The 115,343-nt window shown below is 44.3% G+C and carries 90 protein-coding genes, 1 riboswitch and 1 other annotated feature (1 of these 92 only partly in view); of the genes, 54 read left to right on the forward strand and 36 right to left on the reverse strand.

Going from position 1 to position 115,343, the window contains the following annotated elements:
• Nucleotides 1-724: 724 nt before the first annotated feature.
• From cooS to BUB28_RS08195, 5 genes are all read left to right on the forward strand, one after another.
• The gene (gene cooS / locus BUB28_RS08175; protein WP_072950501.1) at nucleotides 725-2,860 is read left to right on the forward strand and encodes an anaerobic carbon-monoxide dehydrogenase catalytic subunit; all 2,136 of its coding nucleotides are present in this window, start codon (nucleotides 725-727) and stop codon (nucleotides 2,858-2,860) included.
• A 16-nt stretch (nucleotides 2,861-2,876) separates the two neighbouring features.
• On the forward strand, nucleotides 2,877-3,269 hold the full coding sequence (locus BUB28_RS08180) for a hypothetical protein (RefSeq protein ID WP_072950503.1): 393 nt from the start codon (nucleotides 2,877-2,879) through the stop codon (nucleotides 3,267-3,269).
• Nucleotides 3,266-3,586 (forward strand): hypothetical protein, encoded by a 321-nt coding sequence (locus tag BUB28_RS08185; RefSeq protein WP_072950504.1) that lies wholly within the window; start codon nucleotides 3,266-3,268, stop codon nucleotides 3,584-3,586. Before BUB28_RS08180 ends, BUB28_RS08185 begins: the two co-directional genes overlap by 4 nt.
• 248 nt (nucleotides 3,587-3,834) lie before the next feature.
• Complete coding sequence (locus BUB28_RS08190) at nucleotides 3,835-6,846, forward strand: glycoside hydrolase family 9 protein (RefSeq protein ID WP_072950506.1); 3,012 nt, start codon at nucleotides 3,835-3,837, stop codon at nucleotides 6,844-6,846.
• 196 nt (nucleotides 6,847-7,042) lie between these two features.
• Nucleotides 7,043-7,489, forward strand: a complete 447-nt coding sequence (locus BUB28_RS08195; protein WP_072950507.1) for an Rrf2 family transcriptional regulator — start codon at nucleotides 7,043-7,045, stop codon at nucleotides 7,487-7,489.
• Between the two features lie 172 nt (nucleotides 7,490-7,661).
• Here BUB28_RS08195 and BUB28_RS08200 read toward each other — a convergent pair whose 3' ends face one another.
• The 3 genes from BUB28_RS08200 to BUB28_RS08210 form a co-directional block, all read right to left on the reverse strand.
• Complete coding sequence (locus BUB28_RS08200) at nucleotides 7,662-9,650, reverse strand: LTA synthase family protein (protein WP_072950509.1); 1,989 nt, start codon at nucleotides 9,648-9,650, stop codon at nucleotides 7,662-7,664.
• Between the two features lie 207 nt (nucleotides 9,651-9,857).
• Entirely contained in the window at nucleotides 9,858-11,183 is a 1,326-nt protein-coding gene (locus tag BUB28_RS08205; RefSeq protein ID WP_072950711.1) for an FMN-binding protein, read from the reverse strand.
• An 87-nt stretch (nucleotides 11,184-11,270) separates the two neighbouring features.
• Nucleotides 11,271-12,716, reverse strand: a complete 1,446-nt coding sequence (locus BUB28_RS08210; protein WP_072950511.1) for an NPXTG-anchored protein — start codon at nucleotides 12,714-12,716, stop codon at nucleotides 11,271-11,273.
• A gap of 669 nt (nucleotides 12,717-13,385) precedes the next feature.
• Between BUB28_RS08210 and BUB28_RS08215 the strand changes: the two genes are divergently transcribed.
• On the forward strand, nucleotides 13,386-16,466 hold the full coding sequence (locus tag BUB28_RS08215; protein ID WP_072950512.1) for a carbohydrate binding domain-containing protein: 3,081 nt from the start codon (nucleotides 13,386-13,388) through the stop codon (nucleotides 16,464-16,466).
• A gap of 47 nt (nucleotides 16,467-16,513) precedes the next feature.
• Here BUB28_RS08215 and BUB28_RS08220 read toward each other — a convergent pair whose 3' ends face one another.
• Nucleotides 16,514-17,482 carry a phosphatase PAP2 family protein gene (locus BUB28_RS08220; protein WP_207647094.1) on the reverse strand — a complete coding sequence of 323 codons (969 nt, stop codon included), beginning with the start codon at nucleotides 17,480-17,482 and terminating at the stop codon, nucleotides 16,514-16,516.
• A 183-nt stretch (nucleotides 17,483-17,665) separates the two neighbouring features.
• Here BUB28_RS08220 and BUB28_RS08225 point away from each other — a divergent pair, with 183 nt between their 5' ends.
• A complete protein-coding gene (locus BUB28_RS08225; protein ID WP_072950515.1) occupies nucleotides 17,666-20,068 on the forward strand; it encodes a dockerin type I repeat-containing protein in 2,403 nt (800 codons plus the stop codon).
• A gap of 97 nt (nucleotides 20,069-20,165) precedes the next feature.
• Here the strand turns inward: BUB28_RS08225 and BUB28_RS08230 are convergent, their stop codons facing one another.
• The 3 genes from BUB28_RS08230 to BUB28_RS08240 form a co-directional block, all read right to left on the reverse strand.
• Entirely contained in the window at nucleotides 20,166-20,573 is a 408-nt protein-coding gene (locus BUB28_RS08230) for a putative periplasmic lipoprotein (protein ID WP_072950517.1), read from the reverse strand.
• 307 nt (nucleotides 20,574-20,880) lie between these two features.
• The gene (locus tag BUB28_RS08235; RefSeq protein WP_072950518.1) at nucleotides 20,881-22,221 is read right to left on the reverse strand and encodes a hypothetical protein; all 1,341 of its coding nucleotides are present in this window, start codon (nucleotides 22,219-22,221) and stop codon (nucleotides 20,881-20,883) included.
• Between the two features lie 1,154 nt (nucleotides 22,222-23,375).
• Nucleotides 23,376-24,185, reverse strand: a complete 810-nt coding sequence (locus tag BUB28_RS08240) for an NUDIX hydrolase (protein ID WP_175547822.1) — start codon at nucleotides 24,183-24,185, stop codon at nucleotides 23,376-23,378.
• Between the two features lie 267 nt (nucleotides 24,186-24,452).
• Here BUB28_RS08240 and BUB28_RS08245 point away from each other — a divergent pair, with 267 nt between their 5' ends.
• From BUB28_RS08245 to BUB28_RS08255, 3 genes are read left to right on the forward strand one after another with little or no spacing between them, the layout of a single operon-like run.
• A complete protein-coding gene (locus BUB28_RS08245; protein ID WP_072950521.1) occupies nucleotides 24,453-25,424 on the forward strand; it encodes a J domain-containing protein in 972 nt (323 codons plus the stop codon).
• A gap of 27 nt (nucleotides 25,425-25,451) precedes the next feature.
• Nucleotides 25,452-26,360 carry a hypothetical protein gene (locus BUB28_RS08250; protein ID WP_072950523.1) on the forward strand — a complete coding sequence of 303 codons (909 nt, stop codon included), beginning with the start codon at nucleotides 25,452-25,454 and terminating at the stop codon, nucleotides 26,358-26,360.
• 9 nt (nucleotides 26,361-26,369) lie between these two features.
• Nucleotides 26,370-27,572, forward strand: a complete 1,203-nt coding sequence (locus BUB28_RS08255; protein ID WP_072950525.1) for an adenylosuccinate synthetase — start codon at nucleotides 26,370-26,372, stop codon at nucleotides 27,570-27,572.
• Between the two features lie 171 nt (nucleotides 27,573-27,743).
• On the opposite strand, the gene BUB28_RS08260 is transcribed toward BUB28_RS08255, so the two are convergent.
• Nucleotides 27,744-31,046, reverse strand: coding sequence for a carbohydrate-binding domain-containing protein (locus BUB28_RS08260; protein WP_072950526.1), 3,303 nt, complete (start codon nucleotides 31,044-31,046; stop codon nucleotides 27,744-27,746).
• A gap of 405 nt (nucleotides 31,047-31,451) precedes the next feature.
• Between BUB28_RS08260 and BUB28_RS17035 the strand changes: the two genes are divergently transcribed.
• Nucleotides 31,452-31,613, forward strand: a complete 162-nt coding sequence (locus BUB28_RS17035; RefSeq protein ID WP_175547823.1) for a hypothetical protein — start codon at nucleotides 31,452-31,454, stop codon at nucleotides 31,611-31,613.
• Between the two features lie 26 nt (nucleotides 31,614-31,639).
• Nucleotides 31,640-35,719, forward strand: coding sequence for a leucine-rich repeat protein (locus BUB28_RS08265; protein ID WP_072950528.1), 4,080 nt, complete (start codon nucleotides 31,640-31,642; stop codon nucleotides 35,717-35,719).
• Nucleotides 35,720-35,940: 221 nt separating this feature from the next.
• Here BUB28_RS08265 and BUB28_RS08270 read toward each other — a convergent pair whose 3' ends face one another.
• Complete coding sequence (locus BUB28_RS08270) at nucleotides 35,941-37,479, reverse strand: sensor histidine kinase (RefSeq protein ID WP_072950529.1); 1,539 nt, start codon at nucleotides 37,477-37,479, stop codon at nucleotides 35,941-35,943.
• 90 nt (nucleotides 37,480-37,569) lie between these two features.
• Between BUB28_RS08270 and BUB28_RS08275 the strand changes: the two genes are divergently transcribed.
• The 7 genes from BUB28_RS08275 to BUB28_RS08305 all read left to right on the forward strand — a co-directional run bounded on the left by BUB28_RS08275 (nucleotide 37,570) and on the right by BUB28_RS08305 (nucleotide 44,215).
• Nucleotides 37,570-38,256 (forward strand): response regulator transcription factor, encoded by a 687-nt coding sequence (locus BUB28_RS08275; protein WP_072950531.1) that lies wholly within the window; start codon nucleotides 37,570-37,572, stop codon nucleotides 38,254-38,256.
• Nucleotides 38,257-38,373: 117 nt separating this feature from the next.
• Nucleotides 38,374-39,195 (forward strand): SH3 domain-containing protein, encoded by an 822-nt coding sequence (locus BUB28_RS08280; RefSeq protein WP_072950532.1) that lies wholly within the window; start codon nucleotides 38,374-38,376, stop codon nucleotides 39,193-39,195.
• A 28-nt stretch (nucleotides 39,196-39,223) separates the two neighbouring features.
• The gene (locus tag BUB28_RS08285; RefSeq protein ID WP_072950534.1) at nucleotides 39,224-39,766 is read left to right on the forward strand and encodes a hypothetical protein; all 543 of its coding nucleotides are present in this window, start codon (nucleotides 39,224-39,226) and stop codon (nucleotides 39,764-39,766) included.
• A gap of 181 nt (nucleotides 39,767-39,947) precedes the next feature.
• On the forward strand, nucleotides 39,948-41,546 hold the full coding sequence (locus tag BUB28_RS08290) for a hypothetical protein (RefSeq protein ID WP_072950535.1): 1,599 nt from the start codon (nucleotides 39,948-39,950) through the stop codon (nucleotides 41,544-41,546).
• Nucleotides 41,536-42,078: a class D sortase gene (locus tag BUB28_RS08295; RefSeq protein WP_072950537.1), complete on the forward strand. Its 543-nt coding sequence runs from the start codon at nucleotides 41,536-41,538 to the stop codon at nucleotides 42,076-42,078. The genes BUB28_RS08290 and BUB28_RS08295 overlap by 11 nt, the downstream gene beginning before the upstream one ends.
• A 155-nt stretch (nucleotides 42,079-42,233) precedes the next feature.
• Nucleotides 42,234-42,968: an N-acetylmuramoyl-L-alanine amidase gene (locus tag BUB28_RS08300; protein WP_072950538.1), complete on the forward strand. Its 735-nt coding sequence runs from the start codon at nucleotides 42,234-42,236 to the stop codon at nucleotides 42,966-42,968.
• A 236-nt stretch (nucleotides 42,969-43,204) separates the two neighbouring features.
• The gene (locus tag BUB28_RS08305) at nucleotides 43,205-44,215 is read left to right on the forward strand and encodes an immunoglobulin domain-containing protein (protein WP_072950540.1); all 1,011 of its coding nucleotides are present in this window, start codon (nucleotides 43,205-43,207) and stop codon (nucleotides 44,213-44,215) included.
• 128 nt (nucleotides 44,216-44,343) lie between these two features.
• On the opposite strand, the gene BUB28_RS08310 is transcribed toward BUB28_RS08305, so the two are convergent.
• Nucleotides 44,344-44,529: a TIGR03905 family TSCPD domain-containing protein gene (locus BUB28_RS08310; protein ID WP_347497317.1), complete on the reverse strand. Its 186-nt coding sequence runs from the start codon at nucleotides 44,527-44,529 to the stop codon at nucleotides 44,344-44,346.
• A gap of 288 nt (nucleotides 44,530-44,817) precedes the next feature.
• On the opposite strand from BUB28_RS08310, the gene BUB28_RS08315 reads away from it, so the two are divergent.
• On the forward strand, nucleotides 44,818-45,780 hold the full coding sequence (locus BUB28_RS08315) for a glycoside hydrolase family 25 protein (protein ID WP_072950542.1): 963 nt from the start codon (nucleotides 44,818-44,820) through the stop codon (nucleotides 45,778-45,780).
• Nucleotides 45,781-45,903: 123 nt separating this feature from the next.
• On the opposite strand, the gene BUB28_RS08320 is transcribed toward BUB28_RS08315, so the two are convergent.
• On the reverse strand, nucleotides 45,904-46,149 hold the full coding sequence (locus BUB28_RS08320) for an IreB family regulatory phosphoprotein (protein ID WP_028516792.1): 246 nt from the start codon (nucleotides 46,147-46,149) through the stop codon (nucleotides 45,904-45,906).
• Between the two features lie 224 nt (nucleotides 46,150-46,373).
• A complete protein-coding gene (locus BUB28_RS08325) occupies nucleotides 46,374-46,910 on the reverse strand; it encodes a 4'-phosphopantetheinyl transferase family protein (protein ID WP_072950543.1) in 537 nt (178 codons plus the stop codon).
• Nucleotides 46,911-47,072: 162 nt separating this feature from the next.
• On the opposite strand from BUB28_RS08325, the gene BUB28_RS08330 reads away from it, so the two are divergent.
• The 6 genes from BUB28_RS08330 to BUB28_RS08355 all read left to right on the forward strand — a co-directional run bounded on the left by BUB28_RS08330 (nucleotide 47,073) and on the right by BUB28_RS08355 (nucleotide 53,918).
• Nucleotides 47,073-47,315, forward strand: a complete 243-nt coding sequence (locus BUB28_RS08330; protein ID WP_072950545.1) for a hypothetical protein — start codon at nucleotides 47,073-47,075, stop codon at nucleotides 47,313-47,315.
• A 230-nt stretch (nucleotides 47,316-47,545) separates the two neighbouring features.
• The gene (gene secA, locus BUB28_RS08335; RefSeq protein WP_072950546.1) at nucleotides 47,546-50,305 is read left to right on the forward strand and encodes a preprotein translocase subunit SecA; all 2,760 of its coding nucleotides are present in this window, start codon (nucleotides 47,546-47,548) and stop codon (nucleotides 50,303-50,305) included.
• 197 nt (nucleotides 50,306-50,502) lie between these two features.
• On the forward strand, nucleotides 50,503-51,480 hold the full coding sequence (locus BUB28_RS08340; protein ID WP_072950548.1) for a membrane lipoprotein lipid attachment site-containing protein: 978 nt from the start codon (nucleotides 50,503-50,505) through the stop codon (nucleotides 51,478-51,480).
• A gap of 138 nt (nucleotides 51,481-51,618) precedes the next feature.
• Complete coding sequence (locus BUB28_RS08345; RefSeq protein WP_072950549.1) at nucleotides 51,619-52,386, forward strand: class I SAM-dependent DNA methyltransferase; 768 nt, start codon at nucleotides 51,619-51,621, stop codon at nucleotides 52,384-52,386.
• A 13-nt stretch (nucleotides 52,387-52,399) separates the two neighbouring features.
• Nucleotides 52,400-53,272 carry an Hsp33 family molecular chaperone HslO gene (hslO, locus tag BUB28_RS08350; protein WP_072950551.1) on the forward strand — a complete coding sequence of 291 codons (873 nt, stop codon included), beginning with the start codon at nucleotides 52,400-52,402 and terminating at the stop codon, nucleotides 53,270-53,272.
• Between the two features lie 4 nt (nucleotides 53,273-53,276).
• Entirely contained in the window at nucleotides 53,277-53,918 is a 642-nt protein-coding gene (locus BUB28_RS08355; RefSeq protein WP_072950555.1) for an HAD family hydrolase, read from the forward strand.
• Between the two features lie 326 nt (nucleotides 53,919-54,244).
• Here the strand turns inward: BUB28_RS08355 and BUB28_RS08360 are convergent, their stop codons facing one another.
• The gene (locus BUB28_RS08360; protein WP_072950557.1) at nucleotides 54,245-55,810 is read right to left on the reverse strand and encodes a glycosyl hydrolase 53 family protein; all 1,566 of its coding nucleotides are present in this window, start codon (nucleotides 55,808-55,810) and stop codon (nucleotides 54,245-54,247) included.
• Nucleotides 55,811-55,837: 27 nt separating this feature from the next.
• On the reverse strand, nucleotides 55,838-56,485 hold the full coding sequence (locus BUB28_RS08365) for a nuclease-related domain-containing protein (protein ID WP_072950558.1): 648 nt from the start codon (nucleotides 56,483-56,485) through the stop codon (nucleotides 55,838-55,840).
• Nucleotides 56,486-56,607: 122 nt separating this feature from the next.
• Between BUB28_RS08365 and BUB28_RS08370 the strand changes: the two genes are divergently transcribed.
• Nucleotides 56,608-56,826, forward strand: a complete 219-nt coding sequence (locus tag BUB28_RS08370) for a DUF378 domain-containing protein (RefSeq protein ID WP_072950560.1) — start codon at nucleotides 56,608-56,610, stop codon at nucleotides 56,824-56,826.
• A 93-nt stretch (nucleotides 56,827-56,919) separates the two neighbouring features.
• Here BUB28_RS08370 and rpsR read toward each other — a convergent pair whose 3' ends face one another.
• The 3 genes from rpsR to rpsF are packed head-to-tail and all read right to left on the reverse strand — an operon-like array spanning nucleotide 56,920 to nucleotide 58,040.
• Nucleotides 56,920-57,162: a 30S ribosomal protein S18 gene (rpsR, locus tag BUB28_RS08375; protein WP_028516774.1), complete on the reverse strand. Its 243-nt coding sequence runs from the start codon at nucleotides 57,160-57,162 to the stop codon at nucleotides 56,920-56,922.
• Between the two features lie 39 nt (nucleotides 57,163-57,201).
• Nucleotides 57,202-57,714, reverse strand: a complete 513-nt coding sequence (locus tag BUB28_RS08380; protein ID WP_072950562.1) for a single-stranded DNA-binding protein — start codon at nucleotides 57,712-57,714, stop codon at nucleotides 57,202-57,204.
• Between the two features lie 29 nt (nucleotides 57,715-57,743).
• A complete protein-coding gene (gene rpsF / locus BUB28_RS08385) occupies nucleotides 57,744-58,040 on the reverse strand; it encodes a 30S ribosomal protein S6 (protein ID WP_072950563.1) in 297 nt (98 codons plus the stop codon).
• A 456-nt stretch (nucleotides 58,041-58,496) separates the two neighbouring features.
• On the opposite strand from rpsF, the gene BUB28_RS08390 reads away from it, so the two are divergent.
• On the forward strand, nucleotides 58,497-59,696 hold the full coding sequence (locus tag BUB28_RS08390) for a cation:proton antiporter (RefSeq protein WP_072950565.1): 1,200 nt from the start codon (nucleotides 58,497-58,499) through the stop codon (nucleotides 59,694-59,696).
• Between the two features lie 60 nt (nucleotides 59,697-59,756).
• A complete protein-coding gene (gene ispF / locus BUB28_RS08395; RefSeq protein WP_072950566.1) occupies nucleotides 59,757-60,236 on the forward strand; it encodes a 2-C-methyl-D-erythritol 2,4-cyclodiphosphate synthase in 480 nt (159 codons plus the stop codon).
• Between the two features lie 116 nt (nucleotides 60,237-60,352).
• Here the strand turns inward: ispF and BUB28_RS17380 are convergent, their stop codons facing one another.
• From BUB28_RS17380 to BUB28_RS08425, 6 genes are all read right to left on the reverse strand, one after another.
• A complete protein-coding gene (locus BUB28_RS17380; protein ID WP_242939961.1) occupies nucleotides 60,353-62,239 on the reverse strand; it encodes a dockerin type I repeat-containing protein in 1,887 nt (628 codons plus the stop codon).
• A gap of 10 nt (nucleotides 62,240-62,249) precedes the next feature.
• The gene (locus BUB28_RS08405; RefSeq protein ID WP_072950574.1) at nucleotides 62,250-62,591 is read right to left on the reverse strand and encodes a phenylpyruvate tautomerase MIF-related protein; all 342 of its coding nucleotides are present in this window, start codon (nucleotides 62,589-62,591) and stop codon (nucleotides 62,250-62,252) included.
• Between the two features lie 80 nt (nucleotides 62,592-62,671).
• Complete coding sequence (locus BUB28_RS08410) at nucleotides 62,672-63,952, reverse strand: methionine gamma-lyase family protein (RefSeq protein WP_072950576.1); 1,281 nt, start codon at nucleotides 63,950-63,952, stop codon at nucleotides 62,672-62,674.
• A 154-nt stretch (nucleotides 63,953-64,106) separates the two neighbouring features.
• Nucleotides 64,107-65,354 carry a GTPase HflX gene (gene hflX, locus BUB28_RS08415; RefSeq protein ID WP_072950577.1) on the reverse strand — a complete coding sequence of 416 codons (1,248 nt, stop codon included), beginning with the start codon at nucleotides 65,352-65,354 and terminating at the stop codon, nucleotides 64,107-64,109.
• A gap of 13 nt (nucleotides 65,355-65,367) precedes the next feature.
• Nucleotides 65,368-65,676 carry a GIY-YIG nuclease family protein gene (locus tag BUB28_RS08420; RefSeq protein ID WP_072950579.1) on the reverse strand — a complete coding sequence of 103 codons (309 nt, stop codon included), beginning with the start codon at nucleotides 65,674-65,676 and terminating at the stop codon, nucleotides 65,368-65,370.
• A 5-nt stretch (nucleotides 65,677-65,681) separates the two neighbouring features.
• Nucleotides 65,682-67,820: a hypothetical protein gene (locus BUB28_RS08425; protein WP_242939963.1), complete on the reverse strand. Its 2,139-nt coding sequence runs from the start codon at nucleotides 67,818-67,820 to the stop codon at nucleotides 65,682-65,684.
• 61 nt (nucleotides 67,821-67,881) lie between these two features.
• On the opposite strand from BUB28_RS08425, the gene BUB28_RS17385 reads away from it, so the two are divergent.
• Nucleotides 67,882-68,040, forward strand: coding sequence for a hypothetical protein (locus BUB28_RS17385; protein ID WP_242939964.1), 159 nt, complete (start codon nucleotides 67,882-67,884; stop codon nucleotides 68,038-68,040).
• Nucleotides 68,041-68,094: 54 nt separating this feature from the next.
• Here the strand turns inward: BUB28_RS17385 and tgt are convergent, their stop codons facing one another.
• The 3 genes from tgt to queA form a co-directional block, all read right to left on the reverse strand.
• Nucleotides 68,095-69,225, reverse strand: coding sequence for a tRNA guanosine(34) transglycosylase Tgt (gene tgt, locus BUB28_RS08430; RefSeq protein ID WP_072950580.1), 1,131 nt, complete (start codon nucleotides 69,223-69,225; stop codon nucleotides 68,095-68,097).
• 71 nt (nucleotides 69,226-69,296) lie between these two features.
• Nucleotides 69,297-69,674, reverse strand: a complete 378-nt coding sequence (locus BUB28_RS08435) for a hypothetical protein (protein WP_072950582.1) — start codon at nucleotides 69,672-69,674, stop codon at nucleotides 69,297-69,299.
• Nucleotides 69,675-69,695: 21 nt separating this feature from the next.
• The gene (queA, locus tag BUB28_RS08440) at nucleotides 69,696-70,727 is read right to left on the reverse strand and encodes a tRNA preQ1(34) S-adenosylmethionine ribosyltransferase-isomerase QueA (RefSeq protein WP_072950584.1); all 1,032 of its coding nucleotides are present in this window, start codon (nucleotides 70,725-70,727) and stop codon (nucleotides 69,696-69,698) included.
• A gap of 221 nt (nucleotides 70,728-70,948) precedes the next feature.
• A riboswitch (Lysine riboswitch) is annotated at nucleotides 70,949-71,120 on the forward strand.
• Between the two features lie 101 nt (nucleotides 71,121-71,221).
• On the opposite strand from queA, the gene asd reads away from it, so the two are divergent.
• The 6 genes from asd to BUB28_RS08470 all read left to right on the forward strand — a co-directional run bounded on the left by asd (nucleotide 71,222) and on the right by BUB28_RS08470 (nucleotide 75,907).
• Nucleotides 71,222-72,301: an aspartate-semialdehyde dehydrogenase gene (asd, locus tag BUB28_RS08445; protein WP_072950586.1), complete on the forward strand. Its 1,080-nt coding sequence runs from the start codon at nucleotides 71,222-71,224 to the stop codon at nucleotides 72,299-72,301.
• 261 nt (nucleotides 72,302-72,562) lie between these two features.
• Nucleotides 72,563-73,453, forward strand: coding sequence for a 4-hydroxy-tetrahydrodipicolinate synthase (dapA, locus tag BUB28_RS08450; RefSeq protein WP_072950587.1), 891 nt, complete (start codon nucleotides 72,563-72,565; stop codon nucleotides 73,451-73,453).
• Nucleotides 73,454-73,596: 143 nt separating this feature from the next.
• Entirely contained in the window at nucleotides 73,597-74,346 is a 750-nt protein-coding gene (gene dapB, locus BUB28_RS08455) for a 4-hydroxy-tetrahydrodipicolinate reductase (protein WP_072950589.1), read from the forward strand.
• Between the two features lie 191 nt (nucleotides 74,347-74,537).
• Nucleotides 74,538-75,101 carry a GNAT family N-acetyltransferase gene (locus BUB28_RS08460; protein ID WP_072950591.1) on the forward strand — a complete coding sequence of 188 codons (564 nt, stop codon included), beginning with the start codon at nucleotides 74,538-74,540 and terminating at the stop codon, nucleotides 75,099-75,101.
• Nucleotides 75,102-75,103: 2 nt separating this feature from the next.
• Nucleotides 75,104-75,505, forward strand: coding sequence for a PaaI family thioesterase (locus BUB28_RS08465; protein WP_072950593.1), 402 nt, complete (start codon nucleotides 75,104-75,106; stop codon nucleotides 75,503-75,505).
• Nucleotides 75,506-75,529: 24 nt separating this feature from the next.
• Nucleotides 75,530-75,907 carry a hypothetical protein gene (locus BUB28_RS08470; RefSeq protein ID WP_072950594.1) on the forward strand — a complete coding sequence of 126 codons (378 nt, stop codon included), beginning with the start codon at nucleotides 75,530-75,532 and terminating at the stop codon, nucleotides 75,905-75,907.
• A 54-nt stretch (nucleotides 75,908-75,961) separates the two neighbouring features.
• Here BUB28_RS08470 and BUB28_RS08475 read toward each other — a convergent pair whose 3' ends face one another.
• On the reverse strand, nucleotides 75,962-77,872 hold the full coding sequence (locus tag BUB28_RS08475) for a GGDEF domain-containing protein (RefSeq protein WP_072950596.1): 1,911 nt from the start codon (nucleotides 77,870-77,872) through the stop codon (nucleotides 75,962-75,964).
• A 662-nt stretch (nucleotides 77,873-78,534) separates the two neighbouring features.
• Between BUB28_RS08475 and BUB28_RS17260 the strand changes: the two genes are divergently transcribed.
• The 4 genes from BUB28_RS17260 to BUB28_RS08495 all read left to right on the forward strand — a co-directional run bounded on the left by BUB28_RS17260 (nucleotide 78,535) and on the right by BUB28_RS08495 (nucleotide 85,694).
• Nucleotides 78,535-82,710, forward strand: a complete 4,176-nt coding sequence (locus tag BUB28_RS17260) for a glycoside hydrolase family 11 protein (protein WP_072950597.1) — start codon at nucleotides 78,535-78,537, stop codon at nucleotides 82,708-82,710.
• Between the two features lie 218 nt (nucleotides 82,711-82,928).
• Entirely contained in the window at nucleotides 82,929-83,414 is a 486-nt protein-coding gene (locus BUB28_RS08485) for an RNA polymerase sigma factor (RefSeq protein WP_072950599.1), read from the forward strand.
• Nucleotides 83,411-84,967 (forward strand): hypothetical protein, encoded by a 1,557-nt coding sequence (locus BUB28_RS08490; RefSeq protein ID WP_072950600.1) that lies wholly within the window; start codon nucleotides 83,411-83,413, stop codon nucleotides 84,965-84,967. The genes BUB28_RS08485 and BUB28_RS08490 overlap by 4 nt, the downstream gene beginning before the upstream one ends.
• A gap of 184 nt (nucleotides 84,968-85,151) precedes the next feature.
• Nucleotides 85,152-85,694 (forward strand): VanZ family protein, encoded by a 543-nt coding sequence (locus BUB28_RS08495; protein ID WP_072950602.1) that lies wholly within the window; start codon nucleotides 85,152-85,154, stop codon nucleotides 85,692-85,694.
• Nucleotides 85,695-85,783: 89 nt separating this feature from the next.
• Here the strand turns inward: BUB28_RS08495 and BUB28_RS08500 are convergent, their stop codons facing one another.
• Nucleotides 85,784-86,644 carry an AraC family transcriptional regulator gene (locus BUB28_RS08500; protein WP_072950604.1) on the reverse strand — a complete coding sequence of 287 codons (861 nt, stop codon included), beginning with the start codon at nucleotides 86,642-86,644 and terminating at the stop codon, nucleotides 85,784-85,786.
• 276 nt (nucleotides 86,645-86,920) lie between these two features.
• Nucleotides 86,921-88,540: a flotillin family protein gene (locus tag BUB28_RS08505; protein ID WP_072950606.1), complete on the reverse strand. Its 1,620-nt coding sequence runs from the start codon at nucleotides 88,538-88,540 to the stop codon at nucleotides 86,921-86,923.
• Nucleotides 88,541-89,075: 535 nt separating this feature from the next.
• Between BUB28_RS08505 and BUB28_RS08510 the strand changes: the two genes are divergently transcribed.
• From BUB28_RS08510 to BUB28_RS08550, 9 genes are all read left to right on the forward strand, one after another.
• The gene (locus tag BUB28_RS08510; RefSeq protein ID WP_072950607.1) at nucleotides 89,076-90,281 is read left to right on the forward strand and encodes an RtcB family protein; all 1,206 of its coding nucleotides are present in this window, start codon (nucleotides 89,076-89,078) and stop codon (nucleotides 90,279-90,281) included.
• 131 nt (nucleotides 90,282-90,412) lie between these two features.
• A complete protein-coding gene (locus BUB28_RS08515; RefSeq protein WP_072950609.1) occupies nucleotides 90,413-90,856 on the forward strand; it encodes a GNAT family N-acetyltransferase in 444 nt (147 codons plus the stop codon).
• Nucleotides 90,857-91,036: a hypothetical protein gene (locus tag BUB28_RS17040; protein ID WP_072950611.1), complete on the forward strand. Its 180-nt coding sequence runs from the start codon at nucleotides 90,857-90,859 to the stop codon at nucleotides 91,034-91,036. It abuts the gene before it with no gap.
• Between the two features lie 205 nt (nucleotides 91,037-91,241).
• Nucleotides 91,242-91,715 (forward strand): RNA polymerase sigma factor, encoded by a 474-nt coding sequence (locus tag BUB28_RS08525; protein WP_072950612.1) that lies wholly within the window; start codon nucleotides 91,242-91,244, stop codon nucleotides 91,713-91,715.
• A gap of 41 nt (nucleotides 91,716-91,756) precedes the next feature.
• Nucleotides 91,757-92,836 carry a DUF4367 domain-containing protein gene (locus tag BUB28_RS08530; protein WP_072950614.1) on the forward strand — a complete coding sequence of 360 codons (1,080 nt, stop codon included), beginning with the start codon at nucleotides 91,757-91,759 and terminating at the stop codon, nucleotides 92,834-92,836.
• A 10-nt stretch (nucleotides 92,837-92,846) separates the two neighbouring features.
• A complete protein-coding gene (locus BUB28_RS08535; protein ID WP_139277531.1) occupies nucleotides 92,847-93,659 on the forward strand; it encodes a hypothetical protein in 813 nt (270 codons plus the stop codon).
• 267 nt (nucleotides 93,660-93,926) lie between these two features.
• Nucleotides 93,927-95,063 (forward strand): exonuclease SbcCD subunit D, encoded by a 1,137-nt coding sequence (locus BUB28_RS08540; RefSeq protein WP_072950617.1) that lies wholly within the window; start codon nucleotides 93,927-93,929, stop codon nucleotides 95,061-95,063.
• Nucleotides 95,060-98,353, forward strand: coding sequence for an AAA family ATPase (locus BUB28_RS08545; protein ID WP_072950619.1), 3,294 nt, complete (start codon nucleotides 95,060-95,062; stop codon nucleotides 98,351-98,353). The genes BUB28_RS08540 and BUB28_RS08545 overlap by 4 nt, the downstream gene beginning before the upstream one ends.
• Before the next feature lie 223 nt (nucleotides 98,354-98,576).
• Nucleotides 98,577-100,811 carry a leucine-rich repeat domain-containing protein gene (locus BUB28_RS08550; RefSeq protein ID WP_072950621.1) on the forward strand — a complete coding sequence of 745 codons (2,235 nt, stop codon included), beginning with the start codon at nucleotides 98,577-98,579 and terminating at the stop codon, nucleotides 100,809-100,811.
• Nucleotides 100,812-100,932: 121 nt separating this feature from the next.
• Here the strand turns inward: BUB28_RS08550 and BUB28_RS08555 are convergent, their stop codons facing one another.
• Entirely contained in the window at nucleotides 100,933-102,333 is a 1,401-nt protein-coding gene (locus BUB28_RS08555; protein ID WP_072950622.1) for a carbohydrate-binding domain-containing protein, read from the reverse strand.
• A 234-nt stretch (nucleotides 102,334-102,567) separates the two neighbouring features.
• Nucleotides 102,568-102,872 (forward strand) — a binding site (T-box leader).
• 71 nt (nucleotides 102,873-102,943) lie between these two features.
• Here BUB28_RS08555 and asnS point away from each other — a divergent pair.
• From asnS to tnpA, 5 genes are all read left to right on the forward strand, one after another.
• Nucleotides 102,944-104,314 (forward strand): asparagine--tRNA ligase, encoded by a 1,371-nt coding sequence (asnS, locus tag BUB28_RS08565; RefSeq protein WP_072950625.1) that lies wholly within the window; start codon nucleotides 102,944-102,946, stop codon nucleotides 104,312-104,314.
• Nucleotides 104,315-104,348: 34 nt separating this feature from the next.
• Nucleotides 104,349-105,020 (forward strand): leucine-rich repeat domain-containing protein, encoded by a 672-nt coding sequence (locus tag BUB28_RS08570; RefSeq protein ID WP_028518932.1) that lies wholly within the window; start codon nucleotides 104,349-104,351, stop codon nucleotides 105,018-105,020.
• A gap of 79 nt (nucleotides 105,021-105,099) precedes the next feature.
• On the forward strand, nucleotides 105,100-106,110 hold the full coding sequence (gene asnA, locus BUB28_RS08575; protein WP_072950627.1) for an aspartate--ammonia ligase: 1,011 nt from the start codon (nucleotides 105,100-105,102) through the stop codon (nucleotides 106,108-106,110).
• 298 nt (nucleotides 106,111-106,408) lie between these two features.
• The gene (locus BUB28_RS08580) at nucleotides 106,409-109,264 is read left to right on the forward strand and encodes an insulinase family protein (protein WP_072950628.1); all 2,856 of its coding nucleotides are present in this window, start codon (nucleotides 106,409-106,411) and stop codon (nucleotides 109,262-109,264) included.
• Between the two features lie 258 nt (nucleotides 109,265-109,522).
• The gene (tnpA, locus tag BUB28_RS08585; RefSeq protein WP_072950630.1) at nucleotides 109,523-109,978 is read left to right on the forward strand and encodes an IS200/IS605 family transposase; all 456 of its coding nucleotides are present in this window, start codon (nucleotides 109,523-109,525) and stop codon (nucleotides 109,976-109,978) included.
• 138 nt (nucleotides 109,979-110,116) lie between these two features.
• On the opposite strand, the gene BUB28_RS08590 is transcribed toward tnpA, so the two are convergent.
• The 6 genes from BUB28_RS08590 to pheT all read right to left on the reverse strand — a co-directional run.
• The gene (locus tag BUB28_RS08590) at nucleotides 110,117-110,971 is read right to left on the reverse strand and encodes a CPBP family intramembrane glutamic endopeptidase (protein ID WP_072950631.1); all 855 of its coding nucleotides are present in this window, start codon (nucleotides 110,969-110,971) and stop codon (nucleotides 110,117-110,119) included.
• On the reverse strand, nucleotides 110,961-111,668 hold the full coding sequence (locus BUB28_RS08595) for an ABC-2 transporter permease (protein ID WP_072950633.1): 708 nt from the start codon (nucleotides 111,666-111,668) through the stop codon (nucleotides 110,961-110,963). Before BUB28_RS08595 ends, BUB28_RS08590 begins: the two co-directional genes overlap by 11 nt.
• Entirely contained in the window at nucleotides 111,668-112,348 is a 681-nt protein-coding gene (locus BUB28_RS08600; protein WP_347497315.1) for an ABC-2 transporter permease, read from the reverse strand. The genes BUB28_RS08595 and BUB28_RS08600 overlap by 1 nt, the downstream gene beginning before the upstream one ends.
• A gap of 95 nt (nucleotides 112,349-112,443) precedes the next feature.
• The gene (locus BUB28_RS08605; RefSeq protein ID WP_072950637.1) at nucleotides 112,444-113,322 is read right to left on the reverse strand and encodes an ABC transporter ATP-binding protein; all 879 of its coding nucleotides are present in this window, start codon (nucleotides 113,320-113,322) and stop codon (nucleotides 112,444-112,446) included.
• A 1-nt stretch (nucleotide 113,323) separates the two neighbouring features.
• Complete coding sequence (locus BUB28_RS08610; protein WP_072950639.1) at nucleotides 113,324-113,698, reverse strand: GntR family transcriptional regulator; 375 nt, start codon at nucleotides 113,696-113,698, stop codon at nucleotides 113,324-113,326.
• A 309-nt stretch (nucleotides 113,699-114,007) separates the two neighbouring features.
• On the reverse strand, nucleotides 114,008-115,343 hold the 3' portion of the coding sequence (gene pheT, locus BUB28_RS08615; protein ID WP_072950641.1) for a phenylalanine--tRNA ligase subunit beta. Its footprint extends 1,121 nt past the window's final position; only the last 1,336 of its 2,457 coding nucleotides appear in the window; the start codon falls outside the window, past its right edge — the gene reads right to left on this strand; its stop codon occupies nucleotides 114,008-114,010.

Genomic DNA, 115,343 nt, shown 5'->3' on the forward strand with positions numbered 1-115,343 from the left:
GGGAGCCCGCCCTCGGGCTCCCGTAAATCCCGAAGCAAGTACAAATGACACACCGTAGGGACTGCCTTTGGCTTTGTAGGGGCTGGCGTCCCCGACAGCCCACAAGCAACAATACAAGTACAAATGACCAATTGTAGGGGAGCCCGCCCTCGGGCTCCCGTCAATCCCGAAGCAAGTATAAATGACACTGTAGGGGCTGCCTTTGGCAGTCCGCCAGCCGTTAGCCTGTAGGGGCTGATGCCCACATCAGCACTAATTGATACGGAAACACACGGGGCGATGAGGGTGACTCCCTGTCATCAAATGGGACGCCGAGGACGTCGTCCCCTACACAAAACGTTTTATATGCAACTGGAATGACGGGCGAACATTGTTCGCCCATATAAGTCAACAACGCGATGTACATTTTTATTCGGGACGTCGAGGACGTCGCCCTCCCACTACATGGATAATGCTCGCGGAGATAATATGTCACGCATAAGAATTAATGCGTGGAGCAAGGGTGCAGCGTCACGCTGCGCCTTTCTATAATAGGGCTGAAAAACGCATTTTTTCAACGGAAAACCATTGATTAACGCAAAAGATATACCTCAGGTGTAAAAAACGGAGGTTGTTAAATGCATTTTTGCATTGATTTTATTGTCATAAACTCTTTAATATTAGTATTGATGTTTGCAGAATAATGTGGTATAATTAACCTATCGTATTTATAGGAGATGATATAATGAGCAAGAAAAACCATGACCACTGTCATGAGCATAATCATGAACATGAACACGAGCATGAGCATACTCATCATACCCATGACGATTCGCCTGCCCATATCCATTCACACCGAAATATCATAGGCTTTGACGAGCACGGTATACCTACAGTCATACTGAAAGCAAGTCACGGCGAGGGTGAACAGGACGACCCGCAGGCATTTATAAAGGACTACATGAACGCAGTTTCCGAGTACAGAAAGACCTTCCCTACAAAGCAGGACGTTATCGAGCAAACTCCCGACCCTGCTGTAAGGGAAATGCTTCTGCGTATGGAGCAGCTTGGTATAGATACTGCCTTTGACCGCTTTGACAAACAGAAGCCTCAGTGCAATTTCGGACTTGCAGGCATATGCTGCAAGATATGCAATATGGGACCCTGCCGTATCACAGCAAAGGCTCCGAAGGGTGTCTGCGGTGCTGACGCTGACCTTATAGTTGCGAGAAATCTGCTCCGTTCCGCTGCGGCAGGTGCTGCACAGCACGGTATGCACGCAAGAGAGGTCATGCTTGCACTTAAATGGGCGGCAGAGGGCAAGCTGGACGTACCTATCCTGGGTGAGCAGAAGATACGCTCTACAGCCGAGGCTTTCGGCATCAAGCAGAAGAACCGTCAGCTCAAAAATGTTGCTAAAGACCTTGCCGACGCTCTTCTTGACGATTTATCGAGGACAGTTCCCGATGAGTACAAGACCATTTCCGCCTGTGCAGTTCCCGAAAGACAGAAGGTCTGGAAGGAGCTGGATATACTCCCCATAAGCGCGTACCACGAGGTATTCGAGGCTTATCACAAGTCGGGCTGTGCCACTGACGGCGACTGGAAGTCGGTAATGCAGCAGTTCCTGAGATGCGGACTTGCATTTACTTTCTCCGGAGTTGTGGGAGCTTCTATCGCTACGGACAGCCTTTTCGGCGTAGGTGACAGAGTTACCTCAAAGGTGAATATAGGCGCACTTGAAAAGGGCTATGTAAATATCGCAGTACACGGTCATCTGCCCCTGCTGGTAAGTCAGATAGTGGAAGCAGGCAAGCGTGAAGACCTTATAGAGCTTGCAAAGTCAAAGGGCGCAAAGGGCATACGCTTCTACGGTATATGCTGTTCGGGACTTTCGGCTATGTACCGCTATGCAGGCGTTATACCCCTCTCAAATGCTGTATCTGCGGAGCTTGTTCTCGGCACGGGTGCTCTTGATCTGTGGGTTGCGGACGTTCAGGACGTATTCCCGTCTATTATGGAAGTCGCACACTGCTTTAAGACTACAGTCGTTACTACAAGTGAGTCTGCAAGACTTCCGGGAGCAGAGCGTTATGAGTACGATCATCACCATTCAAATATCGACGAGACTAAGGCACTTGCAGAAAAGATAGTCTGTCGTGCTATCGAGAGCTTCGAGGCAAGAAAGGGCATACCTGTTTACATACCGCCCTATGAGGTAGAAGCTGAGGTAGGCTTCTCCGTAGAGTATCTCTGCAAGCGTTTCGGCAGCTTCAAGCCCATTGCCGAGGCTATTAAGGACGGCAGGATACTTGGCGTTGTGAATATGGTAGGCTGCAACAATCCCAAGGTGCTGTATGAGAAGTGTATAGTTGATGTTGCGGACGTACTGCTGAAAAATAACGTGCTGATACTGTCCAACGGCTGTGCATCGTTCCCACTTATGAAGCTTGGCTACTGTGCTGTATCGGGCAAGGAAAAGGCAGGGGACAGCCTGAGAGAGTTCTTGGAGCCCGACCTTCCGCCTGTATGGCACGTTGGCGAATGTATAGACAATACCCGTTCATCGGGAATTTTCGCAGGCATTGCAGGGGCTCTCGGACATAAGATATACGAAATGCCATTTGCATTTTCTTCTCCCGAATGGGGCAACGAAAAGGGCATAGATGCCGCACTGGGCTTCAGACTCAACGGCATAAGCTCCTATCACTGTGTAGAAGCGCAGATATACGGCTCGAAGAACGTTATCGAGTTCCTGAAATACGGTACTCTCGAAACTCTCGGTTCTTCAATGAACGTAGATACAGACCCCGTAAAGCTGGGCGAAAAGATAGTTGCTGACATGAAAGCCAAGAGAAAGGCTCTCGGCTGGGATAAATAATCAGGAGGAATATATTATGGCTTGTTTTATAGTACCTGCAACAGAGGCAGTAGTTACAACTGTTATTCAGAAGGTAGTGAAGAAAAAGGAAGGCAGTAAGGACAGCAAGGGCAGTGAGAATAAGTTGCGCTTTTCCGAGAAACTGAAATGGCTCAACGGTATGCTCTGGGGCGGCTCGGGACTGCTTGCTTTCGAGCACGTATGGCACGGTGAGGTAACTCCCTTTTTCCCGTTCCTGACCGCTGCAAACGACCCTGCCGACACTGCGGAGATGCTTCACGAAATGGCTACCTCGGGCTCGGCAATGGCGGTTCTGGTCACGGCTGTGTGGGCAGGAGCAGTCATCGTTACGAATAAGATAGCGGCTTCGCAGAAAAACGATAAAAAGAAGGCAGGTGCAACAGTATGACATTGCTTATCACAGTTATCGCAGCAGTTATCTCAACTGTTGTATGGTATTCGAGCGCAAAGGCAAGAGAGCTGAAAACAGGAGTTCTCCTCTATATGTTCTGGGGAGCTTCGCTTATGTGGCTGGTGGACGCAGTAGTCGAGTATATTGAAGTCGGAGCAGATTATTTCAATCCAGCCCCAAAGGATATGCTCAATGATGCATTCCTTGGAATATCCGTAGTTGCTCTGGCTCTGGTGGTATGGGTAGTGTATATGCTCATTAAGGATCCCAAGCATACAGTAAAAAATATCCTCGCCGAAAAGGCAAGAAAATAAAAACAACACAGCCGCAATATTTATGCAGCAGTTTATACTTTTTATCGGGGAAGGACCTTTCCTCAGAAAGGTCCTTCCCCGAACCCCTTTCCAAAGACTTTTTAGCTGATTTTTTCTCAGACAGGGCGCACTCCTTCCTGCATTACAGCGCGGAGTTTCTTTGTATATTTCAACAAAAAACCTTGACATCTGCAAGGCAATCATGTATAATAATTTTATAAATGCAGATTGATAAGGGAGGGTTTCAAATGCATAAAAAACTAAAAAAAATCATGGCAGGCGCAATGTCGCTTGCAACACTTGCTGCGTCAACTACGGTTATTTCACCTATGGCAGCAGAAACAACAGTTCAGGTACTCGGTGAGAGCACATTTGAGGAAAAATCTCTGCCATGGCACGTCACCGAAGCACCCCCTGCAAAACAGGAATTCGAGGTCAATGACGGAGCGTTCCACATCACTGTCAGAGTACCCCAAGGTGCTGATAAAGAAAAATGGGATCTTCAGTTCAGACACAGAGGTCTCAGCTTCAAAAAAGGTCATGAGTACAAGGTAAGCTTTAAAGCCAAGAGCAAAAGAGAGGGCATGGAGCTGTCTTCATTTATCGGCACTATTACCGACAGTGATGAGTATTTCGTGCTTGACGGTAATACAAATGATATGCATATGGGTCCCCATATGGACGGATCTTGGCCGGCCACAGCTGTAAAGCTCCAAACGGAATGGCAGACATATGAGGGTATATTTACTCCTACCGAAGACCTTGACGGCTGTCAGTGGACATTTCAGTATGCAAGAGGCACAAAATATCAAGGCAACGCTATAGAAGGCGATGAACTGTGGTTCGACGATATGTCCATCGAGTGTCTCACCTGTGCCGAGGATCCCGCCAATGCTACCTGTGGCTGGCCTGAATCAAATAATATAGGCATTATCAAAGCCAAGAACAATGTCCGCCTCAATCAAATGGGCTATTACCCGAACTCGGACAAAAAGGCTACCTATGTCACAACCAAGGACAAAAAAGCTATGGACTTCAAGGTGGTTGACAAGGACGGCAAGACTGTATACACAGGCAAGACCGTGCCTGCGGACTATGATGAAATGGCAGGAGAATACTGTCATATCATTGATTTCTCAAAGGTAAAAACAGAGGGTACTTATACCATAGCTGTAGACGACAAGGATAACGAGTCAATGAGTACGAGCCACGAATTCACTATAGGCAATGATGTCTATAAGGGCTTGCTCAGAAATGCGCTGAATTACTACTATCAGAAGCGTTCGGGAGCTGATACCGAGGAGAAGTATATTACATCGGGCGAAAAGAACAAGCTTGCTCATATGGACTGGAGCAACGAAGATTTAGCTTATGTACAAAAATTCACGCATAAAAATTATTCTTTATCATCATATTACGGTAATATTGATACAAATATTAAATTGAACGTTTCGGGCGGCTGGTACGATCCCGAGACCTATTCTAAAACTGTCGCAACAGGCGGAACTGCGGTATGGCTCCTCCAGAATATGTATGAGAGCTCAAAGAAAAACGGAAAAGACGGTAAATGGGCTGACGGAAAGACTATGACCATTCCCGATAAGTATAAGCTGTCAGGCGGAAATGAAGTGAACTGTACCGCTACTCCCGACGTACTCGATGAAGCAAGATATGAGCTTGAATTCATGTTCAGAATGATAGTTGATCCCGAAAAGGATACTATATTTGGTGAGGATTACGCAGATTTCGTATATGATCAGGTAAGAGAAAGCCGCTATGTCCCGATAGCTTATACCCCGTTGGATTACATCAATGAGAATGAAGAATACGGCAAATCACCTCGTATCATAAATCCACCTTCATACAGAGCTACATTCAATATGATAGCCTGCGCAGCACAGGCTGCACGTCTTTGGAAGGGCATTGACGATGATTTTGCCGATGAGTGTCTTGAACACGCAAAGAAGTCATGGGCAGCAATTCTGAAATATAAAGAGAAATTCAATATAGATAACGATAAATATTACTACCGCGATGAAAGTGATCCTTTATTTACTCCATTTGTTTCATATTCCGACCCTAATTCCTACAACGATATCGTTCAGGACGAAGCTTACTGGGCAGCCTGCGAGCTTTTTGCCACTACAGGCGATGAAGCTTACTATAACTATCTGAAGGACTTCAAGAGCACCGTAACGTCCGATGAAACTAAACAGTGCTGCGCTTTCGGTGTTCCGAACTATCTGCCTTTAGGCTACGACTCAGAAGGAGTATTCTCGTCCTTCGACAGAAATAATAAGATAGGCTGCGGTACTATCTCACTTTATCTCAGCGATAAGACCTCTGCTGCCGATAAGGCGAAAATAAAAGAAAATCTTCAGGCTACTGCTGATATGTACCTTGATTTTGAAAACGACACCAAAAACGGTGCTATGGGTGTTCCGTATAAGAAGGTACAGTGGCTTGATTATTATACTTATCCCAATGAGATATTCGCAGGCTACGATCAGGGCTCTAACAGCAGAATTACAAATAATGCTATTATAATGGCTTATGCTTACGATGCAACAGGCGACAGCAAGTACCTGAACGGTGCTATGCAGGCTATAGACTACATCTTCGGCAGAAATGCAATGGGCTTATCATACGTTACAGGCTGCGGTTCATATCATACAAAGAACCCCGTTGACCAATACTGGGGATATGAACTGGACAAGACATTGCCGCAGGCTCCCGACGGAGTTATGGCAGGCGGTCCTTATACATGGTTAGCTGATGACTATGTAAAGGGTATCGGTCTTAATCCCGACAAAACACCTCCGCAGAAATGCTATGCCGACTCTATTGAAGCATGGTCAGTAAATGCTACCGATCTTGACTGGCAGGCAGGTCTTATCTGGAACATCTCATTCTTTGAGGACATTGCTGCCAAAACACCCGAAGTTACTACAACTACTCCAACTACAGGTACAAGCTCCACAACTACTACAACAACTACTACAGTTACATCGACTTCTTCCGTAACTACAAGCGATACTAAGCTTGGTTATAAGGGCGACGCTAACTGCGACGGTGAAATGGATATGGGCGACGTAGTTCTCGTTATGCAGGCTCTTGCAAATCCTAATAAGTACGGCGAAAAGGGAACAGACGAACACCACATCACCGCAGAAGGCGCGGCTAACGCTGACCTCAACGGCGACGGACTTACTGTCGGTGACGCTCAGGCTATACAGAAGCTCCTTCTGGGACTTTCCTGAACCTGAGACCTTTCATTAAATACCATAAGCAAAACGCTCCGCAAATACGGAGCGTTCTGTTTTTCGGCAATAGTATTCCCCTGCTTTAATACAGGTTATAAATAAAATCTATAACTCTAAGCCTTGAAATTAAACCGGATATATGTTATACTTAGTATATCAATAGGAATACTATAAATTGGAATGAGGTGACTTTATGAAAGTATCTACTAAAGTAGAATGTGGGATAATAGCGCTGATAGACATAGCTGTCAATTCACGATGCGGAAAGGTCGTCAAGGTCAACGCTATTGCAGAGCGCAATAATATCTCTGCAAAATATCTCGAACAGATAATCCCGCTTTTAAAACAGGCAAGTATAATAAGCAGCATCAAGGGCGCAAGCGGAGGCTATATCCTTACACGCAAGCCTTCGGACATTACTCTCAACGAAATAGTCAATGCACTTGATAAAACCATTTTCTCCCTTACAACATTCAGCGACGACCTTCTTTCAGATGCCAATACAGCTATCAATAACTGTCTGTGGGAGCCGATAACCGATTATATGTGCAGCTTTTCCGAAAAAATAACTCTGGAAACTCTTGCCGACAGATATAACGAGCTCAACAGCATAAAATCCGAACCCATGTACTATATCTGAATATAAAACAGCACAGCCGCGATGCTAATGTAACAGTTTTTGTACTGATATTAAGAGAGCCCCTTTTGAAAAAGGAGCTCTTTTGTTTGAGGAAGCCTTCTTCAGAAAGGTTTCCACCGATAAACAGTATAAGTTTTTATATTATGTATCGAGGTTATAACACGTTTGAGCATTAATCCTCTTTCCAGAATTCCTTCTGGAAGTATTTGGAGTTGAGCTGTATTTGCTGCAAGAACTTATCCTTGCCGAGTTCTTCGCACAAGGTAGGCTTATCGGAGAAAAGGTCGGTACCAAGTCCGAGACGGTCTCCTTCTATATCAACTCCTATTGCCGACAATGTAGTGGGGAACATATCCATTGGAGTGAATAGCCTGTTCTTGGCGTTTACAGGCTCTTTCTGAGCGTTGATTATACAGTTGTAGGTGGTGCGTGTATAGTCGGAGGTCTTGTTTCTGAACAGTGTTCTTGCTTCAACGGGAGAAAGGTGGTCGCCGTAGATTATTATTACCGTATCATCTGCAAAGGGCTGTTCCTGCACCCAATGTACAAAGTTTGTTATCTGGCGGTCAGAGCACTCTATGCAGGCTGATCTGTCATCGGTGACGCTGTCATCGCAAAGCTTGCATCTGTATCCGCCCTCAGGCATATGTGTATCGAGAGTGTAAAGTGTTACTGCAAAGGGCTCGTCTTTTTGTGCTAGCTGAGAGATGACCTGCTTTGAAATATCAAAGAGTTTTGCATCATCAAAACCAAAATGATCGTATCGTTCGGGGATAAAGCCTTTTTTTACAGCGTTGAAAAAATCTATGAGCTCAGAGTTCTTTTCCTTTCCGAAGTATATGTCTATACCCGAAAATGAAGCCTTTTCGCCTCTGATGAAGGTCTGATTGTAGCCAGCATCACTGAGAAGCTTTTCGAGCTTTACGGCAGAGGGAAGGATAGCGTTTGTGGGATTTTCCTGATTGATTATGCCTGAAAAGAAGGGCATGAAGGATATTCCCGAGGTCTGTGCAACACATGAACCCATAGTGTAGTTTATAGCAGGATAGAATATCGACTGTCCTCCGAGGTCGTTATCGTTGGAGAAATTGATATTATCTGAGGCAAGCTTTATAAGGTTTGGGATATGATCGTTGTCCTGAATACCGCCGTTTGCAAATGAAGTATAGGCGTTTTCGATACTTTCGGCGGATATGTAGATCAGATTTTTTTTCTTCTCGGGGAATGTCAGCAGGCTCATATCGGGTTTGATGTAATGATCCTCGTATATTGTTGACGAGCTTCTTTGGTTTTTGATGTAGGTTTTAAGACTTACCTGATTGGCAAGCAGAAAAACAGAAGAAGCAAGCATAGCTATGAGCGGTACTTCCTTTAATATGCCCTTTGTCATTTCTGATTTTGTCATAACGAAGGACTCTGACCTGTCGGGACTTCTCAATTCATATTTGTCCTGATTGCTTTTTATGACTGAGCTTACAATAAAAAAGCCGTTCGCAATGACAAGTGCTATCACAAAACCTGCTATTATATATGCGATTTCCTTTGTGATGCCGCCCTGTATAAATCTGAGAGTGAACAGGATAACGCTGAGGTCGGTGCTTGGGAACTGGAGCTTGAGGTAAATGGTGGCGGCGATGCAAAGTGTAGCTGTCAGGAATATCAATGTGTTTATGAGACCTGAGATGCGAAGCTTGATTTTTGGGGAGTCCTTGCCGCGTTTAAAGGCAGGGGAGTAGTATACCGCCCAGCTTTTCCAGATAATACCGAAACGTTTTTTCTTGTCGTACTGCTTTGTAAGCAGCTTATCGGCAAGACTGAAAGCATAGTATATCAGAACAGGTATGCCCCACAGCAGAAGCCATTTGATGATATCATATTCATTGTCTGCGATACTTACCTGTATATAGTCGTTTGCTTTGAAGTACATTGCGGTGCAGTATACTGCGGAAAAAAGCAGTTTATAAAACCAGTTCTGCGATTTGAAGAACGGCTTCGGGATAATGAACAGGCTTATTATCGAAGAAAAGGTTATGGCTGAATGTAAAAGCACAACGTGGATCGGAGGCGAAGTGATAAGGAGCAATGTGGCGATAAAGCCCGCTATTATAACAGCGATCAACGAAAATATAAGATAATACATTCTTGAGGCGTTTTTTTTCATTATAGTCCTCCATGTAATAAAGATTATCATTAGTTTTTTTACTTTGAAATACTACCTTTTTATTATAGGCAAATATTGTTGAAACGTCAACCGCATTGCAACAAAAATAATATTTTTAATCAATAAAGCTGTGGCTGTAGGATATGCTTGCTTATCTGGCAGGATATAAGAAAAAGGCGGTGATACCGCCTTTTATCTTTATTGTCATTAATTCAAAGCCTGTTCAAGAGCATTTTTTGCAGCTTCTATGATGCCCTTGGAGCTGTATGTAGCACCTGAGCAGGCATCTATACCGTCTGCGCTGAGGCTGTTCTTTATCTGAGGAATGACTGTGCTCTTTGCGTCGTCGAAAAAGTCCGGGTCGTCATCGTCGGCAGATGCTGAAAATGCGGTTATGGTATCGTTTTCGATAGTTATTGATACATGGACCTTTCCGTTATAGCCCTCGCCTGTGCCCTCAAATGTACCGTTCTTATATTTGAAGGTCTGCTGAGTCTCCTCGGGCTGAGCTTCCTCAGGCTGCTCCTCGGTGTTTTCGGCTTCGGTAACTTCTTCTGCTTTTTCATCGGCAGCAGCTTCCGTGGTTTTTGTATCTTTATCGGCAGTTGATACTGCTGTTGTTGAAGTCCTGACAGCGGTAGTTGTTTTGGTGCCGTCAGATGTTGTGACCGCTGTGGTCGCAGTCTGTGTCTGTTCGCTTACAGAAGCTTCGACAGCTGCTTTTGGAGCTGTGCTTGTGACTCTTGTTTTGGTATTGGTATTTCTTGATACTATTCCGCTCAGACATAACGGGATAATAAATGCACAGGCACATACTGTATTCGGAATGAGCCTTGATGTCTTTTCCTTCTTTGAAAGATAGTACTTTCTGAACCTGAGAACTGCATAGCCTATGAATACTGCGCTGTATACAAGTACGCTGAGGAAATAGCCCTCTCTGCCTCTCTGAGCCTTCGGCACGAAAAGCAGCATTATATGAATGTATATCATTGCGTAGAAGAGATAGGCAAGGCGCTGGATATTCTTCCATGTTTTTGCGTTCATCTTCTTCCTTACAGTCTTGAAGGACATAACGGTAAGAGGTACCATGATGAATGTCATTAAAAGTGACAGGATACAGGTAACGACAAAGTCTCTGTAAGCATCACCGCTGCCTGTTCTTCCGTTTATAAGGTTGCGGACATACTGCAAGCCGAATGTGACTATGTGTGAGAACGTAAGAAAAGCGGCAGTTATGGAAAGCTCTCCTCTTATAGTCATAAGCTTCTTAATGGGAGCTGAGCCGTTGGGCAGTGCGCCTGTCCACATTACAACTGCCCAGAAAGCAGCTCCGAGAGCTCCGCGTGAGAATATACCTAAAACGTAATCTCTTACTATGCGGTTCGTTATGCTTATGTCGGACTGAGATACATATATGGAAGCGGCTGTGAGTAAAGCAGCCGAAATATAGAACGCCGCAGGGCATTTTTTTAGTGGCTTGTCAAGGATAAACGCTGTAAAAAGCGCGATAATGAGCGAAATAATAAATAACATATACATTACAACCTTTCAGCACTTGACCCCCGAGCATTGATTTCGGGGGTCATCTGTGCTATGAATTATCTGTCAGGAATTGAAGCTTCAGTCGTTTTTCTTTCTGAGTGCAAAAGCAGTAGCGCCTGCCAGAGCAAGGAGAGCTGCTGGAACAGCCATTCCTCTTACGCCTGTCTTAGGGCTGCTTGAAGCAGATGTTGTAGTCTTTGCAGTCTTTGAGGTCTTTGCTGTTATCTTAGCTGTAGTTGTTACAGTTGTGGTCTGTGCTTCATTCTTTACCTCAAATCTGTAAGGTGCATTGTAGCCTGTTGAGTTAAGAACGACGGTATAAGTGCCGTTGCTGTCAAATACCTTTGCGTCGCTTACGGTAGTATCGAAGTTGATAGAGCCGTCCTCATTGAAAAGCTTGATAGCCTTGCTGCCTGTAGCTCTGTAGGAGGTATCGTTTATCTCAACTGTTGCAAGATTTTTCAGGAAGTTTGCAGCGTCATCGTCGGTGAAGCCGTCTGCCTTTGTAAGCTTGCCGTCAGCAAATTTTACAGGGATATCATCTGTTGTGAGCAGGAACTGAGCTGTCATAGGAGCGTACTTGCCGTTTTCGTCGGTAACATTTACTGTGTACTTTCCTGGCTTTGCGTCAGTATAGCTTACCTCTGTTTCAGTAGCTGTGAGTCCCTCGTCTGCGGTGATGACTTTCTTGTAGTCATCGGGGAAGCCTGTAAGTGAAAGGGGAGTGCTGCCTGTGCCTGCGGAAGCGTCCTCAGCCTTTGCCTCGCCTGCAAATCTGATAGGAAGATACTGCTCTCCCACGTTAACGGTAGTATATCCGTCAAGTGTGATAAATGTTACAGAGGTAACGGTCTTGCCCTTTGAGCTTTCGTAGTTTTCGTATTTTACGTGGTTTCCGTGGTATTCCACAGTCTTGATACCTGCTGACCATGCGTATGAGCCTGATCTCCAGATATTTTCGAGATGACGCATAGCATAGTGGTCATCTTCCTTTGTGTTGATGATTACGCCGTAAAGAACAGTGTTCTCGGGATAGCCTGTTACTTTTATCTGATAGTCACCGTAATAGCTGTTTGTGGAAACAGTCGCAGAGCCGTCAACAGTCTGCTCGCCGTTTGTGTCAACAAGCTTTGATACGTTAAGAGTGTCGCCTGAAAGAGATACCTCTTTATATGCAGCAGGCTTGCTGTCAAGAGGAACGAAGCCGTACTTTTCCTTGAGTGCATCAACGTCATCTGATGATACCTCAACAGGGAAGTTTACACCGAGGATAGTTCCGTTGCCGTCGTTGTATGTACCTTCAACGATCTCGCCCTTGCCGTTCATTCCCCACTTGCCCTTTGTAGTTGCGGAGGATACAGCGTCAACTGTGTATGCGTCCTCGATCTCTGCCTTGTAGAATTCGGCATAGGGTATGTTCATTGTACCGTATACCTTTTCACTGTCAGCAGAAGCTGAAAGCGGAACAGCAGTAAGCGATAATGTACAGACTGCGGCACTGATTATTGAGTTGATCTTTTTCATTTCTTATGCTCCTTTTTTTACTTAGTTGTATGAAAAAATTAATACATAGACAAATAATATTTTACCGCATACATTATAATATGTCAATGTGATTTTTCAATAACTTAATTAAATACAATACGTCATTATTTTGTTAAACATGGCATATATTCGGTGGAAAATTCTCCTTTATTCTGAAAATTACAGGTGTGTTGAAAGATATGTACATACTAACATGAGCTCTGAACGTTTCTGTATCGGGCTTTGAGTTTGGCAAATTTTGGCAAGCAATTTGAACATAATATTGCTGAAATTTTTGTGCAAGTAAAAATAGTGCTAAAATCGCGTAAAATAGAACAAGATTTTACAATAAAGATTGACCGATTATTGCTGATTAACAATCAAAAATTGCGTTGTTGTTAATAACATCTTTACTTTTTCTGTTATATATTGTATATTTACATTAAAGATATTAGACAATTATGCTATACGTTCAGCATAATAACCGTTTTAGGTGTATTTTTTGCAGTAAGATGTCAGTCGATTTTCTTTATATTGTTTATTCATTTGTTTTGTATGAGTGAAGAGCGGCTGCATTTGTGCGATATGCCCAAAGAGTTTTCCTGTTCGGTTTTAAGGCGAACTGTTCAGGAGTGAAGAAAATGCAAAGATTAAAAAGGAGTGATCGGAGTGAAAAAGAATACACTCAAAAGGATCGTCGGCGGAACCGTATCCGCAATGATGATCGCAGCAAGTATGCCTCTCTCAACCTCAGCAGGTGGTTTTGGCTGGGGCGGCAACGGCGGCGGAATGGACTGGAGCGGCTTCGCAGGCGGTTTCAATGACACAAACAATAACGTAGGCGGAGATGCAGGCAACGGCGGCAACGCTAAATCAGGTCTCAATGCTGAGATCAAGAACGATATGCCTACAACCGTACCTAACGGCGTTGAGCAGAAGAGCCAGTGTAAGGTCGAGAATAAGACTTATATGTGCAAATACACGGGAAAGCAGAAGAAGTGCAACGTTATTCTGCCTCCTAACTATAATTCAAGCAAGAAATATCCTGTAATGTTCGTTCTTCACGGCATCATGGGAAGCGAAAACGACATGGTAAGCGGTATGGGCGTTCAGGAGCTTATGACAGGACTTATGTCAAGCGGCAAGTCTGAGGAGTTCATCGTTGTTACACCGAATATGTTCACAAGTAAGACTATGAACGGTCCGAGCGGTATCAACCAGCAGACCTGTGCAGAGTATGATAACTTCCTCTATGATGTTACAGAAAGCCTTCTTCCTTTCATCAAGGAGAATTACTCCGTAAAGGAAGGCAGAGAGAATACAGCTATCACAGGCTTCTCAATGGGCGGACGTGAGGCTATCTACTGCGGTCTTATGCGTCCTGACGTATTCGGCTATGTTGGCGGTGCTTGCCCTGCTCCCGGAATAACTCCTGGTTCTGATATGTATATGCAGCACCCCGGCTGTATGCAGGAGAGTGAGATGAAGTTCAGAGATGTAGGTCCTGAGCCTGCTGTATTTATGATAACAGGCGGTACAAACGACTCTGTTGTTGGTACATTCCCTAAGCAGTACAGCGATATTCTTACAAGAAACGGCGTAAACCATGTTTACCAGTCAATCCCCGGCGGCGGTCACGGCGCTGAGTCTGTAAAGCCTCATCTCTATACATTTATGAGATATGCGTTCAAGGGCTCGGAGTCATCTGTTGTCACAACAACAACTACTACAACTACCACAGCTGTAACTACGACCACTGTCACAACAACAGCTGCTCCTGTAGCAACTACAACTGTTGACCTCAAGGCTGCTCTTAACGAAAAGGTAACTGTATGGGGCGACGCAAATATAGACGGTTTAGTTGATATGAGCGACGTTGTTGCTATCATGCAGTCACTTGCAAATCCAAACAAATACTTCCTTTCAGATCAGGGCAAGTATAACGGTGACGTTTCAGAAGCAGGCGCTGGTATCACAAGCAACGATGCACTTTCTATACAGAAATTCCTCCTGGGTCTTGTAAAGACTCTTCCGGAGAGCTATTCAAGCAAGCTGGACGGCGGCGTAAGTGTAGTAACTACTACAACTACAAATGCTCCCGAGATAATTACAACAACAGTTGTTCCTGTAGCAAGTGCTTCCATAAAGGATAACTTTGATTCAGGCGTTGGCGACTGGGCAGGCAGAGGCGCAGCTTCTGTTGATGTTTCGGATAATGCATATTACGGCGCATCAGGAAAGTCGCTCTTGATTACAGACAGAAGTGCTGAGTGGAACGGTGCAGCTATCAACCTCGGTTCAGACTTCCAGCCTGGTCAGACATACAGCATAAGTCTTGCAGCTCTCCAGATGTCAGGCAGCTCGGCTGATATCCAGATATCTCTCCAGCAGGGCGGCAACGGCGGCGGAAGCGCAGTTTATACATCTATCGCAAAGGCAACCTGCGAAAGCGGTGTATGGACAAAGATCGAGAATACATCATTCACTATTCCCGATAACGCAGGCGATATGATACTTTACGTTGAGACTGTTGAGAGCTCAGGCGACCTTATGGACTTCTATATAGACGATGTTCTGGTTGCAGCAGAGGGTACCAAGTCATCAGTTACAACAGGCGGAGCAGGCAAGGTACCTGAGGTCGTTATACCTCCTACACCTACAGTTGACACAACTAAGTGGGACAACTATAAGGAAACAGCTTCTGCTCAGTATATCGACTTCTACAAGAGCTCAATAAAGCACATGGGCAACACATACAGACTTACTCAGAAGCTTACAGCAGCTGAGAGCGGTTCACCTCTTACTGTAGCTTACCTCGGCGGTTCTATCACAGAGGGCAAGAACTATACAACACCTTTCTCCAACTACCTCAAGACAACCTTTGCAAAGGGCAGCTTCAAGGAAATAAATGCAGGTCTCTCAGGTACATCTTCAGTTGTAGGACTTGTCCGCAGCGAAAAGCAGATCGTTGAGCAGAAGCCTGATATCATCTTCCTTGAATTCTCAGTAAACGACCACGAGGATATCATGTACAAGAAGTGCTTCGAGAGCTGTATCAAGAAGTTCCTTGATATGCCTAACGAGCCTGCTGTAGGTATCATCATCACACGCGCAAAGGGCGGCTTCTCAAGCCAGTCACAGATGTATCCTATCGGCAAGAACTTCGATATCCCTGTAATAAGCATGGACGATGCTCTTACAAAGGCATTCAACAGCAACTTCCTCCAGCCCGGCGACTACTACACAGACGAGTATCACCCACATCAGAAGGGCGGTCAGCTCGTAGCTGATTGTATGGCATACTATGTACGTCAGGCATTAAAGTCCGAGAACCAGTCTGCAGGTTATACTCAGCCAACTAAGTATGTTTACGGCGCAGAGTATGCAAACTGTGTAAACGTTGATCCTAAGAACCTCACAGGCTTCAATGCAGGTTCATGGAAGTCAGGCGGCGGATACAACAATAACCCTGGTCTCAACTACTCATACACACTCAACGGCGGCAGCCCTATGACCTTCAAGACACAGGGCAAGGGACTCATCATAGTATTCAAGGCTAACAGCTCAGGTATGGGCAGCATCAATGTAACTGTAAACGGCAAGACCACAAAGGTCAACGGAAATAAGCAGTACACATGGGGCGGTCCTGATGCAGAGCTCGGCTACTATCAGGATACAACAGGAGACCTCGATGTTTCAATAAGCGGAAGCGGCAGCTTCACTATCTGGGGCATTGGTCTCGTAAAGTAATAACTAATATTAAAAGCTCCGACTATTGTCGGAGCTTTTTTATGTTCTTATGTAATTTTTTGTGATATGCGAAGCTGTATTGCTGCACAGGCTATAGATGAAAGAACGCCTATTATAGCTCCTGCGGAGACATCGCTCAGGTAATGCGCTCCGAGTAACATTCTTGTGAACATTATGATGATACAGAAAATAAAGCCTGCAACGAAAAGCTGCATCTGCTTATTTTTCAGCTTAGGAAACAGCCATGCAAGAGAGGGAAATATGCACGTTGACAGGCTGCTGAATATACTGTGGCCGCTGGGAAAGGAGCGGAATTCGTCGGCATTGATACCGTATGCAGCAACGTATTTCTCAGCGCCTGTAAACGGTTTGTACCACGGAACAAATGTTATCCCCTCATATCCGAGGACTGCGGTGCGGTATCGCGGACGGTCAAAAAAGTTTTTCATCACCTGCATGGATATAAATGCGAAAAGCAGCACAATGAAAAGTCCGAATATTCTTTGTGTAAGCAGCTTGTCATCTGATTTTTTGGCGTAAAAATATCCTATAAAAAACAGGGGATATTCAAGTATTGCACTGATTATTATTATCACGGGAAGATTTCCGATGAATGACGGAAATATTTCTCCTAAGTTGTTTCTTGATGCAAGGGTTTTTCCGCCGTTGAATCCTAAGAATAACGCTGTAAGAATAAAAAAGGTGCATATAACCATTTTGAACTGCTTGCTTTTTGACGAATGAAGGGTCCGTTCGTAAAGGGCTCCGTAAAACAGTACCTGTACCGCATATATAGGGTAGACCCCTGTTGACGTTATGACCTTAATAAAAGTATTATCTGGAGAGAAAAGCGTTTCCGCCACAGTCCTGTCGCAGAATGTTCCCGTCAGGAACAATAAGATAAGTAAAAGCAGCGCAGCTATGAGCAGCTTTATCATCTTCCTGTATTTATTTGTATCGTTGATCGCTTTTTGTGTCATTATCTGTACTGATTTCCTTTCCTGTTGCTGCTTCACAAAGCAGCTGAATGATATAGCTCCTTAATTTTAGCATACAGCTATGTATTAGTCAAGTCAGCGTTTCGTAAGTATTTACCCTGTTACAAAGATATTTTTGTGACAAATTATATATTTTTGCGTTGACTATGTTTGAAAAATGTGCTATATTATAAGTACTATGATAAAGAGAGGGGGTTTCTTATGAAACCAAACAAGTTTTTTGCAGCAGTTACAGCTATAATGCTTGCCGCAGCAAATTCAGCAATTCTTACACCAACATTTTGTGCAACGGCAGAAGAGGGAACGTCTGTTGACATGTTTTGGGGCTCAGGAGAATGCACTGTGACCATATCCGTTGTGGATATCGACACAGGCAAAAACATTGAGGGAGTTGAGCTCTGGTTTGAGCAAAATCCCCATGGTACAGGGTTGGGATCCGGGCCGTGGAATACATCTGACGAACCTGTTAAGACCTTTGAAGGCCTTGATGAAAACTACCTGTACGCTATCCATTTCAGTGATACTCCGGAAGAATATGATCTCCCTTCTGAAATGGATTTCAGGTTTGATAATGAGGGAGAGAACAAGGAAATAGTCATCAGAGGCGTTCCGAAAAATGCCAAAAGGGGCGTACGCTTTTTCGCAGATAACTGGACAAACGCCGTTCCTTCGGAAGATGGCAGATATATGGCGGGGACAAAGGAGTATAATGATTTCCTGTATGCATATGTATATGATGAGGACGGTAAACGCTTTACATCTAAGTCACTGGGCTGGGGCGTATATGATATGTATCTTCCTGACGGCAAGTACAAGATAAAAGTAGTTCCAAGTGACAGCGATTATGAGGTGATAACCGAGGATTTAGATATCGCAAAGACCGCTATGGATATGGAGTTCATAAAAGATTATCTGGAATTTCCCGATAAGGACGGTTTTATGGATATCGAGGTAGTAGGCGGAAAGCTTACGAAGGAAATCACATATTATATACGTATGAAGCCTGAGGTGGTTGAATATACCAAGAACGGCTGTAAGGTAAATGTATCTATAGTTGATATGTATACAAACAAGCCTGTAGAGGGCGTAAAGGTAAAGTTCATAACCGATATCTTCACCGCGAAGGGCAAAAAGATCGACGAGTGGGATACAACAGATGAGCCCGTAAAACATATTAAGGACTTAGCTGCTCTCCGGTGGTATTCAGTTGAAATAGTGGATATGCCTGAGGGATATCATATTGATAAGAGTACTTCATTCAATTTTTCAAAGCTTGGCGATACAAAAGATATTGTGATAAGGGCAGTTCCGATCGAAGAGGATAAGAAGCCAAATATAGACATAACCGTTTATGACTGGACAGATCTTGTTGTGGATCCCGCAGACGGAACCTATGAGGGCTACAGGGTAATGGATCAGAGCGAGTATACTCTGCAAGTATATACCGATGAGTACGGAAGCTTTGATGCTACAGCAAGAGATATCCACTTACCTGACGGAAAATATAGTTACCAGGTATTTTTCGGCAAAAATGATTATATGCAAGTTGATGAACAGGGATATAAGGCAAGAGCGGTACGCAAGATATTCGGAAAGGATTTCGTTATCCCTAAAGAAGATGAAGCTTTATCACTTGAGATAAAGGACGGCGTTACTGTAGGTCAGCCTTGTCTGTTCGTTGAAAGCTGGAACAAGTCAAAAACTAACTGTACACTTGATCTTAAAGTGATTGACGGTGTAACAGGAAAGCCTTTTAATGGCGCAGAGTATAGAGTAGTTCGTCTTACAGAGGAAAATGAGGAAAAGGCTGAGGAGCTTGGCATTGAGGCTACCAACGGCGGTTTGATACCTGCGGAAGGATATGGAGTAGTGCCCGAGAGCGGAACAGTTACCGTTAATGGGCTTGAACCGTATGTAAAGTATGCTGTTATCGCCAATTCAGAAAATATGTCTATTATCAATCCTGCGCCCAGATTTATAACATTTGACAAGGACGGCGATAAAAAGGAAGTTACTATGAAGCTTTACCATGTTAGTGAAACAGAGGGCTGTTTTGTGAAGATATCCGTGCTTGACGCAGAAACAGGAAAAACTCCGTATACCGAATTCAAGATAATGCGTATCCCCGAGGAGTATGCGGCAAATGCCGAAGCACTTGATATATCCGAAATAGAAAATATAGGAGTTAAGTGCCTCGAAGGAGAAACAACTGCTGAGGCAGGTACTATTGAGGTAAATCTTGAACCAAATGCAACATATGCAGTGATGCTTGCTGATTTTGCAGAGATATATAACGGTGCAAGCCCCGTTATCGTGCGCTTTGATGGTACAGCTTTACAGAAAAAGGAAGTAAATATTACGCTTACACCTTTCTACTATATGAAGGGCGATGCTAACTGCGACGGTCAGGTTGATATGTCAGACGTTGTACTTATCATGCAGTCACTTGCAAATCCTGATAAGTACGGTGAAAACGGTACAGCAGAGCTTCACATTACCGAATATGGCAAGAAAAACGGAGATACAGACGGCGACGGACTTACAGTCGGCGACGCACAGCGCATACAGCTTTATCTCTTGAACAAGGTAGACTCATTGAGTTAATAACAGAAAAAGCTCCGGCTATATTGCAATATAGTCGGAGCTTTTATTTTGAATTGATCTGCGTTAAATAAAAACTGTTTCACAGAATACAGTGTTCTTAATCAACAGGAATGATAGGAAGGTCTATTGAGCCGTCGGGATTGACCTTTACATCGTTGTTTTCAGGCGTTACAGTCTCCTGAGTCGGTTCGGGTGCTTCTGTTGCAGGGACGGTAGCTTCCTCTTTGCTCTCTTCTTTCTCACTTGTTTTTTCTGTTACCTGCGAAGTCACTGAGGTAGCTTTCTCGGACTGCTTTTCATCAGTTTTGCTCGTTGTGACTATTTCAGAAGTGGTTTTTTCAGTGCTGGTGATATTTTTTGCTGTTGTCACTTCTGTTGAAATAGCAGCAGAGGTTGTGACAGCCGCATCGGAAGGCTTGTTATTCTTATCTGTATTGCCGTTTCCGTCTTTACAGCCTGTCAGCAGCAGAGATGCTGCAAGAAAAATAGGTATAAGCTTTTTCATAATTCTCCTTTTACTGCAACAGGCAGCCTCATTAACTTCGATACTCATATAGGAGTTTTGCACTGATTATTGAGAGAACCCCTTTTGAAAAAGGGGCGGGGGAAAGCCTTTCTTCAGAAAGGTTTCCCCCGATAAATAGTATAAGTTTCTATATTAGTATCACAGTTAACGAGTTGCCTGTTCCGGATCAATATGTCTGTAATTCATCAAGGCTTGTTGTGATAACATCTTCATTATCAAACTCAACAATTTCAAGCTCAGGTGATGTATATACTTCTTTAGCGTTCATAATCTGTCCTTCCTTTCCTTAACCAACATAATTACTTGCAGCGGTATAATACTCATAAAGTGCATTAGCCATTGCAGTATCCTTCTTAGGAGCGTCATCCTTGCTCATAACACGGTAAGCCCATGCCATAGGAGTGAAGAGGTAATGAGTACCTAAGTAATTGATATCATAAAGCTGACCTAACTTTGTAGGTGCGATATTAGGTATCTCGAAGCAATACTTGTCATTTGCGCCCTTAATTGCGTAAGCGTCAAAATATTCATCTATTTTGCCCATTGGCTCAGCGCCTGCCATATTACTTGCTTTCTCGTCGTAATTTGCTACGTACAGACGAACAGCAAGCTTTGAACTAAGAACAAGTGAGATCATAGCATCGCTTGGCTCAAGTGAAGATGTAGTAAATGTCTCGCCCTCCACCATCTTGCTTGGCTTGAAAAGGTTGTAAGAAAAGCCTTCGCCGAATGAAACGACTGAATTGAGAATATCGTTTGTGTGATCCTTTACCTTAGGTAATTCACTGCCGCCGAAATATGATGCGGAAACAGCTCCGTACTGCTTTGTTGCGTTTACAAGAGCTTCAAGCTTAGTGTTTCCTGTAGTATCAACAGCAGCAAGATAGTCGTTTACTGAAAAAGCAAGAGTGTCTATTGCTTTTTCGTTGCTGCCGTAATAAAGCTCAGCAGTGATCTTGCTGTCCATCTTGCTTGCATTGACATTAGCTGTTGCACAGTAAACTTCCTTGCCGTTAATAGTCTTGATTTCAAGATCCTGAACTGTATTTGCCTCAGCGCAATCGCCTGATAATTTAACCTTGAGATCAGCTGAGTTGCTGTTATTGACTTCACCAACAATGAAGTTCATGCTGATGCCGTCATTGAGAGTAATATTTCTTCCGTCGAATTTCGGAGCAGTAAGTCCTAAAACGAAAGGATCTTCAGATGTACCGCTGCCGCTTGCTATATAGAAGCCCTCAGGATCAACAGAAGCGTCCTTACGTGTTATATAAAAACCTTTGTGAAGCGGGATAAGCTCAACATCGCCTGTTTTCCAGATGTACTGATTGTCGAAATCAGAATTTTCATAGCCTGTTATTGTAAGATCGCTGTTGACTTCTGCTAATGCTTTGCCTGAATTAGGATCGTCATCAACTATGAAATATGTCTTGCCTGTTATGCTGATAGTATCGCCGACTTTGAAAAGTGTGCCTACTGCGGGTGCCTTTGCAACTGATTCTGCATTAGCAACGAGTGCGTTGTCTGCCTTGAATAAGCTGCTTCCGCATACAGGCATTGCACCTGCTGTTAGAGCCATTGACATTAAGAATGCTGTTGCTTTTTTCCAGCTACATTTGTTTTTCATTATAAGTCCTCCTCGTTTTTTCAAAAATGTCATATTAAAAGCAGTTATTTTCTGCTGATAAACTTAACGATAACATTTTTAATTATTATGGTGCATTTTGTTTTTGTCACCATGCTTGTGCTGAACACTTGAAAAGGGAACGAGAAGGTATCAGGTATTTTGTTATTTTATTACATTCTTTGTAAAAACATCGGACCCTTTCAGAATAGTATACAATATGTTGATTAAAACTACTTATATACTTTCAGTCGTTGCCAATTATAGCATAGCTTATCTCAAATGTCAATACCTTTATTGCCGTTGTTATACTGTTGTTGCGCCTCAAAAAAACTAATAAGTTGAAGCAATTAATTCTACATAAATATCGTTTGAAAATATTATAGCTACATGAAAGCATTATGCAGCATTTTGAACTCAAGCGGATTATCGGCAAGTTTTCGGCAAATTCAGCGCTTTTGCGCATTTTATGGCAGTATTTTTTTCACGATATTATGAACCAATCCTCTCATCATCACTGCCTGTTGTAAAGTCATATGATCTTTGAGCTTCTCTGTAGCTTTTTGCTGAAATTATGCGATTATATGGAAAACATTTTATATGTGTCAGGATAAAAATGACAATATTTGGTATATCAAAACAGTGAAATAACGCGCTTAAACCTACATTTTCATAAGGATAGCAGTATTAGATCGCAGCAGATCATTGAACAAAGTATAAACGGAATAAAAAAATTCCCCGCAAATGCAGGGAATTTCCATTTCATTCTAAAACAAACTCTGTCCTAACCTTGATACCCATATAGAAATTTTACACTAATTATTGAGAGAAGCCCTTTTGAAAAAGGGGTTCCTCTGACGGAGGACGTCCCCTCTGTCACTGCGTGACATCTCCCCACAGTGTGGGGAGTCACTCTCAAACTCTCTCCCTAAAACTTTCAGTTTTATTTTTTCTCAGATAGGGCACACCCTGCATTACTTGTGGGGCTTTTTTATTTTGGTGTGCCCTATCTGAGAAAAAATCAGCTAAAAAAGTCTTTGGAAAGGGGTTCGGGGGAAAGCCTTTCTTCAGAAAGGTTTCCCCCGATAAATAGTATAAGCTACTATATTAGTATCAAGGTTATGAATGGAGCGTATTATTTCCGCTCGATCTGATGCTCAGAGAGATGAGCTATTATCGGGTGATATTGCCTTTTTTGTGAAAAGCTTTGACGGACGATGACCTGCACCGCCCTCTATGCCGCCTGTCTCCTCGACATATGGTGCTATTTTTCGCCTGAAATTAGCCATTATAAGCTTTTTGCCCAGAATGGCTTCATATACCTGCTGGAGCTCTGTAAGGGTGAATTTCTCGGGCAGCAGTCTGAATGCGGCATATGGCTTTTCAAGGCTGTTTCTCAGCTTCAGTAATGCATTGACGATTATTTCGACATGGTCAAAGGCAAGGCTGTTTTTTGGTATCTCAGCCTCCGCAGACTGGTTATACAGCTCGTTGGGATTGTTTATCCTGACCTCGGAGATATATTCTCTGCCGTTATTGTCAGTAAGTACAAGGGTATGTCTGCCGTCCGACTCCTTCAGCGATACCTCGTACCATTCCGCATTCTTGTCCTTGATCGCTTTTGTGTACTCTATGACAGTCCAGTAGCAGCATGAGATTATCCAGCCTCTCGGGTCTCTGCCCAGTCTTGAAAGATTGCACAGCAGCGAGAGTGGCGGACATTCAACGCCTGTTTTCTCCTTCAGCTTGCGGAAAGCAGTTTCCTCAATAGTCTCCTCACGGCAGCAAAATCCACCCGGAAGGGCGAGCATATTCTCGAACGGTTCTTCTGTACGTCTTACAAGAAGTACGGAAAGAACGGGCTTTGAAAGGTGTCTGTAGCTTTCACTGTTGCTTTTGCGGACAGTAAATACCACTATATCGGCAGCTACTGACGGTCTGTCGTATTTTGTTATATCGTAATCCATAGGAACCTCCGATGATAATATCTGATTAATAATATCACATATTCGCCGCATCTGTCAATACTTATGGAATTTTCGTCACCTTATACATAGATAATATCATTATGATATTATCTTATTGTAACAAACATAGAAACTATCATATTCCTATTGACAAAACTTGATGATAATGTTATTATGATAATAACAAAAGGATATTAATTCAAGAAGCTCTTTTATTTTAGCTTTTGTTAATATCATTTTGATTTTATCACAAAGAGGGAAGCAGGTATGGATATATCAGATATTCTTAAATGTAAATGCTGCAAGGATATTTTTCCTGAGGATATTTCTCTTGCTCAGCCGCTTTATATGGCTCTGATGCTGAAATATCACCCTGATAAATGCAGCGATCCGAGGGCTGCAGAAGCGTCAGCCGTGATAAACGAGCTTTACGGAAAGCTCAAAAAAGCTCACACCTTTAAGGAAAAGCTGTTTCGATGCGGCAGCCGTGCCATCGAGATAAAGTATCTTATGTCGCTTACGCAGGAATACGGTATGGAGTACATAGGTGAGAGGAATGTTTACTTTCTTATCAGGAATGAACTTGCTGACTGCTACATTGATTCCGAAGCCAAAACAGACCTGTTTTTCAGGGAGTATCTTCCGCAGCAGATACTTGCGCAGGCAGAAGTGTTCCTGCCGCTGGTAACGCATATCTTCAACACCGATGAGGGCTTGCTCATAGAGACCTGCAAGCGGTCAGGAGAGCTTCCGCTGTCAAGGATACTTGCTTTCTACGGCGGCAGACCTGACAGCCGACACGCTGCATGGATCATCTCACGGCTGCTTGGGATATGCTGTTATGCAGAGACAAGAGGGATAGTGTGGAACTGTCTTGCTGAGGAAAATCTATTTATTGATCCCGCGGAGCATACTGTGAGAGTCGGGGGAGGCTGGTGGTTTGCCGCAAGAGAGGGCAGCAGAATGACAGGAGTTCAGTCAGGCGTATACGAGTCGCTTTCATCGCTTACCAAGACTGACGGCATTGCGCAGCATATCACCGATCTTGAATGTGTAAAGGATGTAGCAAGGCGCATACTTCCCGATGACGCTCCTGATGCTGTAAAAAAGTATGCTGAGAGCATATGCAGCAGCTCAGCATTTGAAGAAATGGAGAAATGGGAAAACGTGATAATCGACGGCTTCGGCGGAAGAAAATTCACACATATGAACGTAAGACTGCCTGATATTTCAGGCTGAAATAAAAAAATAACAGGAGGTACTAATATGGGATACGGTTCATGGAGTTCAAAAGACTGGAAAAACTATTCGTCTGCAAGGATCAGCGGAAAAAAGGTAGACGACATCTACAAGGCGACCAAGATAGATGCGAAATATGATCCGAAGAATATCAAATACAGAGAAAGTCTTGATTCAGCAGATCACCCCGTAACTACTCCTATTATCATAGGTCTTGATGTTACAGGCTCTATGAGCGATCTGCTTGATGTAACTGCAAAACGTCTGGGCGAGATGGTCAAGGATATAATCGAACGCCAGCCTGTTGAGGGATCGCAGATAATGTTCTGTGCTGTTGGTGATTCAAGATGTGACATTTCACCTTTACAGGCTACACAGTTTGAATCCGATATACGCATTGCCAGCCAGCTTACAGACCTTTGGTTCGAGCGTGGCGGCGGCGGAAACAATTTCGAGAGCTATCCTCTTGTTTGGTATCTTGCCGCAAACAAAACAAAGACAGACGCATGGAATAAGCGACAGAAAAAGGGCATTATCTTTACACTTGGCGATGACGGATTTCCTGAGAAGCTGCTTGCAAAGGAGATAGAAAAGGTATTCGGCGACTGCGTAAGGGAGGATATAGATACAGAGGCACTGCTTGCACAGGTAAGCAGAAAATACGACGTTTTCCACCTTATGGTCATGGACGGACGAAACGAAAGAATAGTAAAGTTGCCGAAGTGGCGTAAGCTAATGGGTGAAAGAGCTATATCAGTAACGGACGTAAATGCTATCCCCGAGATAATCGTTTCGCTGCTCGAAAGCGTTGCGGGAAGAGATACTGAGGATATAATCAATTCGTGGGACGGCGATACACAGCTTGCTGTAAGGAATGCTCTTGGCGGACTTCCGACACGAAAAAGGAGCATGCTTAACAGCATTATCAGATTTTGAGGTGATAAAATGAAAAAAGCATATGCGGTCATAGGAGCAAATTTCGGTGACGAGGGAAAAGGCTTGATGACAGACCTTTTCTGCCGCACAGACGGCAGCGTCATAAACATAAGAAGCAACGGCGGAGCACAGGCAGGTCATACTGTGTGTACAATTGACGGAAAAAGGCATATTTTTTCGCATATAGGTTCAGGCTGCTTTGCAGGTGCGGATACCTATCTTTCCGAGTATTTTATCCTTAACCCTATGCTTTTTTCAAAGGAACTGAGCGTACTCGGCAGCAATACAGGCAATATCTTCATCGACAGACGTTGTAAGGTAACTCTGCCATGTGATATGCTGCTGAATCAGTTTGCAGAAACTATACGCGGCAGTGAACGTCACGGTAGCTGCGGTGTGGGAGTATTCGAGACTATCGTCCGCAGCAGGGACAGCAGATACTCTTTTAATTACGATTATGTACTGAAAGCGAATAGGGACGCTTTAAGGGATTTGATAAATAAAATAAATTCGGAGTACTGCCGACAGCGCGGGAAAGAATTAGGCATCAAGGGAGATGCGGAAAAGGAACTGCAAGATATACTCTCAAATGATATACTTACAGAGAATTACCTCGACGACCTGTATGCTATGGCAGCTATCTGCCGCGATGCTGACGAACAGATCATAGAGGAGTATGATACGGCTGTATTTGAGGGGGCTCAGGGGCTATTGCTTGATCGTAACAGAGAGGACTATTTTCCGCATCTTACTCCCTCGGATACGGGTATGAAGAATATCCGTGCTGTACTGGACAGGCTCGAAAAGCGTGATACCGAAATATGCTACGTTACAAGATCCTTCTTTACACGTCACGGTGCAGGCAGGTTTGATACAGAATCAAAAGCTATAGCAGAGGAATACGGACTTTACGACAAGACCAACGCTCCGAATGAATATCAGGGAGTTTTCAGATATGGCTGGTTCGATCTTCCCGAATTCATGAATTCGCTTGCACTTGACAAAAGGTATATCGCAAATGACGAAAGAATATCCATTGCCGTAACTCATCTCGATATGACTGAAGGTATGGTCGTATGTCCTACGGGAAAGCTTCTGCCTGAGGATATTGCATATATGGCTGTAGCAGATGTGCTATATAAGGTGAGTGGCGAGACCGCAGCAGACGTTGTTTGTCAGCCCGTTGCAGAAAAAGCTATGGCACGATTGTGATGTTCATATAGAAATCTACGCTTATTATTGAGAGAAGCCCCTTTTGAAAAAGGGGTGGGGGAAAGCCTTTCTTCAGAAAGGTTTCCCCCGATAAAAATTACAAGTTTCTATATGAATATAGCGGTTATAGTAGGAGTTTTTGAGTGATTGAAATCACATTATCATGGGATATCACTTAACAGCTGTACCGCCTGTAAGTGTACCGCCGTATGCAGCGAGCTGAGTCTGGTCGAGCTGCTGGAAGTAAGTCGAACCATTGAGAGTTCCGCCTGTATAGAATGAAGCTCCCGAGGTGTTTTTGCCGCCTGCCTTGAGCTGGCTTACAGCCTTGTCAACGATAAAGGATACGATGACCTTTCCATCGTTTCCTACAAGTGACAGCCTTGTATTTGCGGATACATTAGATGAAGCTGTTACGGAAGCAGTCATTTCGCTGCCGCCCATGCTCATACCGCCTGACGGACAGTTTGAGACCCATGTTCCGCCATTTACAATGATAGAGCTGCCGCGGTCACCGCAGTCAAATGGCTCGTTGCCGTTTGATACGATATATCCGCCGTTTATTTCGATATTACCGTTTGAATCGTAACCGTCATGGTCACCGTTTGTTGCGTTTACTATAGCAAAGCCGCCGTTGAACTGCATGAGATAGTCTCCTGAGCTGCCGCCGAAGCCGCCTTCTCCGAAGCCTCCGCCGCCCTGTCCCCAAGGCATACCCGGATTGCCCATGCCTGAACCGTCACTGCCGCCTGCCGCATTGAAGCCGTCGTCAGTGGAGTTCACGATAACCGAACCGCTGTTCTGGTAAATTTTCTGAGCTTCGATACCCTCGTAGCACTTCTCAACGTATATAACGATGTCGTCATACTTTCCGCTGTCCTTTGTGCCGATAGTGAGAGTATGGTCTGAGTGAGCACCGTCATCAGCAGAAGCAAGCTTCAATTCGCCGCCTGTGAGAGTCATATCGCCGCCGCAGTGTATGCAGTCGTCGGAAGAGTCGATAGTGATAGTACCGCCGTTTATTGCGATATCACCGGCGCTCTCCCATGTTGTACCTGCTTCGTCATAGATACCTACAGCCTTTATGCCCTTTGCGGAGATATCGGTCTTGTTGGAGCTTCCGTCCATACCGAAGCCGCCAAATCCGCCGCCTCCGGGTCTGCCGCCGAAACCGCCCTGCTGACCGCCTGTAGTCGTGCCGCTGCCTGTATATGAGCTGCCCTCATAGGTCTTTATTGTAAGGTCTCCGCCGTTCATGGTGAAGAACTGTTCTGCTGATATGCCGTCAGCGTAGGAGTCTATATTTACAGTACCGCCGTTGATAGTAACGAGTCCCAGCTGCTTTGCTGTTGAAGAAACATCTGTTGAAGTAGCCTTGATGCCATCGCCAGACTTGGTCTTTACGGTAACAGAGAGTGATGAATAGTCCACCTCTGTGCCGTCTGATGATGTATTACCAATGGTAACGCTGTCCTTGCTGCGGATACCGTCGTCGGCAGCGTTTACTACTAATGTACCATTATATACTTTGATATCGTCCTTGCCGACGATAGCGTCTGCCGCATTTCCGTTTACTGTGAGCTTGCCCTTGCCCTTGAACTTTATATCGTCCTTGGAGTATATAGCTCCTGTATCGCCGTCAGCATTGGTATATTCCGTACCGTCGGAGATAGTGTTTTCTGTACCGTTCTTAGCGACAATTACGACCTCGTCTGCTATAGAAGCTACATATATAGGTGAATTCTTTGTATTTGTAAGGCTCATGCCGCTGAGATCGAGTTCAACGACACCGTCAGGATATGCAGTCTTGTCAACATCAACAACTATCTGTCCGCCTGTCATCTCACCTGTTACTGTGAAAACGCCGGGCTGAGAAATAGTGCAGATGTTATTTTCGATTTTTGCTTCTGAGGAAGCATTTGTAGTCATGCCTGAGTCTGAAAGAGTTATAGTAAGTCCGTCTGTCGTATTTGAAGGTGGAACTACAGTGCCTTCTTCTGCACCTGCGGGATTAACGTCATTGTAAACATTAACGCCCTTCTTGATAACGAAGTTGGACTCGTTGGCAGAACCATTGAATGTAACAAGCTTTTCTGTGCTTGTGTTCTTGAATTGGGCTGTTCCTTCCTGTAAGCTGTTTGTACTGATAAGTACATATTTATACTTCTTCTGGAAGATGGTGCTGTCCTTGTTTACATTCATTTCGGGAGCCATTACTGCCCACTCGAAGTTATTTGCCTTTTTCCATGTACCGTCTTTCTCGTTTGTTGAGTCGGCAATGCAGTTGAAGAGGAGTACAGGCTGGTTGCCTGCTGTTATGAGCTTTTCATCTGCCTGATTGTCGACAGCAGTAGCAACAACTACGCCGCCTGTGATATTTACGCCAGTTACAGCTGTAAGTCCGCGGTCACCGCCTGCGATAAGTGCGCCGCCGCTGATATCAATGGTAGTTTCAGCCTGTACAGCGTCGTTTCCTGCCTTTACAGCAACAGAACCGCCCTCAATGGCAACAGCGTCCTTGCTTGATTTGATACCGTCGCCTGTAGCGTCTATCTCGACAGTGCCCTTCTTTATTGTAACCGACTTTTTAGCCTTGATGCCATCGGTCTTGTTTTCGGAATTATTTGTAATAATGTTTATTTTGCCGCCGTTTATCTTGATATCATTGTTGCATGATACAGCGTCCTGAGTATTGGCAGTGATATTGAGGATACCTGAACCCTTTTCGCCGCCCTTTATAGTGATATCGTCCTTAGCCTCGATAACAGCGGATTTAGCGAAATCGCCCTCATATGCTGTATCGCCGTCGGTGATAGTATTTTCTGTATCATCAACTATATTTATAGAGGTATTTTCTGCATTGGTAACAATTATGGCAGGAGCGCTCTTTCCTGTGATATTTACTCCGTTGAGGAATATCTTTACAGTTTCGGCATCAGCAGTCACATCAGGGATATTTACGTTGATCTGACCGTCGTCAAGAGTACCGTCGATGTAGTATTCACCTGAATGAGTGATAGTAACCTTTGTGCCTTCAACTGTGGCATTTTCGCCCTCTACTGTTATAGAATCATTCTTTAAATGGATCTTTGTTGCTTCTGTAACAGGCGGCTGTTCGTTGTTCTTGCCGCTGCTGAGTTCTCCCTTTCCGAGGAGATAAAGCTGAATAGCAAGTGCGTCGTCTGTTGATACTCCGTCAGCCTTGCCGTTACAGTCTGCATTCTTCCAGCCCTGTTCGGTTATGGCGTGTTCATCAGTACTGCCAATGCCGTACTTGTTTGGATTGGCAAGAGCCTGCATGATAAGGACTGCGTCTGACATATCAATATCGCCGTCGCAGTTTGAATCTCCTACAACTGTATTTGCAGCTGTAGTGTCGGTTTCAGCAGCATAGCTCATAACAGGGAGAGCTGTTGCAGTAATGCAGGCTGCCGAAAGTCCTGCAAAGAGTTTTTTTAAGCCATTTTTTCTCATAATTATCATTCTCCTTTTTTAATACCGCCCAATCAAATGCTTAACAGCTTCTACATTATTGTTGCTGTTTTTTATACATCTTAATATAAAACTATCCGATACCTTCCGTCAGAACATATATTGATACGTCAGGAAGGATATCTGTTATGATCTTATTATAACAGTGAATGCTGAATTGACACTGAAAAATAACGGATTTAAAGTGAAAAATTAGTGAAAATGCAGAAAAAGCTTTATTGCGGAAGATTGAATGTCAAAAATAGCTAATATGCATAAAAAAGTGCGGTCAAAATATTTTACAAATGTGCAAACAGAATGTTGACAAAAAAATCTTTTTATTTTATAATATATGATATTGCAATATAGAGGTGTTGCAATATAAAATATTTTTATAGGAGGATAACCATGAAAATCCAATTCAAAAAAGCAATATCGCTCACACCGACGTCAGTAAAAACGATATCTGCACCCACAAGCTTAGCTTCATCTGTGAAAATGGGGTATGAAACAGATGCCACAGCTAACTCACATTCCGAAAAACTGCCCTTTTTACCGTTTACAAGGTAAATCATAAGTTGAAAAGGAGAAAAAGAATGATTAAAAGAGTTATTTCAGGATTGCTTAGTGCGGTAATGGGGACAGTTTTGATCACTACTGACTTTAATACTGCACAACAGTTAAGCAACGCAAAAATCAGCAATGAAGAAAATACATTTGTTAATGACAACATGAGTATCAACGCAACAAATACACTGGGAAACTACATCAGTTATGCAATGCAGCAAAAAGAACAACCTCAGAAAATGTCATATCAGTGTGTATCGGATTATAATTATGATGTAGGATTTGCTGAATTTGATATTGAAACAAAGAGATTATTGGTATATTCATCACAGCCTTCCGATGCAAAGGTATCTGTGATCTTCAAGAACGAGGATACCGGTGAAGCGGCATTTACAGCCGAATATGAGGCAAAACAAGGAAAAGACACAATAAATACGTACGATGTGGAGATCGCAGAGTTTCCTGAATTCTTCACTATTGATATCATGCTTTTTAACAACTTTAATACACCTGTTTGTAACCCGTATACTATCACAACATATACAAGGTTCGTTCAGGAAATGAAAGCTACGGATATCTATGATTATGAAGAAGAGTATGTTGTAAATCTTGATGAAGATGAAACTACCAACTTTGTAATATTAAGTGAAGATACCATACAGGGTGAAACAACAGAGGATACAAATATACTCGTATCTGCTGACTATGAAAACGATCAGTATGTATTTGAGCATATAGATGATACTATCCGTTACCTTGACAAAGGTGACCACTTCTTTATCCGTCCTACAGAAAACGATATAATAACACTCTCTGTAAGTGATATAACTATAGACGGTGATCGTGCAACACTTACAGGTGACGGAAATACCGACGGTATATTTGATGTCATAAAGATAGAAACGCAGGCTGACGACATCAGCAATGCCGTTGTTAATGAAGAAGATATTCCTGATAATATGGAATATAATGGTATAGTCGAAGACGAAAATGGTAAAAAGGCTCTCAAGTATTCATTTTTCGAAGAATACAGTTACGATGCTATTGCTGTGAATAATACTGTGAAAGAGGAAGTGGTATATAAATTTGATCCAGATGGTGATGAACCTGAAGAAGTAGATTTGTCTAAACCTAATTGGTCAAATACAAAAATTGATAATAAACAGAAACAGAAAAAATTGAAAGCTGATCCGTCTGTAACTGGACAACTAAAGTTTTCTGCTGAATTTGGATTTCAGTTTTATCAAAAAGGATTTCACCTTGAATTTGAAATAAAGTTTTCTCCGTCATTTGCTATTGAAGTAGAAGTTGGGTGTAAAATCACCGCACCTCTTTATTCGTCTCCTAATCCTATTGGTTGGGTTGTTATTCCTGGATTATGGTTTGGAGTCAAACCAGAAATAACATTGACAGCAGATGGTAAGATAAAATATAGCAAAACATACGGATTTGTTAATATATGGTCATTAGATACATCAAGAGATGATTGGTTCAAGCATACGTGTACACCTGTTGAAGATGCAGGATACAATGTAACTAAGATCGAAGCAGATATTTCAATTACGATTGATGCTCAACCCCAGTTTTGGTTATTCAGTGAACACGTTGCTGCAATAAAACTTTCGATTCCTTTGGAGTTTGGAATTAAATGTTCGACTAATAATTTATCAGATAATGGAGTATTAAGATCTGATAAATCACCATTGACTATGTTTTTCCAGGATCAATATAATGATATATTTGGATTTAATTTTGATAAAGATACAGTGCATTCTTGTGGCTTATGTTTATCCTTTAAACCATATGTGTCGTTTAAGATAGAGTTTGTTTTAAAAATAAAATGTATTCCGTTCACTGATGATATTAAAGCAACTATATTAGAATTAGATACAAGAAAATCTCATAATGAAGACATAAAAAACTTTAAAATATACTATAGTATTTCACACAATGAAAAAGATTTCGGCGATTGTCCATATAAGGCTTATAAAACAACTTTTGACCTCAACGGTAGTATGGAAGTTCCTGATGCAGGAGCTGAAGTTACAGTTGATGGTATAAAAGGTTTAACAGATATGGATGGTATTGTAAAATTCTATTGTGAAAACGGAACACATAGTTATTCTGTTTCTGTTGACGGTAAAGAAATAAAAAGCGGTTCATTTACAATAGATAATGCAGTTAAGTTTATTACTATCTCACTTGTTGAAGAAAAAGAAGATTCCTCAGACGGAGATAAGATAGTAATCACAGAACCTGTTGTTACTGGTTTTAATATGCCTTCTCATGTCGAGGAGATACCTGAAATGCCAAAAGAAAGAATCTGTATGGAATCAGGAAGACTTGGCGATCAGATCTTCTATTTTATTTATCCTAATGGTGAAATGAATATCCACGGCACAGGAGAGATGTATGATAATGCTCCTTCTATTACAAACATTTCCAAAGTTACAACAGCATACTTTATTGATACTTCTCCTGAAAACGGCGAATACATAACAAGCATCAGTAACGGATTATTCAAAGGCGCAGAAAATCTTGAAACAGTATATCTCTCAAATGAGATCACTAAAATAGGTAATGAGGCATTCGATGGTTGTACTAATCTTAAGTATTTCCGTTATGGCGGAGAAAATGATACTACTGAAACACTTGTGCTTCCTGAAAAACTTGATAGTATCGGAAACAGTGCTTTTAGAAATTGTTCTTCAGCACAAATTTCTGACTTGATAATTCCTGATAGCGTTACATATGTAGGCGACTTGGCTTTTTCAAACTGCTTTAATATAAATAAAATAACGATTGGATCGTTAGATTTAATATGCAACCATCCGTTGTATTCAATTTTGAATTCTGATGAATGTGATGATACATATTATTCTCAATTGGGAACATACCTTCCTTATTCACTGAAAACAATCGTTGTAAAAGATGGAGATACAATACCGAATAAAGCATTTTACATGATGAGTGGTATTGAAGAAATAGACTTACCTGAAGGAATAACTTCAATATCAAATGAGGCATTTTATGGTTGCTCAAAAGCAAATTTTGACTGTAAAAAGCTTTTTGAAAATGTAGAAACAATAGGTGCTTCTGCATTCTATAATTGTAAAAAAGCGGAGTTTGGAGATCTTACTTTTTCAGATTCTACTAAAACAATAGGTTCTAATGCATTTTATGGTTGCAAAGGAATTAAGTCCTTAGTAATACCAGAAACTGTTGATACTGTTATGGCTGGTGCGTTTGGCTCTTGTTCAGGTATTAAAAGTATTATAATAGAAAGTGAAAATACAAATTTCAAAGGCCTTGGAAATTGGGGAATTAAACAGATATTTGTTGGCTGTGACTCCTTAGAAACAATACAGTATCCTATTATTTCAACAAGTGATTCAGATAAAAAATACATAATAGGCGCTCTATTCCAAGAAAGCGAAAACGGAAATGTTATAATTCCTGCTTCTTTGAAAACAATAATAATAACTCAAGGCACGGAAATTGATAATAATACTTTCTGGGGATTACAGGAAAAGAATATAACAAAAGTCGTTTTACCAGATACAATAGAAAAAATAGGTAGTGACTCTTTAAGAAACTTTACAGGCCTTGAAGAGATTGTAATACCCCAAAATGTAACAGAAATTGGTTTGCGTGCTTTCCAAAAATGTAACTCATTAAAGAAAGTATATTTACATGACAATATTAAACATATCGGTGAAGCTGCATTTGAAGAGTGTACAGGAATTGAAGAGGTTAATTATGAAGGCAGCGATGAACAGTGGAATGATATTATAATAGAAGATCGTAATGACCCGATTAAACGTGGAAATGTTAAAGTCAACTTTAATGTCCCTGCACCTACAGAAGACACACCAGTTGAATGGGTATCAGGCGACGCAAACGGTGACGGTGAGATAGATATGTCAGATATCGTACTTATCATGCAGGCGCTTGCAAATCCTGACAGATATGGTGTGAACGGCACAGATCCGACACATATTACCGAAAACGGATTTAAGTACGGTGATGTAAACGGAGACGGCCTTACTGTAAAAGATGCACAGCACATTCAGCTTTATCTTTTAGGAAAGATCAGTTCTTTAGTATGATTATCAGAAAAACTCCGACCTTATGGTCGGAGTTTTTGCATATATAATCTTAGACCTTCATATAATTCAGTTACCGGATAACGCCCAAAAACATAACATAATTATTTTAATGTATTATCAAAAATAAGAACAGACGGCATATTGCCGTCTGTTTTGCTTATAAAATATTCTACATAAAACACTGGCTTTTTGAGGTGAACTGTGGTATAATGTAAATTATACTATTTAAGTGGCAGGGTAAATGTAAACGTTGTGCCCTTGCCGATTTCACTTTCTGCCCATATTCTGCCGCCGTGGGACTCCACTATGAACTTGCATATGAACAAGCCGAGTCCTGTGCCTGTTTCGGAGTGTTTACCCTTGTAGTATCGCTCCCAGATATGAGGCATATCTTCTTCCGGGATACCGCTGCCTGTGTCCTTTACGATGACCTTGACGAAGCCCTCTTCTTCCTCGGCCTTGACGAGTATCGTGCCGTTTTTAGTGTGTTTCAGAGCATTAGAGATAAGATTGACGAATACCCTCTGCAATCTTGAGCTGTCGGCTTCGACCTTTGGCAATTCAAGCGGTATACGAAGTGCAAGGCGGTTATTGTTTTTGTTCAGGACTGAAAAATAGGTCTCAACAGTCTCACGTACTATACTCTCAATATCGCAGGGAGCAAGCTCGAGAACCATGCGTCCTTCCTCGATACGTGTTGCGTCGAGTATCTGTGTTACCATAAGAGCCATGCGGTTCGACTCTGAAGCTATACGCTTGAGCTTTTCCTGTACAAGGATTGTATTGCTGCCGTTGACAAGGTCGAGTTCAGCATTTTGTGCATAGCCTGACATTGCCGCAAGAGGAGTTTTGAGCTCATGTGAAGCGTCTGAGAGAAAGGCTGTTTTCATTCGGTTGGCTTCTTCGAGAGCTTCTTTTTCCTGCTGTGCACGGAGCTGTTCAAGCTCGATGGGATCGGCGATATATTCTGCTATTTTTCGGGTATAGATCAGACAGAGCAGGATTATGATTATCAATATCGCAGATATTATAAGAAATGCTCTTCGCATAGCACGGACATTTGTGTTATTTGCGGTATCTGCGTATTTATCTATGAATTGCTCGGAATAATTATCTATTTTTCCGCTGTCGTTGGTCGTTTTGATTATACAAAGCTTTATAGGCTGTTCGTCGCTCATATCATAGACCGTATCAATACCTATTGATATATATGAATCCTCTCTCTTCATATATGATATGTTGAAGCCTGACTGTTTCAGCCATGTAACACCGTCAGTACAGCCCGGGTCACCTGCTTCGCTCTGACGGCGCTCATCAGTGTACAGATCATTCAGCAGCCATTCTGCATATTCCTGTGAATATCCGTTGGCACAGAAAAAGTAGTCGCCATGATATGCGATGATAACTTCGTCGTCTGTAAAATCCATTGTTTTATTCGTAGCGTTACAATATGAATCCAGCAGTGTGAGGCATTGTATCTCAAAGCCTTCCTGAGAGTATGTAGAATAGAAAAAGCGGCTTGCAAGATATGAGAGCCATTTTATAGAGTAATATGTATCGGTGGAGAGGATGTATTTCTGATCTTCGTAATATACGTCTTTCATATCCTCGGAAAACTGCGTAAGGGCTTCTTTTTCCTTTGTTCTTATCTGCCGCGTAAAAAACGCGAATACAGCTCCCATACATATCAGGAGCACAAACATGGAAACAAGTATCAATACAAATAATTTACGGCGAAGCTTAGATTCCTTTTTATTCATGTTATCGCCTCCTTTATTGGCTGAATTTATTATACCATATTTTTTCTTATAAGTGAACTAAATTACGAAATTGTAATCAGGGGGATTTTTATGTCACACATATTATTAGTAGAAGACGATTCCGATATCATGCGAATCAACCGCTCGTTTCTCGAAAACGAAGGATATACCGTTCATTGTGCGGATTCGGTGCAGACCGCTTCATTTATGCTGGAGGAGTGCGTTCCCGATCTTGTACTCCTTGACGTTATGCTTCCTGACGGAGACGGAATGGATTTCTGCAAGATACTCAGGCAGAAAACGAACGCGCCTGTGATCTTTCTTACTGCCCGCGATGAAAATGATGACGTAATAATGGGTTTTCGCAGCGGCGGCGACGATTACATAACCAAGCCATATGACCTTAATGTATTAAAGGCACGTATAGAAGCTCAGCTCCGCCGAAATGCCAAGCAAGCTCCTCAGACACCGAAAATAGAATTTCCGTATCTTACGGTAGACCTTTTTGCAAGCTCTGCAACACTTGACGGCAATGAGTGCTCGCTTCCTCAGCGTGAGCTTCAGATACTGTATATGCTTGCTTCACGTTTGGGAGAGCGGATAAGCTACCGTGAGATATACAAAAACATCTACGGCTGCGATGTCGAGGACAGTAAAAACACAATAAGAGTCAATATCTCCCGACTAAAAAAACACCTGAACATGGACGATATGAGCACATATGAAATAGCGTCTACCTCTGATGGTGAATATGTCCTCAGACGAATTATGTTCTGAAAAACTTTCTGATTACAGATTTGTAATTATGCAACACGGGCTCTGACGATATGATATAATGACATTGTAAACAGAGATCAATCGGTTCTCTGAATGAAAAATAAAGGAGAGTTTATTATGAAAAAATTAGTTACTTGTCTTGCAATACTTACAATGATGTCCGCAATGGTATCATGCGGAAAAACAGAATCAGACGGAACAGGCGAAAAAGTATCGGCTAAAACAACAACTTCTTCGTCCCAAACAACTACTGCCGCAGCAACAGCTGCTTCCAAGGAAGAGAAAAAGGCAGAAAATACCACATCTGCTGATGTAACAGATAAAGTAAAAACTACAGATAAAGCAGAAGCTCCTGCAAAGGAAGCTGAAAAGGAACCGCTGGTTTTAAAAGAAAGCGATCGTTTATTCGGCGGATACGTTGCCACCGATTCAGGCGACCTTAACCTGAGAGAAGAGCCTTTTACAACAGCGGCAATAATCGGTTCAATACCGAACGGAACTCAGATAGACGTCTACTCATGCGGAAAATCAGGCTGGTACGCTGCGAGCTTTAACGGCAAAACAGGCTATATAAGTGCAAATTATATCAAGGAGATACCTGCATATGATATGTCGTATGCAATTACTGACATAAGTGAGCTTGTTGGTCAGTGGAAATATCAGATAGCTCCCGAAGGCATGAATATTACAGCAGGAGCGATCGACAACGGCATTATAGATATAAGATCCGACAGTACATACGTTTATACCGACCTTGACGGCAATACACATTCGGGTACGGTAAAGGTAGAGTATGATACATTCGCCGGAGATTATAATGTTCCGTACTTTGCTTTCTACGAGGGTGATACGTTCTTTATCGGCTGTTACTGCCATGATACACATTCCGACGTATATATGACAGGCAACGGCGGTATGTCTCAGATAGTTCGTAATTAAAGAAATATCCGCAAAGAGGAGAAGCATTATGAAAAAAACAGTTTCCTGCCTTATGATACTTGCAATGATCTTTTCGGGAGTATCATGCGGCGGCTCAGGCTCGGAGAAATCCGAAGTACAGACAACAACAAAGCAGACTGCACCGCCGAAATATCCTGAAGCGACCGAATCATTCCCTGTTGAAATAAACGCCGACAGCTTTATCGGTGAATGGTCAAGCGGCAAGAACAGGATAATAATAGAGAAAAGCGGCGACGGATATATCGCTGATATTGAATGGCGCATAGGTCCGGGAGAATTTCTTAAGGATTATAAGCTGAACTATAAATGCGTGTATAATGAAACAGACTTGACAATGGCTTGCAGTGATGGAGTATTGTTTGAAACGGAATATTTTGATGATGGTACAACTGCTGAAAAACAGGTGTATGACGACGGAACGGCAATATTCAGGATCAGTGTGGAAACGCGCGAATGGCAAGGTAAGGAGCTGCATGAATATACGCTTTTATGGTTTGACGATAAGGACGATAGTTTTCGTGACTGGGAGTTCGTTAAAACCACTTTATAAGAAAAAAGGCAGTTCACAGTTCATGCGAACTGTCTTTTTCATATTTAACGATTACATAATTGTAATTGAATTACAGTTTTGTAATTCTGCGCACAGAGTGAAAAAAGTATGCTATTATATAATCACAGAAAGGCACACAGCCGAACAAACAAATTAATTTAAAATTACGGAGGTAATAATTATGAAAAAAATGATCTCGTGTATCGCTTCACTTGCATTAATAGCAGCGATCCCTTCCACAGCAGCTTTTGCAGCAGATATTGAACCGGCATCAGAGCCGATAGCAGTTGTATCAACTGATGAAAAAACAGATATAAGTAATATCGTAGGTCATTGGAAATATCAGATAGCTGAAGAAGGAAAGAACGTTACATCAAATGTGACCGACAGTGGCTTTATTGACGTAAAAGATGACGGCACATATGTCTACACAGACCTTGATGGCAATACTCATACAGGTACGGTAAGAGTGGATTACGATACATTCGGAGGCACTGACCATGTTCCGTTCTTTGCTTTCTATGAGGGCGATAAGTTCTTTGTTGGCTGTTACTGCGACCAGAATGACAGAGATGTTTATATTACAGGCAACGGCGGTATGTCTCAGCTTGTACGCGAAGCACAGAGCAATGACAGCTCGGAAAAAAATGCAGTTCCCGAGATATTAGACGAAAAAAATGCTGACAAAAAAGAAATAGCAGTTTCAAAAATGGAGGACTTCAATACCATAATGGCGATCATGAACGCAAGTCCCATGTACACAGTAGTTGACGCTGTTGTAAACGATCATGTACTTGTAACAGACGAAAGATTTACTAATATCGCTGATTTCAAGAACTTTATCGCCGATACTGTTACAGGTGATCTCAGAGACAGATTTATCAATGAGTGTGATGAATGCTTCACTGAATACGACGGATCACTCTACGTAAAAACAGTTGGCCGTTCATTTTTCAATTTTGAAACAGAATATGGAATAGCTGTTATTGATCCAGCTATGGACGGATTTTCAGCATTGACAATTGGCGGAAATCAGCTTTTCGGCAACGGCAAGGCAGACTTCAGATCAGAGGACGGCAAATGGAAGATAAGCAACTATGAATATGGCGAATGGCGCGATATCATGGCAGTTGAAAGCTACGATTTTTCAAGTGTTGCAGGAATCTGGTATGAGGATACCGAAGGAAGCAGCAGTGTTTTCAATATCAGAACAGACGGCAAATTCACATATTCCTACGATGGCGGTTCTGATTTCGGTACGCTGCAGCCTATGTACTGGCTGAATGAGAATGAAGAGAAAATAATAGGTCTTGAGCTTGTTAATAACAGCGAAATGTCTTTCCATGCAGGCTTTAAGGCTCCTGAAGAGAGTCCGTGCAATGACATTTATTTAGAGCAGGAAGGCAGCTCAGTACATTTTATTCGTCACGAAGAACCGGGCAAGTACACTGTTGAACAGCTCTCTGACATGGCTGCAAAGGATTACGAGGAAAAGACAGGTGTCAGACCTGCGAATACACTGCCAATGATAAATGCAGATGATTCGGTAACTGTAGCGCTTTACGATGAAAACAAGGAGCCTTTCGACGCATACATTCTTGATCCTGATACAGGTAAAGGCGAGATCCACTCAGACAAGAGCGCTGTCAACCTCCCGCAGACAGGCAATAATTCACTTGGAACAGCAGGAATGGCTGCCGCAGCAATGATGTTCACTATTGCAGGTGCATTTGCTGTAGTAAAGTCAGGATTGCTTCGTAAGAAAGAAAATGAAGAATAATAGTACAGCTGATATCGGACAAAAGAAAGACAGAAAGCAGTGGGTCCTGTTTATAACAGGGCTCATTGCAATAATTATCGGGGTAAGTATTCTTGGCTTTTTCGGTGTCAGAAAAATATATCGTGAGTATCAGAAGCAAAAGCTCATGCGCGAAAATCCTGTAGTAGAGATAGCTGATCTGAAAATAAAGGCTCCCATATTGGAGGGAACTGATAATAAGACCATATCACGAGCAGTCGGACATTTCATTGGAACAGGCGACTTCGGCAAAGGTAATTACTGTATTGCAGGTCACAGCAGTACTATCTACAAGGAGTATTTCAATAACCTCAAAAAAATTAAAGTCGGAATGGAAATAACGCTGTATGACAAGCAGAAGAACAGCTATGTTTATGCTGTGACTGACAGCTTTATCGTAGATCCCGATGAAACATGGGTGCTTGATGACTTCGGAGATAACAGGATAACTGTGATCACCTGTACCGATGACGGTAAACAGCGTCAGGTGGTAGTCGGAAAAATGCTGAACTGAAGAATACAGCGGCGCATAACTTATATCATTGATAATGGTATATAAGTGATGAGTTTCTCCAAAAATGTATCAGATAAAACATATTCTTGTAATAAAAAGTAAAAAACACGAATATCATACAGTAACTAAACGCAGAAGCGGAAGGAGAAACATAAATGAGAAAAGTCCACAGAAAGATAGTAAGCGGAGCATTGCTTTGCGGCTGCGCGGTATTCACATTATACGGAGCATCTCGCATAGCCGAAAAAGCAGAAAACGGAGCACTTCCCGTATCACTCACAGACCTTGACAGCGAACCGCCTGTTATCGTACTTGATGCAGGTCACGGCGGCATAGACGGAGGCTGTACATCGGCGGAGGGAGTTCCCGAAAAGGGGATAAACCTTGATATATTGCTGAAGCTAAGGGATATGCTTGAAGTAAACGGCTTTGAAGTAAGGGTGACGAGAGACACTGACCGTTCCATACATGATGAGGGGATAGAGGGCATAGCTGCGCAGAAAAGCTCAGACATGGACAACAGGCTTGCAATATTCAACGAGAGCGATAATGCAGTATGTATCTCCATACATCAGAACCAGTTTACAGACCCGAAATACAGCGGTGCGCAGATGTTTTACTCGGGGAGCAACAGCACCAGTGAAGCCCTTGCACGGGCATTGCAGGCGAAATTCAGGGAATATTTGCAGCCTGAAAACGAACGTGAGATAAAGCTTTGCGGAAAGGAGCTTTTTCTCTGCTATTACAGCAATAACCCTACGGTAATGGCGGAATGTGGCTTTTTATCCAATCCCGAGGAGGCAGCGCTGCTGAATACCGAAGAATATCGTACAAAGGTGGCGTTCACACTTTTTTCGGGGATAAATGATTTTGTGAACAGGAAGAAATAAAAGTTTACAGATAGTTCGCAGATGGGATTGCTGCATAAAATAGATATGCACAGGCGATTGTTGAGCAAATTTGTGAAAAATAGTGACGAATGTCATTGAAGCAGTGACATTTGTCACTTGTTTTTTTGAGTGTTTGTATGTTAAAATATACACATATTAAGCCTTGGGGGGCGAAAAATCGTTTACGGTACCGAATGTTTTTTATATTTATTTTATTTTTAAGGCGGAATTCTGAGATGAGAAGCTTTAAAACAAAAGCATTATGTTTACTTTCAAGTGCGGTTCTTCTGTGTGGAGCAAGCAGCATGACCGCAAATGCGGCAAACGGTATTGTTGGTTCAACTCCGAGAGTGCCGGCTGTTACTGTTTTTTCAGCAGGCAACTATTATCTTGATAAGACAAATATTGAAATAGAAAGCGGCAAGACCGCTGTTATCAATGCCAAAAAATCTTCAAGCTTTACATTGCCTGCAAATTCTACAGTAAGCTATCAGTGGTATAAGAACGGCAGTGCTTTAAGCGGCGAAACAAAGAGCTATCTGACTGTTTCTGCGGCAGGGACCTATTACTGCGAGGTAACTGTAAAGCAAAAGGTGACTATCTATGTGGGAGTAAAAAAACAAACAGCATATAAAACCAAAACATATACTACAGGCAATGCTACAGTTACAGTGTATGAAAAGCTCCAAATAACTGAACAGTCGGGCGACAGAATGATTAATTCAAGCACAGGTTTTATCGGTGTATCTGTAAGTGTTAAGGGCGGAAAGGCACCATATACATACGAATGGACAAGAAACGGCGAAAAATACGGTGTTAATAGTTCACAGGTAGCCGCTTGTTATGCTGGCACATATAAGTGTAAGATAACAGACAGCAGAGGCACAACAGTGACAAGCAGGAATATAAATGTAAGCTATGAGCCGCTTAAATTCTCAAAGGATTTCCCTGAATGGATAAGTTATGCTAATAATTTTAAAGACTTAAGCGTGATAGGCGGTACAGGTAAATATACATATGATTGGTATGTATGGGACTGTGCAACTGCTGAGTGGAAAGACAAAAATCTTCATACATTAAATGGTGGTGATGTATGGGTGCAAGGAGATCCATATATTATAACAGGATATAATGATTTTAATGGCAGATTTTTTGGATATTCTTATTACAAATGCGTGGTAAAATCCGTTGATACTAAAGGAAATGTTGTTGCAACTATTGAAGGATATACAAAAAAGCAGTGGTAAAATACTGAAAAAAGCTCCCTTTTACAATAAGGGAGCTTTTTTGCGTAAAACGGGCTTAGTTCTAATCACTAATAACTAATCACTAATCACTTGCGGGCGGCGGAACGCCGCCCCTACAGGCTAACGGCTTATTTCTGCGCTTCGTAAGCCTCGCGCACAGCGATACAGAGCTGATCTGCGCATGAAGTAGGTCTTTGACCGCAGGTGTTGCCCTTGACCTTAGCCTCGATCTCCTCGACAGTCCAGCCGTCAAGAATTTTTGCGATAGCCTTGAGGTTGCCGTTGCAGCCGCCTACGAAAACGATATTTGTTATAACGTTGCCCTAAATATGAAAGCGTATTTACTGAGAACAGACCATTTTTGTCTTGTAAGTGTAATCCATAATTATCCTCCTTATAATGTGTGAGCGGTTGTTAATTGAGCTTGTCTTGATTTTATACCATAAATCATTTTTTGTCAACAGACGTTTGCTGAAAACTTTGTGAAAACTCGTTATATGACGAAATTGTTATTATTTACTGCAAAAAGAATGTTTACAAACTGAGAAAAATATGATATTATATACTTACAGACAAAAAACGAACATAAAACGGAGGAAACAATGGCAGAACCCAGAAGAAGGATACGCTTCAAAAGTATAGCTATACTTGAAGCTGTTATAATATTGATACTTACGATCGCGCTTATATGGATAGCGTTCATACGCGGAAAAGATGATGCAGTTCCCGCAAATGCAAAATCGAAGGGACCCGATGTGCGCAGGAGAGCGGTCATCGAGAAGGAAGAGACCTTCTACCAGTTTGACGGCAAGAAGATACTTATGCACGACGGCTCCTACGGCGAGATATTCGTACCTGTTTATGCAGATGTTCCTGCGTGTACGCTTGATCTCAACAAGCTCACCATGAGGAACGGCTATGCATATTATACTGAAAACGGCGAGGTATCTTCCGTAAACGGCATAGATGTTTCGGAGTTCCAGGGCGAGATCGACTGGGAGCAGGTAAAGCAGGCAGGCATAGAATTTGCTATAATCCGCGTGGGATACCGTACCTACGGAGGCGGAGTCGTTACATATGACGAGCAGTTCAGGAACAATATCGAGGGAGCTCTTGCGCAGGGCATTAAGGTAGGAGCATACTTCTATTCACAGGCGACTACAGCGTCGGAAGCTGTTGATGAGGCTGATGCCATAATAGATGCGCTGAAGGGCTATGATATCACATACCCTGTAGTATACGACTGGGAGCTTGTATCGGGAGATGCGGCTCGTACAGATGATGTAAGTGTGGAAGCGCTTGCAGACTGCTGTGTGTCTTTCTGTGAAAGAGTAAAGGACTCGGGATATACGCCTATGGTATATCAGAACACCACAACAGCAATGAAAAAGCTTGATCTGCCAAGAGTAAAGGACTACGACTTCTGGCTTGCCGAATACAGTGACAAGCCGTCCTACTATTATGACTATAAGATATGGCAGTACACAAATTCGGGCAAGGTACCGGGAATTGAGGGCAATGTAGACCTTAATATATGCTTTGCTCCATACGGCGGCAAGAAATGATACAAGGCGGACTTTTAGTCCGCCTTTTTATTTGTTATGGGGATGATACAAAACGAAAAGGGCGCACTTGTGTGCGCCCTTAAACTAACCGTTATACACTGACCGCTGCTCACTGAAAAGCGATCAAGCGTTCAGATATGATCTTACAAGAACCTGTAAAAGCTCGTCACGGTCGATGTGACGGATAAGGCTTCTTGCGTTGTTGTAGGTTGTGATGTATGTAGGATCCTCTGAAAGGATATAGCCTACTATCTGATTGACGGGATTATATCCCTTCTGAGTGAGAGCGTCATAGATGATAGTAAGATTTTTTTTCAGCTCTGCTTCTCTGTCTTCATTAACTGAGAATGTCATAGTCTTATCGAACATAATATCAGCCTCCCGATTTGTGGAATACTTCTGGTGAAACGCGAATGGATCAAACAAGAAGCTTATAATTATTATAACCTAAAATCAGCGGCAATGCAAGGGTATACGAGAATTTTTCCCGATTTGACCGAATTTCACTGATTATTTTATTGATTTTGCACATCTGAGACAGTTTGAAAGCGGCAATTTCCACAGAAATCCTGCGAAATGAGCAGTAAATGGCACTATTTTTGTTTTATTATTTCGCATACAGCGACCACATATTTCCCCTCGTCGATAATATACTGTCTGAAACGGCAGTTCTCCATATTTGAGATTATCTCATCTCCCGAAAAGCTGAATTCCACAGTATCCATAGGGTAGGAGACACCGATGCCTATTGCCTTTACATAGGCTTCTTTAAGCGTCCACAGCCTGAAAAACAGCAGATCTTTTTCCTCATCGGGGGCATTTTCATACATTGCCTTCTCGTTATCCGAAAATACGCGCTTAATGACGTTGGGACGATGCTCTCTTACTCCTTCGCAGTCTATCCCACATTCATAGTCCGAGATAATACAGGCAACGATACCATTTGCGTGGGAGAGATTATAATGTATGTCGGGACGCTCCGCAAGAGAGGGCTTACCCATTTTGTTCTTGGTTATGGGCGTAGCTTCACTGTATTCCACGCATCTAAGCCTGAGAGCCTCTCTGAGCATTTTGTGAGCGTAGGTATGGAGCTCTTTTTTATCGGTATTTGTCAAAGAAATCATAAGCATAATCATCACCTGTTACATTATATCACGTTTCGTACCTTTTTTGCAATATACAGTGACAAATGTCACTGAAAAAGTGACAAACGTTATCTTGTTAGCAGATGCATTTGATGATAATATAATAGCAGAAAAGAACAAAGCGTTGACCCGAAAGGAGAGAAAAATATGATGTTTATTGTTATAACTCTTGTGATAATAGGAATATGGGGCTGTTTAGCATTTATTGATACTTCAAAAACTGCCGAGGAAGATAAGGATAGGATAAAAAAAGCGGGTAAAATAGTTCTTATCATAGTTATAGTCATTATAGTTGGAATATTGATTATCTTGAATTCCTTAGCCAATGCAGTAGGGGATATGTTTGGTTCCTGCTGTGATACGGCGGAGGGTATAGGAAGAATGGGCTGAAGCTTTAATCAGGAATTCCGAATTATCAAATTACGTATAAATCAGTGCGGGCGAACAATGTTCGCCCCTGCATTTAGCTAAACGCTAAGGCTGACTAATGGCTCATTCTGCGGCTTGTTAGCCAAATATCACATGGGTATTGACAAACTCTGCCATTTGTTGTAAAATATATTATGTGTATTTATACTATCAAGACCTACACTATTATAATGTAAAGGCGGAATAACAAAATGGGTTTATTCAAAAACATTTTTGGTTCTAACGCTTATTCCAACAGAGAATTAAAGCGTATCGAGCCTATTAAAAATAAAGTTCTCGAACTGGACGAAGAGTATCAGGAGCTCTCCGATGCAGAGCTTAAAGCTAAGACTGCTGAATTTAAGGAGAGACTTGAGGATGGCGAGACTCTCGACGATATCCTCCCCGAGGCTCTTGCTACAGTAAGAGAAGCCGCATGGCGTGTACTTGAGAAAAAGCCTTATCCTGTACAGATAATCGGTGCTATCGTTCTTCATCAGGGACGTATCGCTGAAATGAAAACAGGTGAAGGTAAAACTCTCGTTGCCTGCGTTGCTTCATACCTCAATGCACTTTCAGGTCTCGGCGTTCATGTCGTTACCGTTAACGATTACCTTGCTAAGACTCAGGCAGAGGAAATGGGTAAGGTACTCCGCTGGCTTGGACTTACAGTCGGCTGTATCCTTCACGGTCTCAACAACGAGCAGCGCCGTGCAGCCTACAACTGTGATGTAACCTATGCTACAAATAACGAGCTGGGCTTCGATTACCTCCGTGACAACATGGTAACTCATAAGGAAGAACGTGTACAGCGTGCTCCTAACTTCGCTATCGTGGACGAGGTCGACTCTATCCTCATCGACGAGGCACGTACTCCTCTTATCATTTCAGGACGCGGCGACAAGTCAACAGACCTCTATGCTATCGTTGACCGCTTCGCAAAGACACTTACTTCAACTACTGTAGTTGAAATGGACGACAAGGTAGATCAGGAGTCTATCAACGATACTGCTGATTATATTATCGACGAAAAGGCTAAGACAGCTACTATCACACAGCGCGGTGTTAAGAAGGCTGAGCAGGCATTCAGAGTCGAGAACCTTATGGACTCCGAGAATATGACACTTCTTCACCACATCAACCAGGCTATCAAGGCTAACGGTGTTATGAAGAACGATATAGACTACGTTGTAAAGGACGGCGAGATCATCATCGTTGACGAGTTCACAGGCCGTCTTATGATGGGACGTCGTTTCAATGACGGTCTCCACCAGGCTATCGAGGCTAAGGAAGGCGTTAAGATCAAGAGCGAGTCAAAGACTCTTGCTACTATCACTTTCCAGAACTTCTTCCGTCTTTACACAAAGCTCTCAGGTATGACAGGTACTGCTATGACTGAGGAAGACGAGTTCAAGGAGATCTACAAGCTCGATGTTATCGCTATCCCAACAAACAAGCCCGTTATTCGTATCGACCATAACGACCTTGTTTATACAACAGAAAAGGGCAAGTATGCCGCTATCATCGATAAGATCATCGAATGTCACGAGAAAGGTCAGCCTATCCTCGTAGGTACTGTTTCTATCGAGAAGTCAGAGCTCCTTTCCGCTATGCTCAAGAGAAAGGGCGTAAAGCACGAGGTCCTCAACGCTAAGCAGCACGCTAAGGAAGCTGAGATCGTTGCTCAGGCAGGTAAGTACGGTGCAGTTACTATCGCTACAAACATGGCTGGCCGTGGTACCGATATCATGCTTGGCGGTAACGCAGAGTTCCTTGCAAGAGCTGAACTGAGAAAGCGTGAGATCCCTGAGGAGATCATCGCTGAGGCTATCGGTTTTGCTGATACAGACAATCCGGAGATCATCGAAGCAAGAAAGCTTTATCGTGAGCTTTATGATAAGTATAATGCTGAGGTAAAGGAGAAGGCTGTTGCGGTTAAGGAAGCAGGCGGTCTCTATATCCTCGGTACAGAAAGACATGAATCAAGACGTATCGACAACCAGCTCCGCGGACGTTCAGGACGTCAGGGCGACGAGGGTGAAAGCTGCTTCTTCCTCTCTGTAGAGGACGACCTTATGCGTATCTTCGCAGGCGATCGTCTTGAAAATATGATGAGAACTCTCAACGTTGACGAGAATACTCCTATCGAGAGCAAGATGCTCACAAGGATCATCGAGTCTTCACAGAAGAAGGTCGAGGGTCAGAACTTCAGCGTAAGAAAGAACGTCCTCAATTACGACGACGTTATGAATACACAGCGTGAGATCATCTACAAGCAGAGATCACAGGTTCTTGACGGTGAGGATCTCCACGAGAGCATACTCAAGATGATGGAAGATCTTATCAAGACTACTGTCGATACATACCTTGTTGATGATGAGGTCAAGGACGACTGGAATCTTGTGGGACTCAAGGAGCACTTCCTCGGCTGGCTCATCGGTCCTGAGGACCTTGCATTTGAGGAAGATGAACTTGATGATGTATCCAAGGAGGATATCGTCAATGCCCTCAGCAATAAGGCAGGAGAGATCTATCAGGCTAAGGAAGCGGAATACGGCGCAGAGATCATGCGTGAGCTTGAACGTGTTATCCTCCTGAAGGTAGTTGATACAAAGTGGATGGCTCATATCGACGATATGGAAGAGCTCAAGAAGGGTATCGGTCTCCGTTCATACGGTCAGAAGAACCCTGTTATCGAGTATCGTTACGAGGGCTTTGAGATGTTCGATGCTATGGTAGAGTCTATCCGTGAGGATACTATCCGTATGCTCCTTACAGTAAAGCTCCAGAAGAACGAAGCTCCTGAGCGTGAGCAGGTTGCTAAGCCTGATGCTCCTAATGCAGGCGCAGGCGACGGAAGCTTTTCTGATGAGCCTGTTCGCTCTAAGAAAATAGGCGATAACGATCCGTGTCCATGCGGAAGCGGTAAGAAGTATAAAAAGTGCTGCAAGGCTAAGGACGCAGCAAAATAAGTAATATAAAGGGTCGGTATAACCGCGATACCCATATAGCAGTTTTGTACCTTCTGTTGAGGGAAACCCTTTTGAAAAAGGGGGCTTCCCCGATAAAAAGTATAGGCTGCCGTGTCGTTTCGGGGTTACTCCGTCCCTTTTATGCGTAAAGAGATCAATAGGCTTTATGAGAAAGAAAGGTTATATGAGGTGACATTATGAAAAAATACATTCTTCCAATTGTTGCACTTGCTCTTCTTACAGGCTGCGGAAAGGTAAGCGACGTAAAGGACACTGACAAGCCTATAAATATAGTTTCGGGTACGGTTGAGGGTACTACAAGAGATATCTCAACTACTGACACAGAAGCTACTACAGATGATGATACTGTTTCGGGAACTACAACAAAGACAGCAGGAAACAAGGTATCGGGAACAACAACTACCGCTAAGGCAGGTTCAAAGAAGTCTGCTGTTACCCGTGCAAACGGCGGCAGCGGCGGAGTTTACGGTACTACAAGAGCTGTACCTGTTGCGCCAAAGTCAACTACAAAGACTAAGGCAACTACAGCAGCCACCACAACTCAGCCTGCTACACAGGCTCCGAAAGCAGATTTTGAGGATTGCAGCACTATTTCATTCGGTATTTCTGAAAATACTTCCAATAAGATAGATGTATCACGTCAGTACAACGACGGAAAGGCACGTTCATATCAGGTGCTAAGTGCAGACACCTCGGGAATTCAGGAGGCAATTAAGAAGGATCCGTCAAAGACTGTGAATGATTTTGTTATCAAGAATGACCTTGATTTTGACGGCTATCCTGATATATTCATTATTGAAAAGCCTGATGAACTCAACAAAACAGGTAAATACTACCGCTATGACCACGAGACAGGCAACTATCAGGCATGGCAGGAGCTTAACGGTATTCATTTTGAACTGAATGGAAATGCTGAGCTCAAGCAGCTGAAAACTACCGAGCAGAAGGAAGACGGCGGCTATGAGGAGAAGATATATGTCTGGAATGAGCAGAAACAGCTCGTTATTCTGAAATATACCCATAAGTATAAGTCGGGAGATTCATTCCTTATAGATTATGTGGATTATGATAATAACGGTGCTGAGATACTCAGAGAGACCCGTGACGAGAACGGCAGTCTTGTAGGCGGCAATAATGAGGAGACTAAGAGTTAATAAGCCTTTCTTGTGTTATTATGGACTGTACCATATATGGTGCAGTCCTTTGCTGTAATCAAAACGGTGGCAGGACAGCAGCAGAAAATGCTGCCCCGTGATGAATAAAGACTTATCAAATAAATGGGAGATATTATTATGAGCGGATACAGTGCCTTTGCACGTTATTATGACGAGCTTACGGCGAATATAGACTATAAACGCCGAGGGGAGTTTTTCCACGGCATAATACAGAAATTCAAGACCACCAAGGAGAATATCCTCCTTGACCTTGCCTGCGGTACGGGAAGTATCTCGGAGGTAATGGCTGGTCTTGGGTATGATGTTATCGGCGTTGACAACTCCGACGAGATGCTGGGTATCGCTCTTGATAAGAAGTTCGACAGCGGACTGAATATACAGTATCTGTGTCAGGATATGCGAAAGCTGGATATGTTCGGGACTGTGGATATTACCGTCTGCGCTCTTGACAGCATAAATCATCTGGCAAGCCTTGACGATGTAAGGAAGGTGTTCGAGAATGTTGCCTTTTTCTCGGAGCAGGACGGACTTTTCATATTCGATGTGAATACTCCCTACAAGCACCGCGAAATACTGGCGAATAATACCTTTACTTACGAAACGGAGCACGTTTACTGCGTATGGGAGAATACTCTTGACCCCGATACTCTTGAAGTAAAAATGCAGCTGGAGTTCTTCGAGCTGGAGGAAAACGGACTTTATTCACGAAGCTCCGACGGTTTCTCAGAAAAGGCTTACAGCGAAGAGGATATCGAGAGACTGTTGAGTGAGTGCGGATTTGAGGTGCTGGGAAAGTACGGCGATGATACTTTGGAGCCTCCCTGCGAGACCTCACAGCGTATAGTATATGCCGCAAGATGTATCAGAAGCGGTCAGAAATATTGAAAGGATAAGGAAAATGGGTAATTTATACAGAGCTATCTCTGCTGACGGTTCAGCGTTTGCAGAGGTTCTTGATGCAAAGGATATAGTTTCGGAGATAGAGCGCATACACAAGACATCAGCTGTTATCACTGCGGGTCTTGGAAGGCTTACTGTAGCCGCTTCCCTTATGGGATATATGCTCAAAGGCGATGACGACAGCGTGACTCTGCGAGTTGACGGCGGCGGTCCTTCGGGACAGCTTGTGGCTGTTGCTGACAGCCGCGGAAACGTAAAGAGCTGCGTGAACAATCCTGTTGTGGAGCTTCCGCTCAATGCTCAGGGAAAGCTTGATGTAGGCGGAGCTGTTGGCAGGGACGGTACTTTGTCCGTAGTCAAGGATATGGGACTCAAAGAGCCCTATGTTGGCGTTATACCACTTGTTTCAGGCGAGATAGCAGAGGATATCGCAAGCTATTATGCTACGAGCGAGCAGATACCTACTGTGTGCAGTCTCGGTGTGCTTGTAAATCCCGACCTTACTGTAAAGGCAGCAGGCGGATTTCTTGTGCAGCTCCTGCCCTTTGCAGATGAGAAGTGCATAGATATAATCGAGAAGAATGTGGCTAAGATACGTCCTGTTTCGCAGATGCTGGACGAGGGCATAACTCCCGAGGAGATAGCAAATATGCTCCTTGATGGTCTTGACCCTAATGTGCTGGATACTGCCGAGCCTGTTTATAAGTGCGATTGCAGCCGTCAGCGCACAGAAAAGGTACTCATCAGTATCGGCAAGGACGAGTTAAGATCAATTGCTGACGAGGGTAAGGATACTTCCGTTAGCTGTCATTTCTGCGGTAAGGAGTATGTATTCACTCCTGAGGAGATACGCGGACTCATAGAGGAGTGATACAATGAAAACAGCTGTATTTGACCTTGACGGCACTATTGCGGATACTATCTGCGACCTGGGCGATGCGGTGAATTACGGGCTTGAAAGACTGGGCTGTCCCACACATGATTACGAAGCCTATAAGAAAATGGTGGGAAACGGTGCGAAAAAGCTCTGTGAAAGGGCACTTCCCGAAGATAAAAAGGACAAGTCTGCGGAGCTGCATAAGCTGTTCAAGGAGTACTATTCTCAGCACTACCTTGACAAGACTAAGCTGTATGACGGGATGAAGGAGACAATGGAGAAGCTGCAAAGCAGAGGTGTTGTGCTTGCTGTGGCTACAAATAAGCCTGAGGACGTGGCAAGAGAAATAATCTGGGAGCTTCTGCCGGATATCGGCTTCGTTAAGGTGCTTGGCGGTGTGGACTACAGACCTGTAAAGCCCGACAGTGCTATACTTATCGAGATATTCTCGGTTCTGCCCGATGAGGAGAACGAGGTATACATGATAGGCGACAGTAATGTGGATATTCGGACTGCCAAAAATGCAGGCATCGCTTCTATCGGCTGTGCATGGGGCTTTCGCGGACGCGAGGAGCTTGCTGCCGAGGGCGCGGACTTTATCGCTGAGAAGCCTTCGGATATCGCGGATATTATTTTATAAGTGGTCAGTTGATAGTGCTTAGTGATAAAAACAAGAGCGTAAGCAAAAATGCAAATTATGATCTGTAGGGAACGCCGTCTCGGCGTTCCTTTTTTGCAGGGGTGAATTTGGGTTCGTGTGAAAATCTTTCTATAAGAGGGGCAAAAAACGACAAAAATCAATGCAAAACCATTGATTATCAAAAAATTTTTTTGGTTTTCTATGTTTTGCATAAATCATGGTACTTGATTTTGTACATCGTGACAATTATTTCTGTAGAGGGGAAAATCAATTTTCAGTTAATGGTACATAATGAAAAAGCCGCTGCGATCGCAGCGGCTTTGGTGCTATTTTACGATAATTGTCTTGTATGTAAGGTCACTGTCGGCATATCCTAAGATATATCGCTGGAGCTTCACGATATCTGCTACGCCAACCTCATTATCGCCGTTGAGGTCGAGTTCTGCGGACTTGTTTCCTGCAATAACCGCCTTCCTGAGTGCAACTACGTCATATACGTCGATGATCTCATCGTTGTTGATATCACCGAGGATAATGTCTTTTGTGATGACAGGCGCGGTTGTGGTAGTAGTGGTAGTCGTTGTAGTAGTAGTTGTTGTTGTTGTCGTAGTTGTGGTCACAACGGGCTTTTTCTGCGGGTAGATGTTGAGGAATACGTCAAGGGAGTCAAGAGGCTTGCCGTGAAAATCGAAAAGTGCCTGATTATCAAAGGAAGAACCGCCTGATTCGGTTACGTCCTTGTCATATTCCTTTGCGTAGGACGTTGCCCAGCCTGTGCCGTATCTGTCCCAGAGCTGTTTCTGCTGGTCTCTCGATATATCGGGAACTCCCAGCCATGCAGGCTCCCAGTAGAATACTCCGATACCGTGTCCGTTGCAGTTGGCTACAGTCCTGAATACGTCGGTAAGTGCGTTTGCCTGTCCCTCAACGGATATGGGGTATCTCAGGTCACAGCCCGATGAGCCCGAGCTTACGCTGTTTCCAAAGTTGTCGCCGTCGCTGTTGGTGTAAGGATAGGCGGTCTCTACGACCATTACGTACTTGTTGTACTTGTTTCCTATATCGGTGAGAGTCTTTTGCAGGTTTTCCAGTGAGCCGTGCCAGTAGGAGTAGTACGAGCAGGCAAAGATATCGTAATCGAGCTTACATTCGTTCATGACCTGCGCATACCAGCCAAAGTGTCCGTTGCCTGCATTGGCGAAGTGATGAGCGATAAGGATATTTTTGTCAAAGTCGCGGATAGCCTTTTCTCCGCTGGAAAAGAGGTCACATATCTTGTACATATCCTTTTCGTCGCAGAAAAAGCACTCGGTCTCGTTGCCGACCTGTACCATGCCGATATCACTGCCGTTTTCGGTGAGGTACTTTACTACCCATGAAGTCCAGTTGTATATCTCGCCCTTTAGCTTGTTGTGGTCGTGGGGCTGCCAGTACTTGGGGCGTGTCTGCTTTGCAGGGTCTGCCCAGAAGTCGGAATACTGTATATCCGCAAGGAGCTTCATTCCGAACTGTGCTGCGCGTTTGCCTATTTTAGCGGCAGTTTCGAGGTCGGAATGTCCGCCTCCGTAGCTGTGTCCGTTGCCGTCGTTGGGCTCGTTCCATATCCTTACGCGGATATAGTTCACACCGTGGTCGGCGAGAGTCTTGAAGATATCCTGCTCATTGCCGTTGTCGTCGTAGAACTTCACTCCTGCTTCTTCGAGGGAGATGATAGAGGATATATCCACACCGCGTATTGGCTCGCCGCCGTTTATACGTGTGTCGAAGTTGTTGAATGTAACTGAGTTTATGTTCATAGCAGCAGATGTCCTTGAACTGATATCAGTGCAGAGTGCGGAGGGAAAGGCTATGAGTGCAGCTGATGCCAGTGCGATAAAACCTTTGATTTTCATAATAAACTCCTTTATATATGACTTTTGTCAATCGTTCTTCTTGCGCGTTCTTATCCACATTTTCTTTAAGGGGTTTCTGACCTGCATTTTCATAAAGTAGTGGTACAGTACGTCCTGATTGCAGCCTGCATCGGGGAGGCTGCCGTAGAACTTATCGAGACCCTTTAAGTCCATGCCTATTTCGGACGGGAATTCGATATCCTTCGCAGAGAATACTACCGCGCCGTTTACGGGAGTTTTCTCGAAACCGCCTTTTTTCAGGTGGTGGATAACGTTATCCATGTGGGTCTTGTTCTGGAGCTGAGGGTTATAGAATTTATGTGTTTTGCTGCCTATGGTATGGGTCAGATTTTTGCCGCTGCCTGTAACTGTGCCCGAAATGCCCTTTGTTTCGACAACAAGTACGCCGAAGCGTCCGAAAACAAGGTGGTCGACCTCGCAGGCTTTGTTATACAGTGGGAGATAGGCGTTGTTGATTATCCTGATGTGGTCTTTTTTGCCAAGCTTTTTCAGGTATTTGCCTACCTTGCGCTCGGCTGCTCTGCCTTTGCGCTTGCCCTTGCTGAAGTGTACGCTGATATAAAGAACCAGCAGAAGTACAGCGGCAGCGATAACGGCTATCATTATCCATGTTTTTTTGTCAAAGAGTATAAGTGAAATATTATTCGGTATCATAATTTTTCTCCTTAAAATGAATAATCCTTGTTTTTGCGGCGATAATACATTTGTACCAGTGAAGAGCGGTATTTATCCGCCGTCAGTGGTTTCAAAATCCCGAATAAAGAGGTGTTCTCAATATGTGGGACAAGCTTGCTCTTATTCTTCTGATAATCGGAGGAATAAACTGGGGATTAGTCGGTATTTTTGAATTTGACATGGTAGCATGGCTTTTCGGCGGTGCTGACAGTGTCATAAGCCGTGCAGTCTACATTCTTGTGGCAATTTCGGCAGTATGGTGCATCTCTCTTCTCTTCCGCAGAGATGAAGAGCTTGCAGTGCAGAATATCGACAGATAGACCCATTGATACGCTCCTTGTAACGATGCCGTAAGGAGCGTTACATATGGATATGCAAAAAGGGAGGCGTAATGCCTCCCTTGAATTTTATGATTAGTCGCTGATGTAAGGAAGCAGAGCGATGTGTCTTGCTCTCTTGATAGCAACTGTGAGCTCACGCTGGTGGTAAGCGCAAGTGCCTGTAACGCGTCTTGGAAGAATCTTAGCTCTCTCGGTCATGCACTTTCTGAGCTTAGCGAGATCCTTGTAATCAATTTTCTCGATTCTGTCAGCACAGAACATACAAACCTTCTTGCGGGGCTTCTTTGCAGGACGTGCATTTCTTTCCTTTTCCATGACTTTTCCTCCTATCGTAATAAAGTAAAGTTAATTTACTCAGAACGGTACGTCGCCGTCGCTGAGTATTTCCTCAAAATCGCTGAGGTTGCCGTAAGACATACTGTCATTAGCTGCGGGCTGCTGTGGAGCTGCCTGCTGCGGAGGAGCAGAATAGTTATTGTTGTAATTGTTCTGGGGAGCGCCGTAGCCGCCGTTCTGGTAGCCGTTGTTGCCGCCACTCTCATTTTTTCCGCCTACAAACTCAACATTGTCAACAAAAACATCTGTGGTGTAATGAGTTACATCAGAGTGATTTTTGTCCTGATAGCTGCCTGTTCTGAGGCTGCCTTCAACGCAGATGAGCTTTCCCTTGCTGAAATAACGTGAAACGAACTCAGCAGTCTGTCTCCATGCTGTACAGCTGATAAAATCAGCCTGTCTTTCGCCTGTATTCTTGTCAGCAAAACGCCTGTCGCAAGCTACAGTAAATCTGCATGAAGCAATACCGCTCTGAGTCTGTCTGAGCTCGGGATCAGCAGTAAGTCTGCCAATTAAAATAACCTTATTCATCTGACCGCCTCCTAATTAATGAAGTAGAATTATTCAACAACTGTTACGAGTGAACGAAGAACGCCGTCTGCGATGTTAAGACGTCTTGAAAGCTCAGCAGGATAATCAGGCTGTGACTGGAAAGTATAGATTACATAGTAACCCTCTGTCTCGTCCTCGATAGGATATGCAAGCTTGCGCTTACCCCAATCCTCGTTGACTTCAACAGCTTCAGCGTGACGCTCGATTCTCTCCTTGAACTTTGCGATGAGAGCCTTCATTGGCTCTTCGCCGTTCTTGAGGCTGAAAACAACCATTACTTCATACTTAGCGGATACCTTTGCCATTTAGCACACCTCCTTCTGGGATCATGCCCGACAACTCACTGCGGGCAAGGATAATAATAGTATCTGTTTGCACAAGATACTCAAATATTATACCATTTCATCGACAGCTTGTCAAGCATTTTTTTCTACGGGGGAAAAGTTTTTATATTTATCTGTTTTAAGAGCTAAGAACTAAGAGCTAAGAACTAAGTAGGGGCGGCGTTTTGCCGACCGAAAGCCCCAACGGGAGCCCGTGAGCGGGCTCCCCTACAGGCTAACGGCTTTAAATCCATCGTCGTAAGGCGATACATCAATTCCTAATTACGAATTAATAATTACGCATTGACGGAACGCCGAGGGCGGTGTTCCTTGCTAATCATTAACCACTAATGTTGACAAACGTAAAGCTTTATAGTATAATAGGTATAAGCAGGGAGCATTTTGGCTCCCTTTATTTACGGAAGGATATGAATATGAATGGAAACATACAAAATACTGAAAGACCTTGCCATAATATTTATATGTGCTAAGGGTGCAGGCCTTCTTGCAAGAAGGCTCAAGGCTCCTATGGTGGTTGGTGAGATAATCGCAGGTCTGCTCATAGGTCCATGTTTGTACAAGGGACTTGTACAGCCCTCGGACTTTATCAGTCAGATGGCGGAGATTGGCGTAATACTCATTATGTTTTCCGCAGGACTTGAAACGAACCTACAGGAACTGAAAAAATCAGGATTTGCAGCGTTTATGATAGCCTGTGTGGGCGTGTTTGTGCCGCTTGTGGGCGGAAGTCTGCTGTATATGGGTATTTACGGCTTTTCTTCCTTTGGTTCGGACGAGTTTTTCAAGGCGGTGTTCATAGGCTGTATTATGACGGCTACCTCCGTGGGTATAACCGTAGAGGTGCTGAAGGAGCTTGGCAAGCTAAAGACGACAGTGGGACAGACTATACTCAGTGCGGCTATTATCGACGACGTTATCGGAATGATCGTGCTGACATTTGTGCTCGGATTTAAGGATCCTAATAGCAATACCCTTCTCGTTACGGGAAAAATAGGACTTTTCCTTGTGCTGTCGCTGGTTCTCGGATACATATTCTATAAGCTTTTCAAGTTTTACGATGAAAAGTACCCTCATACAAGACGTATCCCTATAATCGCTATAAGCCTTTGCTTTATTATGGCTTATGTTGCTGAGAAGCATTTCGGTATCGCTGATATCACAGGTGCGTATATCGCAGGAATAATCCTTTGCAATGTGCGTGATGCCGAGTATATCGACCGCAAGGTCAATATCAACGGTTATATGTTCTTTGCACCTGTGTTCTTTGTAAGTATCGGTCTTAAAACTGATTTCGGCAATGTTGATTCCAGTATGATAGTGTTTTCGATAGGCTTTGTTATCGTAGCTATGCTCAGTAAGGTAATAGGCTGCGGACTTGCTTCAAGGTGCTTTAAGTATAGCTGGACGGACTGCCTTAAAATCGGCGCAGGCATGATGACAAGAGGCGAGGTGGCTCTTATAATCACTAATAAGGGTCTGGGACTTGGTATCATCGACTCCTCATACTTCACTGCGGTAATACTTCTTATTATAATATCAAGTGTAGTTACGCCTGTTGTGCTGAAATTGCTTTTCGGCAAGGCAAAGGAAGTCGAAAAGGTCACAAGCAGTAAATAGTTGAGAGTTAATATTTCGTTTTTCTCTTGATCTTTGATTTATTAATGAAGGGAGAACAATATGTTCAGAATAGGTCACGGTTACGATGTACACAAGCTTGTTGAGGGCAGAAAGCTCATTCTCGGCGGTGTTGATATACCTCATACTATGGGGCTTCTCGGACACTCGGACGCAGATGTGCTTGTTCACGCCATTATGGACGCAATGCTGGGCGCGTTGGCAATGGGGGATATAGGTCATCTTTTCCCCGATAACGATGACAGCTTCAAGGGTGCGGACAGCATGAAGCTCATGGAAGAGGTATGCCGCAGAGTACGCGAGGCAGGCTGGGAAATAGGCAATATCGACGCAACGGTTATTGCTCAGGCACCGAAGCTTGCTCCTTATATCATGACTATGCGCGAGAATATCGCAAGGGTGTGCGGCTGCGATGTTTCGCAGATAAGCGTTAAGGCTACCACCGAGGAGCACCTCGGATTTACAGGCGAAAAGCTTGGAATGTCAGCTCATGCAGTGGCTTTGATGTGCAGTATCAAGTGATCGGCAATAGTTCAGAGTAAATTTGATTTAGGAGAAATATCTGTTTCTCTTATCTAATAACTAATAACTGAAACAGCCATAGTATCTTTGGTCAGATACTATGGCTGTTTGTTTTTTTACTTAGGGTCGAGACTTGTTATCTTGTGGAGCAGATACTCCTGTATGCGCAGTGCGTCATTTGATGTAAGTCCCTGACTTGAAAGGTCGACATCGGCGTTTTTGAGTCCTGCTGTGGTGATGTGGTCGGCAGAAGTGCCTTTTTCACCGTATTTGTTCGGGTTGGCAAGTGACTGCATGATAAGTACGATATCCGACATATCTACAGTGCCGTCGCAGTTTGCATCGCCGTATACTGCTTGGTAAGGCGAGACCTTGATAGTGTATGTGCTTATCATTGTCTCTGTATCAACTGCACAGTCGATATCCTCCTCGGTGAAGCTGTATTTGCCATCTGCTGATCTGAACTTGCCGAAGGAATAGGATTTTGAACTCTTTGGTATAGCAGGTACGAAAACGAACGGATTGTACTTTGAGGTCTTTATCTCGTATATGGTGTCTGACTCGTGGCCATCATCGAATACGACAGTAAGTGCGGCTGTAAAGTCACCGTTGTTTATGAGCTTGCCTGTAGCCTTGTCTACAACATAGACTATGCATGAGCCTGTGGATATCTGGGGCTCGGCTCTTTTTGTGAGCTTGATAGTGTAGTTTATGGTGTGATTTGCAGCATCTTTTTCTACAACAACGTCATCTGCATTGTAGGTATAGTATATATGATGACTCATGCTGCGTATTTCAAGGTCATAATCCGTTACGTTTACTAAGTTGCTCGGAGTGAGAGTAACAGGATTTTCGCTTTCGGTGTTGAAGGTGGTTATGTTTGCACGCTTCTCGCCTGTGTTGTATGTCATATTCCATGCGATCATGAAGCTTGCATCGTCTACGGGTTCGCCTGTTTCCTTATCCACTACCTTCATAACGTATTTGTTCTGCGCAGAAGGTGTCGGGACAGTTGTGGTGGTCGTAGTAGTGGTGTTGATAGTCGTAGTTGTGGAAGTAGTAGTGGCAGGTTCCTGCTTTTCAACTATGGGAGCCATGCTCGGTTCTGTGTCGCCCCACCAGTCCCAGCGGTCGGCAGTACGGTATTTGTCCATTTGTCCCTGGGCAGATGTCCATGTGAACACATTATCGTAGAGGTGACCCTCGTTGTAGTAGAACTGTGCCATTGAGCATATCTCATCAGCGTAGGTCTCATATGCGCCTGAGTCGGTAGCCATTGTACACCAGCCTGTGTTGAAGCCCTTCAGGCTGTTCCTTATGACCTGATAGCCGTGCATTTTTTCCTGATTTATGCATATCTCTGCAAAGTGGAGTATCTTTCTGATACCCATATGATTTGAAATGATGCAGTCATAGAAATTCTGCTCTGTAAATGAATACTGGTACATTTCAGGGACATTGTCCTCGGGCATGAATTTCGGGTCGCAGTCCTTGAAGGCAGTAACGGCAGTTTGCAGAGTACCGTAGGCGTGGGCGGAGTTTACTCCCCAGCCGTCCTCATAGGCGGTCTCGTGGTCTGAGCCTATCTTGCCCTCGCCGAGAGTGGATTCTCTTGAACCAAGTCCTAAGAAGAGCGCGTACATCTTTTCACGGTCAGGCTGTCCAAGACGGGTGGAGATAAGATCCCAGTGCTCGTCTATCTCCTTGTAGAGTGCATACTTGACCTCCTGAACTGTCATCTTGTGGTTGATAGCACGTATCTCTGCGGCAGAAGCGTCCGCAGGAGTATTTCTTTCGCCGAAATTTAAAGGGTTGCCTACGCCTTCTTTCTGCACGTCCCTTGAAGTGTCGTGCAGGGGATCGCAGGTCTCTCCTGCGAAGTACCATGCATCAGCAGCAGAAGCGTTGAACACGGGTGTGCGGTCGTCTGCTATCGTGGGTACACAAGCGGCTGTACAGATCGCAAATGCAGTAAGTAAGCCGCATATCCTCTTTAATTTCATTTATATCACCTCAGAAATTAGAACCGTTCCAGCCCCAGTCATTGGTACTTGTGTACTTTACGTAGACACGGTCTGACGGTATGCCGATATTGTCTGTGAGTATGCCTGTGATATGGCTTGTGAGGGTGGTAAGAGCGTTTGAAGAAGCACTGCCGAAGATGGATACCTCTACCATAGCGGCAGGAGCGTCCTCGCCCTTGAACCAGAGGTCGTACTCAGGCTCTATGCCTACCATGAGCCAGCCCTCGGACTTTCCGGGAATAGCTGTGATAGCGCGTCCCATAGCGGATTTGATGCTTGTTTTCTGTTCATCGGAAACAGAAACGTTTGTCTTGACATTAATGAATGGCATGATAATTCCTCCTCATTGTTATTTTAGTCTTCAGCCCTTAGCTATTAACCGTGAAGTCGCTTCCTAAGGGCTAATGGCTTTTATATGTTTATAAGTCCCTCAGAGAGCATTTCCTGTGCGGCAAGCATTACGCCCAGTCTGCCGCTGGTAAAGGTTATACCGCCCTGCATCCAGACTGCATATGGTTCACGGAGTGGTGCATCGGCTGAAAGCTCGATAGAAGCACCGTTTGTAAATGCGCCTGCTGCCATGATGACCTGACTTGAATATCCGGGCATATCCCACGGCTCGGGAGTAACGAAGGAGTCTATGGGAGCTCCCTTCTGTATTCCGCGGCAGAATGAGCAGAGATGCTTCTCGTCGCCAAGCTTTACAGCAGTGATTATATCTCCGCGGGGCTCGTCCTTGCTTGGTGAGCACTCAAAGCCGAGAAGTGTGAAAAGCTCGCTTGCAAAGGTGCAGGTCTTTATGGCGTTGGCAACTACATCGGGAGCGAAGAAAAGTCCCAGAAGCATTTCGCGGTTCATGCCGAGAGTACAGCCTACCTCCTTGCCCATGCCCACACAGGTAAGACGATAGGAACAGAGCTCCACAAGGTCTGCACGTCCTGCGATATATCCGCCTGTACGGGCAATGCCGCCGCCTGCGTTCTTGATAAGTGAGCCGATGATAACGTCAGCTCCTACAGAAACAGGTTCACGCTCCTCAACGAATTCGCCGTAGCAGTTATCCACCATTACGATAATATCGGGATTGCCCTTCTTAGCGGCATTTGCCATTTTTTCGATATCGGCAATGGTGAAGGCTCCGCGGAGAGAATAGCCGCGTGAACGCTGTATGTAAGCTACTTTAGCGCCCTTTACGGCTTCGGTTATCTCGTCGAGCTTGGGAGTACCGTCGTCGTTGAGGTCTACCTGACCGTATTCAACGCCGTAGTCCATGAGAGAGCCCTTTCCCTTTCTGCCGCAGATGCCGATGACCTCTTCAAGAGTGTCATATGGCTTGCCTGTAATGGAGACTATCTTGTCACCTGTTCTGAGTACGCCGAAAAGAGCTACAGACAGAGCGTGTGTGCCCGAAACAAAGTTGAAGCGCACAAGAGCGTCCTCTGCTCCGAGAGCCTGCGCGAATACCTTGTCTATGACCTCGCGTCCCATATCTCCGTAGCCGTAGCCTGTAGAGCCATAGAAGCAGGGCTCGCTGACCTTGTTGTCGGAGAAGGCTTTAAGTACCTTTGCTCCGCAGTATTCAGCGTTAGCGTCTATTCTTTTGAAAGCTTCGGCACAGTTCTTTTCAGCCTGTGCGGCAAGCTCGGTGAGCTTGCTGTCGAAGCCGTATATCTCGTTTATCTTATTGTTCATGTTTTATCCTTTCCTTTGTAGGGTGAGTTCACGGACATCAGCCTGCCTATATTGAATATTATTTCACGGGGCGATGCAGGCGGCGTTCCCTACTATTCCTTTAAATTATATCGTTTTTTCTCGCTTGTGTCAACGCATTTTCGCTGAAAAGTCCTCAGACCTTATAACTTTCTGCTTCCTTGATGAGCTTTACATCAATGAGTGCGTCGATGAGAGTGCCGTTTTCGGCGTATTCCTCGGAGAATATCTTGCCGTCCTGTCTTATTCTGCCTATAAATCCGCCCTTATCATAGGGAACAAGAAGCTTCATGCGCTTTGCGGTCTCGGGGAGATTTTTCATAATACATTCGAGGAGCTTGTCGAAGCCTGTCTGCTCCTTTGCGCTTATCATTACTGTATTATCGTCCTCGAATACCGTATCAGTGAATGGTGCGGCATCAGCCTTGTTCATAACGTATATCTGCGGTATGCCTTCGCAGCCCAGCTCCGTGAGCAGCTTTGAGGTGACCTCTGCCTGTTCCTTTATTTCGGGTGAGGATAGGTCCTGCACATTGAGGATAATATCCGCAGCCGCAGCTTCTTCAAGTGTTGACTTGAAGGCTTCTACAAGATTATGTGGCAAACGTCTGATAAGTCCGACTGTATCTATCAGCATTACGCTTCTTCCGTCGGGGAGCTCGATAGAGCGGGAGGTTATATCGAGAGTGGCGAAAAGCTTGTTTTCGGCAAGTACTCCTGCATCTGTCAGGGCGTTGAGCAATGTGGATTTTCCTACGTTGGTATATCCCACTATAGCCGCACAGAGTACGCCGTCCTTTTTGCGGCGTGAACGGGAGAAATTACGGTGCTTTTTCAGTTCCTCAAGCTCGGCTTCGAGGTAGCTTATACGCTTGCGGATATGTCTCTTGTCGGTTTCAAGCTTAGTCTCACCAGGACCTCTTGTACCGATACCGCCGCCAAGTCTTGAAAGGGCAGTACCCATACCTGTAAGGCGTGGGAGACGGTATTTCTGCTGTGCAAGCTCTACCTGCAATTTACCCTCTTTTGTCCTTGCTCGCTGAGCAAAGATATCAAGGATAAGGGTAGTTCGGTCAATAACGCGGACATCAAGTATCTGCTCGATATTTCTTACCTGTACGCCTGTGAGCTCGTGGTCGAATATGACAAGCTCCGCTTCGAGAGTGTCAAGCTGCTCCTTTAGCTCTTCAAGCCTTCCTGCGCCCATACAGGTAGCAGGGTCATAGGCGGGGCGCTTTTGTATTATAGTTCCCACAACATCGGCATTTGCCGTTGCAGCAAGCTCTGCCAGCTCATTTATGGAGACCTCTGCATCGAATTCGCCTGTGTCAACACAGGCAAGCACAGTTTTTACGGGAAGGTCCTCGGTCTTGTTTTCGTACATATATTACTCCTTGTCAGATAGTCTCGCGGCTGTAGAGCTCGGTATATTCAGTACCAAAAAGCTCTCCCAAGCAGCTGTTATCGGCAATAAGCTTCAGCTTCTGTGCTTTGGAGAGCTGCTTTATTCGGTATTCGAGCTTTGAAGCGAGACTGCGGTTTTCACAGCTCCATATAGCTTCAAGAGAGACTGCTCTGTGTGAACGGGTGTATTTCGCGCATTTTTCCGTTCTGCCGAAATGCTCGTTCATGCGGCGTTCCACATCGGTGGTTATGCCCGTATAGAGCAGGTCTCCCTCACATTTTATCATATAGACATAGTACATCTTTATTATACCCAGAATGCGAACATTCTCTGTACTTCATAAGCCATTTCGGGGAATTCTCTGTTATAGATGTCAAATCGGAATGCCTGATTGAATTCCTGTACACCTGCTACTACAAGCCCCCACATTACCGAGAACCACATAAAGGCAGATATGAGCTTTTTCTTGGTGGGATCGGTAATTCTGCTGTAGAAGAAGAATATGATAGTGTATGCGCCGAGCAGGGACTGCCATGCGAAATCCACCATATAGCGCACTGCGTAGCCGCTTTCCCATACCGAGGCAACGATGCCGAATGGTATGAACAGGCATGGTATAGCGATATAGGCTGCTGAGAGAAGCTTTGCCCGTCTGCCGCCGTGGACCATTTTTACAGCCCTGCCCGAAAGCAGATATACGAACATAGGCAGCGCAAGGAAGAAAAGTCCCGAGGTATTGGCTGTGGAATTAAGGTCAGCGTAGAAATAACCGCCTGCGTTCATAAACTGGAACTCAGTGCCGATTATGGGGTAATATGTCTTGAAAACAGGTGGATTCAAGAAGTAGTTGTAAAGAGCTGTCCATGAAAGACGGGGGTGGAACTGAGTTTTTGTGAAGTCGTTGATAGTGAGCGAATACTGTATGCCGAATTCAAAAGGTGAGCCGAAACGGTCGTAGTTGTACCACATCTGTGCAAGACCTATGCAAGCCATAGGAACTATCGCGCAAAGCAGATAGCGGACTCCCGAGGACGTAAAAAGCTTCTTTTCAGACTTTTTCTTTGCTGCTGACATACGCGGCAGAGCAAGCACCATGAACAGTGCGGCTGTGATACAGTAAAGTACAAGAGTAGGACGGCAGAGAACTGCTATTGCGAACAGAAGTGATGCAATGGCTGTTCTGCTGAGTATGGGCTTTTCTGTACCTATTATGTTTGCTGAGAACAGGAAATATACCGCCCATGTAAGGGTTGCGAAGCCTGCGGACATTGCCACTTCGTAGAAAAGAGGTCTGCCGATGCTGAACCATACTCCGCTGACGGTCTGAATGAGGATAAGTCCTGCTATTGCTATTCCTGTGGGAGTTTTGGGGAAGAACCTTTTCAGGAATTCCTTGTAGAGTCTGGTAAGTCCTATCATGCCTATAATGGCGAACAGGAGAACTGCTATGGAGTCGGGGAAGAAATATCCCGTCAGCAGGTGATAAGGCAGGAACACCAGTATAACAGGCGCTATGCCGTAATAGCTGTAGTAATGTTCGTTGAAGTAAACATGATCCCACTGATAGCGGATATGTGCTTCGTCAAGAGCGTCACTGTTATATGGGGTAGGGAAGTTATTGAGTTCGTCCACAGGCTCTGTGAGCAGGCGGGTGCTGCCGTGCTCGAAGGCTTCGACAAGCTCCTGAGTCATCTGATTTCCCGAGGGACGCTTCATAATATCTGTGATAGATGTGTTGTCGAGCTTAGTGAAAGTTATGAGTACAGCTGCAAGACAGGCGATATCGGTTATGATAACGCAGGCAAGGCGGAATATCTTCTTGTTTTTGGTGAAGCTGTACTGCATGGTCTTGCTCTTCATCATAAGCTGCCAGAAGCAGGCTGCAAACACGATAAGGAATATCCTTGCCCATGAGATGCTCATAGGTATCTGCTGATTGAAGGTTATGCCCTTTATGTATACCATGCCCTCGTCAAGCGGAGATACTGTGAGTTTAAGGTTGCTCACATCACCTGAGAGGTGGAGCTGTATGTAATGTGAATGGGGTTTGCCCTTGACAAGAGTACCCTCGGCTATCATCTGTCGGTAGTCGGTAGTTCTTGTCTCGTCCATTGCGTCGATAGATACATTGGCAGCCTTCGTGTTCTTGCCGAAGTCTATATCTACGAAAACATCTGCCACCTCTTCATTTATGCCTTTAAAGGTGAAGGTGGTGGAGCGGTCGCCGATAACGGCTATATCGTCCTCGGCAGGACGGTAATCCACATTGCTGTTCACTGAAAGCTCCTGAGCGGAAAAGCTCATTTCACCGTAGCTTCCGAACCACAGGCGGAATGTTGGGATATTGAAGATAGTTGCTTCCAGCACAACAGCTATGAGGAGAGCCTTTACAGCAGTAACAGCTGTATGGTATCTGCGCTTTTTATTTAATGTGCATATCAGCATGGACAAGCCTGCGGCTCCGCCAAGCATGAGAAAAGCGCCCTTGTATTCGCGTATCTTTATTATGCCGAAAGCTTCGGCTGCTGCTATAAAAACGAGAAGAACAGCAATGCAGCGGGCTGTACCGCGTAGACTTTTTGCTTATCTTGCTGTTTCCGTTTATGTCGCACTTTGCCTCATTAAGAAAAACTGCGGTCACAGCGACAGAGACCGCAAACATTAAAACAAACAGGAATGTATTCATATAAACTCCGTATTATGGCGTTATGCCGTGATATTATATTCTTGTTGCAAGAAGCTCTGAATATTTTCCGCGGAACTGCTCGAAGCGGTCCTCGTCAATGGCTTCTCTGATCTTTTCGGTAAGTGTATTATAGAAATAAAGGTTGTGCTGAACTGCAAGTCTGCCTGCAAGCTGTTCGTTAGCCTTGAACAGGTGGCGTACATAGGCACGGCTGAAATTGCGGCAGGTCGGGCAGTCGCACTGTTCGTCAATGGGACGGGGGTCAGTTTCATAGCACTTGTTGGTAAGGTGCATGATACCGCTCCATGTGAATACAGTTGCGTGACGGGCGTTTCGGCTGGGCATTACGCAGTCGAACATATCGACTCCACGCGCAACGGCTTCAATTATATTTGAAGGAGTTCCTACGCCCATAAGGTAGCGTGGCTTGTTCACCGGCATATACGGCTCTACTACGTCGATTATGCGGTACATCTCCTCGGTCTCTTCGCCTACGGCAAGACCTCCGATAGCATAGCCGTCAAGGTCGAGCTTTGCGATGTCCTCCATGTGCTTTATGCGCAGGTCATCGAAGGTTGAGCCCTGATTTATGCCGAAGAGCATCTGGTGCTTGTTAATGGTATCGGGGAGACTGTTCAGGCGAGCCATTTCCTCCTTGCAGCGTATGAGCCAGCGCGTCGTGCGCTCGATCGACTCCGCAACATACTTGTACGGTGAGGGATTTTCGATACATTCATCAAATGCCATAGCGATAGTTGAGGCAAGGTTGGACTGTATCTGCATACTCTCCTCGGGACCCATGAATATGCGGTGTCCGTCTATATGTGAGGCGAAATAAACGCCCTCCTCCTTTATTTTTCGCAGCTGGGCAAGGGAAAAGACCTGAAATCCGCCGCTGTCGGTAAGTATCGGCTTATCCCAGTTCATAAACTTGTGCAGACCACCCATTTGCTTTACCACATGGTCGCCTGGGCGAAGATGCAGGTGGTAGGTGTTGCAGAGCTCTACCTGCGTTTTCAGTCCCTTCAGGTCAACTGAGGATATGCCGCCCTTTATGGCTGCGGCAGTACCTACATTCATAAAGCAGGGGGTCTGGAAGGTGCCGTGAACGGTCTCAAATGTACCGCGGCGGGCTTTTTTATCGGTTTTAAGAAGTGTGAACATAGTCGCTCCTTTAATTAAATTCGTAATTCAGAATTCCGCATTAATAGATTAAAGTTCAGCATGGCTGGATTTTAATCTAAGTCAAATTCCTTGCCTCCGTCGGGATTTCTGTTTTCGCGTCTGCCGTAGAAGCCGATAAGCTCGGACTTTGAGTTCCTTACGGCAAGAATGTACATATCCATATTGTTATGCTTGTCGTGGAGTGCGAACACCTTGTTATTCTTCTTGTCCTCCTTGAACCACTCAACGCTCATTACTACCTTGCTCATCATTTCTTCATCAAGATAGGTCTCAAGAAGCTTTCCTGTAAGTGGTGAAGCAGGAGCGTAATATCTCTCAGCAGCAGGATTTTCATATATGATCCTGTAATCCATGTTGCATATAACGATAGGTCCTTCCTCTGAATCAATGATTCCCTTGAAAAAATCAAAAAGTTCTAAATCAGCCATTTTTTTCTCCTTAACAATATTTTATAATATACACATACTGTCGCCGAAGCTGAAAAATCTGTATTTTTCTTCGACCGCTGTCTTGTAAGCTGTCATTGTATTTTCATATCCCATGAAAGCGGATACAAGCATGATAAGAGTGCTTTCGGGAAGATGAAAGTTGGTAATGAGTCCGTCTATGCACTTGAACTCGTAGGACGGGTAGATAAATATGTCGGTATAGCCCTCATGCTCGGAAATATTGCCGTAAAAGCTTGCAACGCTTTCAAGTGTGCGGCAGGTGGTGGTTCCGACGGCGATAACTCGTCCGCCCTTAGCCTTGGTCTCGTTTATGAGGTCGGCAGTCTCTTTCGGAATGTAGTAATGCTCGCTGTGCATCTTGTGGTCAAGGACATTATCCTCCTTGACGGGACGGAATGTACCCAGACCTACGTGAAGAGTTACGAAAGCAGTCTTTATTCCGCGTGAACGGATATCGTCCAGCATCTCGGGAGTGAAATGCAGACCTGCGGTAGGTGCGGCAGCAGAACCCAGTTCCTTTGAGTATACGGTCTGGTAGCGTTCGCGGTTTTCGAGCTTTTCCTTTATGTACGGCGGAAGGGGCATCTGTCCCACATCTTCAAGGGCTGTGAAGAAATTGCCCTCGCACTCGAACTGTACGATGCGGTTGCCGTCGTCCTTTACTTCAATTACCTCTGCGACCAGTCGTCCACCGCCGAATGAAAAGCGTGTGCCCACCTTGGCTTTCTTTCCTGGACGGCAGATTATTTCCCAGCGTTTGTCTCCCTTCTGTTCCAGCAGCAGGAATTCGATAAAGGTCTGGTTGCCTATCTTTTCACCGTAAAGCCTTGCAGGGATAACTCGTGAATCGTTCATTACCAGCAGGTCACCTTCTTTGAGGTGATCGCATAGATTATAGAAGTGGTCGTGAGTTATTGCTCCCGTTTTTCGGTCAACACACATCATGCGGGATGCATTTCTCGGCTCTATGGGAGTCTGTGCGATAAGCTCCTCGGGGAGCTCGTAATAAAAATCGGATTTAAGAAGTTCCATTAATATCTCCTTCTGTTTAGCCGTTAGCCTTTAGCTGTTAGCCATTAGGAAGCGGCTTTGCCGCTTTTACTCGGACGCACACTGTGCGCCCCTGCAATAAGCTGACGGCTCATGGCTAAAGGCTAAGGGCTGAAATCATAATTTTGCACTGCAAAAATATGATTTGGCAAATAAAATTTCAAGAATGTATTGACAATAGCTGATTTACGTGCTATTATAGTAAACAAGGTAGAGGCGCGGCTGCGAAAAGTACCTGTACACGGGACGACCGGTCCAATGGTGTTCAGCGAAAGGCAATGCCGCCGAAGAGCTGTCTTTGGTAAATTCAGCTCTGGCTGCACACTAAACAGGTTTGCAGCTGTCATCATGCTTTGATGGAGAGCTATCGGCATATTTTGTTTCTGATATGTCAACATTTCTATTATAACGCATGATGAGCCGGTTTGCAACCGGTTTTTGTTTTTTTATGCAAATTTTTTTAAGGAGAGCTCAGTATGAAACAGTATAACGTAGGTATTATAGGCGCAACAGGCATGGTAGGACAGAGATTTGCAACTCTGCTGGAGAACCACCCCTGGTTCAATGTAAAGGTGCTTGCTGCTTCACCAAGAAGTGCAGGTCAGACATATGAACAGGCAGCAGGTAAACGCTGGAAGATGGCAGTTCCTATGCCGGCTGCAATGAAGGACATGGTCCTCATGGACGCAACAAATGATATCGAGAAGATTGCAGGCATGGTTGATTTCTGCTTCTGTGCCGTTGATATGAAGAAGGACGAGATAAAGGCTCTCGAAGAGGCTTACGCTAAGGCTGAGTGTCCTATCGTTTCAAATAACTCCGCTCACAGATTTACACCTGATGTTCCTATGGTAGTGCCTGAGATAAATCCCGAGCACATCGAGATCATCAAGGCTCAGCGCGAGCGTCTCGGCACAAAGAGAGGCTTTATCGCTGTTAAGTCAAACTGCTCTATCCAGAGCTATGTTCCCGCACTCCACCCACTCAGAAAGTTCGGTCTGAAGAACGTTCTGGCTTGTACTTATCAGGCAATATCAGGCGCAGGCAAGAACTTCGAGACATGGCCTGAAATGGTTGATAACCTTATCCCGTTCATCGGCGGTGAAGAGGAGAAGTCAGAGCAGGAGCCGCTCAAGGTTTGGGGCGAGATCAAGGGCAACGAGATCGTAAAGGCTACAGCTCCGAACATCACAACACAGTGTCTCCGTGTGCCTGTTTCTGACGGACATACAGCTGCTGTATTCGTAACATTTGAGAATAAGCCTTCCAAGGAAGAGATCCTCAAACTCTGGGCTGACTTCAAGGGCGTTCCTCAGGAGCTTCAGCTCCCAAGCGCTCCAAAGCAGTTCATTCACTACTTTGAGGAGGATAACCGTCCGCAGGCTAAGCTTGACAGAAATCTTGAAGGCGGTATGGCTGTATCAACAGGTCGTCTGCGTGAGGATTCACAGTACGATTACAAGTTCGTATGCCTTTCACATAATACACTCAGAGGTGCAGCAGGCGGCGGCGTGCTTCTTGCTGAACTCCTTGCAGCAAAGGGATACTTCGACTAAGCAGGGAGCCCCCGCGGGCTTCCGCGTTGACGCTTACGGCAACGAATATATTTGTAGGGGCGGATATTATCCGCCCGAGAAAAAAGTCAAGTAGGGGAGGGCGCCCTCGCCCTCCCGCAATACAACAACAGCAACCTTTCGGGAGCCCGAGGGCGGGCTCCCCTACAGTTCAATACTCAAAATTTGTAACATAATGGGCGAATGCATATAATTACGCATTATGCATTATGAATTATGAATTAGACGAAAGGATTTGAGTCTATGAAGAACACTATTTTTACCGGTGCAGCTATTGCTATCATTACACCAATGAATGCTGACGGTTCTATTAATTATGATGAGCTCGGTCGTATCATCGACGACCAGATCGCTAAGGGCACTGATGCTATCGTTATCTGCGGTACTACAGGTGAGTCCGCCACTATGACAGACGACGAGCACCGCGACTGCATCAAGTTCGCTGTAAAGCACGTTGCAGGCAGAGTTCCTGTTATTGCAGGTGCAGGCAGCAATGATACACATTATGCTGTTGAGCTTTCCAAGGAGGCAGAGGCAGCAGGCGCAGATGCTCTTCTCCACGTTACTCCTTATTATAATAAGGCTACACAGAAGGGTCTCGTTGCTCACTTTACAGCTATCGCAGATGCTGTAAATATCCCGATAATCCTTTACAATGTTCCAAGCAGAACAGGCTGCGGATTTGACGTTGCTACTGTAAAGGAACTCGCAAAGCACAAGAATATCGCTGCTATCAAGGAAGCAAGCGGCAATATCAGCTATGTTGCAAAGCTTGCAGCTGCCTGCGGTGATGATATCGACATCTACAGCGGCAACGATGATATGGTTGTTCCTGTAATGTCTCTCGGCGGAAAGGGAGTTATCTCTGTTGCTTCCCATGTTATTCCGAAGGAAATGCATGATATGGTTCAGCTCTGCCTCGACAACAACTTTGCAGAGGCTATGAAGCTCCAGTTAAAGTATCTTGATATCATCAATGACCTGTTCATTGAGGTAAATCCTATCCCTGTAAAGGAAGCTATGAACATGGTGGGCTGGAACGCAGGTCCATGTCGTCTGCCTCTCTGCGAGATGACAGAGGAGCACAATGCTAAGCTCAGAGCTACTCTTGCAAAGCACGGACTTATTAAGTAATTAGGAATTAAGAATGCGAAATTCGGAATTAATGTGTCCCTGACGGGACGGATTTAAAACTTTTTTCTATGTCAGCGCAAGCTGACACTAATAATTCCGAATTCCTAATTCCGCATTCCGAATTAAAATAAAGGAGAGTTAAAATGACTAATATAGCTATTTGCGGTGCTAACGGCAAAATGGGCAAGAATATCTATAACTGCGCTTCAGAGCGTGAGGACTGCAAGGTGGTTGCAGGTATTGATATCTACACCAAGGAGTATGCGGATTTTCCTATCGTTGAGACTCCTGCACAGCTTCCCGTAAAGCCCGATGTTATAATTGATTTCTCAAATCCTGCTTCACTTGACGGACTTCTGGAATACTGCTTCTCTACAGGAACTCCTTTAGTAATAGGTGCAACAGGCTACAGCGATGAGCAGATCGCAAAGATAAAGGCAGCTGCACAGCAGATACCCGTTTTCTTCACATTCAATATGTCTCTCGGCATCAATCTCCTTGTAGAGCTTGCTAAAAAGGCTGCTGCCGTACTGGGAGACCAGTTCGATATAGAAATAGTTGAAAAGCATCATAATCAGAAGATAGACGCTCCGAGCGGTACAGCCATAATGCTTGCAAACGCTATCAATGAGACTCTTGACAATTCAAAGCACTACGTTTACGACCGTCACTCACGCCGTCAGAAGCGTGAAAAGTCCGAGATAGGTATGCACGCTATCCGCGGCGGCACTATCGTAGGTGAGCATGATGTTATATTTGCAGGAAATGATGAGGTCATCACACTTTCACATTCTGCTGCTTCAAAGACTGTATTTGCAGCAGGTGCTGTAAATGCGGCTGTGTTCCTAAAGGATCAGAAGCCCGGTCTTTATGATATGTCAAAGCTTGTATAAGACACAATTCCCCCTGATATAGCTGCTATGTCAGGGGAGTTTTATTTAATTCTGAATTAGGAATGCGAAATTCGGAATTATTTATAAAACATCGGAAATATGATATCAGGATTAAAATAATATGAGAAGAAATGGTGATATTATATTATTTTGTATAAATAACTGCTTAAAGATGTATGAAAGGAGAAAATATGCTTACACACATAGGTACACAGACTATTGAGACAGAAAGACTAATACTCAGACCGTTTGAATATTCGGACTGCGATGCAGTCTTTAAGAACTGGGCAAGCGACGAGAAGGTGCAGAAAATGTACTCCGAGCCCACATATCACACAAAAGAGGAGGTAAACGGACTCCTTGACAAGTATATCGGCAATTATTCCCGTGAGGATTACTATCGCTGGGCAGTCATCGACAAGGAGTGCGGCGAATGTATCGGTCAGATAGCGTATTTTCTCGTTGACAGCAAGAACCACTTCGCAGAGATAGAGTACTGTATAGGTGCGGAGTTTCAGTGCAGGGGCTATTGCACGGAGGCTGCTAAGGCTGTTATTGCCTTTGGTTTTGAAAAGATGAATCTGCATAAGGTGCAGATATGCTGTAAAACTATAAATGAACCATCAAGGAAAGTTATCGAGAAGTGCGGTTTTACCTATGAGGGCACTCTCAGGGACTATTTCTTTATGGACGGGCAGTACGTTGGAAGAAATTATTTCTCGATACTGCGAGATGAATACGAAAGCAGGAGATAATTATGGTTGATGAAGAAACACTGAAAAAGGTACGCGAAGTATTCTGCGGAGATCATTTTGCTACGGAAATGGGCGCGGTCGTTGATGAAATAGACGATCACTACGCAAAATGCAGTCTTGTGCTCAATGACCACCACAAAAACGCTGTAGGCGGTATTATGGGCGGAGTTTATTTCACACTTGCGGATTTTGCCTTTGCTGTGGCTTCAAACTGGCAGAAGCCCGGAGTTGTTGGCGTGAACTGCGACGCTTCGTTTATAGGAGTGCCCAAAACACAGCGCATAACCGCGGAGGCTAAGCTTATAAAGGACGGCAGGAGCCTTTGCTGCTATAATGTGGATATACGTGACGAGCTGGGAAATCCCGTGGCTGCGGTGCAGTGTATGGGATTCAGGAAAGCGTAAACAGGTTTTGCGGAGTATGATATAATGTATAAATATATGCGTATTCAAGGCAGGGATAATTCCTATGTAACGAAGTATCCCAAAGGCGTATTCGGTCTGTGCTGGAATTTGATAAAAGCAAAGGTAATGACCGAGGAAGAGGAAAAGCTGTTTATTTCCATTGATGAATGGTTCAAGGAAAATCTTCCCGAACCCGAATCGTGTAAAAATCACGAAATGGTCATTACGTTCTTCAAATGTGAAAGCACCGAACATATGGTAAATAAGCTGGCTCCTGCTGTAGCTCTGCTGGATAAATATAATATCCCTTATGATGTTGTGTATACCAACTTTGTAGGTACGATAGTATATGAAGATGAGTGGCAGGTGGCGGTTTCTGTCAAGGACGGAAAAATGGTGTGAAAAAATAAAAAAGTCTCTTTATTTCAGTTAATGCTGAATAAAGAGACTTTATTTTTATGATTTCTCGGAAATACGCGCTTTTTTCTTTTGTTTTTTTATGGCGTACATTTTGTCATCGGCTTTGTCGATAACATCGTAAAGCGATTCGTTATCCTCGTTTGAGGTGAGAATACTTCCGATACTTGCAGATATGGTATAGGGCTTTTTCACTATACTGTTGATATTATCAAGAGCTGCAACAAAACGCCTTTCAAGGTCGTCGGCGTAGTCCTCCTCCGCATTGGCTGTGAAAATAACGAATTCATCTCCGCCGAAACGGGCGCATATGCTCCTTGTTCCGCTGCACTTGCGGATAATTGCGGCAAGCCGCTGTATAGCGAAATCGCCTTCATTATGACCGTAGTTGTCGTTGATGTATTTAAGTCCGTCCATATCTATGAAGCTTATCATTACTTTTTTATGGTGAGCTATGCACTCCTTGTACATATCCTCGGCAATATTAAAGAAGCCGTTGCGGTTGTAGATATTGCAGAGGGGGTCGATGACATAAAGTCGGTTGAGCTCGTCCATAGCCTTGTTGAGGTGGCAGAGCTTGCGGATATTTTCAAGAGAATTGCTTAAATTCATGGAAAATGTATGGCACAGCAGACTTGAGATAGGGAAGTCGCTGTTTTTGATTATGTAATATCCGAGACATCTCTCGCTGAAATGCAGGGGCAGGAAATAGTTTATCTCGAAGCCGTCACCGAAGCTCTCGGGGAACATTTCATTGCTTAAAAAAAGATCAATGCTTCTTCGTTCACCTTTGTCCCAGATAATAGGAGCAGTCATATACTGCGAATACAGGCTCTTGTTTGAAATGTCGGTAGTTGACGAGTAAGCCTCCTGCCAGTCCTCGACAAGGCAAAGGCAGAACTTTTCAAGATTGAGGTCGTTCATGCATTTTCCCACCACATCAAATGTCGAAGCAGTGGTTTCTGCGCCTGCCAGCTCGGCGGCAAGTCTGTTGAGGGTATGGATATTATTGTTTGTGGCTTCCATACGGTTGTATGTGCGCTTTTTGTATGTTTTAAGATCGTCGGCAGTCTCATCGGTGCAGCCGCAGCTTTCGGAAAAGACAGGCGATGATTTGAGAATAGTATGGTGAGGCTGCTTATTTCCGTAGAGAAGATTTACAAGGATATCGCAGGCTTTATATCCTGCCTCCAGAAGGGGACGGTTTACGGTAGTAAGTGCAGGGAAAGCGTTACGGGCGTTGAAGGTGTTGTCGAAGCCTGTTACGATAACGTCGTCAGGCACCTTATATCCGTATTTTTCCAGCGATGAAACTACAGTAAGAGCCATGCTGTCGTTGGCGCATATAAAAGCGTCTGGGAGAGAAAGTCCTGACTTCATAAATTCGTCGATAGCTTCCTTGCCGTCGTGACTGCGGAAATTTCCGTAATAAATGCGGTTTTCGTCGATCTCTACGTTGCTTTCGTTCATTGCCTCGCAGAAAGCGTCAAATCTTGAACGCGCCTCGGGATTGGCAAGAGGACCTGTTATGCAGTTTATTACTTTTGCATGGTGATGCTTTATGATATGGTTGACGAGCTCCTTCATTACCGAGAAGTTATCGATGCATATATCGTAAAAATCAGGGTTATCGGTAGGCTCAAAGACCACAGTAGGCTTATGAGCTGCACTTATCCTGCTGATAAGGCTGCTGCGTATCTCGGGATCACCGAAGGTGTTCAGCATCAGCAGTATGCCGTCAAATCTGGAATAATCAATAACATCGTATATGCTGTATTCGCCGAGATCAAATCTTCTGCTGTTGACAAGTCCGCCGAATGCAGCGAAATAAGACACGCTAAGCTGATTCTCTTCAGCCGATCTGTTTATACCGCGGATAATGTTGTTTTGATACTCTTCATCAAGAGCAGAAACAACAACTGCGATCTTTTTTGTTTTCCCAAAATCCATATTATCCCCTCGTCAGAAAAATAAGTTTACATATACACTATTATAGTATATACGTATTCAAAAATAAAGGTTTTGAGAAATTTTTCGGTGAATTATACATTAAGAAGGAACGTCCTTTGTGCAACTTTGAAGGAAATTTTATTGATGTAAAACTGTAAAATGGTAAAATGATAATATTGCACTTGAAATTTGGATAATTTTTTGCTGACCATTTTTTTAATGACACATCAAAAATGCTGTTGGACAATTTGTAAAAAGCAGGCAAACAATATTAAAATTATTTTGTGCGTGTCTTATAATACCAAAAGGTAAAGATAGTGCTATAAACTTGTAAAAATGAGTAATATTTTGTCGTGAAAATACCATGCGTAAAGTGCGATTTTACGCTATTTGCGGACGGCCGAAAGATAATCGTAATAGAGTGTATAAAAATTCGCAGCTTTTACCAACTAAAATGTACAAAAACAGCAAAAAATGAGCAAGCAAAATAATTGTTAGCAAATTTTGACTTGAATAGTTCACAGAAATGTAATAAAATGATAGCAGAAGCTGAGGAGAAGGAGGGACGCAGAAACAGAATTAGTGTTTTTTGTGCTTTTTCTTAGCTAAAACGAAAAGATATCATTTATATTAATCACAAATGAAAGTGAGGAATGATCGACATGAAAAAGAGCAACTTCAAAAGATTTGTCAGCGCAGGCATTACTGCACTGATGGTTGCTTCAAGTATCCCATCGATCCCTGCTGCTGTTGTTCAGGCTGCTGACCAGCAGACAAGAGGAAACATCGGCGGATACGACTACGAAATGTGGAACCAGAACGGTCAGGGTCAGGTTTCAATGCAGCCAAGCGCAGGATCATTTACCTGCTCATGGAGCAACATTGAAAACTTCCTTGCACGTATGGGCAAGAACTACGACAGCAAAAAGCAGAATTACAAGAGCATAGGTAAGGACATCACACTTACTTATGATGTTGAGTACACACCAAGAGGAAATTCTTATATGTGCGTTTACGGATGGACAAGAAATCCTCTCATGGAGTACTATATCGTTGAAGGTTGGGGCGACTGGAGGCCACCCGGAAACGGTGCAGAAAACAAGGGTACAGTAACTCTTGACGGAAATACATACGACATTGCAAAGACAATGCGTTACAACCAGCCATCACTTGACGGTACTGCTACTTTCCCACAGTACTGGAGCATACGTCAGAGAAGCGGCTCGGCTAATAATCAGACAAACTACATGAAGGGCACAATCCACGTAGGCAAGCACTTCGACGCATGGAGCCAGAAGGGCCTTGATATGTCGGGTACTCTCTATGAAGTTTCACTTAATATCGAAGGTTACAGATCAAACGGATCTGCTAATGTAAAGAGCGTCAAAGTTTATGAGAACGGTCTCGGCGACGATACAACCACAACTGTAACAACACCTTCAGAGCCTGTAAAGGGCGATGCAAACGGTGACTTCTTCACAAGCACATTTGAGAGCGGCAAGGACAACTGGTCAGGCAGAGGCGATGCGTCAGTAGCAACTGATTCAAGCAACTACTATTCCGGAAGCAAGTCACTCTATGTTTCAGGAAGAAGCCAGGAGTGGAATGGCTGCTCTATCGCACTTGATTCAAGCAAGTTCATCCCAGGCCAGACATACAGCTTCAGCGCAGCAGTAATGCAGAAGACTGGCAGCTCTTCAACAATACAGATGTCACTCCAGCAGGGTGACGGCAACGGCGCATCTTATACTCAGATCGCTACAGCTGACACAAAGAGTGGCGAGTGGACAAAAATCGAGAATACAAAGTTTACTATCCCTGCTAATTCAGGCGATATGTTACTCTATATCGAAACACCTGAGAGCTCAGGTGACCTCTGCGATTTCTATGTAGACGCAGTTCAGGTTTCTGAATCAGGCAAGTCTTCTTCTGTTAAGACAGGCGGTGGTACAGTTGATACATCAACTCCTACACCTACACCCGGCGGTGGAGAAGACGAGACACCTATAGTAATAGATGAGGGTCTTGGTTCACATCAGAACATGGATTATACTTACAAGAAGGGCGGAGACGGATTTAAGGATCACGCAGGTCCGTTATTCAGACTCGGTACTTCCGTAAGTGCAAACGAAATAAATACATCACAGGGACAGAATTTCATCAAGCAGAATTACAATTCTATCACTTGTGAGAACGAAATGAAGCCTGATTCTATCGTAGCTGGTGTAAACGGCGATAATGTAAACATCAGCCTCAGAAATGCAGATCCTATTCTTAAGTTCGCTCAACAGAACGGAATCGGTGTTCGTGGTCATACCTTCGTATGGTACAGCCAGACTCCAAACTCACTGTTCCAGGAGAACGGCAGAGATGTATCTGCTGACAGAATGAACAAGCGTCTTGAGAGCATGATCAAGAATACTTTTGATGCTATCAAGAAGAATTATCCTAACCTCAAGCTCCATTCTTACGATGTATGTAACGAGCTCTTCGTTAATGACGGCGGTGGAATGAGACCAGCAAGCAACTCAGGTTGGGTAAGAGTATACGGTAATGACAGCTTCGTTATCAATGCATTCAAGTATGCAAGACAGTATGCTCCAAGCACAACAAAGCTCTACCTCAACGATTACAATGAGTACATGAGCGCTAAGACAAACGATCTCTACAACATGGCTAAGAAGGTAATGGCAGAAGGTAACTACATCGACGGTATCGGTATGCAGTCACACCTTGACTCCAGATATCCTTCAGCAAGTGAGTATGAGACAGCTATCAAGAAGTTTGAGAGCCTCGGTCTTGATGTTCAGGTAACAGAGCTTGATATCACAAACAGCACAGGTACAAACAGCAAGCTTTACCCTGAGATCTTCGAGGTTATCTGTAAGCACGCTAAGAACATCTCTTGTGTAACTCTCTGGGGTACAACCGATGAGAGAAGCTGGAGATACCGTGAGAACGGTGGTTCACCACTTCCATTCAGCAACTACCAGCCTAAGTCATTCTACAATGACATCATCAAGATCATGGATAAGTATGCTGAAAAGTATGAGAATGAGGTAACTACAACAACAACTACTACTGCACCTGTAGTAACAACTACAACAGCTCCTGTAGTAACACAGGATCCTAAGTCTGCATTTGAAGCTAAGGTAAGCAAGTGGGGCGACGCTAACAAGGACAGCACAGTAGATATGGGCGACGTAGTTCTTATCATGCAGTCACTTGCAAATCCAAATAAGTATTCACTTACAGAACAGCAGACTGCTAATGCTGACGTATATCAGGCAGGCAGCGGTATCACAACAAACGATGCTCTGGCTCTTCAGAGATATCTCTTAGGTCTTATCAAGTCTCTCCCTGAGAGCTGGTCAAGCAACATCACAAATCCTCCTGTTGTAACAACTACAACTAAGAAGGCTACAACAACAACTACAACTCAGAAGGTTACAACAACTACAACTAAGCCTACCGGCACAACAGCCAACGGTCAGAAATTCTCTGTAGGCAACGGCAAAAACCAGTACAAGGGTACAAGCGATGGCTACAGCTATGAGATCTGGCTCGATAATACAGGCGGAAGCGGTAACATGACACTTGGAAAGGGTGCTACATTCAGCACAGACTGGAGTGCACAGGTTTCTTCAGGTAACTTCCTCGCTCGTCGTGGTTTAGACTTCGACCGCACAAAGAAGGCTACAGACTGCGGTAAGATCGTAATGGATTACGCAGCAGACTATTCAGCAAGCTCACAGGGTAACTCAAGACTCTGCGTTTACGGTTGGATGACAGATCCGCTCGTAGAGTATTACATCATTGAGGACTGGGTAAACTGGTGCCCGAAGCCAAACGGCGCAAGCAAGACAGTTACAATCGACGGTGCTGAGTACGAGATATTCCAGCTCGATCATTACGGTCCTACAATCCTTGACAACCAGTCACGTAACTTCAAGCAGTACTTCAGCGTACGTAAGTCTAAGAGAACATCAGGTACTATCACAGTATCAGATCACTTCAAGGCTTGGGCAAATGCTGGTTGGAACATCGGTAACCTCACAGAGGTTGCACTCAACGTTGAAGGTTGGGAGAGCAGCGGTAAGGCAAACGTATCAAGCCTCTCAATCGAAGTAACAGGCGGTGGCTCACAGCAGGGTTCTGACTCTCAGCAGGGTACAGATTCACAGCAGGGTACTACACCAAAGGTAGATAAGACAAAGAAGCTCTGCGCTATCTCATTCGATGATGGTGCATCAGCTACAAGCAGACAGGATCCTGCATACAGGATAATGGACGCTCTTATCAAGAACAACATGACAGCTACATTCTTCTATGTTGGCGACTGGATCAAGACAAACGATCAGGTTAAGTTCGCTTACCAGAATGGTATGGAAGTAGCTAACCATACAAAGTCACATCCTTCACTCGGTTCACTTGGTTCACAGCAGATCAGAAGCGAGTGGGAGCAGTGCAACAGCAAGCTCAAGAACATTATCGGTACTGAGCCTTCACACCTCATGAGACTTCCATATCTCGATGGCGGCGGACAGGTTAAGTCAGCTCTCTACGATGTACCGCTTATCAGCTGTGCAATCGATACAAAGGACTGGGATAATGCTTCTAAGGATCAGATCGTAAATACAATCAAGCAGGCTGCACAGAATGGTTCACTTGAGGGTGCTATCGTACTCTGCCACGAGAACTATGCTACAACAGCTGCTGCTATGGAAGAAGTTCTCCCATGGCTCGCACAGAATGGTTACCAGAACGTAAACATCTCTGATCTTGCAGCAGCTAAGGGCAAGACTCTTGCAGGTGGTCAGATCCACACTCGTGTCTAATTGATACGTAAGTATTAAAAATTATGTGCCGATCATCTGGTCGGTGATCGGCACAACTTAGTTAAGATTTCTCCAAATTTTAATATCCCCTGAAAGGCAGTCGGTTACTATCGGCTGTCTTTTCATTTTTATTATAATGTGCTATAATGTAATTCGGACATTTTGATTTTTATGTGACCATATTGTTTTTAGGTGCGTGTTTATAGTGAAAGGAGTTGATGATATTGCTTACAAACGGCTGCGCTCGCGAGGCGGTCGAGAAATACGGTGATATGCTGTACAGAATATGTCTCGTTATGTTAAAGAACACCGCTGATGCCGAGGACGCTGTACAGGAAACATTTATAAAGTATGTACAGAATACCCCGACATTTAAGGGTGAAGGACACGAAAAAGCATGGCTCATCACTGTAGCCACTAATAAATGCCGCGATATGCTGAGGTATCGCACTCGACATAAAACAGAAAGTGAAGAGCTTTTGCAGGGATATTTCATCGAAGAGCATGACAGTGGAATACTCGAAGCTCTTTCAGAGCTTGACGATAAATACAGAATAATACTTGTACTTTATTATGTTGAAGATTATAAGATAGATCAGATATCTAAAATTACCGGATTAAGTGTTTCGGCAGTTAAAATGCGCCTGTCAAGAGGCAGAAAGCTGCTGAGGGAAAAATACCGAAAGGAGTATATTGTAGCATGACTAATAAATTAAAAAATGAAATGGAGAAAATCAAAATGCCTAAGGATACAAAAGAAAGAATTATAGCTGCTTGTGAAAACACAGCACGAAATAAAGTCATCAGTAAAATAGATAACGACGGATATACAGACCATGTATTCACTGCCGAAAGAGTAAAGCCAAAAAATCGCATTATGCGCAGCATAAGTGCTGTTGCAGCCTGTGCAGTAATTGCAGGCGGAATTGGTACAACAGGATATCTGTTTCACAGAAACGGTTCTTCACCCGTAGCAGATGTTGAGTCTACTACAGTTTTTTCAGAGCCGGACGAGCAGATGAGCAATACAGGTTGTCCGTTCGGTGACTTTAATGACTTTGAATTTTCGATAAAATTTGGTGATGATGGTGAGGAACTGATCGGATTTTCCGATGAAACACGCAGTAAGCTTGCAGATTTTCTGAACACTTTCAACTGGGGCGACGAAATAGAAGAAGCTGAAGTTAAAGTGCTTGACGAAAATGAAATTAATGATGAAAAATATGCCATGATATCATGGTCAAAAGACAATAAGAAATATTTTGTTGCAGTTTCTGATTCAGGATTAGTTGGCGCAGCTTCACTCGAATCGCCACAGGATCTGCAGCCTATTACAGATATAAAATATTATAGAGTTGATTTTAATGCCTTCTACAAGGGCATGAAGGACATACTGGACATGGATCCTTTCGCAGAAAAGACTACATTTACAGCCTGTGAAGATTCACCATTCACTGATATACTTGCAAAGGATTATAATGTTTCACCTTTCACTCTTGATTTTGCTCAGGCAGATCAGGAGAAATACGATAAAATGGCTGAGCTTATAAACAGCCAGAAATGGTTTGAATTCGACGGCATTGACGTTTATCATGCCTGGTCATTTGATCCTAACAGAAATAACTTTACTATCAGATGTGATGAAGGCTCAACTGTTTCCTATGCTTCATTTGACTACACCGATACTGCTACTATTTATAGTGTGACATATGATGAAAACGGTGTTATCGCAGATCAGGACTGGAAGTTCTATAGGTGTGATGACAAGCATTTCGGATGCAAGTTAGGCGATATTTTCGGTACCTATATCCCTGATGATTTTCGCAACTGGGAGCCTGATGAAAATGAGGCTGAGATATATGAGCATAAGTGTAATGCAATTGATTTTTCTGAGGTGCTTGCATGGAATGACTGTGATTATACTGTAATTGCAGGTGACAGGGACGAAAGAATTTCTATGACTCCTGAGCAGATAGAGCAGTTCAAGAAGTGCTTTGATAATATCGAGCTTAAAAAAGAAAACATGGTACCTGATCTTTGGGCTGGTTATGGTTCGCCCGAGTTTGAGGCTGATTTTGGCAATACATTTGTTATGATATCAAACGAAAATGTTTTAAAGGATATCAGTATTTCTATGGATAAGAAGCTGATAGCTATTTATGACGGAGGCACCAGCTGCTCGTCAAATATGTGCACAAGAGTCTACAGAATAGATGATCCCGAGCAGTTCCAGTTTGTATTAGATATTATAAAGTAATAAAAGTCCCCGAGGTTTTACAGGCGACGCTGATATAGAAGTATTAAGCCATAGTATTTCTGATGAAAAGTCAGAGGTACTATGGCGTTTTTATTGACAATGTATCGATGTCGTGATATAATGTTTGTGAGCATAAATCGGAATTTATCAAGCTATCTGCTAAAGAAAGGATGAGGTAGAGACTGTGATCGAGATTTCCTATCTACAGATGTTTATTTTTATAACTCTCATTTGGATACTTGTGCGATTCATAATTGCGATAAGATTCAAGAAGTTTTCAGTAAAACGTGAATTACAGATGCTTCTTGTATATATATGCCTTGTAGTTATTGCAAGATTTGTATATTTTCCGTTACATTATGTTGATGGAAAAATAGGTACACTAACGATTGGATTTTCAAAGACACCATCTGACATGATAAACTTTATCCCGTTCTATTTTCTCTTTGACAGATATGATGGATGGCTTATCAATATTATCGGGAACATAGCAATGTTTATACCTTTTGGAATAGTATTGCCTATCTGTTTTCGCAAGTTTGATAATATCAAAAAAACTGTGATCGCAGGGATTTGTTTTATTGTCTTTATTGAGCTGTCCCAATTGCTAAGTCCCGAAAGGCATACAGATATTGATGATATAATATTAAATACGAGCGGTGTTATGATTGGGGCTTGTGTCATATTTGCTATACGAAAAGCCACAAATTCTGATTTATCTCAGTGACCGTGTAAAATACAATGCCCCGAAGCACTTTGAAATGCTTCGGGGCAAAACTTCTGTATGGTATCCTTCTTATAACTTCGGGAATAATTTTATCTCAGTGCATAGAGTTTTTTGAAGTCTGTAGGAGTACAGTGCTTTATCTCCTTGAAGATACGGTTGAAGGTGGTCAGGCTCTTGAAGCCCGAACGCATAGCAACTTCCGTAATAGGAATAGCGGGATCAAGCAGGAGAAGTTCCGCAGCCTTTGTACGTCTTGCGTTTATGTACTGTAAGTATGACATTGCATTATACTGCTTGAATATACGCGAGAAGTGGTATTTGCTGTAGCCTGCCACATCTGCAAGCTGTTCGAGAGTGATATCGTACATATAGTTATTGTCGATATACTTCAGTACAGTACCGAACTTTTCACTGTATTCGTCTATCTTTTCGTCATCGCAGTCCATAACTATCTTCTGCTGCTCCAGCTGATACTCGCGGAGAGCCATGAATAATTCTATGACCTTTACGTATATCTTTACATCAGCAAGCTCTGACTTGGAGGTGTAAAGGGAAAGGATATCCAGCATTGTTTTCTTTGCGAGCACATGAAGCTCTCTGTCCATTTCCATATTAATGAGTACAGGAGAGTTCAGCGAACGCATAACAGGCTCGAGAGCAGATATCTCACCGAGGATACTGTTATCGCACTGGAATATAATACGTCTGCCCGGAATTGCAGGCATACTGTGGAGCTCCCCAGGAGGAACGATGAGAACATCGTTTTCGGGGATCTTATAGTCTATGCCGTTAACTTTTACTGTGTACTCGTTTTTCAGCGGCATAACGAATTCTACAGCATTATGCCAATGAACAGGATATGGCTCATTTTCCACGTTATCATAAAGCATGGCATATTTCTTGGTGTCATACTCAACTGTTTCAAAGTCTCCTGAAAGATGTTTTATCATTTTTAATACCCCCCCTCTGAACGTAGTTACAGAGGCCTGTGACCAAATATTGCTATTCGGTTTTTGCGTAATATCAATAATTCTATTATCATTATAATCTATATGACGACTTTTGTAAATGCTTTTTGCGAAACTTTGTGAAAACTCTACAAAACGACCAACCATTTTTTGCGCAATATGGAAGTACCAATTATATCTGAATAAGGTGAAAAAATGAAAAAAATACCCCCTGATGACCGCATATCATCAGAGGGTATTGTTTTTGTGCTGTGAATGTTAATTATGTGTTGGATCTTCGCCATCCGGATTGATCTCAGTAAAGTAGCCGTAAGTACGAGAGGTATCAGACTTATCGTTTCTGTTCTCTTCATAGTTGTAGATATATTCGTCAGACTCTGAGCTGTTATCTGTTGCATTAACTGTTGTTGTGTCAGCTGTTGTTGCATCAACTGTTGTTTTATCAGCTGTTTTTGTATCAGCCTTCTTGTCGCCGAGAAAGCTTGCAAGCAGATTTCTGAGGTCAACACCTGTAGCAGCCGAGAGACCATCGGTTACCTTTGTGGTAGAACCAATGATATCACCTACGAGCTTGCTTGAATTGCCGTCGCCGTACATTGTGATCTTGTCAACCTGTGACAGAGGTGTAGCAGCATTCTTAACGACCTCAGGCAGAGCCTTGAAGTACATTTCGAGGATAGCAGCTTCACCGTATTTTTTCATAGCCTCAGCCTTAGCGTTGATACCTTCAGCCTCAGCAAGACCCTTTGCACGGATAGCGTCAGCCTCTGCCTTACCTACGGCAGCGATACCTTCAGCCTCCTGCATCTTAGCGAACTTCTGAGCTTCAGCCTCAGCCTTCTGAGCCTCAGCCTCCTGCTCACGCTGGAAACGATCTGCTTCAGCCTCTTTCTTGAGCTGATAGAGCTTTGCATCGGCTTCCTGCTGAGCCTTATAGCGGTCAGCCTCAGCCTTTTTCTTGATCTGAGCTTCGAGAGCCTTTTCAGTTACCTCAGCCTCACGAGCCTTGAGCTCTACGTCCTTTTCGGAAGCAGCGATGTTAGCGTTAGCCTTTGAAACCTCAATGGTCTTACGCTGTTCCTCGCGCTGTATCTCATAAGCTGCATCTGCAATAGCAAGCTGTGTATCAGCTTCCTTCTTGAGTTCAGCCTGACGGATAGCGAGCTCGTTGTTTTTCTGAGCGATCTCGGTCTCAGCAAGTATCTTAGCGTCGTTAGCTTCTTTCTTAGCCTGAGCCTTGGCGATCTCGATCTCCTTTTCGGACTCAGCGCGTGCGATAGCAGCCTTCTTCTGGATCTTTGTGGTGTTGTCGATACCGAGATTTTCAATAAGGTTCTGGTCGTCGGTAAAGTTCTGAACGTTGAAGGAAACTATCTCAAGACCCATTCTGTTGAGGTCAGGAGCAGCGTTTTCCTGAACTTTTTCAGCGAATGCCTTACGGTCGTTTACCATAGCCTCAAGGGACATCTGACCAACGATCTCACGCATATTACCTTCGAGAACCTCTCTTGCTACCTTAGCAACATAAGCGGTATCCTTGTTAAGGAAGTTTTCAGCACCCAGCTTTATGAGAGTCGGGTCACTGCTTACCTTTACGTTTACGTTAGCGTCAACATTGATGTTGATATAGTCTGCTGTAGGAACAGCACTTGAAGTCTTTACATCAACGGCGATAAGCTGTAATTTCAGCTTGTCGACACGCTCAAAGAAGGGGATACGTATGCTTGCCTTACCGATTATGATCTTTTTTCTCAGACCTGAGATAATATAAGCGGTATCCGGCGGAGCCTTTATGTAACCTGTGAAAATAATTATAAGGAGTAAAATAATTCCTATACCGGAGGGGATAATAACTCCCCAGTTAACATCATCGAACATATAAACCTCCATATCATGATGCTGTGCTTATGCGTAGCACATATAATATTTACAGCAGCTGACCTGTTTCAACTGCATGATGTAATTATATATTATTTTTGCTTTTATGTCAATAGGCGACAAAAAATACGGTTTGTATATATTATAACTGTCTTTTATGCATAATGCACAGAAGGATAATTCCTACAAATAAGTTCATATGAACCTTTATACAGTTCAAAGATTTTTTAGAGCGGTTTTGGGTGCTTTTTTATCCTCTTCGGCTAATTATTACAGTTTGGTTACAGTTTTTTATACGGCTTGACTTTGAATATTATGGCGATTATAATAAATCCATATTCTATGAAAGGACGGTGAACACCATGACCATATTCAATAAATTTTATCAGATGCCGAAATCAAATATCATTACAGAAAAGCATGGAGTTTGCCCGAAGTGTTCAGCCATGTGCTGAGCTTTTGCGTATACAGAGCATTATGCACTCCTGCGGGAGTGCTTTTTTTATGCGCTCGGGCAGACTCGGAAAGGAATAATATGATCGTATTAAATGGAAAATACAATTCAGCTAAGGTTTTTACGGAAGTGATCGAACAGGACGCTGTTTCGCAGATCATAGCATTTTGCAGTCAGCCAATGAGTGCAGGCTCACAGATAAGGATAATGCCTGATGTTCATGCAGGTGCAGGCTGTACTATCGGTACTACCATGACTATTACGGATAAGGTGATACCTAATCTTGTAGGCGTGGATATAGGCTGCGGAATGGAGACAGTAAGGCTGAAGGAAAAGCATATCGAATTGCAGAAGCTGGATAAGCTTATCTATGAGAAGATACCCTCGGGCTTTTCAATAAGAGAGAAGACTCACCGTTACAGCGAGAAGATCGACCTGACAGAGCTTTACTGCTATAAGCATATTGACCCGCTCAGAGCCGAGAAGAGCATCGGTACTCTCGGCGGCGGAAATCACTTCATCGAAGCCGACAAGGGTGAGGACGGAGCTATTTATATCGTTATCCACTCGGGCTCACGTCATCTTGGTGTGGAGGTAGCTAAGTACTACCAGAATGAAGCCTACAGACGGCTGAACAAGAGCTCGGACAAGGAAGTCGATGAGCTTATTGCAAGGCTTAAAGCTGAGGGAAAGCAGAAGCAGATACAGTCAGAGCTGAAAAAGCTTGAGAATACTAAAACCACTGATGTTCCAAAGCATCTTGCTTACTGCGAGGGCGAGCTGTTTGAACAGTATATCCACGATATGAAGATAGTCCAGCAGTTCGCAATGCTGAGCCGTCAGGCAATGATGGACGAGATAATCAAGGGTATGCATCTGCACGTTACGGAGCAGTTCACGACTATACACAATTACATTGATACCGATACCATGATACTGCGTAAGGGAGCGGTATCGGCAAAGGAAGGGGAAAAGCTCCTCATACCTATAAATATGCGTGACGGAAGCCTTATCTGTACAGGTAAGGGCAATCCCGACTGGAACTGTTCTGCCCCTCACGGTGCAGGCAGACTTATGTCACGTTCACAGGCTAAGCAGAGCTTTACTGTTTCCGAGTTCAAAAAGCAGATGGACGGTATCTACACAACATCGGTAAATGCACAGACTCTTGACGAGTGCCCTATGGCTTATAAGTCAATGGAGGATATCGTGGAGAATATCGGCGATACTGTGGAGATAAACGAAGTCATTAAGCCTATTTACAACTTCAAGGCAGGCGAGGAATAAATTGTATGGGCGCACAGTGTGCGCCCGAAAACAGAAACATCATGTAGGGGCTGATGCCTACATCAGCCCGCCTTTTTAAAATGAAATCACTTGGCGATAAATGCATTGCCGCATAAATAATAGGAGATGCAATGATAATTTATACAATTACAAATACCCATGAAAAATGGGAAAACACTGCGGCTTTTGCCGAAAAATGCTCGTGGAGGGCAGGAAAGTACCTTGCCGAGCTTATGCGAAATAACGCTTTCAAGGACTGGGAACGTGTATTTGCCGCCTTTGAGGGCGATGAGCCTGTGGGCTTCTGCACTCTCACGGAAAAGGACGAGCTTGACCCGAAATATCCTTACACACCGCTGATAGGTTTCGTTTTTGTTGATGAGGCTCATCGGGGCAAGAGGATATCGGAGAAGATTATAAAGGCAGTCCTTGAATATGCCAAAACAATCGGATATGACAAGGTGTATATCATGAGCGGAGAAAAGGGGCTGTATGAGAAGTACGGCTTCTGCTATATTGGCGACTATGAGTCGGTATACGGCGGCAAAGAGCAGCTGTTCGTGATATCACTGTGAATGGAGGAAAATATGGATAAATTCGTATCATATGACAAAATGAGCAAAAAGGAGAAAAAGAAAATAGACTCCGCAAAGCGCAGCAGCTGGAACGGCGTTGACCCTGCAACAAAGGTAGTCGATACCGACAAAAGACGCTATAAGCGCAAGCCCAAACACCCTGAGAGCTTCGAGGAGTGATTTGTATTGCGGCTAAGCAGGCTTATGATTGACAAACTCATGGTAAGATGATAAAATATAATATGTTTGGGAACTGCGGCAATAATATCCAAATTAGTGCCGCAGTTTTTGTGCAGGCGTACAAAGATGAGGCTTTGAGAGAAAAAGTAAGTGTTTTTGCGACATTTATATTACAGAAGCTTATCGACGGAAGGAAGTGAGACTGTTGATAGAGCCTGAACATTGCACGCTGATAATCGAGAAATACTATCGTGAAATATTCAGCTACTGCTACGCAAAGCTCGGATACAGTCATCACTCGGCAGAGGACTGCACACAGGAGGCCTTTGTGGTCTTTTTCACAAAGCATGAAAGGCTTGATGAAACGGATAATATAAGGCTGTGGCTCTACAGGACGGCAGATAACGTAATAAAGACGTTCGTGCGGAAAAGTCCGCCCCCTGCCGTGAGCATAGAGGACAGTCCCGAGGCACTGGATATCGCTGACAGCGGTGGATTTACGGAAGATACCGACAGTCCGCTGGATATTCTCGATGCGGAGGAAAGGCAGCTTTTAGAGCTGTATTACGACAGCGACTACGGACAACGCACGGCGGCAGCCAAGAAGCTGGGGATATCCTTACCTGCATTGTACAGGAAGGTACATAAAATAAAAAAGAAGCTGCGCGGTGTAAAATGAACACTGTCAATTGACGTTATCATAAACAAGGAGTGATAATATTGAAAGATAAACTGATCTCCGATAAGCTTTCGGACAATCAGATGCTTAATGACCTTCAGAGGCTTCTCGATGAGGAGCTTTCAAAGCCGTTAGAGGAGCGTGATCTTGATGCCATTGAGGAAATCACCAACGCTGTTATCAGTATTAATGACGAAGAAGTTCCGAAGCCTGTTTCTGCGGAAAAAGTGCTCGGAGAAGTCAGCGCAAGGAAAAAACGCGGACGGATCATACAGCTGCGCAAATGGGCAGCAGCACTCACAGCCTGCATTGCCGTCTGCATCGCAGCAAACCTCTACACGATCAACACCTACGGCGCAAATATCGTCGAAACAGTGATGAAGATAGCAAAATCAGGCTTCAGCGTTGACCTTAACGAGTTAAGAGACTTTGAAGCTGCTGACCCTGTAACCACAACTATTCCGCCTACGGCAACACTGGCTACATCTGCGAGCGGAACTCAGTCCGATATACGTACTTATACTACTACAAGGGCTATGGAAACATGGTCGGCAGGAGGCGGTACATATGGTATCACAACTGTTCCCACGGCAGCAGTCACAACAGAAACTAATACCGTACCTGCACCGGCAGGTCCTTCAGGTACGGGAAGTACTCATGGAATAACCGACAGATGTGACGAGTATTCAAGAGAGGTAGCAAGAGAGCTTATCGAAAAATGCGAGGAGCATGACATATATCCCTGCTATCCCGAAAAACTGCCTTATTATCTCGGAGACCTTACCCTTGATGATTACCATTTCGAGCAGATGAAGGACTCAAAGGATATGTACTTCACCTTTACGGACGATAATGACAATTCACTTGATATCATAATCGAGGAGTATGTATCCGCCGATCGTATGCCTGATGTGCTCATACCGAGCGACGAGTACGAATATGATACCTTCAAAAACGACTATATGAGCGGTGTTGTCATCGACGAAGGCAACGGCACTACCATAGTATTTGTCAGGGATAATACCGTATATACTCTCCACGGCAATGGTATGTATAAGGAAGCATGGGTCGAAGCGGCAATGGGCTTTGTTCCGTATCCCTCGGAATTCCTGAAAAAGTGAGGGCAGCGGTATGAGACTAAAATACATAACAGCTGCCTGTTTAGGCGTAATGCTGATGTATGCACCCGTTCAGATGAAAGCCGCATCGGTTGACAACAGTGTATATGAACAGTATGAAAATGCTATAGGACTTATAGAAAAATGCTCGCTGAAATGTTCATCGGAGGAAAGAGGATATCTTGAGCTGACTGCAAAGACTCAGGTATCGGGAAAGATGAAAGAGGTGGGCTTCAGGAATATAGTTGTACAGTACAGCAGTGACGGTCGGAATTGGTATGATGAATATACCTACGGTGACTACACGGGAACTGATACGAAATACCACAATATCAACGGACTGAGTCTTAAAGTCCGCGGAGGGTATTACTACAGGATAGCCTGTGTACACTACGCTAAGGGAAAAGCCTACGGCGATGAGGATATACGTACTCAGACAGCCATAAATACTTCATCGGCAGTATGGGTAGAGGCTGTACCTGTAATTACAACTACTACATCAAAGCCTGTAACTACTACGACTACAACAAGGAAGGCAACAACGACTTCAACATCAAAAACTACATCGAAAGCCACTGTCGTTTCCGCAAAAACGACTTCGGCAAAGAATAATTTGTATGCTGCGGGAGCAAGTACCTCTACGACAGCAAAAACAAAAGCTGAAACTAAGAAAGCAGCAGCTGCAACAACAAAGGCTGCTGTGACCTCGGCAGCAGCAAATTCGCCCGAAACAGGTGACAGACCGCCTGTTCTGGAGTTTACTGCACTTTGCAGTGCAGGTGCGGCTGCGCTGTTCCTTTACAGTAAAAGGACAAAGCACAGCTGAATATTAAAATAGCTTTGTATTGGGGGCTGATCAGAATTCTTCTGACAGAAACGGCAGAATGTGATTGGGTTTTTGCCGCTCTGAAAGCTTCTGCACGGGCAGTCACACAGCTGCTGCGTGCCTTGATATACATTTTCTCCGTTATCCCTGTCCGCAGCACTTGGACAGGGAATTTTTTTTACATTTTCTTCGTTGACACTGTGGGATAAAATTTGTATAATTAAAGTGAATAGGTGTTTTCAGCGCAGTATAACAGGAGGTTTTGAAATGAAATTCATACATTTATCCGATCTTCATCTCGGAAAACGTCTGAATGAGTTTTCCATGATCGAGGATCAGGATTTTATACTAAAGGAGATATACAGTATAATATCTGAGGAGGAGCCTGATTTCGTCATTATCGCAGGGGATATCTATGACAAATCAGTTCCCTCTGCTGAGGCTGTACACCTTTTTGACGGATTTCTCACAAAGGTCTCGGAGCGGACAGGTCATATCTTTGTTATAAGCGGCAACCATGATTCGGCGGAGCGTATAGCCTTCGGTTCGCATATAATGGAGAAAAGCGGCATACATATGTCGCCTGTTTTTTATGGGGAGATAGTCCCTACAGTCCTGCATGATGAGTACGGCGACTTCGGAATATATATGCTTCCTTTCATAAAGCCTGTGACTGTGCGCAGATATTTCACGGATACCGTAATAGAAAGCTATACAGATGCGGTAAATGCGGCTGTAGACGCAATGAATGTGGACTTTACAAGGCGCAATATCATCATTGCACATCAGTTTGTTACAGGAGCTGTAAAAAGCGATTCCGAGGAAGTGTCCGTAGGCGGACTTGACAACGTGGAGTCATCGGCTTTTGACGGCTTTGACTATGTTGCTCTCGGACATATACACAGTCCGCAGAATGTGGGAAGCGAGCGCATACGCTACTGCGGAACTCCGCTGAAATACTCCTTCTCTGAGGCAAATCAGGAGAAGTCGGTAACTATAGTGGAAATGGGCGAAAAGGGAAAGATGAATGTGCGCACGGCGGCTCTTTCACCGAGGAGAGACCTGCGCGTTATCCGCGGCGCATTTGATGAAGTCATATCAAGGGAAGTCAGCGCAGAGGGCGATGTGAATGATTATATCCATATAGTACTGACGGACGAGGAGGATATCCCTGAGGCTATGGGCAAGCTCAGGACGGTATATCCGCATATTATGAGCCTTGAATACGACAACAGCCGCACAAGGAGCGAACACGGCAGCATGGAGGCGGCAAGGACTGAGGATAAGCTGCCCATAGAGCTTTTTGAGGAGTTTTACGAATTCAGCAACGGCAGAGAAATGAGTCCGCAGCAGCGCGAACTAATGCAGTCGCTGATAGAAAAAATATGGGAGGGAGAGGAATGAGACCCATAAGGCTTGAAATATCGGGATTTGGTCCGTATTCGGGAAAGACTGTTCTTGATCTGAACGCTCTCGGCGACAGGGGACTGTACCTTATAACAGGAGATACGGGAGCAGGCAAGACAACCATATTTGATGCGGTGACTTATGCACTTTATGGCAGTGCAAGCGGCAATAACCGAGATGACGACAGTATGCTCAGGTCGAAATATGCATCTCTCGATACTCCGACATACGTAGAGCTTGAATTTGAATACAATGGCAAGATATATAAAGTAAGCAGAAATCCCGAGTATACCCGCCGTGCAAAGCGAGGCGGAGGAGTCGCACAGGAGCCTGCAAATGTTGAATTTACCTATCCCGACGGCAAAGCGGTTTCAGGAGTAAGGGACGTAGATGCAGCTGTAAAGGAGGTCATCGGGCTTACAGAAAAGCAGTTCAAGCAGATAGCCATGATAGCTCAGGGCGACTTTATGAAGCTCATAACCGAGGATACAGCTCAGAGGCGCGAGATACTGCGTCATATCTTTAAGACAAAGAACTATCAGACATTGCAGGAGTCGCTTAAACAGCAGAGCAGTGAACTGAAAAACGTCTGTGATAACCACCGCAGAAGCATAAATCAGTATGTTGGCGGAATAGTGTGCGGTGAGGAGGACGAGTATGCAGATGAGGTGGCTAAGCTTAAAGAGGAGCTTCCACCTGTTGAGTATATCGCAGAGATAGTGGAAAAGCTTCTTGCCCGTGACAGGGCGAGGGCTGAGGTCTGCACCCGCGAGAGCGAGGAGCTTGACGAAAAGCTTGCACAGGTCAATGCACGTATTGCAAAGGCTGAGGAAAAGGAAAAGGCTAAGGCAGAGCACGAAAGGACTTCGCAGATGCTGAGCGAATTGCAGCACCGCCGCAAGCTTCTTGCAGAGGAGCTTGAAAAAGAAAACTCGCGCAAGCCCGAGCTTGAAAAGCTGACCGCGGAGCTTACCCGTGTTGACGCAGAGATACCCGAATACAGCAAGATAGCGGAAAAAAAGAGCCTTGCTGCAAATACGGAAAGGGATATTGATGAAAATTCCGAGCTGCTTATAAATGCAGTGGCTTCAAAAGCAGGTGCGGAAAAGGAGCTCGCACAGATCAAAGCGGAGCTTTCAGAGCTTGAAGATACAGGCGAAAAAACGGCGGAACTCGGCTCTGAGCGTGAAAAGCTGGAAAAACGTGCAGATGAGCTTGAAAGACTTTCGGAAATGATAAAGGACTGCGAAAAATGCAAGGCTGATATTAAAAAAGCAGAAATCGAGCTTAAAGACGAGCAAGCCGAGCATGACAGGCTTATGAAAAGCAGTGAAAAGCTCAGTGAGGATACCGAAAGAGCAAAAAAGCGCAGGAGCGAGCTTGAAAAATGCGGAGAGCAGCGCGAAAAGCTGCTGCGCGAGGAGGAAAACCTCATCAAGCGTCAGGAGCAGCTCAGAAAGCTTTCCGAGGATATCGAGGTATGGAGAAAGTGCCGAAACGATCATAAAAAGGCGGCAGAAGCCTATAAGGAGGCTGCCGATATCGCAGAGATAATCGCTTCGGACTATGAACGCAACTACAGGGCTTTTCTTGACGATCAGGCAGGAGTTCTTGCAGCAGGACTTAAAAACGGCGAGCCATGCCCTGTATGCGGTTCCTGCGAGCACCCTGCGCCTGCACAAAAGCAGGGAAAAGCGCCCTCAGAGGCAGAGCTTGATGAGCTGAAAAGGAAAGTGGAAAGTGCCCGTGCAGATGCGGAAAAGCGCAGTTCGGCAGCTTCTGAGCTGAAAATAAAGACAGAGGAGCTCGAAAGAAAGATCACAGACATTGCAAAGGAGTCTCTTAACTGTGAAAGCGGCAAGTGGGCTGAACGATGCGGACATGAGCTGAAAAACTGCGGAGAAGAAAGAAACGAGCTTGAAAAGAAGCTTGCGGAAATAGAAAATCTTATTGCCGAGCGTGATAAGCTTACACAGGATATAGCTTCAAAGGAAAAGCAGGCAGCAGGTATATTGACTGCTGTTGCGGCTGCGGATAAGAAGCTGACTGAGCTCCGTGAAAAAAAGGGACGGATAGAGGGCGAAGCAAAACAGAAGTACAGCGATGCCGAGAAAAAGGCTGAGGAGATATTAGGCGGCGATAAAACGGGAGATATCCGCAGTATGATAACCTCGGAAAGGCTCAGGCTTGACGAGCAGCTTGTCCAGAACAGTGCGGAGCTTGCTGAGGAAAAGAAAAAGGCAGCTCACAGGAAGGAGCTTGAAGAGCATATCCCGAAGGTGGAGCAGTATATCTCCGAAAAGACAAAGAGCATAACCGAGTATACAGCTGCAAAGGCTGCTGCCGAGAGCAGGCTCAGTGAGCTTGCAGAGCGTATGGCAGAGCTGAGATCAAGACTGCACTTTGAAAGCGGAGAAGCCGCAGAAAAGTACGCAGCTTCGCTCCAGAAGAAGATAAATGAGATAAAGATAGCCTGTGAAGCGGCAGAGCAGGCTATGAATGGAATCGAGAAGCAGTGCTCGGAGGAGGCAGGAAAGCTGAAACAGCTCACCGAGCTGCTCGGAGGACTTGGGGATATGGACAGTGCTGCGGAGATAGCCGAAAGGACGCGGCTTACCGAGGAGAGAGCACGGCTTACGGAGAAGCTGCGAAAGCTGCACACTCAGCTCACTATGAACAGGACTGCGCTTGAAAATATAAAGGGCGGCTCCTCAGAGCTTACAGAGCTTGAAGAACGCTATAAATGGATAAAAAATCTCGCGGATACCGCTAACGGAAAGCTTTCCGACCAGAGCAAATTCATGCTTGAGACCTATATCCAGACCGCATATTTCGACAGGATAATCGACCGCGCAAACGAAAGGCTGAAGGTAATGTCCGAAGGGCAGTACACCCTTGTCAGACGCACGGAATACGAGGATAAACGGGCGCAGGTGGGTCTTGATCTTGATGTTGTCGATCATTATAACGGCTCGAAAAGAAGCGTAAAGACACTGTCGGGCGGAGAGTCCTTCAAGGCTTCTCTTTCACTTGCACTTGGTCTTTCCGACGAGATTCAGTGTTCGGCAGGGGGCATAAGGCTTGACACCATGTTTGTTGACGAGGGCTTTGGTTCTCTTGACGAAAATTCCATAGAACAGGCGATGCGTGCGCTTAACAGCCTTTCCGAGGGCAACAGACTTGTGGGGATAATCTCCCACGTTCAGGCGTTGAAACAGCGTATTGACAAGCAGATAGTGGTACATAAGGACAGGGACGGCGGCAGCCGTGCCGAGCTGATAGTGTAAATTTTGCTTTGTGCACTTTGTCTAAATACATATCTTCCAATAAGCGGAAAATCCGATATTTCAGGGCTGTATTGTGGTCCTGTACTGTTATTTTTCACAAATTTTACTATGCGACGAACTCGTTTATTGATTTTTAGTCAATGAAATGCTATAATTATAGTTGAATTATTCTTTATTGTAATAATTACATATCCAGAGAAAATCCCGATGGAGTGATAACAGAATGAAAATGACAAGATGTCCTGAGAAGCATCTTTATGATGCTGATAAATATAAAACTTGTCCTGTCTGCGCAGAAAAAGGGCAGAGCAAAGGCAAAGTTGTTAAGGTTAAGGTAAGGGCAGTAAAGGCATCTCAGTATATTGACAAGGCACATAAGCCTGCTGAGACTAAGCCAGCACCAAAGGCTGAAAGCAAGCCTGCCGAGACTAAGCCTGCACCAAAGGTTGAAAATAAGCCTGCTGAGACAAAGCCAGCACCAAAGGCTGAAAACAAGCCTGCCGAGACTAAGCCAGCACCAAAGGCTGAAATCAAGCCTGCCGAGATTAAGCCTGAGCCAAAGGCTGAAAACAAGCCTGCTGAGACTAAGCCTGCACCAAAGGCTGAAAACAAGCCTGCTGAGACTAAGCCTGCACCAAAGGCTGAAAACAAGCCTGTTGAGACTAAGCCTGTACAAAAGGCTGAAAACAAGCCTGCTGAGACTAAGCCTGCACCAAAGGTTGAAAACAAGCCTGCTGAGACTAAGCCAGCACCAAAGGCTGAAAGCAAGCCAGCTGAGACTAAGCCTGCACCAAAGGCTGAAACCAAGCCAGCTGAGACTAATCCAGCCCCAAAGGCTGAAAGCAAGCCTGCTGAGACTAAGCCTGCACCAAAGGCTGAACCCAAGCAAAATGACATAAAATCAAAGGACAAGAAGAAGGAAAAGGCAGTCAGCACTGATGACGGCAATGAGCTTGCGAAGAAGATAATGGATTCTATCCCGGACTCCGAAAAGCAGAAGTTCAAGGATTCCGTAAGAGATGAATTCATAGGCGGCAAGAAAAAAGTTGATACAACGCCTGAGCCTGTAAAGCTCGATAAAATGCTTGATATAAAGCATGAAAAAGGCATTGACAACAGTCTTTTTGCTCCCAAGAACAAAAAGCACGATGAACCAAAGAAGCCAGAGGAAAAGAGTCCGTTTGCTCCTAAGTCAGATGCTAAGGCTGAGGAGAAGAAGTCTGCGGACGTTAAGGCTCCCGAGAAGCCCGAAATAAAGAGCTCTCTTGCGCCAAAGCCTGAAATCAAGGCAGAGGAAAAGAAGCCTGCTGACATCAAACCTCCTGAGAAACCCGAAATAAAGAGCTCCCTTGCACCAAAGCCCGAAGTTAAGGCAGAGGAGAAGAAGCCTGCGGACGTTAAGGCTCCTGAGAAGCCCGAAATAAAGAGCTCTCTTGCGCCGAAGCCCGAAACCAAGGCAGAGGAGAAGAAGTCTGAGGACGTTAAGGCTCCTGAGAAGCCCGAGATAAAGAGCTCACTTGCGCCAAAGCCCGAAATCAAGGCAGAGGAAAAGAAGTCGGAGACTTCCGATGACTATGACAAGTACGGCGACCTTATAAATGATGAAAATATCGAGATAGACGATGAAAACAACATGGCTATCGACAAAAACGGTACTCTTGTAAAATACGTAGGTACTACCGAATCTATCGTAATCCCTGAGAAGGTAAAGGTAGTAGGGAAGTATGCCTTCCGCGGCAACGAGACCGTAAAGAAGATAGTTATGTCGGACAGTGTGCATATTGTTGAAAAGTTCGCATTCTGCCACTGCTTCAACCTTGAAGAGATAGTTTTCTCGAAAAATCTCGAATCTATCGGCGAAAATGCATTCCTTAAATGCCTGAGACTCAAGGAGATAAATCTTCCCGAGTCTGTAAAAAAGGTGGGCAAGGGTGCATTCGGAAGATGCAACAGTGTTGAGAGCGTAGTGCTCCCTGCGTATTTGCAGCGTATCAGCGACCTTATGTTCTTCTCCTGCAAGAAGCTGAGAAGAATAGTTATATCGGGTTCTGTCGAAGCTATAGGCAATGCGGCGTTCTCAGAGTGCTACAGCCTTAAAAAGATAGTTATTTCAAATTCTGTTTCGACTATCGGTGAAAGTGCATTTTCATGGTGCCGTTCACTTACCGCCGTTGATATCCCAAGCACGGTAAAATCTATCGGAAACTGGGCTTTTTACGGCTGTCAGAACCTTATGGATCTGAAGATAAGCATGAACACGAAGGATATCAAGGAGGACGCGTTCAGCGGCTGCGAGAGCCTTTACAATATCAATATAATCGAGTTTGAGAACGAAGCTATCCCGATCGACGAGATACGAAAGGGGCACAAGCAGACCATAAGGATACTCAAACAGATAAACCGCAAAAAAGCAGAGCGTTATGCTCGTGAACACGGTTTCAGCACCCTGTTCATTTAAAAAGATATTATTCCATTCAGATAAAAAGCAAGTCCGAAAGCAGTTATCATGCTTTCGGACTTCACTTTTTTACTATATTTTATGAAAGGAGGGAAGCTTATCTTGAAGTGTGCGGAAACTTTTATGACTGCTTGTCAAAGTTTCCTCTGTTACCGCGATGACCGCCGAATCCGTTTCCTGACTGACCGTCGGGAGGAGTAAAGCCGTCGGGAGGAGTACCAAAGCCTTCAGAGCCGTTTCCGCGTCCGCCGCCGAAGCCGCCCATTCCGCCGTGACCGCCCATAGGTTCGCCGAACATAGACTCAGGTATCTCGGAAACCTCTTCGCCGTTTATGATTATAGTACCGCCGTTGAACTCGGCTTTAACGTCATAGTCAAAGGAGGACATCTGTGCGGTAACATTGATAGTACCGCCGTTTACGTAGATACTGCCGTTTGCGTCAACGCCGTCTGTGTCGCCCTGTCCCATAGTTATAGTGGTATTGCCGCCGTTGAATTCGACAACAACATCGCACTGATCGCTTTTGCGTGAAGCGTTGATGCCGTCATCGGAAGCGGATATGGTGATATCGCCGCCGTTTATCTGTACATATGTGGCTTCTATGCCCTCAGATGAAGTTATATCAAAGGTGCCGCCGTCGATCTGAACGTAGGTAGTGCCCTGTATACCGTCACTTGCTGCTGTGATACCGAAGCTTCCGCCTGCAATGTAGATATAGCCGAGAGAGCTGTCTTCGTCATTTTCTGCATGGAAACCGTCCTTATCGGTCTTTATGGTAAAGTCACCGCCGCATACAGCAATTGAGTCGTTTGCTTCAAATGCGTCCTTAGCAGTTATTACCGTATAGCTTCCGTCTGTTATTTTTAGGTCGTCCTTAGCGGAAATACCGTTGCCGTATGCTGAATTTACAGTCAGACTTCCTGTGCCGTTAAGTACAAGGTCATCTTTAGAGTAGATAACAGCATCGGTATTTGTATCTCCGTCAGCGGTAAAGCTGCCGTTTACAGAGAGACTGTTTGCACTGCCGTCGGCAGAGGTAATGAATACCTTGTCTGCGGAGACTGCATATATTGCAGGAAAATCATCGTTTTCGATATCAACATCGTCAAGTACCAATTGTACCTTTGCTTCCTTGTCAGCTTCTATTTTTATGGTGCAGTTCTTTGCCTTTCCGCTGATAACGTAAACGCCTGCTTCGGTAACAGTAAGCGTTTTTCCGTCGGATACTTCCAGTGATACTGCGTCTGTCAGGTCAGGGGACTGTTCGAGGTCACGCTTTGAGAACATATCAGTGGTATCTATAACACTGCTTGATGTAGAGGCTTCAGTCTTGTCGGAGCTTTTTTCATCGTCCAAGCTTTTCAGGCTCATATCCTCAGCCTCGGGAGTTATATGTATTGAATTCTTGTTGCTCATTGATGAGCTTGTTGTATTATTATCGCCGCAGGCTGTTAATGAGCATATAGCCAGTGTAACGGCAGCCATTTCAGCCAATGTTCTTCTCAATGAGTTTTTCATCATATCTACGCACCCTTTCGTTTTATGTGGAGTGTGCTTGTTTCTATGATTATAATATACACTTCCTTTTTGTAAATTGTCGTATTGTAAAGTGAAATCGGAAGGAAAGCTTTGTGTAAAAAAGTGCCTGAATGTGGTGGTTTTGGCATAAGGCTTGATAAAATTGTGAAAAATATGAATTTTTTTCTTGCCTTTTCTCTTGACAAGACAAAATAAAAGTGATATAATACAAACAAATCAAATGCAACGACGGAGAGAAGTAGCATAGAAGTTCGTTTCCAGAGAGTGCGGGCGTGGTGAGAGCCGCATATCAGAGTCTGTGTGAATAACACTCCCGAGCAGCAAACCGAAAGGGTGCCGGTTAAAGACGGGCAGTGCGTGTTTTAGGGATATTATGTGCCTTTAGAGCAGCGTGTAAATGGCTCGGCGATCAAACGGTATTTCGAGTAGGGGCGACGTATTCCGCACGTTACAGCGGCTCAAAAGTGATCGCTTTTGCGGTAATTCAGGTGGCACCACGGGTAATATGCCCCGTCCTGTAGTTTCAGGACGGGGCTTTTTGTATTCCTGCTCGTCCTGTATATACATTATATACTGAAAGGAAAAGATCATTATGAAGCACATTGATGTCAAGGAGATAATCACCACAAAGGATTATGTGGGCAAGCAGGTAACAGTATGCGGCTGGGTACGTACATCACGCAACTCAAAGAGCGTAGCATTTATTGAGGTGAACGACGGTACTTCGCTTAAAAACGTACAGGTCGTAGTTGACAAGGGCGAAAGCGACTACAAGGAGCCAAGAGTCGGTATGTCCGTAAAGGTAACAGGTACAGCCGTAGAGGGCAGAAACGATACAGTTGAGATAAACGCAGTTCCTGACGGTATCACAGTGCTTGGCGATGCACCTACAGATTATCCTCTCCAGAAGAAGGGACATACACTTGAATTTCTCCGTACTATCCCTCATCTCAGAGGCAGAACGAATACATTCAACGCTGTATGGAGAGTGCGTTCGGTGCTTGCTTCCGCTATACACGAATACTTCCAGAAGAACAACTATGTTTATGTAAATACTCCTCTTATCACAGGCAGCGACTGTGAGGGCGCAGGCGAGATGTTCCAGGTAACAACTATCGGCTACAGCAAGGACTACAAGAGCGAGGAAGAGTACTACGCTAACGACTTCTTCGGCAAGAGAGCAGGTCTTTCCGTATCAGGTCAGCTTGAAGGCGAAATGGCTGCAATGGCTATGGGTAAGATATACACCTTCGGACCTTCATTCAGAGCAGAAAACTCCAATACACCTAAGCACCTTGCTGAATTCTGGCACGTTGAGCCTGAGGTAGCCTTCGCAGAGCTCGATGACGTTATCGAGATAGCTGAGAATATGCTGAAATACGTTATTCGCAAGCTTCTCGACACTTGTCCTGATGATATGAAGTTCTTTGACGCTCACTTTGAAAAGGGACTCATTGAACGCCTTGAAGAGCTTATCTCCCACGATTTCGCAAGAGTAACATACACAGAGGCTATCGACCTCCTCAAGAAGTCAGGCGAGAACTTCGTTTACCCTGTAGAGTGGGGCTGCGACCTCCAGACAGAGCACGAGAGATACCTCTCAGAGAAGGTATTCAAGAAGGCTGTATTCGTTACAGACTATCCTAAGGATATAAAGTCATTCTACATGAAGCAGAATCCAGACGGCAAGACAGTTGCAGCAGTTGACCTGCTTGTTCCCGGTGTTGGTGAGATTATCGGCGGCAGTGAGAGAGAGGCTGATTATGAGAAGCTTATCGCTGCTATGAACGAGAGAAAGATGAACCTCGATCTCTACAGCGATTACCTCGACCTCAGAAAGTTCGGCAGCGTACCTCACGGCGGCTTCGGTCTGGGCTTCGAGAGACTTATCATGTACACAACAGGTATGGCTAATATCCGCGACGTAATACTCTTCCCAAGAACAGTCGGTTCAATAAGATAATAATATGATTCATTGATATAGGGGTTAAAAACACATGAAAAAGGCATTATTTTCAGCATTGGCATTATCATTGGCTGTGACAGTTTCATCATGCGGACTTATAGGAGAAAAGCGTGAGAAAAAGAGTGAAGAAAAGTCTGTTGCAGAAACAACGAAATCCACAGAAAAACAGACTGAGACCACAGAAGCTTTAGACTATGAAAAATTTATCGAAGAAGAAAAATCGGCTGTTGGAATAGAGGATATGATCCTTGAAAAAAGAGCCTCTATAAAGCCCGATGATAACGGCTTTATAATTGAGGACGGTATATTATACGATTATGTTGGTACAGAGCCGAAGGTCATTATCCCTGACGGAGTTGAAAAGATAGTTTTTCATGCATTCTGGAGCAATGATGTTATAGAAGCTGTTTATATACCGTCATCTGTAAAGAGCATAGAAGACAGTACGTTTTTTTCTTGTCCGAATCTGAAATTTGTTCAGATAGATGAAGGGCTCGAAACTATTGGAGTTACAGCTTTTACAGTTTGTGAGTCTCTTAAAGATGCAAATCTTCCTGAAAGCTTAACAAAGATCGAATTTCCTTCATTTGTATCGTCAGAAGGTTGCACGATCCATGCTCCTGTGGGTTCATATGCAGAAAAATATGCCGAGGGTAGACGTTTGAAATACGATAATACTTACGTCGAGTACGCAAACCAATAATAATTATCAATGTACAGCACAGAAAGCATCAATGGAGCTGTTTTCTGTAAAAAATATCAAGTAAAGGAAAGTGATTATCATGTCAAGATCGCTGTATATCCCGGAGGGCTACAAGTCAGCCCTTACGCTGAGAGAAACTCAGCACGCAATCAAATATATCAAGGACGTTTTTCAGCAGGCTTTATCATTTGCACTTACACTGGACAGAGTATCTGCTCCCCTTATCGTTAAAAAGGGCAGCGGTATAAATGACGACCTCAACGGCGTAGAGCGCAAGGTAGATTTCGATATAAAGGAAATAGCCGCAGAAGCTGAGGTTGTACAGTCACTTGCAAAGTGGAAGAGAATGGCTCTTTACCGTTACGGCTACAATGCAGGTGAGGGCATCTATACGGATATGAACGCTATCCGCCGTGATGATGATACAGACAACACCCATTCCATTTTCGTTGACCAGTGGGACTGGGAAAAGGTCATCACAAAGGAACAGAGAAATATCCAGTTCCTTAAAGATACAGTAAAGTCTGTAGTAAAGGCAATTGCTTATACAAAGCGCAAGGTAAGTCTCCGCTATCCGCAGATAGCAGGCAAGATCTGCGAGGAGCCTTACTTTATAACAACTCAGGAGCTTGAGGACAGATATCCTGACAAGACAGGTCACGAGCGTGAGCGCCTTATCACTAAGGAGCACGGTACAGTATTCCTTATGGGTATCGGCGGAAAGCTTGCAAGCGGTGAGAAGCACGACGGAAGAGCTCCCGACTATGATGACTGGTCACTTAACGGAGATATCCTCTTCTGGGACGAGACACTCGATGATTCTCTGGAAATATCCTCAATGGGTATCCGTGTTGACGCAGAGTCGCTCAAAAAGCAGCTTGCAGAGTGCGGAGCAGAGGACAGAATGCAGTATAAGTATCACCAGATGATAGCCGACGGTACACTTCCGCTCACTATCGGCGGCGGTATCGGTCAGTCAAGACTCTGTATGCTTCTTCTTGAAAAGGCACATATCGGCGAGGTACAGTCCTCTATCTGGTCTGACGAGATGATAGAGAAGTGCGCACAGAACGGTATAACACTCCTTTGATTTAGTTTTTAGTTTGAACACAATAACATAGTATAAAAAGAACCTGACACAATTTTGTGTTAGGTTCTTTTCATTTAATAATATCAAGTATATAAACTATGACCGCGATTTTTAAACAGTGGAACCTGAGAATAAGCCAAAAACAGGCGTGAAATATCTGTTTGCTTGCTATGAAGGAGTGAACGCGGCAATTTAACGAGTGAATATTCTTGCATAAATCTACAAAAAATGATATAATTAGTATATACTAAGTAACGCTGGTATCAGTCATACCATAAACTACATTAGGAGGCAAATAATGCAAATAAATGATAATATCCACGGCTTTACAGTAACAAGAATGACTCCCGCACCAAACAGCGGTTCAGAGCTTATAGAAATGAAGCACGACAAAACGGGCGCAAGACTCATATGGCTCAAAAATGACGGTGAAAACAAACTTTTCTCCGTTGCTTTCAGAACTCCGCCTAAGGACGATACAGGCATATTCCATATCCTCGAACACTCGGTCCTCGGCGGTTCTAAGAAGTATCCCGTAAAGGAGCCTTTCCTTGAGCTTATGAAGGGTACTATGAATACCTTCCTCAACGCAATGACCTATCCTGATAAGACCGTTTTCCCTGTATCAAGCAGAAATGATACAGACTTTATGAACCTTACCAAGGTCTACCTTGATGCAGTTTTTGACCCTGCTATATACTACAACCCAAATATCTTCTATCAGGAGGGCTGGCATATCGAAATGCGCAGTAAGTCCGACAAGCCTGTATACAAGGGTGTTGTATTCAATGAGATGAAGGGCGCTATGTCCTCTATTTACAGCCGTATCGAGACCGAGCTCATGAACGTGCTCTTCCCCGATACCTGCTATCGTTTTGAGTCTGGCGGACTCCCAGAGCATATCACTGATCTTACATACGAACAGTTCATTGAGGGACATAAGACCTATTATCACCCCTCAAATTCATATATATTCCTTGACGGCCCTATAGATATAGACCCTGTACTGGAGCTTATCGACGGCGAATACCTCAGCAGATTTGACAAGCGCGATACAGATACATCTATACCTTTTCAGAAAACTATCGCTCCTACTGTAAAAAAGTGCTATTACGAGATCTCTCAGGACGAGGACGACAAGAACCATACCTATCTCGTAACAGGCAAGGTCCTCGGCAGCTGGGAGGAGCGCGAAAAGGTGACAGCGGCTTCCATACTCGCAGAAGCTCTTACAGGCTCAAATGACGCACCTTTGAAAAGAGCTATCCTTGACACAGGACTCTGCCTCGATGCTTCTCTTGAAGTCAGCGACGGTGTGCTCCAGCCATTCGGTTTCCTCTGCATAAGCAATACTGATGAGGAAAGCTGTGCTAAGCTGAAGGAAACTGTAAGAAATACAGCCGCTAAGCTCTGCAATGACGGTATTGACCGCGAACTTCTCAGAGCTGCTATAAACCGTCTTGAATTCAAGTTCCGTGCAGGTAAGGAGCCGAGAGGTCTTACACGCAACACCGATGCTCTTTCGGCATGGCTCTACGGCGGCGACCCGCTGTGCTATCTTGAACTTGGCGAGGTCTACGATTCGCTCAGAAGCAAGCTCGATACCGATTATTTTGAAAAGCTCCTTCACGAATGGTTCCTTGAAGACAGCGGTATGGCTGAGGTTTATATGCTTCCGTCACGTACTTACGGCGAAGAGCAGAAGGCTGCCGAGGAAAAGCGTCTTGCAGATGTAATGAGCAGTCTTGCCTGCGAGGAGATAGATGTTATCATCGAACAGAACAAAAAGCTTGACGAATGGCAGAAATCCGTGGATACTCCAGAGCAGCTGGCTACTATGCCTCATCTTGCGCTGTCCGAGGTTAGCGAAGATCCTCTTGCTTTTGAAACACATGAGGCAAACTGCAATGGTGTGACAGTTCTGCGTCACCCTGCTTCTGATAAGGGAATAGCAGCTGTAAATCTTTACTTCTCACTTGCTGACTGCACAGAGCAGGAGCTTTCGGCTGCGGCTGCAATATCTGAGCTTTACGGCTCTCTCCCGACTTCAAAGAGCTCGGCTGCGGAAATACAGCGCAGAGTTACAGGACTCCTGGGAAGCATATCCTATAATGTAAACGTATTCTCGGCTAAGGGAGTCAAGGACAAGTGCAAGCCCTTCCTTTCTATTAAGGCTCGCTTCCTCGAAAAGAATACTGCCGAAGCACTTTCACTCATCAGCGAGATAATCACGGATACTCAGTTTAACGATAATGCCGCAATATGCGAACTCCTGAAGCAGGCTGACGATGACTTCAAGCATCATATAATGTCAAACGGTCATTCATATTCAATGAACCGCGTAAGAGCGTCACTTTCAGCGGAATCAGCTGTAACTGAGCTGGTTTCCGGCTATGAGGGCTACAAGCGTCTGCATTCTGCACTCAATGCTCCCGAAAAGCTTATTGATTACATAAAGTCTCTCAGCAAGCGCGTAGTATGCTCGGCACGTCTTACAGCAAGTATTACCGACGGCGGCGATGTTTCTATTGAACCGCTTATCAGCGCACTTCCTGTTGGCACTGCATCAGCTTGCGAGGAAATGAGCTTCACTCTTGATATCCCCGAAAGACAGGGCGTTATTATTCCGTCAGGCATATCCTATACTGCTATGGCATTCCCTGATAATTCGGCTGATACTGCTGTACGCAATGTGCTTTTCCGCGCACTTTCACTTGAATATCTCTGGAATGAGGTAAGAGTAAAGGGCGGCGCATACGGTACAGGTGCTATGATGACGCCTGCCCGTGAGCAAGCATTCTATTCCTACAGAGATCCGTCACCAAAGTCAACTATTGAGACCTTCCGCAAGGCTGCTGATTTTACAGATGAGTATTGCAGTAACGATCCCGATATCACACAGTATATCATAAGCTCAATTGCTAAGGACGAACCGCTTTACTCCGACGGAAACAAGAGCATCAAGGCTGACGGCTTCTGGTTCAGAGGCATAAGCTATGAAGAGCGCAAGGATATAAAGAAGAATATGCTGAAGGTCACTCCAAAGCAGCTTGCAGAAGCAGCAGAAAAGCTGAGAAACTGCGGAAATATCTGCGTTTTCGGCAACGAAGCAGCTTTGCAGGGACTTGATCTTACAGTAGATACACTTGCATGATAAAAGCATGATCCATAATTTAAGGGGCGCACAATTAGAAGTGCGCCGGTAAAGAAGTATTTGAGATTTTAAGATAAGGTTGCGTAACCAAGCGGTTACGCAGCCTTTCTCTTTGGCGCTTTAGCGTAACTAAACCCCCAGTTCTACTGGGGGAATAAAAATGCTTTAGCAAAAGCTTAAAAATAACCTCCAAGTATGGTAGAATAGTAAAGGTTTGGCGACCGTATTACTATCTGAGATACAAGGAGGTTATTAACAATGAAAAATGAAATAAAGCATACAACCGACTCCACATACAGATGTCAGTATCACATAGTGTTTGCGCCGAAATACAGAAGAAAAGCTATATATGGACAGTTGAAGGCAGATATAGGGCAGATACTCAGAAAGCTGTGCGAACAAAAAGGAGTAGAAATAATAGAGGCAACAGCAATGACAGATCATATACATATGCTGGTAAGCATTCCGCCGTATTTAAGTATAGCACAATTCATGGGATATCTCAAGGGGAAAAGTACACTAATGATATTCGACAGACACGCAAATTTGAAGTATAAATATGGAAGCCGACATTTCTGGTGCAGAGGATATTATGTGGATACAGTAGGGCGTATACGAGAATACATAAAGGATCAAACAGAAGAAGATTGCATGGCAGATCAGCTAACATTCAAGGAGTACATTGACCCGTTTACGCGTAGTAAGAATAAGTAAGCAAAAAGAAACAGCCGCTTGAAGCGGCTGCTCGAGATAGTAATGCAATGTCAAACCTTCAGTGCCCTCTTTAGTGGGTGAGCCTGTATTCGCCCCTTTTAGGGGCTGTGCAAACCACCACTTCAGTGGTGGTTATGATTATGCAGTTTTTGGAGCGTTCTTCTTTTCACGAAGCAGCAAGCCTGTAAATATCCCCGCCAGTATTACCATCGGTACATACTCAAACACACTTGCAATCATTCCAAGATCAACGTTTTCGGGAATATTGCCCTGCGAGAGAAATCCGCCCAAAGCCCCTTGACTCTGATTGAACATGAAATGTGCCACCACCGCAGGAAATACGCTGTCAGTCTTTTTCGTCAGCCACATCAGGAATGTACCAAAGCTCGTCAGCAGGAGCATTCTTCCGCCGCACATCATCAACGAATCAGAAAGTGAGCCTTCACCGTCAAGCCAGCCTGCCAGATCCATTGGCAGATGCCATAAGCTCCACAAGATACCACCAAGCAGACAAGTGCCGACCGTACCAAACAGCGGCTCCATTTTCTGATTCATATATCCACGCCAGCCAAGCTCCTCACCAAGCAGACCGATCGACTGCACAGTCGATAATGCCGCAAGCATGAATACACTTGCCAGCACATTCTGAAACGTGAATCTATCGAACCATTCGCTGTGTCCGCTTACGATAATGGGTAGCAGTATCCTTGCTGAAAAGAATATCAGCGGAAGTCCGAACGCCAGCAGATACCATTTGATATTTTTTTCGAGTTTCAGGTGCAGCTTCATATCACGGAATCCCTCTTTGGTGACGGCTCTTGTGATAAGGCTTGCAATCGCAGGTGAGAATGAGAATAGCAGATAATATATGATGAAAAATACCGTGTTCGATTCGTTCATCAGCTTTCTGTAAACGAAGAAAAGCAATACGAACAGGGAAACGATCAGCAGGTAAATGCCAAGCCTTTGGGCATTTTCTTTTTTAGCCGTCATACTGCTCCACTCCTTTCAGATACAACCTGCAAGTGATACGGTAAGAAAGATAATACAGCGCAAGGCATACGACCAAACCGACCGATAGTATCAGCGAGCTGTTATTCTCATTGAATACTTTTCTCACCATTTCCGTTATCCTGTCCATGTTGTCAACATTCAGAACGAGTACAGCACAGATCAGTATGGCAAGAATGACCATACAGATCAGTTTGATGAAGCTGCCTTTTTTACTGCCGAAACGATAAGTGAACGGAATGTCTATCGCACGAAAGAGTATCTGCATAAAACCGAGCAGAAATGCTATATCGTTGATCGAGCCGGCATCGGTCTTTTCCATGTCAGCGGCGACCGCACAATAGCCCATATCCACGAATTGCAATGAAAACAGAAACAGTACGATCATCCCGAAGATCATCTCATATTTCACACGGAGAAATCCCTTGTAGCCGTCAGCCGAGGCAGTGATCCAGTACCCCCACAGTTTGCGGTCATCACCTCGCAGTACTAGCATCTGCAAAGCACCTGCTGCAAGAAAGCCTGCGATCAATCCGCCGATACGCAGTGCGGTATGATCTGCATTCGGTATCTCTCCGCGCAAAAGCAGCAGCACAAGCAGCGGAGCAAAGCCGCAAAGTATCATAGAGAGAATAAACCAGCGGTTCTGCTTCCATTCCTTGTAAACAAGTCCCGTCATTACGACTCTCTCCTTTCATGCGACCTCCACATCGCAAGGAAGAATAATACACATAATACAACAAAAACGGCTAATATGCAAAGTGATGTTTTCCCAGAACTCAAAAAAGTTTCAAATTTGTTGACCGCTTCTTCCGAGATCATAGGACCGTCCTCAGCAGGCTTTTCAGTTTTATTCATACCGGGAAACAAGCCAAAAACTTTAAACACAGCTCCCGCGCCTACAAAAGCAAGTAAGCTTATCAGCTTCAACTGTTTTTTATCGTTTGCAAACATCATGATATAGCTGTATGCAATATCGACAAGCATCACCGCACAGACAGCTCCAAGATAAATATTCAGCATCCGGCAGATAGGATCAATTCCCTCTAATGTAGTGTTGATACCCGATACGATGTTGCATACCATTAAAAAAGCTGCTGATAACAGTCCGAAGAACAGGATATAGCATAGCTTTGTCAGCAGATCGGACAATGCCTGCTGTTTCGCAGTCGGTGGGAGGATAAAGGAATATCGCTTCCACCCTGAATTTATATCCGCTTTCTGTAAGCCGTTGTTTGTGCCTGCCAAGAACCCGCCTGTCAGTGCGACAATACCAGAAGCAAGCCATACTATACTAAGCAGATCCTCTTCCATTTCTGAATCCCCTGATAGTCCACCAATCATTATTGGAAGCAGCATCAGCAGCGACAGCAGAAGAAACAGTATCAGCATAAGGATGCAGCGCTTACGAGTCAGCTTCAATTCACGATATATAAGCGATCTGTAAAGTTTCATTATGACCACTCCTTTGTGTCACGGTGTACATAGTAGAGCATGATATCGTCAAGGCTTGCAGGGTCTATCACGCAGTCGCTGTATTTGTAGGAGGCATTTTCACGGTCATTTACCATGACCTCTGCACCGAAATTGTTTGTGCGAACGCTGACAATATCCTCAGCGTCGATCTCTTGTATCTTGTCTTTGTCGCATTTGAGGATACCGTGCTTCTCGATAATTTCATCCTTGTAGCCCGTCAGCAAGATCTTTCCCTTGTCGATGAATGTCACCATATCCGCTATCTTTTCAAGGTCAGAGGTGATGTGCGAGGACATGAGTATTGAGCGCTCGCCGTTTTGCAGATATTCCATGAAAATATGCAGTATCTCGTCACGAACAACTGGGTCAAGACCTGTTGTTGCTTCATCCATGACGAGAAGCTCGGCATTGTGGGAAAGTGCGCAGGCTATCTGCAATTTCATCTTCATACCCTTTGAAAACTGCCCGATCTTCTTTTTCATCGGAAGCTGAAAACGCTCGATGTACTTCATATAGGCAGAGTTGTCCCATTCTGGATACATACCCTCAAATATCTTTGCCATATCCTTTGCGTTGAACACATCATGGAACGGCAGCTCGTCAAATACCACGGCGATGCGCTTCTTTATCGCAGTTTCGTCCTTTATATGGTCAAGACCGAGCAGACGTATCTCACCACTGTCAATATCCGTGATATGCAGCAGACTGCGGATCGTTGTGGTCTTTCCTGCACCATTTTGCCCGATAAAGCCCATGATACAGCCCTTCGGCACATCAAAGCTTATATTATCCAGCGTAAAGCCGTCATATTTCTTGGTAACGCCCTTGATTTCAATGGCATTTTCGTAATCGTTCATGTTATTCCCCTCCGTTTACAAGGTCGAGCAATTCGTGAAGCTCCTCCATTGAGACGCCTGCCTTGCGCGCCGTATCGCCTGCCTCCATGAGCAGGGATTCTATACGCTTGATCTGCTCCTCCCGGTAAAGCTCCAGATTCTGCGCCTTGACGAATGAGCCTTTACCCGTGTAGCTTTCAATAAAGCCGTCACGTTCAAGCTCCTCATAGGCACGCTTCGTTGTCATGAAGCTGATACGGAGTTCTGTTGCCAGAATGCGCATAGAGGGCAGAGCTTCGCCCTCTTTCAGCTTTCCCTCCAGTATCAGCGTTTTGATCTGGTTTGCGATCTGCAAATAGATCGGCTCACCCGATGCGTTGCTGATGTTGATATTCATAATTCGTGTACACTCCTTCGGGGTCAAGGCTCTCACAGCATTTGCAACTACCGTTAAAGTCTAAATTGTATAACCTCTATGTATACAATTATAGCAGGTACGTTACAGTTTGTCAAGGGGGTTTTGGAAAATAATAAAAAAACAGAAAGATACCTCTAAATGAAGTATCTTCCTGTTTGATTGTTATAGCCCACTGTATAGGTCTTTTATTATAGCTCTAAAACTTCTATATTAGCGCAGACTTTTGTGCGCCCCTGCTTTTTTTATTTGTTATGCGGACGATCAATGCCCGTCCCTGAGCTGATATTCTCAGCCGCGAAGCTCTGCTCCGATAGCATTGAGAGCCTTCAGAACGCGCTTCATAGCACCGTCAGCCTGCTCGTCGGTGAGTGTACCCTCATGTGAACGCATGGAGATAGAGTAAGCGATACTCTTCTTGCCGTTCTTCTTCATATCGTCACTGCGGTATACATCGAAGAGAGTTACTTTTTCGAGTATCTTGCCAACTGCGCCCTTGATAGCCTTTTCAAGCTCTGCAACAGGCATATCCTCGTCAACAAGGAGACTGAGGTCACGGGTAGTTGCAGGGAACTTAGGCAGCGGCTGATATGTTATCTTGTCGGCAGCAGCCTCCATAAGCTCTGGGATATTGAGCTTTGCAATGTAGGTCTTTACGCCTATCTCGTAAGTTTCCTGTACATCAGGGTGAACTTCGCCCATGATACCGAGATACTTGCCGTCCTTTATGATAACTGCGCTTCTGCCTGGGTGGAGAGCGTACTTCTCGTCGAATTCATCGCAGTCATTTGCGCGGATATACTCAACGTCATCTATTTTGAGCTCTGCAAGGAGCTGTTCTACCATGCCCTTGAGGGTGTAGAAGTCAGCGTCACCGCCGTACATACCGATAGTAAGTCTCTGAGGCTCGTCAGGGAGCGAATAGTTGTACTTGTGCTTCTGCTTGCCGTTGTTAGCGAGAGTATCGCCGTTGATAAATGGCTTCTCGACCTCAGCAGGGAGGTACTCCTTAGCTATCTCAAAGAGGCAAGCCTTGTCGTTGCGGTTGTTGTAGTTGAATGAGAGAACGTCCAGCATTGAAGGAATAGTAGATGTTCTCATAACGCTTGTGTCCTCACCGAGAGGATTAACGATCTTTACGACCTTGCGGAGCTTGCTGTCAGCAGGGAGCTTTATCTTGTCGAAATACTTAGGAGATACGAAAGAGTAGGTAGCTATCTCATATCCGCCCAGAGAAACAGCAGCATTTCTGAGAGTACGTGCGAACTTCTGCTCCTCTGTGAATTCAGCTCTTGCAACGCCGCGGAAATCAGTTGAAGGAATGTTGTTGTAACCGTAGATACGTGCAACTTCCTCTGCAACGTCAGCCTTGCAGCCGATATCTATACGGAATGAAGGAGCGATGACCTTTCCGTTTTCGACCTTGAAATCAAGTCTTTCGAGGTATTTTATCATATCAGCCTCTGAGATATCAGTGCCGAGGAAATTGTTTATCCAATCAGCGCTGAAATCAACAGTAGCAGGAGTCTTGTCTGTGTAGTCGCAGTCAATTACAGTGTTGAGGACTTCGCCTGCGCCAAGCTCTTCAACAAGCTCAAAAGCACGCTTTAAACAGGTCATGGAGATA

The organism is Ruminococcus flavefaciens, from assembly GCF_900143025.1.
Lineage (GTDB): Bacteria > Bacillota > Clostridia > Oscillospirales > Ruminococcaceae > Ruminococcus > Ruminococcus flavefaciens_I.

Bases quoted from the DNA above. Each gene is read 5' to 3' on its own strand.
- cooS (WP_072950501.1), top strand. From the start codon at position 725: ATGAGCAAGAAAAACCATGACCACTGTCATGAGCATAATCATGAACAT.
- BUB28_RS08180 (WP_072950503.1), top strand. From the start codon at position 2,877: ATGGCTTGTTTTATAGTACCTGCAACAGAGGCAGTAGTTACAACTGTT.
- BUB28_RS08185 (WP_072950504.1), top strand. From the start codon at position 3,266: ATGACATTGCTTATCACAGTTATCGCAGCAGTTATCTCAACTGTTGTA.
- BUB28_RS08190 (WP_072950506.1), top strand. From the start codon at position 3,835: ATGCATAAAAAACTAAAAAAAATCATGGCAGGCGCAATGTCGCTTGCA.
- BUB28_RS08195 (WP_072950507.1), top strand. From the start codon at position 7,043: ATGAAAGTATCTACTAAAGTAGAATGTGGGATAATAGCGCTGATAGAC.
- BUB28_RS08200 (WP_072950509.1), bottom strand. From the start codon at position 9,650: ATGAAAAAAAACGCCTCAAGAATGTATTATCTTATATTTTCGTTGATC.
- BUB28_RS08205 (WP_072950711.1), bottom strand. From the start codon at position 11,183: ATGTTATTTATTATTTCGCTCATTATCGCGCTTTTTACAGCGTTTATC.
- BUB28_RS08210 (WP_072950511.1), bottom strand. From the start codon at position 12,716: ATGAAAAAGATCAACTCAATAATCAGTGCCGCAGTCTGTACATTATCG.
- BUB28_RS08225 (WP_072950515.1), top strand. From the start codon at position 17,666: ATGAAACCAAACAAGTTTTTTGCAGCAGTTACAGCTATAATGCTTGCC.
- BUB28_RS08230 (WP_072950517.1), bottom strand. From the start codon at position 20,573: ATGAAAAAGCTTATACCTATTTTTCTTGCAGCATCTCTGCTGCTGACA.
- BUB28_RS08235 (WP_072950518.1), bottom strand. From the start codon at position 22,221: ATGAAAAACAAATGTAGCTGGAAAAAAGCAACAGCATTCTTAATGTCA.
- BUB28_RS08240 (WP_175547822.1), bottom strand. From the start codon at position 24,185: ATGGATTACGATATAACAAAATACGACAGACCGTCAGTAGCTGCCGAT.
- BUB28_RS08245 (WP_072950521.1), top strand. From the start codon at position 24,453: ATGGATATATCAGATATTCTTAAATGTAAATGCTGCAAGGATATTTTT.
- BUB28_RS08250 (WP_072950523.1), top strand. From the start codon at position 25,452: ATGGGATACGGTTCATGGAGTTCAAAAGACTGGAAAAACTATTCGTCT.
- BUB28_RS08255 (WP_072950525.1), top strand. From the start codon at position 26,370: ATGAAAAAAGCATATGCGGTCATAGGAGCAAATTTCGGTGACGAGGGA.
- BUB28_RS08260 (WP_072950526.1), bottom strand. From the start codon at position 31,046: ATGAGAAAAAATGGCTTAAAAAAACTCTTTGCAGGACTTTCGGCAGCC.
- BUB28_RS17035 (WP_175547823.1), top strand. From the start codon at position 31,452: ATGAAAATCCAATTCAAAAAAGCAATATCGCTCACACCGACGTCAGTA.
- BUB28_RS08265 (WP_072950528.1), top strand. From the start codon at position 31,640: ATGATTAAAAGAGTTATTTCAGGATTGCTTAGTGCGGTAATGGGGACA.
- BUB28_RS08270 (WP_072950529.1), bottom strand. From the start codon at position 37,479: ATGAATAAAAAGGAATCTAAGCTTCGCCGTAAATTATTTGTATTGATA.
- BUB28_RS08275 (WP_072950531.1), top strand. From the start codon at position 37,570: ATGTCACACATATTATTAGTAGAAGACGATTCCGATATCATGCGAATC.
- BUB28_RS08280 (WP_072950532.1), top strand. From the start codon at position 38,374: ATGAAAAAATTAGTTACTTGTCTTGCAATACTTACAATGATGTCCGCA.
- BUB28_RS08285 (WP_072950534.1), top strand. From the start codon at position 39,224: ATGAAAAAAACAGTTTCCTGCCTTATGATACTTGCAATGATCTTTTCG.
- BUB28_RS08290 (WP_072950535.1), top strand. From the start codon at position 39,948: ATGAAAAAAATGATCTCGTGTATCGCTTCACTTGCATTAATAGCAGCG.
- BUB28_RS08295 (WP_072950537.1), top strand. From the start codon at position 41,536: ATGAAGAATAATAGTACAGCTGATATCGGACAAAAGAAAGACAGAAAG.
- BUB28_RS08300 (WP_072950538.1), top strand. From the start codon at position 42,234: ATGAGAAAAGTCCACAGAAAGATAGTAAGCGGAGCATTGCTTTGCGGC.
- BUB28_RS08305 (WP_072950540.1), top strand. From the start codon at position 43,205: ATGAGAAGCTTTAAAACAAAAGCATTATGTTTACTTTCAAGTGCGGTT.
- BUB28_RS08315 (WP_072950542.1), top strand. From the start codon at position 44,818: ATGGCAGAACCCAGAAGAAGGATACGCTTCAAAAGTATAGCTATACTT.
- BUB28_RS08320 (WP_028516792.1), bottom strand. From the start codon at position 46,149: ATGTTCGATAAGACTATGACATTCTCAGTTAATGAAGACAGAGAAGCA.
- BUB28_RS08325 (WP_072950543.1), bottom strand. From the start codon at position 46,910: ATGCTTATGATTTCTTTGACAAATACCGATAAAAAAGAGCTCCATACC.
- BUB28_RS08330 (WP_072950545.1), top strand. From the start codon at position 47,073: ATGATGTTTATTGTTATAACTCTTGTGATAATAGGAATATGGGGCTGT.
- secA (WP_072950546.1), top strand. From the start codon at position 47,546: ATGGGTTTATTCAAAAACATTTTTGGTTCTAACGCTTATTCCAACAGA.
- BUB28_RS08340 (WP_072950548.1), top strand. From the start codon at position 50,503: ATGAAAAAATACATTCTTCCAATTGTTGCACTTGCTCTTCTTACAGGC.
- BUB28_RS08345 (WP_072950549.1), top strand. From the start codon at position 51,619: ATGAGCGGATACAGTGCCTTTGCACGTTATTATGACGAGCTTACGGCG.
- hslO (WP_072950551.1), top strand. From the start codon at position 52,400: ATGGGTAATTTATACAGAGCTATCTCTGCTGACGGTTCAGCGTTTGCA.
- BUB28_RS08355 (WP_072950555.1), top strand. From the start codon at position 53,277: ATGAAAACAGCTGTATTTGACCTTGACGGCACTATTGCGGATACTATC.
- BUB28_RS08360 (WP_072950557.1), bottom strand. From the start codon at position 55,810: ATGAAAATCAAAGGTTTTATCGCACTGGCATCAGCTGCACTCATAGCC.
- BUB28_RS08365 (WP_072950558.1), bottom strand. From the start codon at position 56,485: ATGATACCGAATAATATTTCACTTATACTCTTTGACAAAAAAACATGG.
- BUB28_RS08370 (WP_072950560.1), top strand. From the start codon at position 56,608: ATGTGGGACAAGCTTGCTCTTATTCTTCTGATAATCGGAGGAATAAAC.
- rpsR (WP_028516774.1), bottom strand. From the start codon at position 57,162: ATGGAAAAGGAAAGAAATGCACGTCCTGCAAAGAAGCCCCGCAAGAAG.
- BUB28_RS08380 (WP_072950562.1), bottom strand. From the start codon at position 57,714: ATGAATAAGGTTATTTTAATTGGCAGACTTACTGCTGATCCCGAGCTC.
- rpsF (WP_072950563.1), bottom strand. From the start codon at position 58,040: ATGGCAAAGGTATCCGCTAAGTATGAAGTAATGGTTGTTTTCAGCCTC.
- BUB28_RS08390 (WP_072950565.1), top strand. From the start codon at position 58,497: ATGGAAACATACAAAATACTGAAAGACCTTGCCATAATATTTATATGT.
- ispF (WP_072950566.1), top strand. From the start codon at position 59,757: ATGTTCAGAATAGGTCACGGTTACGATGTACACAAGCTTGTTGAGGGC.
- BUB28_RS17380 (WP_242939961.1), bottom strand. From the start codon at position 62,239: ATGAAATTAAAGAGGATATGCGGCTTACTTACTGCATTTGCGATCTGT.
- BUB28_RS08405 (WP_072950574.1), bottom strand. From the start codon at position 62,591: ATGCCATTCATTAATGTCAAGACAAACGTTTCTGTTTCCGATGAACAG.
- BUB28_RS08410 (WP_072950576.1), bottom strand. From the start codon at position 63,952: ATGAACAATAAGATAAACGAGATATACGGCTTCGACAGCAAGCTCACC.
- hflX (WP_072950577.1), bottom strand. From the start codon at position 65,354: ATGTACGAAAACAAGACCGAGGACCTTCCCGTAAAAACTGTGCTTGCC.
- BUB28_RS08420 (WP_072950579.1), bottom strand. From the start codon at position 65,676: ATGTACTATGTCTATATGATAAAATGTGAGGGAGACCTGCTCTATACG.
- BUB28_RS08425 (WP_242939963.1), bottom strand. From the start codon at position 67,820: ATGCTGATATGCACATTAAATAAAAAGCGCAGATACCATACAGCTGTT.
- BUB28_RS17385 (WP_242939964.1), top strand. From the start codon at position 67,882: ATGCCGAAAGCTTCGGCTGCTGCTATAAAAACGAGAAGAACAGCAATG.
- tgt (WP_072950580.1), bottom strand. From the start codon at position 69,225: ATGTTCACACTTCTTAAAACCGATAAAAAAGCCCGCCGCGGTACATTT.
- BUB28_RS08435 (WP_072950582.1), bottom strand. From the start codon at position 69,674: ATGGCTGATTTAGAACTTTTTGATTTTTTCAAGGGAATCATTGATTCA.
- queA (WP_072950584.1), bottom strand. From the start codon at position 70,727: ATGGAACTTCTTAAATCCGATTTTTATTACGAGCTCCCCGAGGAGCTT.
- asd (WP_072950586.1), top strand. From the start codon at position 71,222: ATGAAACAGTATAACGTAGGTATTATAGGCGCAACAGGCATGGTAGGA.
- dapA (WP_072950587.1), top strand. From the start codon at position 72,563: ATGAAGAACACTATTTTTACCGGTGCAGCTATTGCTATCATTACACCA.
- dapB (WP_072950589.1), top strand. From the start codon at position 73,597: ATGACTAATATAGCTATTTGCGGTGCTAACGGCAAAATGGGCAAGAAT.
- BUB28_RS08460 (WP_072950591.1), top strand. From the start codon at position 74,538: ATGCTTACACACATAGGTACACAGACTATTGAGACAGAAAGACTAATA.
- BUB28_RS08465 (WP_072950593.1), top strand. From the start codon at position 75,104: ATGGTTGATGAAGAAACACTGAAAAAGGTACGCGAAGTATTCTGCGGA.
- BUB28_RS08470 (WP_072950594.1), top strand. From the start codon at position 75,530: ATGTATAAATATATGCGTATTCAAGGCAGGGATAATTCCTATGTAACG.
- BUB28_RS08475 (WP_072950596.1), bottom strand. From the start codon at position 77,872: ATGGATTTTGGGAAAACAAAAAAGATCGCAGTTGTTGTTTCTGCTCTT.
- BUB28_RS17260 (WP_072950597.1), top strand. From the start codon at position 78,535: ATGAAAAAGAGCAACTTCAAAAGATTTGTCAGCGCAGGCATTACTGCA.
- BUB28_RS08485 (WP_072950599.1), top strand. From the start codon at position 82,929: ATGATATTGCTTACAAACGGCTGCGCTCGCGAGGCGGTCGAGAAATAC.
- BUB28_RS08490 (WP_072950600.1), top strand. From the start codon at position 83,411: ATGACTAATAAATTAAAAAATGAAATGGAGAAAATCAAAATGCCTAAG.
- BUB28_RS08500 (WP_072950604.1), bottom strand. From the start codon at position 86,644: ATGATAAAACATCTTTCAGGAGACTTTGAAACAGTTGAGTATGACACC.
- BUB28_RS08505 (WP_072950606.1), bottom strand. From the start codon at position 88,540: ATGTTCGATGATGTTAACTGGGGAGTTATTATCCCCTCCGGTATAGGA.
- BUB28_RS08510 (WP_072950607.1), top strand. From the start codon at position 89,076: ATGATCGTATTAAATGGAAAATACAATTCAGCTAAGGTTTTTACGGAA.
- BUB28_RS08515 (WP_072950609.1), top strand. From the start codon at position 90,413: ATGATAATTTATACAATTACAAATACCCATGAAAAATGGGAAAACACT.
- BUB28_RS17040 (WP_072950611.1), top strand. From the start codon at position 90,857: ATGGAGGAAAATATGGATAAATTCGTATCATATGACAAAATGAGCAAA.
- BUB28_RS08535 (WP_139277531.1), top strand. From the start codon at position 92,847: ATGAGACTAAAATACATAACAGCTGCCTGTTTAGGCGTAATGCTGATG.
- BUB28_RS08540 (WP_072950617.1), top strand. From the start codon at position 93,927: ATGAAATTCATACATTTATCCGATCTTCATCTCGGAAAACGTCTGAAT.
- BUB28_RS08545 (WP_072950619.1), top strand. From the start codon at position 95,060: ATGAGACCCATAAGGCTTGAAATATCGGGATTTGGTCCGTATTCGGGA.
- BUB28_RS08550 (WP_072950621.1), top strand. From the start codon at position 98,577: ATGAAAATGACAAGATGTCCTGAGAAGCATCTTTATGATGCTGATAAA.
- BUB28_RS08555 (WP_072950622.1), bottom strand. From the start codon at position 102,333: ATGATGAAAAACTCATTGAGAAGAACATTGGCTGAAATGGCTGCCGTT.
- asnS (WP_072950625.1), top strand. From the start codon at position 102,944: ATGAAGCACATTGATGTCAAGGAGATAATCACCACAAAGGATTATGTG.
- BUB28_RS08570 (WP_028518932.1), top strand. From the start codon at position 104,349: ATGAAAAAGGCATTATTTTCAGCATTGGCATTATCATTGGCTGTGACA.
- asnA (WP_072950627.1), top strand. From the start codon at position 105,100: ATGTCAAGATCGCTGTATATCCCGGAGGGCTACAAGTCAGCCCTTACG.
- BUB28_RS08580 (WP_072950628.1), top strand. From the start codon at position 106,409: ATGCAAATAAATGATAATATCCACGGCTTTACAGTAACAAGAATGACT.
- tnpA (WP_072950630.1), top strand. From the start codon at position 109,523: ATGAAAAATGAAATAAAGCATACAACCGACTCCACATACAGATGTCAG.
- BUB28_RS08590 (WP_072950631.1), bottom strand. From the start codon at position 110,971: ATGACGGCTAAAAAAGAAAATGCCCAAAGGCTTGGCATTTACCTGCTG.
- BUB28_RS08595 (WP_072950633.1), bottom strand. From the start codon at position 111,668: ATGACGGGACTTGTTTACAAGGAATGGAAGCAGAACCGCTGGTTTATT.
- BUB28_RS08600 (WP_347497315.1), bottom strand. From the start codon at position 112,348: ATGCTGCTTCCAATAATGATTGGTGGACTATCAGGGGATTCAGAAATG.
- BUB28_RS08605 (WP_072950637.1), bottom strand. From the start codon at position 113,322: ATGAACGATTACGAAAATGCCATTGAAATCAAGGGCGTTACCAAGAAA.
- BUB28_RS08610 (WP_072950639.1), bottom strand. From the start codon at position 113,698: ATGAATATCAACATCAGCAACGCATCGGGTGAGCCGATCTATTTGCAG.